The organism is Saccharothrix sp. CB00851, from assembly GCF_001905065.1.
Classification (GTDB): Bacteria; Actinomycetota; Actinomycetes; order Mycobacteriales; family Pseudonocardiaceae; genus Actinosynnema.
Window position 1 is genome coordinate 653,163 of the sequence record NZ_LWLC01000001.1, and the last position, 112,331, is coordinate 765,493.

The following is a 112,331-nucleotide window of genomic DNA, read 5'->3' on the forward strand; positions in this document are numbered from 1 at the left end:
CCACACCCGGCCGTCGACCTCGCGCTCGGGCCTGCTGAACAGCCGCAGCAGGTAGTCCAGCTCCGGGTGCAGCCCGGTCGGACCGCCGAGACCGCGTGCGCCGATGCCCTGCCAGACGCGTCGTTCCAGGTCGGCGCGCTCGGCGTGGGTCTTGCCCGGCGACGGCACCTTGATCACCAACGGCATCTGGCCGAGGTCGAGGCGCTCCCAGAGCACGTCGAACTCCTCGGCGGAAAGCTCGATCGGCTCCCGCTCCGCGGGCCCCCCGAAATACGTCACCGACATCCCCGTCCCCTGAACACCGGACACGGGCCCGCGCCGTGGTCGACGCGAGCCCGTGCCGGTGGATCCCTTACTGCGGCATTTCCCCGATCACGGGCGGCGCGACGAGCCGGTCGTCGCCGAACACGTCGTTCGTCTCGACCAGGTAGTCGGCTGCCTTGTGCTCGATGTCGTCCTCGCCGTTGCCGCCCTGCGCGCCTGCCATCCCACCGGCCATGCCCGGACCGCCCGCACCGGGACGACCCGCGGCGCCGGGGCCACCCGCGCCGGGGCCACCCGCGCCGGGACCGAAGCCACCGGCACCGGGCACGCCACCACGACCGGGCAAGCCGGCCGGGTTGCTACCGCCGGGCACACCCGCGCCGGGCATGCCGGAACCGGGCACACCGCCCATGCCGGGCATACCGGGACGCATGCCGTTGGGGCCGGGCACACCCGGCATGCCGGGGACCCGGTTGTTCGGCAGACCCGGGCGCGGCGGCCCACCGGGACCGGTCGGCACCCGCGGCGGGACCTGGCTGGTCGGCGGCTTCGGCGGCGTCCACGTGGGCGGCGGCACCGGGCCGACGGGCGGCTTGACCGGCGTGTTCACCGGTGGCGTGAACGTCGGCGGAGGCGTCGGCGGCGTGCTGGTCGGCGGCGGTGCCCAGGACGGGTTCGTGGTGCCGCCGGGCGGCGAGACGACGCCGGGGACCGGCGTGCCGGTCGACGGCGGCGCCCACGACGTCTTCGTGGTGCCGCTGTCGCTCGGCGCCGTCCACGTCGGGGTGGAGTTGTAGTTCGCGCTCGAGTTGTTGAACTCACCGGCGCCCGCCGGGGGCGGGGTGTCGATGACGACCTTCGGCGGCGGGACGAACTTGCCCAGCGTGTCGGCGTTCCACTCGCTGCTGGACTGGTAGTTGTTCATCACCTCGACGGCCTTGGCCTCGGCGTTGTCCTGCGCCGCTTCCTGCCGCTCGTGGTCCTGCTGCTGCTGGATGACGTGCATCATCCCGACGGGACCGGTCAACCCGCCGATGATCTTGTCGCCCAGGGACGGCGCCTCGGTGGTCACCGGCACCGGCTCGGGCATCTCCTTGCGGGCGTCCGCGATGTAGTCCGCCTGCAGCTGCGCCGAGGTCAACATCGTGCTGGAACCCTGCTGGGCGTCCTCGGCCCAGGCCGCGAGGGGCGACAGCGAGGCCGTGGTCGTGTCCGCGGTCTCGCCCTCCCAGCTCGCGCCGAGCTTGGTGAGCCCTTCCTTGATCGAGGTGTCGATCTCGCCCAGGGCCTCGGACAACGACTTCCAGGAGTCCTCGAGCGGCCGGGACGCGGCAACGCCCGGACCCTCGTTGATCATCCGGTAGAGATCGGGGTGGGCATACCCGCGCCAGCGGTGGTCACCCATCGTGCTCGCCCCCCTCGGGTGCGTAGGTCAGCAGGTCAGCCGTTGTTGATGCGTCCCCAGGACGCGGTGTTGTCGCCTTCGACGCGCCGGTAGTCGGCCTCGATCGCGGTGAGCTGGTCGACCACGCCCTGGAGCTGCTCGCGGTACGCCTTCAGAGCCGTCAGACCGGCCGAGTCGCCTGCTTCGAAGGTGTCCTGGTTGAACCGGTCGGCGGTCTCGTTGCTCACCGGGTCGCCCGCCCAGGGCTTCGCCTTCAGCTGCGCCACGGCCACCCGGAGCTTCGAGTCGAGCTGGTTCAACGCGTCGACGAACACCTTGCGCGCGTCGGGGATCGCCGAGGGATCGATGCTCAACTTCCGCTGCGCACCGGCGTAGTCGGGCAGCGTCGTCGGCGTCGTTCCCCCGCCACCACCATCCGCGATGAACACGGCACACCCCTCCTCAGTGCTGCACATACCCCAGCGTGTGCATCTGTGACGACTTTAGCTCTGATGCATGACGCGGGTGAGCGGTTCCCTCTGCAAAGGGCGAGTTTTCTACTTGTTCAGATTGGTCACGACGGCCGCCGCGACCGGCTGCACGACCTGGCACAGGGTCGGGATGTCGACGTCGCCCAGGCTGAACGCGCCCACGTCGACCACCTGGCCGTCCGAGACGTCCACCGTGACCGAGCAGGTGAGACCGAGGGCGGTGTCCGCCTCGACCAGCAGCGAGGGGAAGCCGCCGACCTCCAGCTTGGTCACCTTGCCCTCCGACTTCGCGTAGTCGTCGATGCCCGCGGTCGTGTCGGCGACGATGCCGGCGAAGTACTGGCGGTCCGAGCGGCTGATCGTGCAGCCCTTCTTGCCGGGTGCGTCGTCACTCGGCTGCGGCGGCTGGTCGAGGCCGAACTCCGCGCGCTGCGGCTCGGTCAGCAGCGTGCACGGGTCGACGCCCTCGATGTTGATCGTCTTCGGGCGCTTGGTCGGCTCTTTCGAAGTCGCGGACGGCTTGCCCGACTTGGACGTCTGACCGGCGGCCGTGGTCGTGGGCGTCGGACCACCGGGGTTGGCGTTCCCGTCCGTGGATTGCGAGCAGCCCGCGAGCAGGGCCAGGGCGGCGATGAGCGGCACGACACGGCGCATGAGCACCAACGTATCGGATCGACGTCACCCGCAAGACGACTTGCGGGCAACGCGGGCGACGACGCGCGCGGGCAAACGCGGGTCCGTAGGGTCGGCGGGGTGGGAGACACGGGACCTGGACGGATCGAGGACTACGCGCTGCTGTCCGACCTGAGGACGGCGGCCCTGGTGGGGCGGGACGGGTCGATCGACTGGCTGTGCATGCCGCGGTTCGACTCGCCGTCGTGCTTCTCCCGGTTGCTGGGCACCGAGGACGACGGGCACTGGCGGATCGCGCCGACCGGCGAGGCGCTGTCGGTGCGCCGGTCCTACCGGGACGGCAGTCTGGTGCTGGAGACCGAGTTCGAGACCTTGGACGGCGTGGTGCGGCTGATCGACACCATGCCGCCCGAGCAGGACGACTGGGACGCCGACACGCGGGTGGTGCGCGTGCTGGAAGGCGTGTCCGGGCAGGTCGAGATGTCGTTGCGGTGGGTGCTGCGGTTCGCCTACGCCGACTCGGTGCCGTGGGTGCGGCGCGGTGAGCGGGACGGGCAGGAGTGCATCGTGGCGCTGGCCGGGCCGTCCGCGGTCGCGCTGTACGGCGACCGGTTGCCGTACCGGGTGCCGGGTCAACGCGCGCACGAGGCCGTGTTCACCGTGTCGGCGGGCGAGCGGCTGTCGTGGGTGATGGAGTTCGCGTACTCGCCGGACGAGCCGCCCGCGCCGGTGGACGCGATGGCGGAGGTGGCGCGGTCCGAGGCGTTCTGGCTGGGCTGGTCGTCCCGGATCGCCTACGACGGGCCGCACGCCGAGGCGGTGCGGCGGTCGCTGATCACGTTGAAGGGCCTGTCGTACGCGCCGACCGGTGGGATCGTGGCCGCGCCGACCACGTCGCTGCCGGAGACGTTCGGCGGCGAGCGCAACTGGGACTACCGGTACTGCTGGCTGCGCGACGCCACGTTCACGTTGCTGGCGCTGGACAACTTCGGCTGCACGAGCGAGGCCCTGGCGTGGCGGAAGTGGCTGCTGCGCGCGGTCGCGGGCGACCCGGCGGACCTGCAGATCATGTACGGCATCGGCGGTGAGCGGCACCTGGTGGAGTGGGAGGTCGACTGGCTGCCCGGCTACCGGGGCGCGAAGCCGGTGCGGGTCGGCAACGCGGCCTACCGGCAGTTGCAGCTGGACGTGTACGGCGAGGTGATGGACGCGTTGCACCTGGCGCGGGAACGCGGGCTGGGAGAGACACCGGACTCGTGGGCCATGCAGCGCGGCATGATGCGGCACCTGGAGAAGGTGTGGGAGCGGCCGGACAAGGGCTTGTGGGAGGTGCGCGGCCCGGACCGGCACTTCACCCACTCGCGGGTGATGCTGTGGGTGGCGTTCGACCGGGCCGTGCGGGCGGTGGAGGAGCACGGGCTGCCCGGTCCCGTGGAACGGTGGCGCGAACTGCGTGACGCGGTGCACGCCGAAGTGCTGGCCAAGGGGTGGAACGCGTCGCTGGGCGCGTTCACCCAGTACTACGGCGGCACCGAGCTGGACGCGGCCACGTTGCTGATCCCGGCGGTCGGCTTCCTGCCCGGCGACGACCACCGCGTGGTCGGCACGCTGGACGCGATCGCCCGGGTCCTCAAGCGCGGCGACCTGGTCGACCGCTACGAGACCTCGCCCGGCGAGTCCGAAGTGGACGGACTGGCCGGTGTCGAGGGAAGCTTCCTGGCGTGCTCGTTCTGGTACGTCGACGCGCTGGCGTTGGCCGGGCGACGCGAGGAGGCGCTGGCGATGTACGACCGGCTCGTGGACCTGTGCAACGACGTCGGGCTGCTGGCCGAGGAGTACGACGCGGGCACCGGGCGGATGTGCGGCAACTTCCCGCAGGCGTTCAGCCACCTGGCGCTGGTGAACAGCGCGGCGGTGCTGTTCGGCGGCCACACCCGCGACGAGCGCCACCGCAGCGGTGCGGCGTGAGGGCGGCAGAGGTCGTCCCGGGCACGCCGTCGGCGTCACGCGTGGTGGACCGCGAGGTCGTGCCGGTTGACGGCGAGCTGCTGGTGGAGGGCCTGCTGGTGGGCCTGTGCGGCACCGACGTGGAGATCATCCGCGACGGTTTCGGCTGGTTGCCGCCCGGTCGCGAGCACATCGTGCCGTTCCACGAGTCGCTGGGCCGGGTGCTCTCCAGCCCCACGCCGGAGTTCGCGCCGGGTGACCTGGTCGCCGGGGTGGTCCGCCGCCCCGACCCGGAGCCGTGCCCGGCGTGCGCGGTGGACGCGTGGGACTTCTGCCGCAACGGCAAGTACACCGAGCGCGGCATCAAGGAGCTCGACGGGTACGGGATGCAGCGCTGGACCGTGCCGCCGAAGTTCGCGGTGAAGCTCGACCCGACGCTGGGTGACGCGGGTGTGCTGACCGAGCCCGCGTCGGTGGTGGCCAAGGCGTGGGCGACGGCGTCGGCCGTGGCGGCGCGGTCGCACCTGCCGGTGCGGTCGGCGCTGATCACCGGTGCCGGGCCGATCGGCCTGCTGGCGGCGTTGCTCGGCGTGCAGCGGGGCTTGGCGGTGCACGTGGTCGACCGCGTCACCGACGGCCGCAAGCCGGACCTGGTCACCACCCTCGGCGCCACGTACTACCCGGACCTGGCCGAGGTCACCGCCGAGGTCGACGTGGCGATCGAGTGCACCGGTGCCGCGCCCCTGATCTGGGAGTGCGCCCGCCGCGCGTCGGTCACCGTGCTGGCCGGCCTGACCGGCGAGCACGATCCGGTGCCGCTGGACCCGGGCGTGTTCGACGGCATGGTGCTGGGCAACAAGGCGATCGTCGGCACCGTCAACGCGGGCCTGCCGGACTACCTGGCGGCCGCCGAGGCGCTCTCCGAAGCCAGCCGGCCGTGGCTGAACGGCCTGATCACCCGCCGCGTGCCCCTCGACCGGTTCACCGACGCGCTGGAACGGCAGCCCGACGACGTGAAGGTGGTCGTGGACCTGGCGTAGGGCTTGAACCGCCCTAACGGCGCAGCAGCTCGTCGATGTCCGCCGGTTTCATCGGCTTGGCGAAGAACCAGCCCTGGCCCGTGTCGCAGCCGATGCGGTGCAGGCGCTTGGCCTGGGCCGGTGTCTCCACGCCTTCCGCGGTGACGCCCAGTTGCAGCGCGTGCGCCAGCTGCACGAGCGTGGAGACGATCTGGACGTCCACCGCGTCCTCTTCGTCCGCCGCGCGCAGGCCCTCCATGAACGAGCCCGCGATCTTCAGCTCGTGCACCGGCAGGTGCTTGAGGTAGGCCAGGTTCGAGTAGCCCGTGCCGAAATCGTCGATCGCGATCCGCACGCCCATCTCCGACAACGCCCGCAGCGCCTCCAGCGGCTCGTCGGCGGTGCCCATGATCGCGCTCTCGGTCAGCTCCAGCTGCAGGTGGTGCGGCGGCAGCGCGCACTCGTCCAGGATCCGCTTCACGTCGCGCACCAGCTCGGGATCGCGGGACTGGCGCACGGCCAGGTTCACCGACACGAACGGGGCGGCGTCGCCGAACTCCTCCAGCCACCGCCGCGCCTGCTCGCACGCCCGCCGCAGCACCCACCGGCCCAGCGGGACGATCAGCCCGGTCTCCTCGGCCAGCTCGATGAACCGGTCCGGCGCCAGCCGCCCGAACTCGGGGTGCTGCCAGCGCACCAGCGCTTCCACGCCGACCACGGTGCTGTCCTCGAGCCGCACCAGCGGCTGGTAGTCCACGTAGAACTCGTCGCGCTCCAGCGCCGCCGGCATCGTCGCCGACAGGGTGAACCGGGCGACCTCCTTGGCGTTGCGCTCCGGGTTGTACAGCGCCCAGCGCGACTTGCCGTCCGCCTTCGCCCAGTACAGCGTGATGTCCGCGTCACGCATCAGGTCGGCCGCCGTGGTGCCGGACAGCGCGCGCTCCACGATGCCGATCGACGCCGACACGGTCAGCTCGTGCCCGCCGATCCGGATCGGCGACTCCAGCTCGCGCAGCACCCGGTCGGCGACGTTGACGATGTCCTGGGTGTCCTGCGAGCCCTCCACCAGGATGACGAACTCGTCGCCACCCATCCGGGCGACCAGCTTGCCCTCGCCGGACACCGAGTGGTCCAGCCGCCGCCCCACCTCGACCAGCAGCTGGTCGCCGATGTCGTGGCCGAGGCTGTCGTTGATCACCTTGAACCCGTCCAGGTCCAGGTAGCACAGGCCGGCGCGGTGGCGTGCCTTGTTGTTGAACACGCGGCCGAGGCGTTCCAGGAACAGCGCGCGGTTCGGCAGCCCGGTCAACGGGTCGTGCAACGCCTGGTAGCGCAGCCGGTTCTGCAGCAGGTGGCGGTCGGTGACGTCCTCGATCATCGCCACCTGGTACTGCGGGTCGCCGTGGTCGTCGCGCACCAGCGACAGCGTCAGGTGCGTCCACACCTGCTCGCCGTCGGCCCGGCGGAACCGCTTCTCGGCCCGGTAGTGGTCGCACTCGCCCGCGGTGAGCTGGTCGTACAGCCGCCAGACGCTGCCGCCGTCCTCGGGGTGCATCAGGTCGCGGATGTTGTACTGCCGCATCTCCTCGACGCTGAAGCCCAGCATGTCCTGCAACGACTGGTTCACGTCGAGGATCCGGCCCTCGATGTCGGCGATGCCGATGCCGATCGCGGCCTCGGTGAACATCGCCCGGAACCGCGCCTCGGACGCGCGCAGCGCGGCTTCGGCTTGGTCACGGGCGTCCAGCACGGCCGCGCGGATCGCCTCCTGCTCGGCCAGCGTGCGTTCGCGCAGCGCACGGGCGTAGCCGGCGGCCAACGCGCCCTGCAACGCCGCGAGCCGCGAGCGCATCAGCTCGTCCGGCTGGATGCCCAGCTCGCCGAGCAGGTCGTCGCCGAGCAGCTGGACGGTGCGGCCGAGCGTGTCCGTGCCGGTGAAGTGGGCCTCGACCAGGCGGGCGCCGATCTCGTAGCCGGGCGCGGTGCGGAACGGGCTGGCGTGCAGCGCGTGCACCAGCACTTCGGTCAACGCCTGGAGGTGCTCGGCGACCTCGGTCCGCGTCATGGGCACGTAGCTGCTGCCGATGACGGCGGTCGCCCAGGTCCGGGCGAAGGACTCCGCCCCGGCCAGTACGGCGGGGTCGAGGTTCGATCGGCCCGGTGCTGCCACCCGATGGTCAACCTGTTCCGTCATGTCCGTCGGCCTACCGCCACAACCGAGAGGATACGGCCGGTCGCGGCACGCGGTCGACTGCCGTGCCCGGCGCGCGACCGGCGTCCAGGCCGTTCATCAGGCCTTCCGCCCCACGCCACCGAAGCTGACGAAGTGCGCCGCGCTCTCGTCCACGTCGTCCGGTGACTCCGGCCGCCACAGCGGCAGCCGCGCCACGCCCGGCTCGACCAGCTCGAAGCCGTCGAACATGGCCTCCACCTCGCGCTGGGGCCGGAAGCACATCTCGCTGACGCCGCGGTTGTAGACGCTGCGCGCGTCGTCCCACGCCGGGTCCCACTCGCCTTCCTCGAACCCGGCGTGCGAAATCGCCAGGTAGCTGCCGCCCGGGAGGGCCTCGCGGTAGTCGGCGACGATCCCGCGCGGGTCCTCGGCGTCCGGCACGAAGTGCAGCAGCGCGATCATCAGCACGCCGATCGGCTCGTCGAAGTCCAGCAGTTCCCGCACCTCGGGCGAGGCCAGCACCTGCTTGGCGTCCCGCACGTCGGTCTGCAGCACGTGCACCAGCTCGTTCCCGGTGAGGATGGCCCGGCTGTGCGCGACCGCGACGGCGTCCACGTCGACGTACACGACCCGGGCGGACGGGTCGGTGGCCTGCGCGATCTCGTGCACGTTGCCGACCGTGGGGATGCCGGAGCCCAGGTCGAGGAACTGGCGGATGCCCCGCGAGAGCATGAACCGCACCGCCCGCCGCAGGAACGCGCGGTGGTTGAGCACGATGGTCTTGATGATCGGCACGTCGGTCAGCACCTTGTCGGCGACGGCCCGGTCGACGGCGAAGTTGTGCGCGCCGCCGAGCCAGTAGTCGTAGACCCGCGCGATGCTCGGGCGGGCCAGGTCGATGTCGCCCGGCGCCCAGTTGGGCCGCTCCACGCTGTCCACCGGATTCTCCTCTGAACGTGCTCGTGTTCCCACCGTTGCGGTGACACCCACATCATGGGCCAATCCGGTGAGTTAGCACACCGTCGGCGTGCGCGAGTTCTTCAATCACCCACCCCTGATCTGATCACCGGGAAGAATGACGGCCTTGTGAGCTACCTGTGGATCGCGGGCGCGGTCGTCTCGGCGTTGGCGGCCGTGCTGCTGGTCGTGCAGCACCGGCGCGGGCGCAGCCTGCTGGTGCCGACGCTCACCGGGTCCATCGGGGCGTTCCTGCTGGTCGCGGGCTGGTTGTTCGTCGTCGACCCCGGTGCGCCGAAGAACGAGGCGATCAAGACCGGGGGCCTGGCGGGCGGCGCGCTGGTGGCCCTGTACGCGCTGTGGCTCAACGACCGGCGGCGCCGCACCGACGAGGACCGGCAGCTGGTCGAGGTCGCCAGGCAGAAGCTGGAGGACGCGCGGGCCGAACACGATCGGTCGCGGGTCGCCGACGAGAGGTTCGCCCGATCGGTGGAACTGCTCGGTCACGAGGCGGAGCAGGTGCGGGTGGGTGCGATGCACGCCCTGGCCGGGCTGGCGCGGTCACGCGCCGAGTACACCCAGACCGTGCTCGACGTGCTGTGCGCCTACCTGCGGCGGCCGTTCGAGGGCGGGCCCCGCGAGGAGCTGGAGGTCCGGCTCACCGCGCAACGGCTGGTCGCCGACCTCCTGCCGCGCGCCGACGACGAGCACGCGCCGCGCTACAACCTCGACCTGACCAGGGCTTACCTGGAGTACTTCGACATCTCCCACCGCCAGGTCGGCGACCTGATGCTGCGGGCGGCCCAGCTGAAGCAGTCGAACTCCTTCCACCACGTGGTCGTGCACGGCGGAGCCTGGTTCACCGACGCCGACAGCGCCGGCCGGCTGTACCTGCACCACATGACCATCCACGGCAAGGCCTGGTTCAGCCGGTTCACCTGCGCGGAGCGGGCCGACTACACCGCCACGCGGTTCCTGGGCCCGACCAAGTTCGCCGGCGGGTCGTTCGCCGGTCCGGTGAGCTTCGAGGGCTGCGAGTTCGCCGAGCCGATCGACTTCGAGGGCGCGAAGTTCACCGGCGGCCTGAACCTGGCACTGGGCAAGCCCACGGTGGCGCGCACGCACGCGATGTACGTCTCGCCGGAGCACGAGAACACCCTGCCCGACGGCTGGGTGGTGGAGCGCCGCGAGGACAGCGGCCTCGGACTGGTCAGGAGCTGACGTGCGGGGACGCGGGTTGCTGGCGGCGAGCGTGCTCGGCGCGCTGGTGGTGACGGTCGTGACGACCGCCGTGCTGATCCTGGTCGACCCGAAGCAGCCGAAGGCGGAGGCGATCAAGACCGGCGGGCTGGCCGGCGGCTCGATCGTGGCGCTGTACGCGCTGTGGCTCAACGACCGGCGGCGGCGCGTCGAGGAGGCGCGGCACGAGCTGGAGAGCGAGAAGGTCGCCGACGAGCGGTTCGCGCGGGCCGTCGAGCTGCTGGGCAACGAGGCCGACCAGGTCAGGGTGGGTGCGATGCACGTGCTCGCGGGCCTGGCGCACACCACGCCCCGGTACAAGCAGACCGTGCTCAGCGTGCTGTGCGCGTACCTGCGGCGGCCGTTCGAGCACGCGGCCCTCGGGAAGAAGGCGGAAGACCCGGAGCAGGCGTTCTTCGGCGAGGATCGCGAGGTGACGCCGGAGGAGGACCAGGAGATGACCGTCCGGATGACCGCGCAACGGCTCATCACGGACCTGCTGCCCTGGGGCGCCGACCCGGACCCGACGCCGTACCAGCTGGACTTGACCGGTGCGAAGCTCGTGCACTTCCGGCTGGAGGGGCGCCGGTTCGGCCGGCTGGTGGCCCGGCGGGCGCAGTTCTACGGGATCACCCAGTTCGGCGAGGCGGTGCTGAGCAAGCCCGCGCTGTTCTCCGGCGCCAGGTTCCACGGCCGCGTGAACTTCCGGGACGGGAGGTTCGACGGCGGCATCTCGTTCCAGGACACCACGTTCGAGCGCGAGGTCAACGTCACCGGGGCGAAGGTCGGCACCTTCCTGCACGTGTCGCCCGAACCGCCGCGGCAGCTGGTCGGCGAACTGGAAGTGCTGGCGGGAACGGCGTTCCGCAACGACCCGGACGGCTGGCGGCTAACCGGCGACGGGCAGCCCCCGGCCCGCCTCCAGGACCATGTCCAGCAGGACTGACGCGGCGGCGCTCACCGTCGGCGCGGTGACCACGGCGGTCTCCGCGGTCGGCGCGTCGACCAGCTCCACGAACTTCGCCCTGGTCTGCTTCGCCGCGAACGAGGCGGGCACCAGCGCCACGCCGAGCCCGAAGCCGACGAAGTCGAGCAGCGAGTGCACGTCGTTGACCTCGACCGCGACCTTGCGGTCCACGCCGGCGGTGGCCAGTGCGCGGTCCACGTCGTCACGCGTCCCCCAGTCGGGGTTGAAGTCCACGAACGGCTGACCGGCCAGCTCGGCGAGCCGCACCGACTCGCGTTCGGCGAACGGCAACTCCGGCGCGCACGCCAGCACCAGCGGTTCGCTGGACAGCGTGGACGACTTGAGGTCGTCGACCGCCCGGCCGGACGTGACGAACGCGAGGTCCAGGCGTCCGGCGCGGACCAGGTCGACCAGTTCGCCCGAACCCGCCTGGCGCAGCCGCAGGTCCACACCGGGGTGCAGCTCGTGGAACCGGGCCAGCACGGCGGGCAGGTGCACGGCGTGCAGGCACTGGATGCTGCCCACGGCCAGCGTGCCGCGCAGCAGCCCCTGCACGGCGGCCACCGCGTCCCGCGCCGCGTCGATCGTGCCCAGCACGCGCCGCGCCTCGACCAGCAGCGCCCGGCCGGCCTGGGTCAGCTCCACCTGGCGGGTGCTGCGCACGAACAGCGGCGCGCCGAGCTCGACCTCCAGCGCGCGGATCGACGCGGAAAGACCCGATTGGGCGACATGCATGCGTCGGGCGGCGCGGGTGAAGTGGCACTCCTCGGCCACGGCCACGAAGTACTCGAGCTGCCGGAGTTCCACGATTCATCACCCGTACTGCTGAATTGCATCAGCTTCTTCTGTTGGACAGCTTAATGCCTACCGCCCAAGCTGGTGATGCACAACCGCGACACACGGAGGTCAAACAATGCTGACTCGCCGAATCGGGGGAGTCGAGGTCAGTGCCATCGGCTTGGGCGCGATGCCGATGTCGCTGGAAGGCCGTCCCGACCGCGCCCAGGCGATCGAGACCATCCGCACCGCGCTGGACAAGGGCGTGACGCTGATCGACACCGCGGACGCCTACTCGGCCGACGACAGCGACTTCGGGCACAACGAGGAGTTGATCGCCGAGGCGCTGAAGGGTGTCGACGGCGTCATGGTCGCCACCAAGGGCGGCCACACGCGCACCCGCGGCGGGGGTTGGGAGGTCGACGGGCGGCCCGAGTACCTGAAGTCGGCGTGCGAGGCGTCGTTGCGCCGGCTCGGCGTGGACGCGATCGACCTCTACCAGTTCCACCGGCCGGACCCGAAGGTGCCGACCGCCGAGTCGGTCGGCGCGCTGGCCGAGCTGCTCGACGCGGGCAAGATCAAGCTGGCCGGGGTGTCCAACTTCAACCCGGCGCAGATCCGGGAGGCCGACGAGATCCTGGGTGGCCGGCTGGCGAGCGTGCAGAACCAGTTCTCGCCCGCGTTCCGCTTCAGCGAACCGGAGCTGGAGCTGTGCGCCGAGCTGGACATCGCGTTCCTGCCGTGGAGCCCGTTGGGCGGCATGAGCGCGGCGGGCGAGCTGGGCGAGCGGTTCACCGCGTTCGCCGAGATCGGCCGCGAGCACGGCGTGAGCCCGCAGCAGGTGTGCCTGGCGTGGATGCTCGCCAAGGCGCCGCAGGTCGTGCCGATCCCGGGTTCGTCGCGGCCGGCGAGCATCTCGGACTCGGCCGACGCGGTGCACCTGCGGCTGTCGGAGGACGAGCTGAAGCGCCTGGACGGGTGACATCCTGCGGATGCGGCGGCACGCGTCCGGCCTGACGATCTGGGTCGGACTTACCAGCACCGCCGACCGAATGGGGCGTTCATGGCGACGCACACCCGCCTGCGCACCTTGATCACCCGACTGGGTGCCCTGGCGATCACGCTGACGCTCCTGCCGGTGCCCGTCGCCGAAGCGCTCCCGCCGGGGTCCGCGGACCACTTCGCCGGCTCGCAGATCGCCAAGCACGAGGGCCGGGACCGCACCGCGCGGTCCCGGCCCGCCGGCGTGCCCGGCATGGACGTCAGCAGCCACCAGGGTGACGTCGACTGGGCCAAGGCATGGGCGGACGGCGCGCGGTTCGCCTACGTCAAGGCGACCGAGGGCACCGGGTACCGCAACCCGAACTTCGCCCAGCAGTACAACGGGTCCTACCAGGTCGGCATGATCCGCGGGGCGTACCACTTCGCGTTGCCGGACCGGTCGGACGGCGCCACCCAGGCCGACTTCTTCGCCTCCAACGGCGGCGGCTGGTCCCCCGACGGCAAGACCCTGCCCGGCGCGGTCGACCTGGAGTACAACCCGTACGGCGACACGTGCTACGGCCTGAGCCAGGCCGCGATGGGCGCGTGGGTGCGGGCGTTCAGCGACCGGCTGGTCCAGCGAACCGGCAGGCACCCGACCATCTACACGTCCACGAGCTGGTGGAACCGGTGCGTCGGCGAGGCGGACCGGTTCGGCGACACGAGCCCGCTGTGGGTGGCGCACTACGCCGACGTGCTCGGGCCCCTGCCGCACGGGTGGGACTACGAGACGATCTGGCAGTGGCAGGCGGCCGGGCAGTTCCCCGGCGACCAGAACGTCTTCAACGGCAACGACGAGCAGTTGCACCGGGTCGCCCTGGGATGACCGGGCGTTGCTCCGTTTTCGTGACTAATTCACATGAACCCTGGTGAACCGGTTAGAGGTGCAGCACACTGCCCATCGAGTCAACTCCCTGCACTGGCTCAAGGAGTCACCGATGAAGAACCTCGCACGCTCTGCCACCGCCCTCCTGACCAGCATCGGACTGGCGGTACTCGGCTTAACGGCGCCCGGATCGGCCAACGCCGCGCAGGCCGAACCCGTCGTCGAAGACCACGCCATGGGCTCGCAGATCGCCAAGCACGAAGGCGGCGGCGGCCGGCGCATCGCCATCCCGACCGACCCGAGCGCCCAGGCCGTCGTGTACGGCATCGACGTCAGCGGCCACCAGGGCAACGTCGACTGGAACTACTGGTGGGGCCAGGGCAAGCGGTTCGCCTACGTCAAGGCCACCGAGAGCACCACCTACCGCAACCCGTACTTCGCCCAGCAGTACAACGGGTCCTACAACGTCGGCATGATCCGCGGCGCCTACCACTTCGCGCTGCCGGACCGGTCCGCCGGCTCCACCCAGGCCGACTTCTTCGTCAACAACGGCGGCGGCTGGTCCCGGGACGGCAAGACCCTGCCCGGCGCGCTGGACATGGAGTACAACCCCTACGGCTCCACCTGCTACGGGCTGTCCAAGGCGAGCATGACCGCGTGGATCAAGTCGTTCAGCGACCGCTACCACGCCCGCACCGGCCGCTGGCCCGTCATCTACACGTCCACCAGCTGGTGGACCCAGTGCGTGAGCGGCGACTTCAGCTCCACCAACCCGCTGTGGATCGCGCGCTACTCGTCCACCGTCGGCACCCTGCCGTACGCGTGGCGGATCTACACGTTCTGGCAGTACACGTCGTCACCGATCGACCAGAACCAGTTCAACGGCGCTTACGACCGGCTCCAAGCCCTGGCCAACGGCTGATCACGAGGTGGCCGGCCGGGTCCTCCCCGGCCGGCCACTCCTCGCTCAGTCGAACAGCGCCGGGAGGGTGCCCTCCCAGGCTTCACGCAGCTCGGCCAGCGGCAACGAGCCCAGCTCCTGGATCTCCAGCGCGTCGGACTCCGGGTCCACCACGCCGACCTTGCGCCACGGCAGGCCGCGCGCGGTGCACATGTCGGTGAACCGCAGCTCCTCCGTGCGCGGCACGGCCACCAGCACGCGGGCCGTCGACTCGCTGAACAGCTCGGTGAACAGGTCGCCCTCGAGGAACACCCGGGCGCCGACCTCGCCGATCAGGCACGTCTCCACCAGCGCCTGCGCCAGACCGCCGTCGGACAGGTCGTGCGCGGCCGACAGCATGCCGTCCCGCGAACCCGCCACCAGGATCTCGCCGAGCAGCTTCTCGCGCTGCAGGTCCACCTTCGGCGGCAAGCCACCCAGGTGCCCGTGCACGACGTGCGCCCACTCCGAGCCGCCGAACTCCGCGCGCGTCTCGCCGAGCAGCAGCAGCGTCTCGCCCGCCTCCGCGCCGATCCCGGTCGGGATGCGGCGGCGGACGTCGTCGATCACGCCCAGCACGCCCACCACCGGCGTCGGCAGGATCGCCGTCGAACCGGTCTGGTTGTAGAAGCTGACGTTGCCGCCGGTCACCGGGATGCCCAGCTCGACGCACCCGTCCGCGAGGCCCTTCACGGCCTGCTCGAACTGCCACATCACCGCCGGGTCCTCCGGCGAACCGAAGTTCAGGCAGTTCGTGACCGCGACCGGGGTCGCGCCCGTGGTGGCGACGTTGCGGTACGCCTCGGCCAGCGCCAGCTGCGCGCCCGCGTACGGGTCGAGCTTGGTGTAGCGGCCGTTGCAGTCCGTGGACAGCGCCACGCCCCGGTGGGTCGACTCGTCGATCCGGATCATGCCCGAGTCGGCCGGCTGCGCGAGCACCGTGCCGCCGCGCACGTACCGGTCGTACTGCTGGGTGACCCACCGCTTCGACGCCAGGTTCGGCGACGCGGCCATCGTCTTCACCAGGTCGAGCAGCTCATCCTCGGCCGGCTTCGGCAGCCGGTCCGGGGTGTCGGCCTGCACCGCGTCCTGGTCGGCGGGGCGCTCGATCGGCCGGTGGTACACCGGGCCCTCGTGCGCCACCGTGCGCGGCGGCACGTCCAGCACGACCTCGTCGTGCCACGTGATCACCAGCCGGTCGCCCTCGGTGACCTCGCCGATCTCGGTCGCGATGACGTCCCACTTGCGGCAGACCGCCATGAACGCGTCCAGGTCCTCCGGCCGCACGACCGCGCACATGCGCTCCTGCGACTCGCTGGACAGGATCTCCGCGGGCGTCATGCCCGACGCGCGCAGCGGCACCCGGTCCAGGTAGACGTGCATGCCGCCGTCACCGGCGCTGGCCAGCTCCGACGTCGCGCACGCCAGGCCCGCGCCGCCCAGGTCCTGGATGCCGACCACGATGCGCTGGGCGAACAGCTCCAGGCAGCACTCGATCAGCACCTTCTCGGTGAACGGGTCGCCGACCTGCACGCTGGGCAGCTTCTTGCGCTTGCCCGCGCCCGCCGTGTCGTCGAACGTCTCGCTGGCCAGCACCGACACGCCGCCGATGCCGTCCAAGCCCGTGCGGGCGCCGAACAGGATGACCTTGTTGCCGGTGCCCGAGGCGTGCGCCAGGTGCAGGTCCTCGACCCGCATCGCACCCACGCACAGGGCGTTGACCAGCGGGTTGCCCGCGTAGGTCGCGTCGAACACGACCTCGCCGCCGATGTTGGGCAGGCCCAGGCAGTTGCCGTAGCCGCCGACGCCGGCCACGATGCCCGGCAGCACGCGGCGGGTGTCCGGCGCGTCGGCCGGGCCGAAGCGCAGCGGGTCCATCACGGCCAGCGGACGCGCGCCCATCGCCAGGATGTCGCGCACGATGCCGCCCACGCCCGTCGCCGCGCCCTGGTACGGCTCGACGTAGGACGGGTGGTTGTGGCTCTCGGCCTTGAACGTGATCGCCCAGCCGTCACCGATGTCGACCACGCCCGCGTTCTCGCCGATGCCCGCGAGCATCTTGGCGCGCATCTCGTCGGTGGTCGTGTCGGAGAAGTACTTCAGGTGCACCTTGGACGACTTGTAGGAGCAGTGCTCGCTCCACATCACCGAGTACATGGCCAGCTCGGCGTCCGTGGGGCGGCGGCCCAGGATCTCCTTGATGCGGGCGTACTCGTCGTCCTTGAGGCCCAGCTCCTTGTAGGGCTGCTCCTGGTCGGGAGTGTTCTCCGCGTTCTTGACGGTGTCGACGGTCATCAGGCCTTCACCACCGAGTCGACGAGGGACAGGAACATGCCGAGGCCGTCGTCGGTCGGGCCGGTGAGCGCGTCGATCGCGTGCTCCGGGTGCGGCATCAGGCCGACGACCCGGCCGTTGGCGCTGGTGATGCCCGCGATGTTGTTGCGCGAGCCGTTCGGGTTCTCGCCGACGTAGCGGAACACCACGCGGCCCTCGCCCTCCAGTTCATCCAAAGTGGACTGGTCGGCCTGGTAGCCGCCCTCGCCGGACTTGAGCGGGACGAGGATCTCCGCGCCCTGGTCGTACCGGGTGGTCCAGGCGGTGGCGTTGTTCTCGACCTTCAGCCACTGGTCGCGGCACACGAAGTGCAGCTTGTGGTTGCGGATCAGCGCGCCGGGCAGCAGGTGCGCCTCGCACAGGATCTGGAAGCCGTTGCAGATGCCGAGGACCGGCATGCCCTTGCGCGCCGCGTCGACCACTTCCTGCATGACCGGGGCGAACCGGGCGATCGCGCCGCAGCGCAGGTAGTCGCCGTAGGAGAACCCACCGGGCACGATGACCGCGTCGACGTCCTTCAGGTCGTGGTCGGCGTGCCAGAGCTTGACCGCTTCCCCGCCCGCGTACCGGACCGCGCGCTCGGCGTCGACGTCGTCCAGCGTGCCGGGGAACGTGATGACCCCGACCCTCATGCCTCGACCCGCCTCACGACCCAGTCCTCGATCACGGGGTTGGCGAGGAAGGTCTCGGCGATCTTGGCGAGCGTGGCGTCGTCGACGTCGTCGGCGACCTCCAGCTCGAAGTGCTTGCCCTGGCGGACAGAGGTGATTCCGTCGAACCCGAGACGGGGCAGCGCGTTGGCCACCGCCTGTCCTTGCGGGTCGAGGATTTCGGGCTTCGGCATGACGTCGACGACGACTCGGGCCACGACAGGCTGCTCCAAGCTAGGAGGGCTGGCGGTACTCGCAGAGCCTACCTGACCAGGGTGTTCATCAACTTCGCACGTGGTGGGCAGCACACGTTCACCTGGGATCACCCGATCGTGATGCAGCATTCCGGGGCCGGTTCCTGCTAACCTGATCACAGCCGAGGCCAGTAGGCCAAGGAAGCGAGCGCGGTCCCCCTCCCGGACGGTTGGGCGCCCGCGCTTCGCGCTATCTACGGCCAGTCGAGTCGAATCACCGAACCGATCATGGGCGCAGCACGTCGGGCCCAGTCGCCGCCGGCACCGTGGCACCAAACGGCGATGTCCGCCAGCCAGAGCAGCGGTTCGTCCACGCTGTCGACGTGCTCGTAGACGAGCAGACTTTCGCCGGCGCGCTTGTTCAGCACACTGCGAATCGTGTGCACATCGAAGGTGTCCCGTGAGGCGCGACTGTCAAAGACCAACCGGTGGCCCTGGAGGTCGAGCAGGTCGTCGGTCAACCTCGCCACACACTCCTGCCGGGCACGTTCCTCCCCTTGACGGCAGCTCGTCCGGTAGATATCGACCCGAGGGCCGGACTCGACCAGTTTCGACAGCAGCAGCTTGCGACGCCCCTGCTTCTCGTTGTAGAAGTGCAGTTCCCTCTGGCCCGGGAACAACAGGGCGCGCAGCGCCGACCGGAGGCGCTTGAGGTCTTTGGGCGGGACGATAGCCACAGCCAGGTAGTACGTGTCGTTTCGTCGGGACTCGTCCACGAATGCGTGCACACTCACGGCCGGGTATCGGCACCCCACCGACCAATCCGTAGCGAATCCGCCCGAACGTGTGTTCGGCCGCCCCACTGGTCCATTGTTCGAAGCGGATTCACCCGTCGGAAATTGGATTCCCGGCGCGGTACTTCGCTAAGGTCGACTCAGCCGAAGCTGTTGAGCCGAGGAAGTGAGCACGGTCCCCCTCCGGACGGTCGGCGGCCGTGCTCGCGCCTTTCCCGGCCCGGTAGGGCGTTCGCTATGGGCGGACGTGGTGGCGGGGGGCGGGGCGGCACCGCAGGGTGGGGATCATGCGGATCCTGGTGCTCGGTGGGACGGTGTTCCTCAGCAAGGCGGCGGCGGCCGAAGCGGTGCGGCGGGGGCACGAGGTGGTCTGCGCGGCACGTGGGGAGTCCGGGCGGGTGCCGGACGGGGCCGTGCTGGTGCCCGTGGACCGGGACGTCGACCTGGGGCCGTTGGAGGGTGTGCACTTCGACGCGGTGGTGGACGTGGCGAAGATGTCGGTCACGTGGGTCCGCCGGGCGTTGAGATCGGTGACCGCGGACCACTGGACGTTCGTCTCCAGCTGTTCGGTCTACGCCGACCACTCCCTCCCCGGCACGACGGCCACGCTGGACCCGCTGGAGGACGACCCCGACGCGCCGATGTCCTCGGAGCGCTACGGCTCGGTCAAGGTGGCCAGTGAGCACGCCGTCCTCGACGCCGTCGGCGACCGCGCCTTCATCGTCCGCGCCGGCCTCATCACCGGCCCCGGCGACCCGACCGACCGGTTCGGCTACTGGCCCAACCGGCTGTCCCGGGGTGGCCGGGTGGCCGTTCCCGACGCGCCCGACCAGCCCGCGCAGCACGTCGACGTGCGCGACCTCGCCGCCTGGATCGTGGACGCGGCCGAGCGGCGCACCACCGGCACCTACGACGCGATCGGCCCGGCCAACCCGTTGTCGCTGGTCCTGGGCGAGATCGCGGGCGCCGTGGCGCCGCCGGGCACGGTGCTCGTCCGCATCCCCGGGCCCGTTCTCCAGCGGCACGGCGTCGAGCCGTGGATGGGCGCGAAGTCCCTGCCGCTGTGGCTGCCGCCGTCGCACCGGGCGATGATGTTCCGCGACGCGGGTCCCGCGCTGGCGGCGGGACTGCGGGTCCGACCCACGGCCGAGACGGCGGTGGACGCGTTGGCGTACGAACAGGCCCTCGGCCTGGACCGCACCCGACGTGCGGGACTGCCGCCGGGCGTGGAGGACGCGCTGCTGCACGACGTGGGGTGAGCGGCGCCGCAGAGAGGAGCACCCGCATGCTGATCTCCCACTTCGGGCACTCGTGCCTGCTGGTCGACACGGGCGCGGCCCGGCTGCTGTTCGACCCCGGCGTGTACTCGTCGGGTTTCGAGGTGCTCGAAGGGCTCGACGCGATCCTGGTGACCCACGAGCACCGCGACCACGTCGACCCGGGCGGGTTGGCCGCCGTCCGCGCGGCCAACCCCGGCGCACGACTGATCGCGCCGTTCGACCTGGAGGGCGCCGAGATCGTCAACCCAGGTGACGCGCTGGAGTTCGGCGGCACGGCCGTCACCGTCGTCGACGCGCCGCACGAGGTCATCCACGAGCGGATCGAGCTGCCCGTCAACGTCGGCTACCTGGTCGACCACGGCGCGTTCTACCACCCCGGCGACTCGCTGACCGTGCCCGAGCAGCGTGTCGACGTCCTCGGCCTGCCTACCGCCGCCCCGTGGATGAAGGTCTCCGACGCGGCGGACTTCCTGGCGAAGGTCGGCCCGCGCAAGGCGGTGCCGATCCACGAGGCGATCCTGGCCCGGACGGAGATCTTCTACCGCGTCCTGGTCGGCACCGCGCCCGAGGGCGTCGAGGTCGTGGTGCTGCCGCGCGGCGAGGCGGTCGAGCTGTAGGTCGCGGGCGACGCGCCGTGGTGCAGGGCCAGGTCGACGGCTTCCAACACCGCCTCGCGCGGCCCGAGCCGGTCCAGGTCGGCCGCGTCCACGCCGATCCGCACGAGCCCGCCGCGCCGTGCCGCACGGCCGACGCTGAGCAGGTAGCTCCAGTGCTCGGTGACCATCCGCACCCGACCGGCCCGCGTGGCGCCGGTGCGCAGGTCGCGCACGCCCGCCATGTCGGCGCACACCGCGAACCGGTGCCGGCGCAACGCGACCAGCGTGCCGGGTGACGCGAGCCAGGACGGCGGCGCGAACACCTCCGTGGCCAAGCCGAGCCGCTCCAGGCCGGCCCGGGCGGCGACCAGCCGCAGGCCGGCTTCGTGCGCGGGCAGCGCCGCGAACTCGGCCCGGCGGCGCAGCGACACGGCCCGGTGGGTCGGGTCCGGCTGGTGGTCGAAACCGTGCAGGACCAGCGCGTCACCGGCGGCCACGCGACGCCGCACCCAGCTCAACGCCTCACCGGGCACGGCCTTGCGCGGGGCGAGGAGCAGCGACAACGGCACCCGCCGCCGGTCCAGTTCGTCGGCGAGGTCGGCGCACCGGGCGAGCGCGCTCGGCCCGATGCCGGACAGCGAAACCACGAGTTCGGCGACCATGGCACCCAGTGCGCCCCATCGGCGTGTCGCCCGCTCTAAGACGAGGTGACGCCCGGGTGCGGAGCCGGCGAACTATTCCGCGCCCGTCTCCTCAGGGCTGGGCCAGTCCGCGAACGAACGCCCGGTGATCCTCTCGTACGCCTCGACGTACCGCGACCGGGTGGCGGCGATGACGTCGTCGGGCAGCGGTGGCGGCGGGGTGTCGGACGCCCGGTCCCAGCCGGAGGCGGGCGAGGTCAGCCAGTCGCGCACGTACTGCTTGTCGAACGACGGCTGCACGCGCCCAGGCCCGTACCCCTCCAGCGGCCAGTACCGCGACGAGTCCGGCGTCAGCACCTCGTCGCCGAGCACCAGCGTCCCCGACCGGTCCAGCCCGAACTCGAACTTCGTGTCCGCCAGGATCACGCCCCGCGACCGGGCGAACTCCCGCGCCGCGCCGTAGACCTCCAGCGTCGCGTCACGCAGGCGTGCCGCCAACGGGGCGCCGACCTCCGCCTCGACGTGCGCGAACGACACGTTCTCGTCGTGCGCGCCGAGCTCGGCCTTGGTCGCCGGGGTGAAGATCGGCGGCACCAGCTCCGAGGCCTCCACCAGCCCGGACGGCAACTCCACGCCGCACACCGACCCGGTCTGCCGGTACTCGGCCATCCCCGACCCGGTCAGGTAGCCGCGCGCCACGCACTCCACCTGGACCATCTCCAGCCGCCGCACCAGCAGCGCCCGGCCGCGCACCTCGGCGGGGATGCGCGGGTCGTCCCACGCCACCAGGTGGTTGGGCACCAGGTCCGCGAACTTCTCGAACCAGAACACGCTCATCGCGGTGAGCACCCGACCCTTGTCCGGGATCGGGGTGGTCAGCACGTGGTCGTAGGCGGAGATCCGGTCGGACGCCACGAACAGCAGCAGGTCGTCGTCCACCTCGTGGACCTGACGGACCTTGCCTGCGGCGACCTGCCGGTAGTCGGCGAGCTTGGGCACGGCCGAAGCCTACTTGTCCGGAGCCCATGGGCTGCCCTTCCCACCTGCGGCAAGATTCAGCGCATGCGCGCACCCGGACTGATACTCACCGTGACGGCCCTCCTCGCGATCGCCTGCGCCCCCGCGGACGAGACCCCGCCGCCGACCAACCAGGTCGACGGCGTGGCCTGCACGAAGGACAAGCTGCCCACGCTCACCCCGGGCAAGATCACCTTCGGCACGGACCAACCGGTGTACGAGCCCTGGTTCGTGGACGACGACCCGACCAACGGCAAGGGCTTCGAGTCCGCGATCGCCTACGCGCTGGCCGAGGAGCTGGGTTACGCGAAGACCGACGTGGTGTGGACCCGGGTGCCGTTCAACGCGGCCATCCAGCCGGGCAAGAAGACCTACGACATGGACCTGAACGAGTTCTCCATCACCGAGGAGCGCAAGCAGGCCGTCGACTTCTCCGCGCCGTACTACGACGTGGACCAGGCCGTGATCACGCTGAACACGTCCAAGGCCGCGTCGGTGAAGACGCTGGCCGAGCTCAAGCAGGTCAAGATCGGCGCGCAGGTCGGCACGACCAGCTTCGACGCGGCCCAGCGGCTGCAGCCGGAGCAGGACGTCGCGGTCTACAACACCAACGACGACGGCAAGGCCGCGCTGCGCGCCGGGCAGATCGACGCGCTGGTGGTCGACCTGCCGACCGCGTTCTACATCACGAGCGCGGAACTGGAGGAAGGCCTGATCATCGGGCAGATCCCGTCGGGCGACGGCAAGCCCGAGCAGTTCGGCATCGTGCTGGACAAGGGCAGCCCCCTCACCCCGTGCGTGTCGACGGCGGTGGAGAACCTGCGCGCCGACGGCACCCTGGCCAGGATCGAGCAGGAGTGGCTGTCGTCCGCGGGCAGCGCACCCGAACTGAAGTGACGAGCGAGCTGCAACGGGAGCGTTCAACCTACAAGCGCTCCCGTTCGCGGCGGTCCACGCTGGTCGCGCTGCTGTCGACCGCCGTGTTCGCCGTGGCGGTCGGCGTCACGATCGCCCGCGCGCCGGGCTGGCCACGCGTGCGGCAGTCGTTCTTCAACGTGGAGATCGCGTGGCGGTCGCTGCCCGCGATCCTGGAGGGCCTGTGGCTGAACCTGCGCGTGCTGGCCGTGTGCGGTGTGCTGATCGTGGTGTTCGCGCTGGTCGTGGCGGCGCTGCGGACGTTGCGCGGGCCGGTGTGGTTCCCGCTGCGGGTGCTGGCGACGGTGTACGTGGACCTGTTCCGCGGCATGCCGTTGATCATCCTGCTGTACCTGGTCGGGTTCGGCCTGCCCGCGTTGCGGCTCACCGGGGTGCCGAACGACTTCGTGGTGCTCGGCGGGGCGGCGCTCGTGCTCGCGTACACCGCGTTCGTGGCCGAGGTGTTCCGCGCCGGCATTGAATCGGTCCACCCGTCGCAGGTGGCGGCGGCCCGGTCGCTCGGCCTCAACAGGCGCAAGACCATGCGGCTGGTGGTGCTGCCGCAGGCCGTGCGGCGGGTCATGCCCGCGCTGCTGAACGACTTCGTCTCGCTGCAGAAGGACTGCGGGCTGATCTCCGTGCTCGGCGCGGTGGACGCGGTGCGCGCCGCGCAGATCGAGCAGGCGCGGGCGTTCAACTTCACCCCGTACGTGGTGGCGGGGCTGCTGTTCGTGCTGCTCGCGGTGCCCACGGCGCGGTTCGCCGACGCGTTGGGCCGCCGGGTGGAGCGCCGTCAGGGGGGACGATGACCGAGCCGGTGCTCAGCGTGCGCGGTGTGGTGAAGCGCTACGGCGACCACACCGTGCTGGACGGGATCAGCCTCGACGTGCGCGAGCACGAGGTGGTCACCGTGATCGGGTCGTCGGGGTCGGGCAAGTCGACGCTGCTGCGCTGCGTGAACCTGCTCGAGGAGCTGGACGACGGGCAGGTGCTGCTCGACGGCGTCGATGTGTCCGACCCGCGGGTGGACGCCGACGTGGCGCGGCGCGGCATGGGCATCGTGTTCCAGGCGTTCAACCTGTTCCCGCACATGACCGTGCTGGACAACGTCACCCTGGCGCCGCGCGTGGTGCACGGCGTGCCGCGGGAGGAGGCCGAGCGCAACGCCCTCGACCTGCTCGACCGGGTCGGCCTCGCGGACCGGGCGGGCGGTTACCCGGAGCAGTTGTCCGGCGGGCAGCAGCAGCGGGTGGCGATTGCGCGGGCGTTGGCCTACTCGCCGCGGTTGCTGCTGCTGGACGAGATCACCAGCGCGTTGGACCCGGAGTTGGTGGGGGAGGTGTTGGCGCTGGTCAGGGAGCTGGCGTCGGCGGGCCGGACGATCCTGATGGCCACCCACGAGATGGGTTTCGCCCGGCAGGTCGCCGACCGGGTGGTGTTCCTCGACGGCGGCAGGCTGGTCGAGTCCGGGCCTCCCGAACAGGTGCTCGGCGAGCCCGTGCACCCCCGCACCCGGCAGTTCCTGCGGCGGATCATCGACGCGGGCCGCCTTTAGGCCGCTCGGGAGACGCCACTTGGGGTATCGGACGGGTGACCCCTACTCTGCTTGGCGTGGTCCATCGGAAGGCATTTGTGGCACCTGTCGCGGCGAGCGGTGGGCTGCTCCTGCTGCTGCTCACGGGTGCCTGCGCGAAGCCGTCGGCGAGCCCGGAGCCGGTGGTGCTCCCGACGATCTCCAGTTCGGCGCCGGTGACCTCGATCCCGGCGGTGGCCAACATCTCGGTGCGGCCGGGGACGACCACCACCACCCCGCCGCCACCGACGACGGTCGCCGCCACGACCGAGCCGCCGCCACCACCCCCACCGGTGCAGGTCCAGCCCCAGCCGGAGCCGCCGGCCCAGCCGACGACGACACCGCCCCGGTTCGACGAGGTGGCCCTGGAGGGCTTCCCGTGCGACGAGGAGGGCGCGACGGCGGTCGACCCGACGGGCCGCGACCTGGTCTGCGAGCGAACCCGCCGCGGCCGCCTCGTCTGGGATAGGGCCTAAAGGATCGGCTCGGGGACGTAGCCGGCCGCGGCCGGGTACTTCGCCAGCACGTCCTCCACCTGTGCCACCACGTCCGCGACCTGCCGCTCGGCCACGCCGGTGAACGACAGGCGGTCGGCCAGCAGGGCGTCCAGGGCGGCGCGGTCCAGTGGCAGGCGGTCGTCGGCGGCCAGCCGGTCCAGCAGGTCGTTCTCGGCCAGGCCCTGCTCGCGCATGGCCAGCGCCACCGCGACCGCGTGCTCCTTGATCGCCTCGTGCGCGGTCTCCCGGCCGACGCCCGCGCGCACCGCCGCCATCAGCACCTTCGTGGTGGCCAGGAACGGCAGGTAGCGGTCCAGCTCGCGGGCGACGACGGCCGGGTACGCGCCGAACTCGTCCAGCACCGTGATGAACGTCTCCAACAGCCCGTCGAAGGCGAAGAACGCGTCCGGCAGCGCCACCCGGCGCACCACCGAGCACGACACGTCACCCTCGTTCCACTGGTCGCCGGACAGCTCGCCGACCATGGACAGGTAGCCGCGCAGGATGACCGCGAAGCCGTTGACCCGTTCACACGACCGGGTGTTCATCTTGTGCGGCATCGCGCTGGAGCCGACCTGGCCCGCCTTGAAGCCCTCGGTGACCAGCTCGTGGCCGGCCATCAGACGGATCGTCTTGGCCAGCGAGGACGGCCCGGCCGCCAGCTGCACGAGGGTGGAGACGACGTCGAAGTCCAGCGACCGCGGGTAGACCTGGCCGACGCTGGTCAGCACGGTGGTGAAGCCCAGGTGGCGGGCGACGCCGCGCTCCAGCTCCACCAGCTTGTCCCGGTCGCCGCCGAGCAGGTCGAGCATGTCCTGGGCGGTGCCGACCGGGCCCTTGACGCCGCGCAGCGGGTAGCGGTCGATCAGCTCGTCCAGCCGGCGGAACGCCACCAGCAGCTCGTCCGCGGCCGTGGCGAAGCGCTTGCCGAGCGTGGTGGCCTGGGCCGCGACGTTGTGCGAACGGCCCGCGAGCACCAGGTCGGTGTGCTCGGCGGCACGGCGGGCGAGGCGGGCCAGGACGGCGGCCGCCTTGCTGCGCACGTGCTCCAGCGAGCGCAGCACCTGCAGCTGCTCGACGTTCTCGGTGAGGTCGCGCGAGGTCATGCCCTTGTGCACGTGCTCGTGCCCGGCCAGGGCGTTGAACTCCTCGATGCGCGCCTTCACGTCGTGCCGGGTGACGCGCTCGCGCTCGGCGATGGAGGCCAGGTCGACCTGCTCGACCACCCGCTCGTAGTCCGCGACGGCCTCGGCGGGCACGTCGAGGCCCAGCTCTGCCTGCGCCTTCAGCACGGCGAGCCACAGCCGCCGCTCCAGCACGATCTTGTGCTCGGCGGACCACAGCGTGGCCGGCTCGGTGGAGGCGTAGCGACCGGCGAGGACATTGGCGATGCGGGGCTTGACCGTCACGTGACCAGCTTATTTCGACGTGGCGGACGACCGGACGCCGGGGAGCGTCAGGGCACGGTCAGGTTCGGGTCGGTGGCCAGCGCCACCAGCTGGTCGTCCGTCAGCGCGACGTCCGGCAGCTCCGAGCCCCACCCCGGGTCGTACCGGTAGGCGGTGACCTGCACGACCGAACCGTCCGCGCGCAGGTGCGCCGCCGCGCGCGACACGACCACCTTCGAGACCGGGTCGCCGTTCACGCCGGTCGCGAGCCGGGTGCCGTCCTTGCGCCACAGCGGGTCGCCGCACTCGACCTCGACGCAGAACCGGTCGAGGGGCTCCCGCCTCGAAGGTGCGATCAACCGCACCACCGCCCCGCTCGGGCCGTTCCCGTCGATGAACCGCACGACCGCGCTGAAGTGCCTCGGATCGGCGTCACTGACCTCGCTGACCTCGACGCCCGTCACCTTTGCCCCCGGCACCACCTCGGGGAACCGCCCGGTCAGGTAGCCCGAGAGGAACGAGCTGACGCCGGTCGTGGGTTTCGCCGCGGTCGTGGGCGGCGGCACGGTCGCGGGCAGCGGTTCGGGCCGGGAGGACGGCGTCGCCGGGGCCGCCGCGGTGGTCAGCACCGACCCGCTCGCCGCGTCGACCGCCATCCTCCGGTCCAGCACGCCGGGCAGGGCCAGCACCGTGCCGGTGAGCGCGAGTGTCACCACCGCCACGGCCACCAGCGCGCGCCGCCGCCTGCGCGCGTCCCGCGCCCGCCGGATCAGCTCGTCGGGGTCGAAGTGCAACGGCGGCTCGTCACCGACCGCGGCCTGAAGGCCTTCCCGCAGGTCTGCCTCGCTCACGACGCCACCACCACCCCTCGTTCCAGTTCCTCGACCGCCACCCGCAACGCCACGAGCCCGCGCGCGGTCTGGCTCTTCACCGTGCCCTCGGTGCACCCCATCGCCACCGCGACCTCGCTCACCGAGAGGTCCTCGAAGTACCGCAGCACCAGCACGGCACGCTGGCGCGGCGGCACCCGCAGCAGCGCCGCGTGCACCAGGTCGCGGGCCCACAGCCGCTCGCCGGTCAGGTCCGGGTCGGCGGCCGTGTCGGCGACGTCCGGCACCTCGCCGTCCCGCTGCTCGGCCCGCCGCCACGGTCTGCGCTTCTCGTCCAGCCACGTGCGCAGCAGCACCTTGCGGGCGTACCCGGACGGGGTGTCGCGCCACTCGATCCGGTGCCACGCCTGGTACAGCTTGAGCAGGCTGGCCTGCATCAGGTCCTCGGCCATGTGCCAGTCGCCGCAGAACAGGTACGCGGTGCGCCGCAACGACGCGGCGTGGCTCACCGCGAACTCGCGGAAGCCCTGTTCCTCGGCCTTGCGCATGCGTTCCGATCCCCTTCCGCGCCCCCACCCCTCTTCACGCGGCAGGGGTCAGCGAGGTTGCATCGCCTTGCGCAGCATCCGGCGGGCCGCCGCCCTGGGGTCCGGGCTGATCTCGATGAGCGCGTTCACCACGGCACCGTCGACCAGCGCGATCAGCTCTTCCACGCGTTCCCGGCTGACCGGTTGACCGGCCTGGGTGAAGATGTCGAACAGCAGGGCGTGCAGCTCACCGGACATCCTGCGCATCAACGGCCGCAGGTAGGGCCGCCTGCCCGTGGCGACGAGGCGTTCGTAGCGCAGCAGCACGGCTTCGGCGTCGCGGTCGCCGGACGGCCCGAGCAGCAGGTCGAGCACGAGTTCGACGAACGCGTCGCCGCCGCACTCGCGCGGGTCCAGCTCGTCCAGCCTGGCCTTGCCGTAGGCCAGCTCGGCGTTGCCCTGGAACTCCAGGGCCGCGGTCACCAGCTCCTCCAGCGAGTCGAAGTAGTACGTGGTGGAGGCCAGCGGCAGGCCCGCGCGCTCGGCGACGGCACGGTGCCGGATCGCGTCGAAGCCGCCGTCGACCAGGAGGTCGGCGGCGGCTTCGACCAGCGCCTGGCGGCGGCGTTCACCCTTCGGCGTTGCGGCTGTCATTGCAGGAAAGGTACTAGTGCCCGCCACCGGCCAGGTTGAGGCCGATGACACCGCTGACGATGAGGCCGATGGAGACCAGCTTGATCGTGCTCACGCCGTCGCCGAGCCAGACCATGCCGATGACGGCGGTGAGCGCCGCGCCGATCCCGGTCCACACCGCGTAGGCCGGTCCGGCGGGCAGCTGCTTCATCGCCCACGCCAGGCCCGCGAAGCTGATCAGCGCGAACACCGCGAACACCACCGACCACCACAGCCTGCTGAAGCCGTCGGAGAGCTTGAGCGCGACGGCCCAGCCCGCCTCGAAGAAGCCGGACACGATGAGCACGGCCCACGCCATGACGACCACCTCCCAAATCTGGCACAATCGTACCAAATTAATGGTACGCGAGTACCAGAGTGCCGGGTGATCCGGCTCTCCGCGACTCAGGACCTGGCCGCGAGCCGTTCGGCCAGCTCCGCCAGCCGGTCGGCCAACGGCGGCTCCTCCGAGCCCTCCTCCGGCCGGCTGAGCACGTACAGCTCCCGGCCGTCGGGCGTCTTCGCGCTCGCGTACGCGTACGTGCGGTCCGGGACCAGCCCGGTCGCACCGGCCGGCACGACCACCACCGACACGGTGCCGTGAACGTCACCGGCGCGCACGAGGAAGCTCGCACCCCTCGCGTCGGGTGGGCAGTCGGCCGCGGCGGGCGCGGCCTGGTCGGCGTTGGCGACCGAGAGCTCGTCGGCGAGGGCGACGGCGAGCTCCCGGTCCACCTCAACGCACCCGCGTTGGGCGCTGCCGACCACCGAGCGGTCGGCACTCCCCGATGGCTCGTCCCCCTGCGTAGACGGGTCATCGGGGATGCTCTTGGGCGGCATTCCACCGCTGCGCTCCGGTACCGCGTCCTTCGACAGGACCTCCGGCTCGCCCGCGCTGAAAGGTGTGACGTTAGGGGACGAAGCGTCCTGAGCGGAACCCGCCACGCTGCGCTCATCGCTCGGGCCCGACCCGAGCACACCGGCGACCACCACGCCACCGAACACGAGCACGAGCGCCAAGGCGGAACCGAAGGCGACGGACGACCTGCGCCGCGCGGTCGCGCGTGCCGAAGCCGAGCGCACGGCGTCCACGTCGAAGGACGGGGGCGGCGCGTCACTGGCCGCGTCACGGAACAGCTCGGAGAGCTTCTGCTCGTCCACCTACCTCCTCCTCCCGCTCACGACGCCGGCCGCAAGTCGTCGATCGTGTCGCCCAACGCCTCGCGGAGGGCTTCCAGCCCCCGGGAGGTCTGGCTCTTCACGGTGCCCTCGGAACACCCCAACGCCTCGGCCGCCGCCGCGACGTCCAGGCCCTCCAGGAACCTGAGCACGAGCACCGCCCGCTGCCTCGGCGGCACCCGCCGCAAGCCCGCGACCAGCGCCTCGCGCGTCGCCACCGCGTCCGCGACCTCACCGTCACCCGAGGGCGTCTCCGGGACTTCGTCCACGAAGCGCTCCCGCCGCCACGGCCGCCGGGACTCGTCGATCACCGCGCGCACCAGGGTCCGGCGGACGTAGGCGTCCAGGGCCTGCTTGTCCCGGACCTTGCGCCATCTGCGGTGCAACGCGACGAACGCGGTCTGCGCGAAGTCGTCCGCCCGGTGCCAGTCACCACAGAGCAGGAACGCCGTTCGGCGCACGGCCTCCCGGCGAGCCACGAAGTACTCCGCGAACTCCTGCTCGTCGCGCTGATCCACGCGGACTCTCTCCGCTCCTCGTGCTTGCACTTACCGGACGGAACCGGTGCCGCACACGGTTGCACGCCGGTTCACCGAGACTTGCATCACCCCCATCGTGGTACCGCCGACGCGACTGGGTCAGGGCTTGCCCGGTGTGATGTGATCCATTCGTGACCCAGCTCTCGCCGCTCGACTTCCGCTCCGACACCGTCACCCGGCCGGACGAGGCCATGAGACTGGCCATGTCCGGTGCCGAGGTCGCCGACGACGTGCTCGACCACGACCCCACCATGCGGCAGCTCGAGGAGCGCGTCGCGGAGCTGCTGGGCGTGGAAGCGGCGCTGTGGGTGCCGTCGGGGTCGATGGGCAACCTGATCGCGCTGACCGTGCACCTGCGGCCCGGCGACCGGTTCCTCGCACCGCGCGGCGCGCACGTGCTCGACAACGAGCTGGGCACGGCGGCGTGGATCGCGGGCGGGATGCCGCACCCGCTGGAGCACGACGCGGGGCCGGGTCGGGCGTCACCCGACGCGGTGCGTGCGGCGGCGGGGACGTCCGGGCCGTACTACACGCTGCGCACCACGCTCTTGTGCCTGGAGAACACGCACAACGCGGCCGGCGGGGCCGTGACGCAGCCCGACGAGCACGCGCTGCTGGTGTCGGCGGCCCGGGAGACCGGCCTGCGGGTGCACCTGGACGGCGCCCGGTTGTGGAACGCGGCCGTGGCGCTGGGGCTGCCGCCCGCCGCGTTGACGGTCGGGGTGGACACGGTGCAGGTGTGCCTGTCCAAGGGTCTCGGCGCGCCGGTCGGGTCGGTGGTGGCCGGGTCGTCGTCGTTCGTCACCGAGGCGCGGCGGGTGCGCAAGATGCTCGGTGGCGGTGTCCGGCAGGGTGGTGTGCTGGCCGCCGCGGGACTGGTGGGGCTGGGTCGCATCGACGACCTGGCGCAGGACCACGCGAACGCCCGTGCGTTGGCGCACGGGCTGGCCGAGCTGGGCTGGCAGGTGGACGAGCCGGAGACCAACATCGTGCTGGCGGGCGTGCCGGACCTGGAGGTGACGTTGACCGGGCTGCGGCACCTGGGCGTGTTCGCCGGGCCGATGGCGGGCAAGGTGCGGTTCGTGCTGCACCGCGACGTGGGCGCGGACGACGTGGCCGAGGCGTTGCGCCGGATCGGGTCGGCGAGCTGAGCGTGCGGAGGCGGGGTGCCGTGCACGCGCGGGAGGTGCTCGGGGTCTAGCCGCCGGTGTCGGTCCTGGCCGCGCGCAGCTCCGCGCGCAGCTCGGCCAGCTCCGCGCGGACCAGGCGCAGCTCGGCCGCCGTCGCCTGCTCGGCCTCGGCGACCGAGTCCTCGACCCCGCTGAGCCGTTGGACCAGCCAGGACGCGATCGTGCCCGTGATGACACCGAGCAGTGCGATGCCGCCGATCATCAGCAGCGCGGCGACCAGGCGGCCCTCCCACGTGACGGGGTAGCGGTCGCCGTAGCCGACGGTGGAGATCGTGGTGAGCGTCCACCACGCGGCGTCGCCGAAGGTGGTGATGGAGGCGTCCGGGTGATGGCGTTCGGCATCCAGCACGGCCAGTGAGGCGCACAAGCCGACCAGGACCGTGACGCCCGCGGCGTAGACGCCCACCTTCTGCCGGAAGTTGCCCGCGAACCGCTTGTTGAGCACCTTGAGGACCGTGATCAGCCGCAGCACGCGCAGCTGGCGGACCATCGGCAGCATGACCGCGAGCAGGTCGAACAGGTGGTTGACGAAGAACTTGCGCTTGTCGACGGCGAGCTTGAAGCGCGCCGCGTAGTCCAGGGCGAACACGAGCCAGACCAGCCAGAGGACGACCTCCAGCACGGTGTGCAGGCCGGGCGTCGAGCGGTTGTCGAGGACCTGCCAGGCGTAGGCCACCACGAAGAGGGTGGCCAGGCCCGTCAGCGGCCACTCGGCGCGGCGCTCCCACTGGGCGAGTCGGCGTTCATCGGTCTCGAACACCGACCCATGGTGCGGGTCGGTTCGGTGTTTTTCCAGCTCGTCGGGACAACTGCCAGGTCGTCAGCGCCCCTTGATGCCCTTCGGGCGCTTGTTGCTCTTGATCGCGCCGTACGCGGCCGTGCCCAGGAAGAGCACGCCACCGATCACCGCGAGCCAGAAGACGCCCTCGATCACGGCGCCGAGCACGGTGATCACGAGCCAGGCCGCGAGCAGCCACAGGATTATCCGGACCATGTCACCCGAACGACTGGATCACCCGATCAGTTCCCCACAACCGCGGTGATCGGGAGTACAACTGTCATCATGATGACGACACCAGCCAAGTGCCCAGCCGCCGCAACGCCTCCTCGATGTCGTGGCCGGCCCCGGCGAAGGAGAGCCGGATGAACTCGTGCCCGCGCACGGGGTCGAAGTCGATGCCCGGCACGATCGCGACCCCCGTGTCGTCCAGCAGGCGGCGGCAGAAGTCCATCGAGTCGTCGGTGAGGTGGGAGATGTCGGCGTAGGCGTAGAAGGCGCCGTCGGCGGGTGCCACCTTGTCGATGCCCAGGTCGGCCAGGCCCTTGAGCAGCACGTCGCGGTTGAGGCGGTACCCCTCGACCAGTCGCTCGGTCTGCGCGTACGACTCGGGCTCGAACGCGGCGACGGCCGCGTACTGGGCCAGGGCGGGCGGGCAGAGCGTGAAGTTGCCGGTCAGCCTGTCGACCGCGCGGCGCAGGTCGGGCGGCAGCAGCATCCACCCCAACCGCCAGCCGGTCATGGCGAACGCCTTGGAGAAGGAGTTGACCACGATGGACTCACGGGAGGTCTGCCAAGCGCAGGCGAGCGGCGTGCCGTAGCTGATGCCGTGGTAGATCTCGTCGCTGACCAGCCGCACGTCGTGCTCGGCGCACCAGGCGGACAGCTCGGCCAGTTCCGCCGGTGCCAGCACGGTGCCGGTCGGGTTCGCCGGGCTGGCCACCACGAGCCCGTCGAGCGGGCCGGCGTCGTCCAACATCGCCACCGTGGGCTGGAACCGCGTCTCCGGCCCGCAGGCCAGCTCGACCACCTCGCAGCCCAGCGCGGTGAGGATGTTGCGGTAGGCGGGGTAGCCGGGCCGGGCCAGGGCGACCCGGTCGCCCGCCTCGAAGGAAGCGAGGAACGCCAACAGGAAGCCGCCGGACGACCCGGTGGTCACCACGACGTCGTCCGCCGAGACCGTCAACCCGTACTGCCGGTGGTAGTGCCCCGCCAGGGCTTCCCGCAGCTCCACGATGCCGAGCTGCTCGGTGTAGCCCAGGGTCTGCTCACGCAGGGCACGGTGCGCGGCCTCCAGCACGGGCGCCGGCGCCGGGCTGGACGGCTGCCCGGCCGCCAACGACACGACATCCCCCACCACCCGCTGCCGCCGTGCCGCGGCGGACAGCACTTCCATGACGTGGAAAGGAGGCACATCGGCACGACCGGCAACACCCACCATGCCCGTCAGGCTAATCGACCGCCGCCAAAGACCCGCAGGTCACCACTGCCGGGCCCCCGCAGCCGCCGCTACCCGCCGCTGCTGGACGCCCTCGCACAACCGGGGCCCGGCCACAGCCTTCCCGGCGGCCCGCGCCGGACGGCGATCACCATCCGACCCGAAACGCCACTCCCCGATCACCACCCGGCGACCGCTTCACTCACCACAACCTCCCCGGCGGTCTGCTCACACCGGTTCGCGTTGTCCCCGCACCGAGCCGTGCCGGAGTCGGTCACCGCGCCGGATCGCCGAATCCTTCCACCAGATCGGTGATCCGCGCCCGCAGCACGTCGGCGTCGATCGGCCCGTGGAAGTCGACCACGTCCGCCGCACGCCGCCGTCGTCCACTGTGGTCGACCGCGGCGGCGCCGAACTGGCCGCGCAGGTCCGGTCCGCCGACCCGGCCGTCCGGCAGGGTCGGCAGCAGCCCGACAAGCGCGGTGGCGAGGTCGGCGTCCACCTCTCGCACGGTCAACAAATCCCGGGTCAGCACGGCCAGCAGCGAGCCCGAACCGGTGGACGCGGCCAGTGCGCGCACCGCCGCCGTGCCGATGCCCAGTCGCAGGTCCGCCGACCGCGGCGGGTAAGCGATGAGCTTGAACGCCGCACCGAGCCACGGGTCGAGTTCGCCGCCGCGGGCCAGGCCTTGGGCGGTGAGGTGGCTCCACGGCGCGGGTTCGTCCTGCACGTGCAGCACGATCGGCATGGCGCCGAGCTCGAGGTGTTCCCAGGCGGTGCGGAACGCGGTGGCGCTGAGCGTCGCATTGGTCACCAGACGTCACTCCCGAATGACGGCGGGCGTTGCTCCGGCCCCCCAGGCCCGCTGCGGAACTGACGTCGTGGAGGACGCACGGGTTCCGTTTCCGCAGCCCGGAACTCAGACCTCCTGCACCAGCTCCCACACGCAACCGGCGAGCCGGGCGTTGTCGATCGGGGTGATCGTGCTCCAGCTGCGACCGTCCGAACTGGGCCGCACCTGGTGCAGGTACCGGCCGGACGGCGTGTCGTGCCAGGCGACCACGCGGCCGGCGCGCACGGGCGGCCCGCCGTGCTGGGCGCGTTCGGCGCCGAACTGGCCGCGCGTGCTCATGCCGTCGCACATGCCGGCCAGTTCCTGCGCCTCGTGCAGCGGCAACCCGTGCCGCTCCAACGCCAGCACCAGTTTCTCCGCGTCCCGCCCGGCTTCGTCGGACGCCGCGCGCAGCACGTCGTTCGGCAGGCTGATCGACCGGCCGTACCCGGCGGGCATCTCACCGGCGACGGACACCGCCGCCTCGGCCAGCGCGCTGGCCCGTGCCTCGATCAACCACACCTCGTCGCCGTCGACCACGGCGAGGATGCCCTCCTCGCCGGCCGCCGCCGCCAGACCTTTGATCTTGCGGCGGTCGACCCAGATCCACAGGTCGATCGACACCTGCGGGTTGGCCAGCAGCGCGAACGCGTCGGCCAACTCGGGCGTCAACCGCCGGTTGGTCGCCAGCCCGCGCTCGGCCAGCGACCCCCAGGCCTGCTCCACGAACACGGCACGCTCGGTGTGCGTGATGCCCGGGCTCGGCACGTCCAGCGCGACGTTGCGGCGGGCCAGGCGCTCACCCTCCCACGCGACGTCGAACTCGAGCGTCGACAGGACAACCGTGCCGCTCACTTCACTTCTTCTCGGGCTCGTCGCCGATGACCGACTGCACGACCATCCGCTCGTCACCGAACACGTCGTCGGAGTCGACGCCGTACTTGCGGACGTGCTCCGCGTCCTCTTCGCCGGGTCCGCCCTTGGCACTGGCCGCCGGCTGCAACATCGAGGCACCGGCACCCGCCTTGCCCGCCGCACCACCAGCCGCACCACGACCGGCCACGCGCTCGTCGGGGTCGATGGCGCCGATCGTCGCGGAGACACCGGGCTTCCCGGTCAACGCGCCGGGCATCCCGGGCACACCACCCTTGCCCGGACCACCGGCGGCACCGCCACCCGTGCCCTTGCCACCCGCGGGCCCTTCGGGCACCTTGCCGGCGGGGGGCGTCGCCTGGGAGGGGTTGCGCACGACCCGCGCGCCACGCGCCTGCGTCGCCGCGAGCCCCAACCCGAGCCCGGCGGTCAGCCCGAGGCCCAAGCCCAACGGGAAGTTCGACCCACCGGACTTGCCACCCAACGCGACCGGCGGCACGACCGTCGACCCACCGGGCGTGTTCGGCGGCAGCAGACCCGTCGACCCACCGGGCAACTGCCCCGGCAACTGCGGCGGCACACCGACCGTGCCACCGGGAACGCCGCCCGGCACCCCACCGGGCACACCGCCTGGCACGCCACCGGGAATCCCGGGCACCACCCCGCTGGGCTGCCCCACCGCCGCGACCGGCGTGCTGACGCTGGACGCCGTCGTCACCTCGAACTGCGGCGGCTTGTTCATGCCCTGGTACTGGTTCAACGCGTCCCGACTGGCCTCGGTGTACTGGTCAAGCCCCCGAATAGCCTGCTCGCGCGCCGCCTGCGTCTGCTTGACCTCTTTGGCGTGATCCGTCTCGTACCCGAAGAACCCACCAACGTCATCGACGAAACTGGTCTCCGTATCACCGCGCAACTGCTGCGGCTCGGGCATCCCGTTCCGGGTCTGGCTGTAGTTGGCCCCTTGAACAGCGGTCGCCTTGGAGTTCTGCTGGGCGGCCTCGGTACCCGTCGTCGCCACGTCGGCCGACACGGTCACCGCCTTACCCGCGTTGTCACCGGCCGCGCCCTGCCACTCGATGCCGAGCTTCCGCAGCTCTCCACGCAGTGTCTCGTCGGTCTCGTTCAGCGTCTTCGCGAGCTGGCGCAGCGCGTGCGACGCATCGCTGAACTTCTGCGCGGCGTCACCGGTCGAGAACCGCTGCACCAACGTGGCCAGCGCCGAGTTGTCATAGCCCTGGAAGCGGAAATCCTTGATCTCCCTGAAGCCGGTCACAACTCCCCCTCACTTCAGCGTTTGCAAGGTCGCGAGCGCCAACTCAGCGCCCTTGGCGGCGTTCTGGCACATCTGGTCCTGGGTGAAGCCGTCACCGATCGGGAAGAACTGGACGATCAGTTGCTGCTTCTCCGCCACGTCGACGGCGTAAGAGCAGTAGGCCTCGGAAGTCCCGCTCAGCTTGTACTGGTAGGCGGCGAACCCGGCGACGGTCTTGGCGTCGACGTCGAGGTTGCTGCCGCCCTCCCAGTATTCGATCCCCTCACCGGAAACGAGGGAGACGTTGTAGCTGAACACCGACCGCCCATTCGACATGTAAGCGCACGTCGGCGCCGGGTTGTCGTTGTTGAGCACATCGAGCGGGTCGTTCACCGCTTCGTCGATCTTGAGCTCGACCCGCTGCGCGGTCGTGAGCGTCGCACAGGGGTCGACCCCGTCGAGCTTGACCTCCTTCGGCCGCGGCGGCTTGGACGCCGTCGGTTCAGCCGAATCGCTCGTCGCGGGAGCGTCCGTCGTCGCAGGCCTGGGATCCCCCGTTTCACCGGGCGAGCACCCGGCGACCACGACGCCGCAGAGAACCGCCGCACTAATCAGACGCACCAGATGCCCCCAGAGCGGCGGTCACTTCTTCTTCGGTGAATTGGTACTGGCGAGCCGTGCCGCGCAACTGCTCGACCAACCCCTTGAGGCTGAGGATGTACTGCTCGACCCGCCCCGAGTACGAGTCGGGCCCGTCGACCAGGCGCGAGTTCCACGCGGCGGCGATGTCGCTGTTCACCTCGTCAGCGTCGTTCAACTGCACGCTCAGGTTGGCGACCGCCCTGTTCAGCGCGAGTTGAAGCGCGGACGCCTGGTCGTGGATGATCTTGCCGGCCTGGAGGACGGTTTCCTCCGTCACCTCGAACTTCTGGCCCGACACCGGACCGGCGGCCATGGTCTCGTTCAGCCGCTTCTCGGCCATGAACATCTCGCCGACCGCCTTGCCGACGGCTCCCCCCGCGGCGGCGACGGCTCCCAGTAGGCCGGTCTCCTGTTCCACGACGTCCTACCCCCGTACGGTCGGTAACGGATTGAACCCGGTTCGAGGCTACCAACGACCGCGTGAACCGGGTCTGAGGTTGGACGAAGAAGGGTCCGACCCGGTTCCCGCGGGTTGGCAGTGGTCGATCGAGTGGTCCGCGACCAGGGGATCAGGGGACGGTGATCTCGCCGTTCGCCGCACGCAGCGCGATGTCCGTGCGGTGGTGCGAGCCGGTCAGGTGGACGGACGCCAGGCGGCGGTAGGCGTCGGTTCGGGCGTCGGTCAGGGTGCTGCCCGTGCCGACCACCGACAGGACCCGGCCGCCGGTCGAGACGACGGCGCCGTCCTCGCGCCGGCGGGTACCCGCGTGCAGCACGCCGTCGGCTTCGGCGCCGCTGATCACGTCACCCGTGCGCGGCCGGCCGGGGTAGCCCTCGGCGGCGAGCACGACGGTCACGGCGTAGCCGTCGGACCAGTCCAGGGCCGGTGCGGACGCCAGGGTGCCGGTGGCGGCGGCGTGGAAGAGGGCGGCCAGCGGGGTGCGGAGCAGCGCCAGGACGGCTTGGGTCTCCGGGTCGCCGAACCGGCAGTTGAACTCGATGACCTGCGGACCGGTGGAGGTCAGGGCCAGGCCCGCGTACAGCAGGCCGGTGAACGGGGTGTCGCGGCGGGCCAGTTCGTCCACGACCGGCTGGACGCAGGTGGACACGATCGTGTTCACCAGGTCGGGCGGGGCCCAGGGCAGCGGCGAGTACGCGCCCATGCCGCCGGTGTTGGGGCCGGAGTCGCCGTCGCCGACGCGCTTGAAGTCCTGCGCGGGCAGCAGCGGCACCACGGTGGCGCCGTCGACCAGGCAGAACAGCGACACCTCGGGTCCGTCGAGGAACGACTCCAGCAGCACCGGGTGGCCGTGGTCGAGCAACGTCATGGCGTGGGCGCGGGCCACGGCGCGGTCGGTGGTGACGACCACGCCCTTGCCGGCGGCCAGGCCGTCGTCCTTCACCACCCACGTCGGGCCGAAGCGGGTCAGCGCGGAGTCGAGCCGGGCCGGGTTGTCCACGATCTCGGACACGGCGGTCGGCACGCCGGCGGCGGCCATGACGTCCTTCGCGAACGCCTTGGAGCCCTCGATCCGGGCCGCCGCGGCCGACGGGCCGAAGCAGGGGATCCCGATCGCGCGCACGGCGTCCGCCGCACCCGCCACCAGGGGCTGCTCCGGCCCGACCACGACCAGGTCGGCGTTCCACTCCTTGGCCAGCGCCGCGACGGCACCGCCGTCGGTGACGTCGACCCCGTAGGTCTCCGCGACACCGGCGATGCCGGCGTTGCCCGGAGCGCAGGCCAACGCGATCACCGAAGGGTCCCGCGACAAGGCGAGGACTAGGGCATGTTCACGGGCGCCAGACCCGATGACCAGGACACGCACGGTTGGGCAGCCTAGATGACTGCGCCGATCAGCCGCCCAGTGCGTCCAACGAGCCGGGGTGCAGCGGCACCGGGTCGGTCATGCCGGCCTTCTCCTTCACGATGTCCTTGGCCGCCGGGTGCACGGCCTCCAGGTCCGACTTCTTCTCGAAGATGAGCTTGGTCACGGCGCACGCGTTGCCGTCCGGGAAGTCATTGCGCACGAGCAGCACGTTCGGCACCGCCACCGTCGGCACGTCGGCCGGCTGGCCGTAGGTCGCGGCCGGGATGACGCCCCGGTCGTACACCTCGTTGATCTTCTTCAACGCGTCCAGCTGCGGCGTGATGTCGATGAACTTGACCTGGTCCTTCAACGACGTGGTGATGTCGGTGATCTGCGCGGTGGGCAGGCCGCCGGACCAGACGAGGCCGTCGATGCTGCCGTCCTTCATCCCGTCCGCGGTCTTGGCCAGGTCGAGCCGCTGCGCCTGCACGTCGGTCTCCGGGTTGAGTCCGGCCGCCGTCAGCAGCCGCTGGGCGATCACCTCGGTGCCCGACTTGGGCGAGCCGGTGGAGATCCGCTTGCCGCGCATGTCGGCGACCGAGTTGATCCCGGAATCGGTCCGCACCAGCACCTGCGTGTAGTTCGGGTACAGCCTGGTCAGCGCCTGGACCTGCTGCGGCTTGCCGTCGAACGCGCCCTTGCCCGCGACCGCGTCCGCCGCCGTGTCGGCCAGCGAGAACGCCACGTCGTAGTCGCCCGCGACGAGCTGCTGGATGTTCTGCACCGACGCGCCGGTCTCCGCGGCGGTGGCCTTGAGCTTGGTGTTGTCGCTGATCAGCTTGGCCAGCCCACCGCCGACGACGTAGTACACGCCGCCGGAGTTGCCGGTCGCGATGGTGATCCGCCCGTCCGCCGCCTCGCAGGCGGCTCCACCCGGCTCGCCGTTCGATGCGGCGGGTGTCTGCTTCCCGCCGCACCCGGCGGCGACCAGGCCGACCGAGAGCACACCGACGGCGATCCTAAGCGTCCAGCTGCGCATGCTGTTCCTTCCTCCGTAGGACGACGTGCACCGCCACCGCGACCAGCAGGAAGCCCACGCCGACGGCGATGGTGACGGGTTGCAGGTAGAGCAGGGCCACGGCGGCGGGCGCGCACAGCACGCGCTCCGGCCACCGGGCACGACCGAACAGCCAGCCGCCGGTGAGCACGGCCAGTGCCGCCACGCCCAGCGCGGACACCGCGAACACCCACACGCCGTCGAGGAACGACGTGCGCAGCAGCAGTCCGGCGCCGTTGTCGGTCAGCACGAACGCCAGCGGCACGAGGAACGCGGGCAGCGTGTACTTCCACGTCCGCCACATCGTCTTCATCACGTCACCGCCGGTGATGGCGGCGGCGGCCACGGCGGCGAGCGCGGTCGGCGGCGTCACCTCGGACAGCACCGCGTAGTAGAAGATGAACATGGCCGCTTCCTCGGGGGCCACGCCCAGCTCCATCAGCGCGGGCCCGATGACGACCCACGAGATGATGAACGACGCCGTCACCGGCACGGCCAGGCCGAGCAGGCTCACCGCGAACGCCGCCAGCACCACGGTCACGAACAGCACCACGGTCGGGTTGGACGAGATCGCGGCGGCCAGGTCCACCAGCGCCGACGCCAGCACCTGGCCGAGGCCGGTCTTGGTGATGGTGGACGTGATCACGCCCGCCGCCGCGCACACCGCGATCACCGGCAACGCCGACCGCACGCCCTGCGACAGCGAGTCCGCCATCGCCCGCAGCCACGCCCGCACGTCACCGCGCTGGGCGATCAGCGCGAACAGCGCGGCGACACCGGTGGCGTAGACGACGGCGGAGAACACCGGGATGTCCAGCGCCAGGAACACCACGATCACCGCGAGCGACAGGAAGTGGTACCCGCCGCGCTTGAGCAGCGCCCACGGGCTCGGCGAGTCGATCTCCACCGGCTTCGCGCCGAACTTGCGCGCGTCGATCTCCACGGCCAGCGCGATGCCCAGGTAGTACAGCAGGGTCGGCAGGATCGCCCAGATCAACACCTGCAGGTAGGACGTCTCCAGGAACTCGGCGATGATGAACGCCGCCGCGCCGAGCGTCGGCGGGGACAGGATCGCGCCGATACCGGACGCGGCGAGCAGCCCGCCCGCGTTCTCCTTGGGGTAGCCCGCTTTCTTCAGCATCGGCCACGTCACCGCGCCCAGCGACACGGTGGTCGCGGTGCCCGATCCGGACACCGTGCCGAGCAGGAAACCGGCGGTCGCGGCGGTGCGGCCCGGCGCGGTGCGGGACTTGCGGAACGCGGAGAAGCTGATGTCCACGAAGAACGTCCCGGCGCCGGAGGCGTTCAGCACCGAGCCGTAGATCGTGAACAGCACGATGTAGGTCGCGGCGACGTCCAGCGGTGTCCCGTAGAACCCGGTCGCGTCGTTGTAGAAGCCGTTGATGATCTGGGAGAAATCCACGCCCGCGTGCGAGATCGCCCAGGACGGCGGCAGGAACCCGCCGTAGTAGGCGAAAACGACGAACCCGACGCAGACGATCGGCAGCACCCAGCCGGTGGTCCGCCGGCACGCCTCCAGGATCAGCACCAGCAGCAGGGACCCGGCGATGACGTCGAGCGTGGTCAACTGGCCCTGGCGGTCGAGGAACGCGTCGAACCCGCCGAACAGCGGGTACGCGCCCACCACGAACGCGCACGCCGCCGCGAGCCAGTCCACGACACCGGGGTCGTCGGCCTCACCGCGCCTGCCGCGCGGCCGGTAGCAGAGGAAGACCAGCGGCAGCGTGACCGCCAGGAAGATCACCAGGTAGTACTGGCTGCCCTGGCTGAACGGCCAGAACACCTGTTTGAGCACGAGCAGCGAGATGGCGAGGCCCGCCACCCACACGCCCAGCTCCCAGCGCCGGGACAAGGCGCGCGACGGGCGCTCCTCGTCGTACTCGGCGAGCAGTTCATCGACTTCGACCTGCGGCTTGGTCGGCACGCGCACCCCTTCGTGTCGCGCTGGATCGAGCGCTCACGAAGCTACTTGTGCCTTGGGTCACAGCCATAGGCCCACCGTCTAAAGGGACTGTAAAGACGGCCGCGCGAAGATCACCGGGTTCACACGATCCGGGAGTCCGGGTAGCACCAGCGCCAGTCCTCGCCCGGCTCGAACGAGCGCATCACGGGGTGTTCCGAGGCGTGGAAGTGAGCGGTCGCGTGCCGGCGCGGGCTGGAGTCGCAGCACGCCACGTGCCCGCAGGACAGGCAGATCCGCAGGTGTGCCCAGTTGTGCTCGCCCGCGGCGAGGCAGTCGGCGCAGCCGTCGGGGTTGTCCGGCGCGACCGACTCCGGCAGGTCTGAGACGTGAGGACAGGTCATACCGGTCATCATCACGCAAGATTGCGGCATGCACGGACCGGAACTGCTCCTGGTGCTCGTCGGCGCGTTGCTCGTCACGGCCGCGGCCAAACGCCTCAACTGGTCGCCGCCGCTGGTGCTCGTCGGCGTCGGGCTCGCGGTGTCGTTCATCCCCGGCTTGCCGGAGTTCGCCCTGGACCCGGAACTGATCCTGGTCCTGGTGCTGGCGCCGCTGCTGTACTCGGCCGCGCTGGACAGCTCGTACCACAACATCCGGGCGAACCTGAGGCCGATCGGCCTGCTCGCGGTCGGCCTGGTGCTGGCGACCACGGTCAGCGTCGGCTGGGTGGCGCACCTCGTGCTGCCGGAGCTGTCGCTGCCCGCCGCGCTGGTGCTGGGCGCGGTCGTGGCGCCGCCGGACGCGGTCGCCGCAGTCGCGATCGGACGGCGGCTCAACCTGCCGCGGCGGACGATGACGCTGCTCACCGGCGAGAGCCTGATCAACGACGCGACCGCGCTGACGGCCTACAAGGTGGCCGTCGCGGCGGCCGCCGGTGTCGCCGCCACCTGGGTCGACGGCACCCGCACGTTCCTGGTCAGCGCGGTCGGCGGGGTGCTCGTCGGGCTGGTGATCGGCTGGGCCGTGCGCTGGGTCCGCGACCGGCTCGACGACGGTGTGCTGGAGAGCGCGCTCGGCATGCTGGTGCCGTTCGGGGCGTACATCTTCGCCGAGGAGCTGCACGCCTCCGGTGTGCTCGCGGTCGTCATCGCCGGCCTCTACATCGGGCACCACGCGCCGCGCAGCTCGTACTACACGCGCTTGCAGGACACCGCGGTGTGGCGGTCGGTGGACACGATGCTGGAGTCGTTCGTGTTCGCGCTGATCGGCTTGCAGCTCAACAGCGTTGTTCGCGAGGTGGACATCACCTCGGCGCTGGTGTGGGGTGCGGCGGCCGTGCTGGCGGCGACGATCCTGGTGCGGTTCGTGTGGATGTACCCGGCGGCGTACCTGCCCCGGCTGCTGTCGAAGCGGATCCGGGAGCGCGAGGACGCGCCGGGGTGGCGCGGCGTGACCGTGCTGTCGTGGGCCGGGATGCGGGGCGTGGTGTCGCTGGCCGCGGCGAGCGCGTTGCCGCTGGACCTGCCCGGCCGCGAGGTGATTGTGTTCTGCGCGTTCGTGGTCACCGTCGGTACGTTGCTGATCCAGGGCCTGACGCTGCCGTACGTGATCCGCAAGCTGGCGTTCCGCGGTGACGAGGAGCGGACCGACGCGCTGGCCGAGGCGCAGGTGCAGCACGCCGCCGCGCAGGCCGCCGTGCGCAGGCTGGACGAGGTGATCGGCGACGACCACGACGCGCTGGAGCACATCGTGGACCGGCTGCGGCTCCTGGCCGAGCACCGGGGCAACGCGGCGTGGGAGCGGCTGGGCAGGCAGGAGGACGAGAGCCCGGCGGCGGCGTACCGGCGGTTGCGGCGGACGATGCTGGAGGCCGAGCGGCAGGTGTTCGTCCAGGCGCGTGACGACGGGCAGATCGACGACGAGGTGTTGGTCCGGGTGCTGCGCGAACTCGACCTGGAGGAAGCGGCCATATCCAGGGAGTGACGAACACCGAACCTCCCACTACGCGTTCACCGTGACGTGGCCTGCGCTTCGCCTTAGCGTGTCCGGGACGTCGCGGTGCGCGACGAGGCTGCCGCGCGTCAGGAGTCCTGCTGAGGAGGTCGGCGATGGTGCGGACGAAGATCGTGGGGGCGGCGCTCGCGGCGCTCGCGGTGGCGGGGGCGGTGGTGCTGCCCTCGGCGTCGGCGAGCGGTGACGCGGAGGCGGCGTCGTCGGGCAAGGGCCCGCTGGTGATCGGCCACCGCGGCGCGTCGGGCTACCGGCCCGAGCACACGCTGGCCGCGTACGAGCTGGCCGCGCGGATGGGCGCCGACTACATCGAGCCGGACCTGGTGATCACCAAGGACGGCAAGCTGGTCGCCCGGCACGAGAACGAGATCGGCGGCACCACGGACGTCGCGACGAAGCCGGAGTTCGCCGGGCGCAAGACCACCAAGGTCATCGACGGCACGTCGATCACCGGCTGGTTCACCGAGGACTTCACGCTGGCCGAGCTGAAGACGCTGCGCGCCAAGGAGCGCATCCCCGAGGTCCGGCCGCGCAACACCCTCTACGACGGCCGGTTCGAGGTGCCGACGCTGGAGGAGGTCATCGCCCTGTCCCGCCGGCTGAGCCGTGAGCTGCGCCGCGACATCGGGATCTACCCGGAGACCAAGCACCCGAGCTACTTCCAGGACATCGGCCTGCCGCTGGAGCCGCGCCTGGTCGACGTGCTGACCAGGGCGGGCCTGAACCGGCCCGGCGCGAAGGTGTACGTGCAGTCGTTCGAGGTGGCCAACCTCAAGCAGCTCAAGTCGAAGCTGCGGGTGCCGCTGGTGCAGCTGGTCAACTCGTCCGGTTCGCCGTACGACTTCGTCAAGGCCGGGGACAAGCGCACCTACAGCGACCTGGTGACGCCGGAAGGGCTGCGCGAGATCCGGACCTACGCCGCCGGTGTCGGTACGGCGAAGGACCTGATCATCCCGCGGGACGCGGCGGGTTTCCTGCGCGAGCCGACCACCCTGGTGCGTGACGCGCACGCGCGCGGCCTGATCGTGCACGCCTGGACGTTCCGCAACGAGAACACGTTCCTGCCGGCGGACTTCCGCAAGTCCACCGACCCGGCCGCGTACGGCGACGCGTTCGGCGAGTACGCGAAGTTCTACGCGACGGGCCTGGACGGCGTGTTCGCCGACAACCCCGACACCGCCGTGGAAGCCCGCAACGGCTGAGCCGCACCGACACCGAGGGCCGGCCGGGTCACCACCCGGCCGGCCCTTTCGCCGTTCAGATGATCTCGTGCCGCACGATGGTCTGGTCGCGGCCCGGGCCGACGCCGATCGCGGACATGCGGGCGCCGGAGATGTCCTCCAGGTGCTCGACGTACGCGCGGGCGTTCGCGGGCAGCTCCTCGTACGAGCGGCAGTGGCTGATGTCCTCGAACCAGCCCGGCAGCTCCTCGTACACCGGCACGGCGTGGTGCACGTCGGTCTGCGTCATCGGCATCTCGTCGACCCGCTCGCCGTCGATCGTGTAACCGACGCAAACCGGCACCTTCTCCAGGCCGGACAGCACGTCCAGCTTGGTCAGGAAGTAGTCGGTGATGCCGTTGACCCGCGCCGCGTACCGGGCGATCACCGCGTCGAACCAGCCGGTGCGCCGGGAACGCCCGGTGGTCACGCCGAACTCGCCGCCGGTCTTGCGCAGGTGCTCGCCCATCTCGTCGTGCAGCTCGGTCGGGAACGGCCCGGAGCCCACCCGCGTCGTGTACGCCTTCAGGATGCCGATGACCGTGGTGATCTTCGTCGGCCCGATGCCCGAACCGGCGCTGGCGCCGCCCGAGGTCGGGTTGGACGAGGTCACGAACGGGTAGGTGCCGTGGTCGACGTCGAGCAGGGTGCCCTGCGAGCCCTCCAGCAGCACGGTCTCGCCGCGCTCCAGCGCCTGGTTGAGCAGCAGACGGGTGTCGGCGATCCGCGAGGTGAACTTCGTGCCGTGCGCCAGCACGCTGTCCACCACCTGCTCGGGGTCGAGCGCCTTGCGGTTGTAGACCTTGACCAGCACCTGGTTCTTGAAGTCCAGGGCGGCTTCCACCTTCTGCCGCAGGATCTTCTCGTCCAGCAGGTCCTGGGCGCGCACGCCGACGCGGGCGATCTTGTCCTGGTAGCACGGGCCGATGCCGCGGCCGGTGGTGCCGATCTTGGCCTTGCCCAGGTACCGCTCGGTGACCTTATCGATCGCCACGTGGTAGGGCATGATCAAGTGCGCGTCCGCGGAGATGAGCAGCTTGCTGGTGTCGACGCCCTGGTCGTCCAGGCCGGCCAGCTCTTCGAGCAGCACGCCGGGGTCGACCACGACGCCGTTGCCGATGACGCTGGTCACGCCAGGGGTGAGGATGCCGGAGGGGATCAGGTGCAGGGCGAACTTCTGGCCGTCGGGCAGCACCACGGTGTGCCCGGCGTTGTTGCCGCCCTGGTACCGGACCACCCACTGCACGCGGTCACCGAGCAGGTCGGTTGCCTTGCCCTTGCCCTCATCGCCCCACTGGGCACCGATCAGCACGACGGCCGGCATGTGAAACTCCAAGCGGTTGGACGGGTAAGAGCCGAATGCCTGCGACGGCCTGGCCGTCAGTGGACGGCTGTTGAGGGTAGACCAGGAGATGAAGGTGCGCGGAATCGTGCTGGCCTGCGGAAACTCGCAGTCGCCAATGATCACGGACGGTGACCGTTTCGAGGTACGCCGAGTGGCGGAACGGCCCGGAAAGGCCGAGGTGGACGCGGTTCTCGCCGATTCGGGTGACAAACGTCTCGTCGTGCACGGCACGGACGCCGACCTCAACGCGGTCGTGCTGCGGCTGCTGCGCACCGAGCGGCTCGCCGACGTGCCGATCGGGTACGTGCCGGCGGACCCGCGTTCCGAAGTGGCCAGGCTGTGGGACCTGCCGACCGATCCCGGTCGGGCGCTCGACCTGGCCCTGTCGGGTGATCCCGATCGGGTGCCGCTCGTGCGCGACGACGTCGGCGGCGTGCTCGTCGGCCTCGGCTCGCTCGGACCGGTGCGCGGAGTCGGCTACGGGGACGACACCGTGGTGCTCCGGGGTCAGGCCTCCCGGCTGGAGGTCACCCCGGACCCGGAGCGCGGTCTGGGCCTGGTCGTGCACGTCATCCACAAGCGCCTGTTCGGGCGGAAGGTGACCAGCACGCCGGCGCGCGCGTTCCAGCTCGGCTGCCTGCCGGTGCAGGTCAACTTCGACGGCATCGCGCACCCGCGGCCGATGAGCAAGTGGACCTGGTACCGCCACACGGAGGACTTGCGCCTGGTCCGCGGGTTGTAGTGACTGAGGAGTTTTCTCGCCGGCCATTCAGGCGTCACTCGAAAGCGTTGTAGCGGAAGGAGAATTGACCCAAGGTAATTCCGACAGCTTCCAACTAGGAAGGTCGGAATTATGTCAACGGTCAACAAAGCCGCGCGATTCACCGCATCCCTGCGACTTCCGGCTTTTTCCCTGCTCCTGGCTGGTGTGCTGGCAGTCGGCCTGGTCACCCCCGCCCAGGCGACGCCGCCGAACATCCCGAGCACCAGCACCGCCCAGGCGGAGCTGGCCGCGCTCAGGGTGGCCACCGAAGGCTCGACCAGCGGTTACTCGCGGGACCTGTTCCCGCACTGGATCACCATCTCGGGCGCCTGCAACACCCGCGAGACCGTGCTCAAGCGCGACGGCACGAGCGTCGTCACCGACTCCAGCTGCGCGGCCAAGTCCGGCCGCTGGTACAGCCCGTACGACGGGGCGACCTGGAGCGCGGCGTCCGACGTGGACATCGACCACATCGTGCCGCTGGCCGAGGCGTGGCGCTCCGGCGCGTCGTCGTGGACCACGTCGCGGCGGCAGTCGTTCGCCAACGACCTGAGCGGCCCGCAGCTCATCGCCGTCACCGACAACGTCAACCAGGCCAAGGGCGACCAGGACCCGGCGCTGTGGAAGCCGCCGCTGACCTCGTACTGGTGCACCTACGCGAAGATGTGGACGCGCACGAAGTACAAGTGGGGTTTGAGCGTGAACTCGGCGGAGAAGTCTGCTCTGCAGAGCATGCTCGGGAGGTGCTGACGACCGATGGCTGAACTGTCCTCCGCATTCGTGGCCGGACCCGGTGGCGTCATGACCGACGAAGTCGGCGTGGTGACCGGTGCCCTGGAGCTGCGCACCACGCTGGACAACGGCGAGCTGCGCGCGCTGGTGCGCTACGAGGGTGCGGAGGAGTGGTACGCCATCACCGGCGCGTCATGCCGCCTGGCCGACGAAAAGGACCACGAGGCGGTGCACGCCGTGCTGCTCGGCGTGCTGAACCGCCCTCAGGGTTGAACGTCGTTGCCGCCCTTCCGCGTGAGGGGCGGCAACGCCTCCACCGCTTCCGCCCGCTTGAGCCCGGTGGCCTGCAACAGGTCCACGGCCACCGAACGCACCTGCGCCAGCACCACCTTCGTGGAGAACCCCTCACCGCCCAGGTGCTGGGCCGTGGCACAGGCCGCCGCGTCCCGGATCGCCGCACGCGCCTTCTTCGGCTCGTCGCCGCGCTCCAACTCGGCCCGCAGCACGTCCACCGCGTCGGCGTACCGCCGCAGCACGTCCGGCAGCACGTCGGGCATCCGCTCGCCGTCCCGCAACGCCGCCAGCGCCCGCCGCGCCAGCACCCTGCTGTTGCGCAGCGCGTAGTCCACCGGCGTGGCGGCCGTCTCGTACCGGCCCAGCTCGTGCCGCCTGCGCCAGCGGATCGGCGCGATGGTCGCGATCTCGCCGCCGGTCTTCAACGCCGACGCGAACTCGTCCAGCGCCTCCTGGCTGCCGCGCAACCGCGCCAAGACCCCGGCGGCCTGCACGGCGTCCCGCTCGGACACCGCCGTCGCCACCCCGCGCAACGCCTCGGTCAGCTCGCCGAGCACGACCTTCGCCTGCCGGTGCGCCACGGTCAGCGGGTTCGCCGGCAGCAACGCCGTCACCGCCAGCCCCACCAGCCCGCCGACCAGCGCGTCCACCATCCGGTCCAGCCCGCCACCGGCGCTGGGCGGCAGCAGGGTGGCCACCAGCACCGCCGACGACCCGGACTGCAGCGCGATCACCGCGCCACCGTCCAGCAGCACGGCCGTGGACATGGCCAACGCCACCACCAGCGCGATCTGCCACGGTCCGGAGCCGATCAGCGAGATCAGCACGTCACCGACGCCCACGCCCACGGACACGCCGACGACCAGCTCCACCACGCGCCGCAGCCGCTGCCCCAGCGACACGCCGAGGCAGACGACGGCGGCGATCGGTGCGAAGAACGGGTGCGCGTGGCCGACCACCTCGGTGGCGACCAGCCAGGACAGCCCGGCGGCGAGCGCGGCCTGGCCGATCGGCAAGGCCGTGCTCTGCCACCGCTTCAGCCTGCGCGCCACCTCGTCCCGCGCGGCTCCCACGCGCTCAGCTCAAGCCGAGTGCGGCGGGCGCCGCCGGGTCGCTGTCGGCGAGGAACTTCTTGCAGCGCTCGTACTCCTCGGTCTCCCCGATCTCGTCGGCGGCCCGCGCCAGAGCCGCCAACGCGCGCAGGAAGCCCTGGTTGCCGCGGTGCGACCAGGGCACCGGGCCGTGGCCCTTCCACCCCGAACGGCGCAGCTGGTCGAGGCCCCGGTGGTAGCCGGTGCGGGCGAACGCGTAGCCGGCGACCGGGTCGCCGGTCTGCAACGCACGCTCGGCGAGCAGCGCCCACGCCTCGCTGAAGTCGGGGTAGGCGCGGACGATCTTGGCCGGGTCGGTGCCCGCCTCGGCGGCGGCCTGCGCCTCCGGGCGGTCGGGCAGCAACGTGGGTTCGGGACCACCGAGCAGGTTCTCCATGACGTCAGCTTAGGAAGACCCGGGCCACCGCAGCGACCAGTGCCAGCACCAGCGCGGTCACGATGACGCCGGCCACGACCTTCTTTCCCATGAAAGCGCTCCTCGTTCTCAGTGAAATCTCAGGGGCGCACCTTTCCCGTTGGGGCCATTCGGAGCAACGCCGATCACCTGTTAGCATGAGTAGAGCCCGGAAAACGCTGGTCAGGCGACCCCCTAGGGGAAAGTCCGGGAAATACCAGGGCGGGGCGCCCTTCCAGCCACCCCCACCGGGACGCATCATGGGCGGGTGAACATGGGGGTAACCAACCGCGTCGCGCGCTTCCGCGACCAGTACTGGGAGCGCGGCGAGCCGGGGCGCGAGACGCCCCCGGTGCTCGTCGCCGGGCTCTACAAGCTCTGGCTGGTCGGTCTGCTGCTCAAGCTGATCGGCTCCTCGTGGGACGTGGCCTGGCACTTCAAGTGGCTGCGCGACGAACTGGCGCCACCGCACCTGATCAACACCCTGGGCACGGTGATCGTGGTCGGGTTGACGCTGTTCCACACCTACACCGGCTACGGCGCGGACAAGACCGCGCTGCGGCTGATGCAGTGGGGCACCGGCGTCTTCCTGGTCGCCCTGCCCATCGACCTGATCAACCACCGGATCAACGGCCTGGACATCACGTCGTGGAGCGGGTCGCACGCCCTGCTCTACCTGGGCACCGCGATCATGCTGGCGGGCGCGATCCGGGGCTGGCTCAAGCTCTACCCCGCCGGTGGCCGGTGGCGGCGGTTCGGGCTGGCCGGGCTGTGGTTCTTCTTCCTGGAGAACATGTGGTTCCCCAACCAGCACCAGGAGTACGGGGTGCTGGAGATCGCCTCCTGGGATCGCGGCGACCCGTACGCCGAACCGAGCCTGCTGCAGTTCGCCGCCGACCAGATCGGCCGCCCGGTCGACCGCGAGTCGATCGTGCAGTTCTCGCTGCCCATCGCCGACTGGGTCTACCCGGTGTGGGGCCTGGTCGCGGCGGCGCTCGTGCTGGTCATCGCCCGGCGCACGATCGGCACCGCGTGGGCCGCGACCGCCGTGGCGGGCGGTTACGTCGCCTACCGGCTGCTGATCTGGCCGCTGCTCGGCGTCGCCGACTTCCCGCTGTCCACCGTGCCGGTGTTCCTGCTGCTCATCGGCCTGGCCGTGGACGCCGCACACCTCGGCAGGCTGCCCGCGCCGCTGGCCGCCGTCCTCGGCTCGGCCGCCGTCACGGGCCTGGGCTACGGCGGAATCTGGGCGCAGCAGGCGCTGGACGCCGCACCGCCGATCCTCTACCCGTCCGCGGCGGCGACGTTCGCCGTGCTGACCGCCCTCTGGTTGGCCGCGGACAGGGTCAAGGTGGGGAGAACCCCCCGGGAAAGGCTAGTGACAGCCTGACTCCGCTCGACCGCGTTCCCCTCGACCATTGATCGGGCAAGTCCCGATCCGAGGGGGAGTCCATGGGGACACTGCTACGCACCACGACGGCAGCCGTCGTCGCCGCCACGTTGGTGGCAGCTGGAGCCGCCACCGCGTCCGCCACCGATGAGCTCACCGGCCTCGCCGACGAGCTCATCGCGGCGGGCGCGCCGGGCGTCATCGTGCGGGTGGACGACGGCCGCCGGGTCACCGAACTGGCCCGCCAGGCGCGCTGGACGGTCCGCGACCACCGCCTGCGGCCCACCGACCAGTTCCGGGTCGCCTCGAACACCAAGACGGTGACCGCGACGATCGCCCTCCAGCTCGTCGCCGAGGGCGTCCTCGCGCTGGAGGACCCGGTGGAGAAGTGGCTGCCGGGGGTCGTCCCGAACGGCCGGGCCATCACGCTGGAGATGCTGCTCGTACAGACCAGCGGCCTGTACGACTTCCTGGACGACCCGCGCCTGTTCGGGCTCGTCACCGGGCAGCAGCCGCGGCACTGGCCGCCCGCCGAGCTGGTCGCCGTCGCCACCGACCACCCGCCACTGTTCGCGCCGGGCGAGCGCTGGGACTACAGCAACACCAACTACACGCTCGTCGGCATGGTCCTGGAGAGCGCGACCGGCCGAACCTACGGCGAGCTGGTCCAGCGGCGGGTCACGGGGCCGCTGCGGCTCACCGACACCCGCCTGCCGACCGACGCCACGTTCCCCGGCCGCCACGCCCACGGGTACGAGCCGGACGCCGAGCACCTGGCGCCGCACCTGCCACCCGGCGCCCCACCCGGCCTCGGGTTCGCCGGTCCGGAGCACCACGGCCGCGTGAACGTCACCGGGATCGACATCAGCTCGGCGTGGGCGGCGGGTGGCATGACCTCCACGGCTCGCGACTGGCAGCGCTTCCAGTCCGCCCTGCTCTCCGGCCGGCTGCTGCCGCGCGACCAGCTCAGCGCCATGCTCGGCACCGTCCCGCAGGGCTCGGGGCCCGTCCGCTACGGCCTGGGCGTGATGGAGGCAAGCACCCGCTGCGGCACGGTCTGGGGCCACACCGGTGGCCTGCCGGGCTACTCCAGCTACAGCTTCACCGACCGCACCGGCTCGCGGAACGTCACCGTCCTCACCACCCGGATGCAGCGCTTCGCCCCGGAGAACAACGAGATCGAGCACGAGCTCTTCACCGCGGCCGTCTGCCGCATGTACGGCAAGTAGGCCCGGACGCGAAACGGCCCTCCCCGTGCACCGGGGAGGGCCGTTCGACGTGCGGTGACGCGGTCAGCCGGCGATCATGCGGCCGGACGACTTCAGGTGCTCGCACGCCTGGGCGATGCGGGCGGCCATGCCCTGCTCGGCGGCCTTGAGGTAGGACCGCGGGTCGTAGGCCTTCTTGTTGCCGACCTCGCCGTCCACCTTCAGCACGCCGTCGTAGTTGCCGAACATGTGACCCACGATCGGCCGGGTGAACGCGTACTGCGTGTCCGTGTCGATGTTCATCTTGATCACGCCGTACGACACGGCCTCGTGGATCTCCTCCAGCAGCGAGCCGGAGCCGCCGTGGAAGACCAGGTCGAACGGCTTGGAGCCGGCCGGCAGGCCCAGCTTCTCGGCCACCACGTCCTGACCCTGCTTGAGGATCTCCGGGCGCAGCTTCACGTTGCCCGGCTTGTAGACGCCGTGCACGTTGCCGAACGTCGCCGCGACCAGGTAGCGGCCCTTCTCACCGGCGCCGAGGGCTTCCACCGTCTTCAGGTAGTCCTCGGGGGAGGTGTACAGCTTCTCGTTGATCTCGTGCGCGACGCCGTCCTCCTCGCCGCCGACGACGCCGACCTCGATCTCGAGGATGATCTTCGCCTTGGCGGTGAGGTCGAGCAGCTCCGACGCGATCTTCAGGTTCTCGTCCAGCGGCACGGCCGAGCCGTCCCACATGTGCGACTGGAACAGCGGGTTGAGCCCGCGGTCCACCCGCTCCTGGCTGATCGCGACGAGCGGCCGGACGTAGCCGTCGAGCTTGTCCTTCGGGCAGTGGTCGGTGTGCAGCGCGATGTTCACCGGGTACTTCTCGGCGACCACGTGCGCGAACTCCGCCAGCGCAACCGCGCCGGTCACCATGTCCTTGACCTTGGTGCCCGAGGCGAACTCGGCACCACCGGTCGAGACCTGGATGATCCCGTCGCTCTCGGCTTCCGCGAATCCACGCAGGGCCGCGTTGAGGGTCTCGGACGAGGTGACGTTGATCGCGGGGTAGGCGAACTCGTTCGCCTTCGCGCGGTCGAGCATCTCGGCGTAGACCTCGGGGGTTGCGATGGGCATCGGTGGGTCCTCCTCGGGTGCCCGGAACGCGGTGTCGGCAGCATCCTACGGGCACCGCCCGGCGAGGAAAGATGATCAACGGCATAGTGGTGTCATGGCGATCGCACGGTGGAACGGCGAGATCATCGCCGAGAGTGAGAAGACCGAGATGGTGGAGGGGAACCACTACTTCCCCCCGGAGTCGGTGCACGCCCAGTACCTCAGGCCGTCGGACACCACGTCGGTCTGCCCCTGGAAGGGCACGGCGAGCTACTACACGCTGCACGTGAACGGTCAGGACAACCCCGACGCCGCGTGGTACTACCCCGAACCCAAGGAAGCCGCGGCCAACATCAAGGGCCACGTCGCCTTCTGGAACGGCGTCGAGGTCACCGAGAACTAGCAGTCCGACCAGTCGTCGAGCGCGGCCGCGAGGTCGCGCAGCGCTCGTTGGGCGTCGGCGGCGCCGACCACTTGCACCGCCACGTGGTCGGCGCCCGCCTCGTGGTGCTCGCGCAGGCGCCGCGCGACCCGTTCGACCGGGCCCCACGCCACCAGGGCGTCCACCAGCCGGTCGCTGCCGCCGCCCGCCAGGTCGTCCTCGGTGAACCCGTTGCGCAGCCAGTTGCGGGTGTGGTCGGTGCGCGCCAGGTACTCGGCCAGCGCCTCCCGGCCCAGGTCACGGGCCCGTGCCGGGTCGTCCTCCAGCACCACGTGCTGTTCGGGCGCGAGCAGGACGCCCACGCCGATGGCCTCGCGGGCCCGTGCCGTGTAGTCGGGCGTCACCAGGTAGGGGTGGGCGACGCTCGTGCGGGCGGCGGCGAGCCGGAGCAGCCTGGGGCCGAGCGCGGCCAGCGCCAGGCGGTCGCGCGGCACGTCCAGCTCGTCCAGGTAGTGGATCAGCTTCTGGTAGGGGCTGTGATGCACCTCACCCGCGAGTTCACCGTTCCCGGTGCCGATGCCGACCAGGAACCGGTCGGTCCACGCCAGCGCCCGGTAGCCGTCGTTGACCTCGCCCGCCGGTGTCGTCCAGACGTTCACCACGGCGGTGGCCACGGTGATCTTCTCCGTGGCGTCCAGGAGGTCGGAGACCGCGGTCATGACGCCGACGTCGGGGGATCCGCCCAACCAGAGCGCGCCGAAGCCGAGTTCTTCCAGCTCCGCGGCGTCCTCGCCCCGGCCCGCCCAGCGCGCGACCCGGTCCCACACGCCGTACCTGCCCAACTCGACCGTCATTTCGTCTCCCCACGAACTAGGTACTGACGACTGCCAACCGCGCCGGCCCACCATTTAGTCCTGACTTCTCGATTCGGCGCGAATGGACCACCCGGCTTAGCTTCGCGACATGACGAAACTCGGAACCAGCGACCTCGACGTGTCGCGCCTGTGCCTGGGTGGCAACGTGTTCGGCTGGACCGCCGACGAGGAGACCTCGTTCGCCGTGCTGGACGCCTACGCGGCGGCCGGCGGCAACTTCGTGGACACCGCCGACGCGTACTCGGCGTGGGCCGAGGGGCACGTCGGCGGCGAGTCGGAGACGATCATCGGCAAGTGGCTGCGGCGCCGGGGCGACCGGGACGCGGTCGTGGTCGCGACCAAGGTCGGCATGCTGCGGGGCCTGGACAACCTGGGGGCCGCCACGATCGAGCGCGCCGCCGAGGACTCCCTGCGCCGCCTCGGCGTGGACCACATCGACCTGTACTACGCGCACAAGGACGACCTCGGCACGCCGCAGGAGGAGACGCTGGCCGCGTTCGACCGCCTGGTCCGCGCCGGCAAGGTCCGGTACGTCGCGGCGTCGAACTACACCGCCGAGCGGCTCACGTCCGCGCTCGCGGTGTCCGAGCGCGAGGGCTTCGCCAAGTTCGTCGCGCTCCAGCAGGCGTACAACCTGGTCGACCGCTCCTACGAGGGCGAGCTGTCCCGCGCGGTGGCCGACCACGGGCTGGCGTCCGCGCCGTACTGGGGCCTGGCGAAGGGCTTCCTGACCGGCAAGTACCGGCCGGGCGTCACGGTGGAGAGCGCGCGGGCCGCCGCCGCGTCGAAGTACCTCGACGAGCGCGGCCTGCGGGTGCTGGCGGCGTTGGACGAGGTGGCCCTCACCCACGACACCACCCAGGCGGCGGTCGCCCTGGCGTGGCTGGCCGAGCAGCCCACGGTGGCGGCGCCGATCGCGTCGGCCCGCACCACCGAGCAGCTCGCCGACCTGCTGCCCGCCCTGCACCTGGAGCTGAAGGCGGACGAGGTGGCGGCGCTGACCGCGGCCAGCTCGGCTTAACTCGCCAGTAGCTTACTGGCGGTAAGTTGCGTTACGGTGGCCTCCCCGGTTGGAGCGGCTGAGGAGGTCACCGTGGACGTTGCGGGCAAGGTTGTCCTGATCACTGGCGCGGCCAGGGGCATCGGCGCGGAGGTGGCCCGGCGGTTGGCCGCGAAGGGCGCGAAGCTCGCCCTGGTCGGCCTGGAGGGCGACCAGCTGCGGCAGGTGGCCGAGCAGTGCGGCGGCAAGGCGTGGGAGGCCGACGTCACCGACTGGCAGGCGTTGGAGACCGCGGTGAACGGCGTGGTCGACCACTACGGGGGCATCGACGTGGTGGTGGCCAACGCCGGGATCGCCGCCACCGGGTTCGTCCGGTCGATGGACCCCGCCGCCTTCGAACGGGTCATCGAGGTCAACCTGCTCGGGGTGTGGCGCACGGTCCGCACGTGCCTGCCGCACCTCGTCGCGAGCCGCGGCTACTGCCTGGTGGTGTCGTCGCTGGCGGCGATCGTGCACATCCCGGGCAACGCGGCCTACTCCGCCGCGAAGGCGGGTTGCGAGGCGTTCGCGGACAGCCTGCGCGCGGAGGTGCGGCACCTGGGCGTGGACGTCGGCGTGGCGTACTTCTCGTGGATCTCCACGGACATGGTCAACAGCGCCGACGAGCACCCGGTGTTCGGTCCGCTGCGCAGCGGCATGCCGGGCCTGGCGGGCAAGAAGTACCCGGTGTCGGACGTGGGCAAGGCGGTGGTCCGGGCGATCACGCGGCGGTCGAAGGCCGTGCACGTGCCCGGTTGGGTCGGCGGCCTGAAGTTCTTCCGCGCGTTCACGCCGAAGGTGGTCGACCGGCAGGCGCCGAAGTCGGTGCCCGCGGCCGACCGCGAGATGGCGGCCAACGACCTGTCCGGCCTGGTCGGCCCGGGCGGGACGGCCGCGGCTTCGACTTCGGATTCGGCTTCGGTGAAGAAGGACTAGAGCCAGGCGCCCAGCAACGTCTGCCACTCGTGCACGCGCGTCTCCTTGATGACGTCGGCGGGCGTGTACGGGTCGGCGGCGAGCACCTCGCGCAGCTCAGCCTCGTCGGCGACCTCGTAGACCAGCAGGGCACCGGTCTCGTCGGCGTAGGGGCCTGCCGCGAGCACGACACCGCGTTCGACCAGCGTCGCCACGTACTCGCGGTGCGCGGGCCGGACCGCCAACCGCTCGTCCCGGTTGTCCCCGAACACCAACTCGACCGCGAACCGCGCCATGGAAGCCCCCAACCGTTGTGCAACGCCGCGCCGAGGCTACCCGGCGACGGGGTAACGTCTTTTCCGTGGTCGGTCCCGATCGGAACAGCGGCGGCATCGCGCGTGTGCAGGACACGCTGACGAACCTGCGGATCCAGGACGGCGCGGCACCGGCCCCCACCGGCCCGCTGACCCTGGAGGACCTGTACCGCCAGCACCGGATGCGGCTGGTCCGGCTGGCGCTGCTGCTGGTCGACGAGCCCGCCACGGCCGAGGACGTGGTCCAGGAGGCGTTCACCGGCCTGCACCGCAACTGGTCCAACCTGCGTGACGCGCAGGCGGCCGTCGGCTACCTGCGGACGGCCGTCGTCAACGGCTCGCGCAGCGTGCTGCGCCGCCGCAAGACGGCCCGCGACTACACCCCGCCGCACGTGGCGAACGCCCGTTCGGCGGAGAGCCTCGCCATGCTCACCGCCGAGCACCAGGCGGTCGTCCGGGCCCTGTCCCAGCTGCCGCCCCGGCAGCGGGAGGTGCTCGTGCTGCGGTACTACGGCGACCTGTCGGAAGCCGAGATCGCCGAGGCCACCGGCATCAGCAAGGGCACCGTGAAGAGCACCGCGAGCCGGGCGCTGGACGCCCTGCAGAAGATCATGGCCGGCAACTAGCCGCCCGCTCCCGCCACGAGCCCGCTTCGCAGGGGTCCCCGCCTGGGGGATCCCCGTTCTTGATCCTGCCACCACGAACCGACAGAACGGCCCCGCCGACGACGGCCTGTGGACAACTCACGGCCGTCGCCCGAACGGGGCTCGGGCAGGTGCGCGGCGACACCGGACCCGGCCAATCGGGCACTTGGTATAGACCAATGGCGGTCGGATGCCGCAGTATCGGTCCTCGTGGTGCGCACAAGACACGTGATAGCCGTCGACGTCGGCGGGACCGGGATGAAGGCCGCGCTGGTCGCGGGCACCCCCGCCGGGGTGCGGGCGGTGACCCAGCGGCGCCGGACGACCCGTCCCGGCGGTGACGCGGTGGTCGAGGACGTGGCCTCGCTGGTCGACGAACTGCGCGCCGTCGCCGAGCACCCGGTCGAAGCGGTCGGGCTGGTGGTGCCGGGCATCGTGGACGAGCAGACCGGCACCGGCGTCTACTCGGCCAACCTCGGGTGGGACGACTACCCGTTCCGCGACAAGATCGCGGCGGCCACCGGGCTGCCCGCCGCGTTCGGGCACGACGTGCGCGCCGGTGGCCTGGCCGAACTGCGCCAGGGCAACGCCCGGGACCTCACCAACGCGGTGATCATGCCGATCGGCACCGGCATCGCCGCCGCCCTCGTCCTGGACGGCCGGGTGTCGTCCGCGCCGGGCGAGATCGGGCACGTGGACGTCGGCCACGGCGACCCCTGCGGTTGCGGCCAGACGGGTTGTGTCGAGGCGCGGGCGAGCAGCGCCGCGATCGCCCGCCGCTACGTGCGGCGCACGAACCGCCAGGTCAACGGCGCGGCAGACGTGGCGAGACTGCTCACGGAGGGTGACGACGACGCGGCGGCGGTGTGGCGGGAGGCCGTCGACGCGCTCGCCAAGGGCATTCTGCTGGTAGCCGCACTGCTGGGACCGCAGGCCGTGGTGCTGGGCGGTGGCTTGGCGCTGGCGGGTCCGAAGCTGACGGATCCGCTGGGCGGACGGCTGGACGAGCTGATCGCGTTCCACCGACGCCCGCAACTGCGGCTGGCGGCGTTGGGTGACGAGGCCGGGTGCCTCGGGGCCGCGCTGCTGGCCATCGACATGCTGGAGGACAGATGAGCACGTGGGGTGGACCCGTGGACGTGACCCTGACCGGTGGTCGGGTCGTCACGCCCGACGGGGTGCTCGAACAGGGGTGGGTGGCGGTGCGGGACGGCCTGATCGCGGCCGTCGGCCAGGGGGCACCACCCGACGGGCCGACGACGGACGTGGCCGGCGGCTGGCTGGTGCCGGGCTTCGTCGACATCCACTGCCACGGCGGCGGTGGCGAGGCGTTCACCAGCGCCGACCCGGCCCGGGTGATCAAGGCGGCGAACGCGCACCGCAGGCACGGCACCACCACGCTGCTGGCCAGCCTGGTGTCCCGGCCGATCCCGGAGCTGGCCGACCAGGTCAAGGCGCTGACCGAGCTGGTGCGGGACGACGTGGTCGCGGGCATCCACCTGGAGGGCCCGTTCCTGTCCGCCGCGCGGTGCGGCGCGCACGACCCGGCCATCCTCTGCCCGCCCGACCGCGCGTCGATCGACAAGCTGCTGGAGGCCGGCGGCGGCGCGGTTCGCATGATCACCGTGGCACCCGAGTTGGAGCACGGCGTGGACGCGGTGCGCCACCTGGCCGACAACGATGTCCTCGCCGCGATCGGCCACACCGACGCCACCGAGGCGCAGATCCGCCCGGCCGTCGAGGCGGGGGCGACGGTCGCCACGCACCTGTTCAACGGGATGCGGCCGCTGCACCACCGCGAGCCGGGCCCGATCGGCGCGCTGCTGGACGACGAGCGCGTCACCGTCGAGCTGATCTGCGACCTGGTGCACCTGCACCCGACGGCCGTGCGCCTCGCCGCACGGCACGCGGGCACGGGCCGGACCGTGCTGGTCACCGACGCGATCGCGGCGGCGGGCGTCGGTGACGGCGTCTACGACGTGGGCGGCCTCGAAGTGCGGGTGGTGGACGGCGTGCCGACGCTGGCCGGCGGCGCGTCCCTGGCGGGCAGCACGCTGACGATGGACGCCGCGTTCCGCAACGCGGTGCAGTCGTGCGGGCTCACCGTCGTGGAGGCCGTGCACGCCACTTCCACCCGTCCCGCCCGGCTGCTCGGGCTGCAGGACCGCACGGGTGAGCTGCGTGCCGGTCTGGCGGCCGACGTCGTGGTGCTGGACGCCGAGCTGAGGCCGCGCGCGGTGATGGCGCGCGGTGCGTGGGTGAAAGACTGACCGGGTGCCCGAGGACCACGAGAAGCTGGTGGCCGACGCGTTGCGCGCCCAGGCCGCCGGCACCGGCGCGCACCCTCACGTGCCCGTGCGGCGGACCCGCCCGTCGCTGGGCGCCGGGTGGGTGCTGCTGCTCGCCGTGCTGCTCGGGTTGGCGGCGGGCACGGTCGTGGCGGTCATGACGCTCAGGTAGTGCCTGTACCGTGGTCGCCGTGACGGTCGCGCCCACCTCCACGGTTGCCCTCGGTCCGGACTGGTTGGACCCGCAGATCCTGCTCCAAGGACTCGGCCCCTACATGCTGGTCGGGCTGTGCTTCATCGTTTTCGCGGAGTGCGGTCTGCTGGTGGGTTTCTTCCTGCCCGGCGACTCGCTGCTGTTCACCGCGGGCCTGTTCGTGGCCTCCGGGCTGCTGGACTACCCGCTGTGGCTGGTGTGCGTGCTGCTCACGGCGTGCGCCCTGGCGGGCAACATCGTCGGCTACTGGATCGGCTACCGGGCCGGACCGGCGCTGTTCGCCAAGCCGGAGTCGAAGATCTTCAAGAAGGAGTACGTCGACAAGACGCACGAGTTCTTCGACAAGTACGGCGCCCGCGCGATCGTGATGGCGCGGTTCGTGCCGATCGTGCGCACGTTCATCACCGCCATGGCGGGCGTGGGCCGGATGGACGCCCGCAAGTACTTCACGTACTCGCTGACCGGCGGTATCGCGTGGGCCGCGGGTCTGACGGTGCTCGGCTACTTCCTCGGCCAGATCCAGTTCGTGCGCGACAACCTGTCGATGATGCTGCTGCTGATCGTGCTGCTCTCGGTCGTGCCGATCATCATCGAGGTGATCAAGGCGCGGCGGGAGAAGAAGAGCCTGCTCGCGCAGGAGGCGGCCGACATCACCGAGGTCATCGACCTGGTGGACGACCGGATGGACGAGACCCAGCAGATCCGCCGCGTCGACTGAGACACCGCGCGGTGGCCGTCAGACAGCAAACATCGAGCCCGGGTTGAAGAGGTTCTCCGGGTCCAACGCGCGCTTGATCTCGCGGTGGACCCGCAGGCCGACCGGGCCGATCTCGCGGGCCAACCACTCGCGCTTGATCTTGCCGACGCCGTGCTCGCCGGTGATCGTGCCGCCGAGGCCCAGCCCCAGCGCCAGGATCTCGTCGAATGCGCGCCGCGCCCGCGCGAACTCGTCCGCCGACGCCGGGTCGTAGACGATCGTCGGGTGCATGTTGCCGTCGCCGGCGTGCCCGACCACGGCGATCCGCAGCCCTACCGACTCGCTGATCCGCTCGCACCCGGCGATCAGGTCGGCGATCTTCGTCCGCGGCACGCACACGTCGTCGGTCAGCCATGCGCCGTAGACCTCCAGCGCGGTCAGCACGGCCCGCCGCGCGGTGAGCAGGTCACGTCCCTCGCCGAGGTCCTCGGTCGCGTAGACGAGTTCCGCGCCCGCCGCCACGCACGCCTGCTCGATCGCGGCCAGCTCGTGCCGCCCCGCCTCGCCGCCCGAGTCGGACTGGCACAGCAGCAGCGCCGCGTCGGCGTTCAGGTCGGTCCTCAGGTACTGCTCGACGGCCCGGATGGACGTGCGGTCCATGATCTCCATCAGCGACGGCACGATGCCCTCGGTCACCACCCGGCTCACCGCCGTGCCGGCGTCCGCCGTGCTGTTGAACGCGGCCACCAGTGTCGCCGGTGCCTGCGGCAGCGGGCGCAGCGCCAGGGTCGCCCTGGTGATCACGCCGAGCGTGCCCTCGCTGCCGATGAACAGCTTGGTCAGGTCGTACCCGGCCACGCCCTTGACGGTCCGCCGACCGGTGCGCAGCAGCTCGCCGTCGGCCAGCACCACGTCCAGCCCGAGCACCGAGTCCGTGGTCACGCCGTACTTCACGCAGCACAGCCCGCCCGCGTTGGTGGACAGGTTGCCGCCGATCGTGCACCAGTCGTAGCTGGACGGGTCGGGCGGGTAGAACAGCCCGTGCTTCTCCACCGCCCCGCGCAGGTCGAGGTTCACCACGCCGGGTTCGACCACGGCGAGCCGGTTGTCCGGGTCGACCTCCACGATGGCGTTCATCTTCGTGGTGACGAGCACCACACATCCGTCGATCGCGTTCGCCGCACCGGACAGCCCGCTGCCCGCACCGCGCGGCACGATCGGCGTCCGCGCCGCCGCGCAGGCCCGCACGACCGCCTGCACCTGTTCCGCGGACGTCGGCAGCACGACCGCCAGCGGCTGCCCGTAGGGCGCCAGCGGCATCATGTCGCGCTGGTAGCTCGCGGTGACGTCGGCGTCGGTGAGCACCGCGTCGGCGCCGACGGCGGAGCGGAGTTCGGCGAGCAGGGGCTCCATCCCCCCACGCTAACCCCCGTGACACTAATCACTCCAGCCCGTGTTCGGGCCCGCACGAACCGCAGTGACGCCGAGGCTTCGGCAAGGCGTTATCCCCATGTCGCCCAGTCGACGCCCTGCTCCCACGTAGGCTGCACGGCGTGGTGTTGTCCGCATCGTCCGAGGCTGTCGCATTCGTTCAGCTCGATTCCGCAGGCCCGCTGGCCGTGTGGCTGATCACGCTGAGCTTCATCTTCTTCGAGTGCGCCTTCATCTTCGGCTTGTTCCTGCCCGGCGACTCGCTGCTGTTCGCCGCCGGTGTGGTGCTCGCGTCCCACGACGCGGAGCTGTCCGCCTGGCTGCTGTCGGGGGTCGCGCTCGCCGTGGCCGTCGTGGGCAACCAGATCGGCTACTACATCGGCAGGCACACCGGCACGCGTCTGCTGGCCCGCCGCGGCGGCAAGGTCCTCAACAAGGAGAACCTCGCCAAGGCCCGCGACTTCCTCGACCGCCGGGGCTTCTGGGCGATCGTGCTGGCCCGCTGGATCCCGTGGGTCCGCACGCTGGCGCCGATGATCGCGGGCGCGGCGCGGATGGACCCGAAGCGGTTCATGCTGGCCACGACGATCGGCGCGATCGCGTGGGTGCCGACGCTGGTGCTGGCCGGCTACTACGGCGCGGGCCTGCTGACCGCGGTGCCGTGGCTGGAGACGGTCGCGGTGGTCGCCAGCATCGCGTTCTTCGTCGTCGGCACGGCCTACGGCTTCTACCGGTACCGGCAGGAGATGAAGAAGCCGGTGGACGAAGAGGTGACCACCACCACCGCGTCCTGACGCGTCACAGCACTTCGGTGATCACCAGGTCGGCGGCCGACTTGGACGCGTTCACCATGAGCGCGTTCACGTGGTCGGTGCCGTGCAGCACGCGTTCACGCGCCTCCTCGACCGACCGGCCGTACCGGACGTGCCGGTCGATCAGCCGCGCGACCCGCAGGTCCTCGTCGATCATCAGGAACCACGCCTCGTCCAGCACCACCCGCACGCGCTTCCACTTGTCGTACTGCAGTAGCAGGTAGTTGCCCTCGGTGACGACCAGCGACACGGCCGGGTCGACGGGCACCGCGCACGCGATCGGCTCCTCGATCTCGCGGCGGAACTCCGGCGCGTACACCACGTCCGGCCCGCACGCCTTCAACCGGCCGAGCAGGTCGACGTAGCCGGGGATGTCGAACGTGTCCGGCGCGCCCTTGCGGTCGGCGACGCCGAGGCGGTCCAGCTCGCGCTGGGCCAGGTGGAAGCCGTCCATGCCGACCAGGGCGGCGTCGTCGCCCAGCGCGTCGACCAGCCGGCGCGCCAGCGTCGACTTGCCCGAGCCGGGCGCGCCACCGATGCCCAGGAGCTTGCGCTCGCCGGTGTCCACCAGCAGCCGCGCCCGGTCGACCAGCTCGTCGAACTTCACCCGCTGTCCCGCCACCGTCCCAGCTCCTCCACCCAGTCCCACGCGGTGTGGCGCACCCGCACCGCGGCGACCTCGTTCGCCCACCGGACGGCGTCGTCCACCGCCAGGCCCCGGGCGATCGCGACCGCCAGCGCACCGTGCCACACGTCGCCCGCGCCGTTGGTGTCGCGCGTCTCGACAACAGGTACCGGTTGCGAGCCGGTGGCACCACCACGCGACCAGGTGACGGGACGCGGGCCGTGCGTGCGGATCACCAGCGGCACGCCGCGCGCGTGCACCTCGGCCTCCGACAGCTCGAACGAGGCCGAGCAGGCGGCGACGTCCACCAGCGGCAGCAGGTCGTCCAGCACGGGCTTCCAGCTGCCCGCGTCCAGCACCACGGGCACGCCCGCGCGTCTCGCGTGCCGTGCGGCCCGCAGCGCCAGCGGACCGAGGTGGCCGTCCACCAGCACCACGTCGGCCGCCTCGACCAGCGCCGGGTCGACGGTGGCGGCCACGTCGAAGCCGGCGGCGTTGCGCGAGATCACGGTCCGCTCGCCGTCGCGCTCGCGCACCGCCACCATGCTCAGCGCCGGGCCGCCCGCGCCGACCGAGTGCACCTCCACCGGGTGCAGCCGGGAGCGGGCGAAGTCGCCGAGCTCGCCGCCCAACGCGGTCAGCAGCACGGCCCGGTGCCCCAGCGCGGCCACCGCGCGTGCCGCGTTCGCCGCCGGACCGCCGGGTGAGAGGTGCACGCCGAGGGACTGCACCTTCTGACCGGGGACCGGGAACTCGGCGACCCGCTGGCTCACGTCCACGGTCGTCAGCCCGACACACAGCACAGAAGCCACGGCACGTCCCTCCTACCAGGTAAAGTCCCCACGCAATCGCTTGCGCAAGCCCGAAACGGGGACGAGTCCATGGTCACCATGCGGGAGGTCGCCAGTCTCGCCGGCGTCTCCATCACCACGGTCTCACACGTGATCAACGAGACCAGGTCGGTCGCCCCGGCGACCAGGGAGCGGGTGCTCAAGGCCATCGAGGAGACCGGCTACACCGGTGACGCCATCGCGCGCTCGCTCGTCACGGGCGGCACCAAGTCCCTCGGCCTCGCCGTGTCGCTGGTGTCGCACCCGTACTTCGCCGAGCTGATCGCGGCGATCGAGAGCGAGGCCACCAAGGCGGGCTACACGCTGGTCCTGATCGACACCCGCGACACCGCCGAGTCCGAGCAGGCCGCGGTGCGGATGCTGCGCTCACGGCGGGTGGACGGGGTGCTGCTCACGCCGACGTCCGGCTCGGCCGCGTTGCCCGAACTGCGCCGGCTCGGCGTGCCGACGGTGCTGGTGGACCGGCTGACCGTGGCCAAGGACGTCGACCAGGTCGGCCCGGAGAACGTCCAGGCGACGTCCACCCTGGTCCGGCACCTGGCGGAGCTGGGTCACCGGCGGATCGGGCTGGTGTCGGGCCAGCCGGGGCTCGCGACCACCGACGAGCGCGTGCTCGGCTACCGGCTCGGGCTGGGCCGGGCGGGGCTGGCGTGGGACGAGGAGCTGGTGCGGCCGTCGTTGGACCCGCTGCTCGGGCGGGTGTCGGGGGTCGTGGTGAACGACCACCAGGTGCTGATCGACGTGCTGCACACGGCTCGGGCGCGGGGCGTGCGGATCGGCTCGGAGCTGGCGCTGGTGACCTACGACGAGGTCGAGTGGGCCGAGCTGGTCGACCCGCCGCTGACCGCGATGGCGCAGCCGGTGGAGGAGATCGGCCGCACGGCGGTGCGGCTGCTGCTGGCCCGCATCGAGGACCCGGACCGGCCTCCGGAGACGATCCGGCTGCCTCCCGTGCTGCGGCACCGCCGGTCGTGCGGCTGCCACTGAGTCAGGTCCGTGACGGCGTGATGTCGTTGCGCTCCAACAAGGCGGCGGCCTCCAGCGCCATCCACCCGCCGAGCTGGACGGACAGGTCCCGTTCCGGGCCGTCGCCCTTGACCGCGGGCTCCGACCACTCCGCGCCGAACAGCGGGCCGCTCACCACCGCGGTCCGGTTCGCCCACACCGCGTTCGCCGAGCTGAACACGAGGTCCGCGGCCCGTGCCGCCTGGGGCCGGTCCAGCCGCAGCGCCGCCTGCGCCAGGTAGCGGGTGAGGATGCCGCCGAACAGGCCGCCGTCGCCGCCGCCGTGCCCGCGCAGGACGCCGTCGGTGGCCAGGTGCTTGTCCACGCCGTCGATGATCCGCGCCGCCTTGTCCTGGTAGCCGCCGCCCAGCTCCACGCACGCGCCGAGCACCACGCCCTGGCAGTAGGTGTAGAGGTTGCGCTCGACCTCGCGGACCGTGCCGTCGGGGTGGACGTGCAGCCCGTCCCACAGCAGCCCGGTCTCCGGGTCGGCCAGGGTGTCCTCGACCCAGTCCACGATGGACCTGGCGCGGCCGAGGTCGGCCCGCGCGCCCAGGCGGGCGAAGAAGATCGCGGCGGGGCCGTTGGCGGGCACGTTCTTGAAGTCGTCGTTGCGCTTCCACCAGATCCCGCCGCCGCCGTGGTCGGTCCAGCCCTCGCGGAGCCGGTCGGCGATCGTGGCGATGGCCTTCGGCCTGGCGATGCCGACCTCCCGTTCGGCGCGGAGCAGCGCCAGCCCGAGCCAGGCCACGTCGTCGAAGTAGTCGTTGGTCCAGCCGACCAGGTTGCGCAGCCTGATGCCGCGCACGAGCCGCCGCACGAGCGCCACGCGTGCTTGCGTCGGTGCGCGGAGTTGGGCGTCGAGGACGCAGTCGAGCAGGTGCGCCTGCCACCAGTAGCTGAACCGGACGTGCGCCCGGCTCGACCAGTCCGGCGGCCAGGCGGCCGCGCCGAGGACCGTGCCCGGCACTCCCCAGACCCGACGCAGGTGCCGGGACTCGACCGCGCGTTCGGCGACACCGGCGCGCGCGGCCAGGAGCTTCGGAGTGGTCACCTCACCAGCGTGCCCACTGAACCGTTCAAGAAGCTCGCCGGAACAGTTCCCAGTGGTAGAGCCCCATGGCGACGCTCGTGGTCAGGTTGTAGCTGGACACCTTCGGCCGCATGGGCAGCGACACCACCAGGTCGGCCCGCTCTCGCACCGGCGCCGACAACCCGTGCCGCTCCGAGCCGAACGCCAGCACGGCGTCGTCCGGGATCCGCACGTCCCGCAATTCCCGGCCACCGGCGTCGAACGCGATCACCGTGCCGCGAACCTCCTCGACGACGCCCAACCTGGCCACGGGCAACGCGAAGTGCAGCCCCGCGCTTCCGCGCAGCACGTTCGGGTGCCACGGGTCCACGTCACCCAACGACACGACCCCACCGGCACCGAGCCCGGCCGCCACCCTGATCACCGCACCGAAGTTCCCCAGGTTGCGCGGGTTGTCCAACAGCACCAACGGCCCACCGCGCGCCAACCCCACCGGATCGACCACGGGCCGTTCGGCCACCCCACCGACCCCGGTCGGGTGCGCCCGCCCCACCACCCGCTCGAACTCACCCGCCGACACCACCCGAGCAGCCTCGAAGACCTCCACCAAGTCGGGAGCGTGCGACCGCGCCAACCCGACCGCCTTCCCCCGATCGAGCACCACCACGTCCACCACGGCCCCGAACCGAACCGCGTGCTTGACCGCGTGAAACCCCTCGAGCACCACTCGCTGGACCACGTCACCCCCAACTCCGGAAAGACCGTGGCGATCGTAGTCAGGCCGGCAGCGACGGCATGTCGAGCTTCAAGCCGACCTTCCGGTATCCGGGCAGGTTCCGCACGGTCAGCGAGGCGACCAGGTGACCTTCCCGATTCACGAACCCGGTCACGACGTAATCGTCCTGGCCCGGCTCGAGTCCCAGGTGCTCGAAATTCGCCGCCCACCGCTTCGGCAGCACGACCCGGCACTCGACCGTGTGCGCTATCTCTCCGAAAGATACGAGGAAGCTGTCCGGTCCGGCACCTCGCGCGAAAGGCAAACACTTCTGCGGCCAGAACATGTCAATGACGAAGGTGAACTCCTCACCCCGGGAGATCGGCCGGTCCAGGTGAATGAAAGCCTTGATCTGCCCTTTGCGTATCCACCGATGAGTGGTGTCCAGGCGCGTGCCACCGATACCGTTCTTCTCGGGCGTCCGGACCTCCACCTTCACCCTATCGCGATGTTTCTCCGGCCAATCCCAGTTTACCCGGTCGTGGAAGGTCACGAAGTCCAGTCGGTCGCACTCCGCCACGATGGTGACACAGAACCGCTGATCTACGTCACCGTTCTCCCTGAGGCGCGCCTCCTCGAACCATGCCACAACGCGACAGCGCTGCCCCAGCTCCCTTTCCATCAATTCGCAGTAGTACGCCAGCAGACTTGAGTAGAGCTCGGCGTCCCACGCTTTCTTCCGACGACGGAACCAGTCCACTACGTCACCCCCTTGCCCGCAGAGTAGGGCTTGGGAACGGCGTTCGGTGTAGGTGTACCTCTAACAGCCGAATACGCCACTACACCGATTCAGCGACAAGCCTCGGTGTGGGTCGGAGCGGTCTGTTCAACGCGTCGCTTCAGGTAGTAGCCGGTCCACGAGGCGATCACGACGAGTGCCACGAGCACCTGCACCAGGCGTGCCGCGGAGTCCGGGTAGAGGACGCCGTCGATGTAGGTGTCGATGAAGCCGTTCACCAATCGCGGCTGCCCGGCGGCGGCGCGGAGTTCGTTCTCCAGCCAGGTCAGCGGGCAGGCGAGCGGGAACAGGACGATCAGCAGGCCCCAGGTTGCCATCGCCAGGTGGAAGTACAGCACCCTCGGCCAGCGCCAGGCCAGGAAACCGCCGACCACGAGGAAGGCCAGGACGGCGAAGTGCACCACCATGACCAGCTCGGCTAAAGCACGCGCGACCATAGCGACCTCCCTGCTGCCAGAGTAGGCCGCCGGAGATCGCGTGTCCGCCGATTTGCCCGGTGGTGCTCAGCCCCGGGGCAGTGCCTGCCACGGCACGCGACCCGCCAGGTCCAGCACCAGGTCGGCCAGGTGTGCCAGCGGCGCCTGCAGCAGCGGGCCGGGCACGGCGGCGGCGAGGTTGTGCTCGTCGAACGCGATCGCCACCCCGTTCGCCCGCGGGTCCTGCAGCAACGCCTGCGTGAGGCCCGAGCCGAGCAGGGCCGAGGCGAACGCCGGGTTGCGCCGGCGCACCTCGTAGCGGCCGTCGAACACCGGGTCGCCGGTCTCCACGAACTGCTCGAACAGGCCCCACACGCTGTCGTTGCGCGGGCTGATCAGCACCCACGGCCCCGGCATCGGGCGCGGCACGACCACCACCGCGTAGGTGCGGTACTCCGACGTGACCACGTTGTCCGTGCGGAACACCACCTCGACGGCCAGCACGGGCGCACCGCGCCAGTGGCCGACGAGCTGGAACTTCACCCGGCTCCGGTCGGCCTCCAGCATCCGCCCGATCTGCGGCACGCGTTCCTGGAAGCCTTGGTCCTCGGCGACGAACCGCCACCCGAGGGACGCCTCCAGCGCCCGCATCTGCTGCTCCCACTGGTTCACGAACTGCTGGTTCGTGAACGGGTTCCGCTTGCGGCGCGACAACCCCACGGCGACCCCCGCACCGAGGATCGCCACGATCACCAGCAGCAGGACCAGCCCGCCGGCCATGTCAGGCCAGGCCCAGGTCGGCCAGGTCCAGCAGGTACCGGTACGGCAGCCCGGCCTCCTCGATCACCTCGCGCGCGCCCGTGCCGCGGTCCACGACCGTCGCGACACCGACCACCGTGGCACCGTGCGCGCGCAGTGCTTCGACGGCGGTCAGCACGCTGCCACCGGTGGTGGAGGTGTCCTCGACCGCGAGCACCCGCTGCCCGGCGACCTCGATGCCCTCGATCTGGCGCTGCATGCCGTGCTGCTTGGCGGACTTGCGCACGACGAACGCGTCCAGCACCTCACCCGCGCCCGCCGCGGCGTGCATCATCGCGCACGCCACCGGATCCGCGCCCAGCGTCAACCCGCCCGCCGCGACGTAGTCCCAGTCGGCGGTGAGCTGCCGCAGCAGCTTGCCGATCAGCGGGGACGCGGCGTGGTGCAGCGTCGCCCGGCGCAGGTCGATGTAGTAGTCGGCCTCGGCGCCCGAGGACAACGTCACCTTGCCGTGCACCACGGCCAACTCGCTCACCAACCGCGCCAACTCGGCCTTCGCCGCGGCGTCCAGGACCACTTCAGCTCGCACGGGTCCCAAGAGTGTCATACCGCGCCGTACGCTGGCACACCGTGACCCTTCCCGGCACCGACACCTTGATCATCGAGCAGCCCTGGGGCGTGCTGCGCCACCTGGTGGGCACCAGGTACCGGAACGACGTCTACGACGGGCGCGGCGCGTTGATCGCGTCGGTGTCCGAACGCGGCTTCGTCGGCCCGCTGCGGAAGCTGTTGCGCGCCACCGCGTTCTCCGGCCGAACCACCTTCGATCTGGCTCTCGCCGACCGCGGCCGACAACTCCTGCTGATCCGCAAGGGTGCCGGCAAGCCGGCGACGCGGGTGACGTGGCCGAACGGCGCCGTAGCCGGTTCCGTGCGACACGAGGGGCACGGCGCGTACGGCCTGCTCGACGCGGCCGGTCAGCGCTTGTGCCTGCTGCACGAGGTGGCGTCGTTCAGCCCGGGCGCAATCGTGAAGCGGGACGGCCGGCGCGTGCGGCGTGACGTGCTGACCCTCCGGCCGGGCACCCCTGACCCGGTCCGTTCCCTGGCCATCGCGGCAGCCGTGGCGTACGACGTGGTGCGAGGTGTGGGCACCAACCACACCAGCCCCGGCGGCTTCGACTTCCCCACCTTGACCTGAGGCCACACAGCCGGTCGGTCCCCCGCCCTGCGCCATGCCAACGGTCTGACGATTCGGGATAGTCAGGCCGGCGCCTGTGGGCAACTCGGTGAAGCCCATAACGCCGACGCCGAACCCGACCCCCGCCTCGTCCGCCAAGCGTCGTCTACCAGGCGTCCTCGGTGAACTTGTTCGGCTCGTCGTCGTCATCGTCACGGCGCCCGCCCGGCTTGGGGGTGCCGGCGGAGATGACGTCCTCCGGGTCGTTGCCCTCCTGGATCGCCGTGTACGCGCGCTGGAGGTCGGGGATGCCGGTCTGCAGTGCGCGCTGAACGCCCTCGTCGTCCACGGCCCGCCCGGACGCGATGTCCTCCCAGGACATCTCGCCCGCGTCGACCCGCCGTGCCAGCTCCTTCAGCTCACGGGGCGCGTTCGGGCTGTTGGCGGCCCGCGAGATCTCCGCGAAGTCGGCCTGCGTCAGCCCACGCGACCGCAACTGCACCTGGCTCGCCGCCCGCGCGGTCTCCTCGACGTTCGCCATCCGGCGCTCGACGTCCGCGACCAGCGAGTCCAGCCGCGCCTTGTCATACGGGAACGTCACTGCCCGCCACCTCCACCCGAACCCGCGCCGGAACCCGAACCCGCCCCGGCCGGAGCGGGCGCCGGGGATGTGGGCGGCGGCTGGTTGTAGCGCCCGCCGGCCGCGTGGCCCGCCTTGCCCAGGCTGTAGGCGCCCAACCCGACACCGATCGCGCCGGACTTCGCCGCGGCCACGCCGTTGTCGTACTTCTCCTTGCCGTCCTGGTACCCGTCGACCACGTCGAGCAGGTCGCCGACGTCGCGCACGTCCTTCAGCTTCGACAGCGCGGTGCCCATGGCCACGATGCCGTCGATCATCCCCTGCACGCCCTCGATCAGCGTCTGGATGGAGATGATGATCTTGCGGATGGCGTCCACGATCTGGATCGCGTCGTAGACCATCCACACCGCGCGGCCCCAGCCGACGACCGGGATCCACGCCGTCATCGCGGCTTCCATCAGCTTGCCGACCAGCATGTCCAGCAGCGTCAACGCCAGCCCGCACGCCGTGCGGCAGGTACTGGCCGTCGAACGGAACTGGTTGCCGATGATCCGCGCGATCTGCGAGTCCGCCTCGATGGCGATCACCCACATGGTGCCCATGCGCGTCTCGAACGCCTTCGCCGCGTCACCGTCCCAGTGCGACGACAGCTGCTCGGCGCCCGCGTCCACGTTGTGCCGCACGGAGTCCAGGGCCTTGGCCACCCGGTCCCACGCGTTGGCGTTCTCGTCGATCTTCTCGAAGTCGCCGAGCAGCGGCTTGATCAGGGCGTCGAGCAGGTTCTCGCCGGTGACCTTCTCGTAGATCCAGTTGACGCCCTGGATCTTCCAGCCGGCCTTCTCGATGAGCTCCTTGGTCGACTGCCGGCCGGGCCGGTCCTCCGCCGCGGCGCTGAGCGCGGCCGACGGGTCTTCGACGTCTGCGTACGTGGTCACCGGCCACCTCCGAGCGACGGAGCCTCGGACACGGAGTGGAGCTGGGCGAGCACGCGGTCGAGCAGGCTCATCACCATCTCCTCGTTCTTCTCGTACATGTCGGCGGCCTTGTTGATGCTCTCCGCCTCCTTGACCATCATCTGGTTGGCGAAGTCGAGGGTCTCCCCGTACAGGGACGCCACGCCGGTGACGATGGGCTGCAACAGCGATAGCAGACCGGTGAACCCGGAGGTGTCGCCGCCCTTGGTGATCGCATGTTCCTTGATCGTCATGAAGTGCTGCGCGTTGCGCGTCAGCAACTCGCCGTAGCCGCGGAGCTCCGGCGGCTCCACTCTGAACTGCTCGCCCATGGACGGTTCCTCCCTGTTCCAACTAGTGGAGTGGGACGGACCGGACCGGGTTCAGGTTCCCGACTCTTCCCAGTGCGCTCAGGTGCGACCACGTCCGCCCGCCGCGCGGGAGGCTATCCGCCTGACCAGCGCACGCGGAACCAGGCGCGCGAACAACGTGATGGCTTTGTACTGGGTGCCCGGCACGGACAGCACCTTGCCCGAACGCAGGTCGGCCAGGCAGTCGTGCACCACCCGGTCGGCGTCGAGGTAGAGCAGATCGGGCGTCTTCGACATGTCGATCTTCGCCCGTTGGTGGAACTCGGTGCGCACGAAACCCGGGCACAACGCCATCACGCGCACGCCCGTGCCCGCCGTGGCCATCGCCATGCCCTCGGAGAACGACGTCACCCACGCCTTGTCCGCGCTGTAGGTCGTGCCGCGACCGGGCAGGAACCCGGCGACGCTGGACACGTTGACCACCGCGCCGCGCCCGCGTGCCACCATCCCGGGCAGCGCCGCGCGGGTCAGCTTCAGCACGCTGGTCACGTTCACGTCCAGCTGGGACTGCAGTTCGGCCGGGTCGGCGGCGAAGAACTCGGCCGAGAGGGCGAAGCCCGCGTTGTTGACCAGCAGGTCGACCTCGCGTTCGGCGAGGAAGTCGGCGACCTCGGTGCGGCCGGCGTCGGTGGCCAGGTCGGCGGGCAGCACCTCGGCGGTGATGCCGTGCGCGGCGCGCAGCTTGGCCGCCGTCTCCTCCAGCCGCTGCTCGTCGCGGGCGACGAGCACCAGGTCGTGGCCCTCGGCGGCGAGCCTGCGGGCGAACGCGGCGCCGATGCCCGACGACGCGCCCGTCACCAGGGCGGTCGGCGGCGTCACGGCTTGCGCCCGAACTGCGGGCGGTGGACCTCGCCACCGGCGTCGGCCTCGGGATCGGCCTCGAACGGGTCGATCACGTCGGCGAGTTCGCCGAGGTCGCGCAGCAGCCGTTCCAGGCGGGCGGGGGTGGAGTTGGGCGGTGCGGCGGCGAGCACCCAGTCGTCCTCCAGCCAGACGACGGTGACGTCACCGCCGATTTCCTCGGCGGCGTCGACCAGGTCGGGGGTGATGAGCTTGCGGGCGGCGGGCAGTTCGCTGACGAACGCGTACCGCGAGCCGACCGGTCCGAGCAGGTCGGGCATCTGGTCGCGCTGGAACGGCACGCTCGGCAGCCACAGCTCGATGACCACGGACAGCGCACGGCGGCAGCGCACGCCCACGAGGACGGAGTTGACCTTGCCGCCGGTCTCGTGGTCGAGCACGTAGACCTGGCGGCGGCCGTCGGCGGTGAAGGTGGAGCCCGCGACGACGTCCTTGGCCACGCCGGCGCCGTAGTAGGCGATGGCACCGCTCTCCCAGCGGGTGGGCAGCACGTGGTCGGTCTCCTCGAACTGCCAGCCGCGCAGCGCCGCCCAGCGGCGGCGTTCGCGGTTACGCGCGGTTCGCTGTGCCCGGTCGGTCGCGAGCAGGGCGAACCCCGCGACGCCCGCTACCGCGGCGACGGTGAACCAGACCCACGCCGGTATGCCCACGGTGCGAGAGTAGCGGGCGCCGGTGAACAAACGAAGATCACTTGAGGCGTGGGTCGCGCGAACGGATCAAGCTGTTACCCGGATCGCAGGCTTTCCAAGACGCGCGCGCCGACCTACCGCCCGGGCGTGCGTTCCGACTTATCCACAGGCCACAGCGTTGTCCACAGGTAGCCGCCCGCCACCCACCCTCTGTCGGTCCGTGCCGGCAGAGTAAAAATCAGGGGTCCCCCGGTCGGGGACCCCTGCGGAGCCAACTCGGAGCGCCGGATGCCGCGAGGCCGAGTGCCAGACGCTGGATGCGCGACGCCGGACACCCCGACGCCGGACACCCCGACGCCGGACGCCCCGACGCCGAGTGCCGATGCTGGGTGCTGGGTGCTGGGTGCTGGATGCTGGATGCTGGATGCTGGATGCTGGATGCTGGGACAGTGAGACACGGGTGGCGGGACGTGGCGCCAGCCCACCACGGGCCGGGTGGCCGGCGGCTACCGGTTCACCCGAGCACGTCCGCCGCGAACAACGGTCACCCGGCGAGGCCGAGAGCGCCGGCTCCCGGCCTCAACCACGGACGACCGAGCGCGATCAAGCCCGGCCGACGATCAGGCCCGAGTGGTCGTCCAACACCTCCACCTTCACCGTGTCCCCGTCACGCACCTCGCCCGCCAGCAGCTCCTTCGCCAGCTGGTCACCGATCGAGGACTGCACCAGCCGCCGCAACGGCCGGGCGCCGTAAACCGGGTCGAAGCCGTTCAGCGCGAGCCACTCGCGAGCGGCGGGGGTGACCTCCAGGGTCAGCCGTCGCTGCGCGAGCCGCCGACCGAGCCGGTCCACCTGGATGTCCACGATGGACGTCAGCTCCTCGGTCGCCAGCGAGTGGAACACCACGACGTCGTCCAGCCGGTTGAGGAACTCCGGCTTGAAGTGCGTCCGCACGACCGTCATGACGGCGTCGGTGCGCTGCCGCTCGTCCAGGGTGGCGTCCGCGATCACGTGCGAACCGAGGTTCGAGGTCAGCACCAGGATGGTGTTGCGGAAGTCCACCGTCCGGCCCTGGCCGTCGGTGAGCCTGCCGTCGTCGAGCACCTGCAGGAGCACGTCGAACACGTCCGGGTGCGCCTTCTCGACCTCGTCCAGCAGCACCACCGAGTACGGGCGTCGCCGCACGCTCTCGGTCAGCTGCCCGCCCTGGTCGTAGCCGACGTAGCCGGGGGGCGCGCCGACCAGCCGGGCCACCGAGTGCTTCTCGGAGTACTCGCTCATGTCGATCCGGATCATCGCCCGCTCGTCGTCGAACAGGAACTCCGCCAGCGCCTTGGCCAGCTCGGTCTTGCCGACGCCGGTCGGACCGAGGAACAGGAACGAGCCGGTCGGCCGGTCCGGGTCCGCCACGCCCGCGCGGGTGCGCCGGACCGCGTCCGACACGACCCGGACCGCCTCGGCCTGGCCGACCACGCGCTTGGCCAGCTCGTCCTCCATGCGCAGCAGCTTCGCCGTCTCGCCTTCGAGCAGCCGACCGGCCGGGATGCCCGTCCACGCGGACACGACGTCGGCCACGTCGTCCGGCCCGACCTCCTCCTTCAGCATCACGGCGGCGTCCTGCGTGCTGCGGGTGGCCGCCTCCAGCTCCTTCTCCAACGCCGGGATGCGCCCGTACCGCAGCTCAGCGGCCCGGCCGAGGTCGCCGTCGCGCTCGGCCCGCTCCGACTCGCCGCGCAACTGCTCCAGCTGCTCCTTCAGGTCGCGGACCTTCTCGATCGAGCCCTTCTCGTTCTGCCAGCGCGCGGTCAGCCCGGCCAGGTCCTCGCGCTTCTCGGCCAGCTCGGCGCGCAGCGCGGCGAGCCGTTCCACCGAGGCCGGGTCCGACTCCTTGGCCAGCGCCATCTCCTCGATCTCCAGCCGGCGCACCGCGCGTTCGACCTCGTCGATCTCGACCGGGCGGGAGTCGATCTCCATGCGCAGCCGGGACGCGGACTCGTCCACCAGGTCGATGGCCTTGTCCGGGAGGAAGCGGGCGGTGATGTAGCGGTCGGACAGGGTGGCGGCGGCGACCAGGGCCGCGTCGGTGATGCGCACGCCGTGGTGCACCTCGTAGCGGTCCTTGAGGCCGCGCAGGATGCCGATCGTGTCCTCGACCGACGGCTCGCCGACGAAGACTTGCTGGAAGCGGCGTTCCAGGGCGGGGTCCTTCTCGACGTGCTCGCGGTACTCGTCCAAGGTGGTCGCGCCGACCATCCGCAGCTCACCGCGGGCCAGCATCGGCTTGATCATGTTGCCCGCGTCCATGGCGGACTCGCCGGTCGCACCCGCGCCGACGATCGTGTGCAGCTCGTCGATGAACGTGATGACCTGGCCCGCGGAGTCGGTGATCTCCTTGAGCACGGCCTTCAGCCGCTCCTCGAACTCGCCCCGGTACTTCGCGCCGGCGACCATCGCGCCCAGGTCGAGCGCGACGACCTTCTTGCCGCGCAGGCTCTCGGGCACGTCACCGGCCACGATGCGCTGGGCCAGGCCCTCGACGATGGCCGTCTTGCCGACGCCGGGTTCGCCGATCAGCACCGGGTTGTTCTTCGTGCGGCGGGACAGCACCTGCACGACGCGGCGGATCTCGGTGTTGCGGCCGATGACCGGGTCGAGCTCGCCCTTGCGGGCGCGTTCGGTCAGGTCGACGCCGTACTTCTCCAACGCCTGGTAGGTGCCCTCCGGGTCCGGGCTGGTGACCCGCGCCGAGCCGCGGACCTTGCCGAACGCCTCCTTGAGCGCCTCCGGGTTCGCGCCGTGGCGGCGCAGCAGGTCGGCGACCTGGCCGCCGTGGTGCGCGAGGCCGACCAGCAGGTGCTCGGTCGACACGTACTCGTCACCCATCTCGGTGGCGAGTTCCTGTGCCTTGCTCAGCACGCGGACCGAGTCACGGGAGAACTGGGGCGCCGACACGGACGACCCGCTGGCCGCGGGCAGCGCCCTGGCCAGCTGTTCCAGCTCCTTGTGCACCTGCTTCGGGTCCGCGCCGACGGCGGAGAGCAGGGGCGCGGTCAGGCCGTCGCCCTGGGCCAGGAGCGCGCCGAGGAGGTGGACCGGGCCGACGTCGGGGTTGCCCGCGATGGTCGCCGCCTGCACGGCGGCGGACACGGCCTGTTGCGTCTTCGTGGTCGGGTTGAAAGCGTCCATTCCTCACCTCGGTCGGGTGGTTTCCCTGCGCGTGGCCAGCGTTGCGCACCGGCCGTCATCCCGCTCAACGTCAGAAAAGTTGAGCCAGTTCCACTCAACCTAGTGGAAGCGGTGTGGTGTGGGCCACGACGCGGCCGCGGACGGCGGGGCGCGTGGCCGGGTCGCGAAACTCGGGTGCGCTCGATCGGCCCAGGCCGCGACGATCGGCCCATGACTTCACTCGTGCACCACATCACCGTCGACTGCGCGGACGCCTACGAGCTGGCCCGGTTCTGGAGCCGGGTGACCGGTCGGCCGATCTCCGACCAGGACGCCCCGGGCGACCCCGAAGTGCTGGTCGAACTGGCCGAAGGGCCGGGGTTGCTGTTCATCCAGGTGCCGGAGCCCAAGGCGGTGAAGAACCGGGTCCACCTCGACCTGCAGCCCGACACGACCCGTGACGCCGAGGTGGAGCGGCTACTCGGGCTCGGGGCGACGCCGGTGTCCGACATGCGCCGGCCGGACGGCACGGGCTGGGTCGTGCTCGCCGATCCCGAGGGCAACGAGTTCTGCGTTGAACGCAGCGCAGCCGAGCGCGCCGACCAGGCCTGACGGCCGTCACCCACATGTCGCAGCCGGTTGTCCACACCGGCCGCCGAGTTGTCCACAATCCGCAGGTGGGAATCCACAGGCGGCTGCGGCCCACCGCACCGGTGCGGTCTGCCGGCCGCCACCAGGGTGAACGTTCGACGCGGACGCCTCCGGTGGACGTCTCGGGTGACGTCCACCGTGTTGCGTGGCCCACGTGCCGTGACGGGGCATGCGTCTGGCGGTGCGCCGCAAGCGCCGGATTCGGTATACGTGGAAGGGAATGTCCACTCGTTTGCGGGAACGGTGTGCGACGGTCCGTGACCGCACTGCACTCGAAGGTGGCATCAAGGAGTCGACCGGCCAGTTGGCGGGTTAGTGTCCCCTCGTCGGGGATGGAAGCTTGACGAGGACGTAGCGCCCTTGCTGGCGCCGCCAGAAACGTGGAGACTGCGCCCGGACCATGACTGCGAACGCCGTGTTGAGCCCCATCCCGAGCCCGCCACACCGCGAACCTCCTCCTGGTGTCACCGCTATGGTGCGGATGATCCGGGAGAGCTTCGCGGTGGTGGAGCCGCGCGCCGAAGAGGTAGCCAAGTTCTTCTACGGCATGCTCTTCAGCCTCGCGCCGGCGACCCGTGAGATGTTCCCCGCGAACATGGAGGTCCAGCGCAGCCGCCTGCTGCGCGCCCTGGTCCACGTCGTGCAGATGGTGGACAGACCGGACGACCTGATCCCGTTCCTGCGGCAGCTCGGGCGCGACCACCGCAAGTTCGGGGTGGTGAACGTGCACTACGAGTCCGTGGGCACGGCGCTGCTGGCGGCGGTGAAGAAGTTCGCCGGGCCCGCGTGGACGCCGAAGGTCGAGATGGCCTGGGCCGAGGCGTACACGATCATGGCGCGGGCGATGCAGGAGGCGGCGGCGGCCGACGACGGTCCGGCCTACTGGCACGCCACCGTGCTGGAGCACCAGCGGGTGAGCTGGGACCTGGCGGTCGTGCGGCTGCAGCCGGACCACCCGGTCGGGTACCGCGCCGGGCAGTACGTGAGCGTCGAGACGCCGCAGCGCGCTCGGCTGTGGCGGTACTACTCGCCCGCGAACGCGCCCCGTGACGACGGCATCATCGAGTTCCACATCCGGTCGGTCGAGGGCGGGTGGGTCAGCCGGTCCGTCGTCGGGCACACCCAGCCGGGTGACGTGTGGCGCATCGGTCCGCCGATGGGTCGACTCAGCGTCGACCGCAAGTCCGGGCGGGACGTGCTGATGGTCGCCGGCGGGACGGGCGTGGCGCCGATGCACGCGATCATCGACGAGATGGCGCAGTGGGGCGAGAACCCGCGGGTGCACCTGTTCATGGGTGGGCGGACCCGTGAGGACTTGTACGACTTGGACAACCTGCAGCGGTTCGCCATGACGAACCCGTGGCTGACCGTCGTGCCGGTGCTCGAGTCGGATCCCGGTGCGCGCGGCGTGGAGCAGGGCACGCTCGCCGACGTGGTCACCCGCTACGGGGCGTGGGAGGACCGGGACGTGCTGGTGTGCGGCTCACCGTCCATGATCCGGGCCACCGTGTCCCGCATGCTGGTCGCCGGCACCCCACTCGACCGGATCAAGTACGACCCGTTCACCCTGGACTGACCCTCTTCGCGAAACTTCTTCACGTTCGCCGCACGCCCCGATTCACCGCCACGGCCGTCACACGAGCTCACCGGCGCTCACCGCGGCGCAGGGCGGATTTCGGCCGCGTGCTTCGCCGCTGATTCGCGCGCCGCGTCACGCCCGGATCGCGCGCCGCGTCACGGCGGCCCGGGCCACGCCGCGCCCAGCACGGCCGCCAGCGTCTCCGGCCGGCTGGTCTGCGGGCAGTGCCCGCCGTCGACCTCGATCGCCTCGACCCCCAGCCGCTCGCGCGCCGCCCGCCGCATCCACGACGGCCGCAGCGTGCGGTCCTCGCGCGGCAGGACGTAGGTCGACGGCAGGTCGGGCAGCTCGTGCACCTCGCGGTACGTCGCGGTGGGGTAGAACAGGCGCAGGGTCCGCAGGCCCGCGCGCACCCCGGCCAGGTCGCAGTCGTGGAACAGGAAGTACGAGGCCACGACGGGGTCCGCGGTGGGTGGCTCGGTGAGGGACCGCCACTCCGGGTTGAACATCTCGCCCGTGTCGGCGGCCAGCTCGTCGGCCAGGGAGACCGGGCCGGGGATCATCGCGGCGATCCAGGCCAGGTGCGACGCGACGATGGCCCGGGCGATGGCGGGCATCAGCAGGCCGGCGCCGGAGTGGCCGACGAGGACCGGGGCCAGGGCGTCGCCCGCTTGGGCGCGGGCGATCGCGGCGTAGTCGGTGGCGCGCAGTTCGGGGCGGTCGGTCGGCAGGTCCACGGCGACGGTGCGGTGGCCGCGGTGGCGGAGCAGGTCCTCGACCGGGCGCCAGGAGGCCGGCGACTGAGTGGTTCCGTGCACGAAGACGTAGTCCACGGGATCCAGTCTGGCGCGGGTTCGGGGTCGCGGGGTTCCTCATGGCTAACCGAGGTACGGGAACAGTGTTTCCGTACATTTTCGGGCGATGATCACCCTATTGAGCGACGCCGGGGACGCCGGCGACGCGGGAGGCCGAGGTCAGCGCTTGGAGTTCGGCTTCCAGACGACCAGGGCTGTCTCGTGGCGCACCGGCACCAGGTCACGGCGGTACGAGGCGTGCACGGAGGCGGCGGCGTGTTCGGCGGCGGCCATCGCGGAGGCGAGTTGTTCGGTCAGCTCCTGCACCTTGGCGCGCAGCGCGCCGACCTCGTTCTCCAGCTCGATGATCCGCTTGATGCCGGCGAGGTTCACGCCCTCCTCCTGCGAGAGGCGTTGCACCTCGCGCAGCAGCACGATGTCACGCATCGAGTACCGCCGCCCACCACCGGACGTGCGGCCCGGCGACACCAGGCCGAGCCGGTCGTAGGCGCGCAGCGTCTGGGCGTGCAGACCGGACAACTGGGCCGCCACGGAGATGACGAAGAACGGGGTGTCCTCGTCAGTGCCGGGCGGGAACGGGAAGCTCACACCGACCTCTTCTCCAACAGGGCGTTGAGCTCAGCGCGCGGGTCGTGCTTCGCCGTCGCCGACGCGTAGTTCTCCAACGCCTCCCGGGCTGCGGCATCCATGTTGTTCGGCACCGCCACGGTCAGCGTGATCAGCAGGTCGCCGACCTGGCCGTCACGCTTGGCGATGCCCTTGCCCTTCGCCCGCAGCACGCGGCCGCTGGCCGTGCCCGCGGGCACCTTCAAGGTCACCTTGCCCTCCAGCGTGGGCACGGTCAACGTGGTGCCCAGCGCCAGCTCGGGGAAGGTGACCGGCACGGTCACGGTCAGGTCGTTGCCGGACCGGCCGAAGATCGGGTGCGGGTTGACGTGCACGCGCACGAACAGGTCGCCCGCGGGACCGTTGTTGCGCCCCGGCTCACCCTGCCCGGCCAGCCTGATCCGCTGGCCGTCGTCGACGCCCGCCGGGATGCGGATGGTCAGCGTCCTGGTCTTCGTGCTGACGCCGTCGCCCTCGCACTCCGGGCACGGGTCGTCGACGATCCGCCCGGTGCCGCGGCAGTCGGCGCACGGCTCGGAGAACGCGAACGCGCCCTGGCTGCGGGTCACCAGTCCGGCGCCGCCGCAGTTCGGGCAGGTCCGCGGCGACGTGCCGGGACGCGCACCGGAACCCGCGCACGTGCCGCAGGTCGCGGGGCTGGACAGGCGCATGGGCACGGTCGCGCCCTTCACGGCTTCGGTGAAGTCGATCCGGACGTCGGTCTCCACGTCCTCGCCGCGCCGTGGCCTGGTCGCGGACGCGGACCCGCCGGCACGGCGGTTGAACAGCCCGCCGAGCAGGTCGCCGAGCCCACCCATGCCACCGGCCTGGGCGCCCTGGCGGCCGAACAGGTCGCCGACGTCGAACCCGCCGCCCGTGCCGAACCCGCCGGGGAACCCGCCGCCTCCGGAGAAGAGGCGGCGGGCCTCGTCGTACTGCTTGCGCTTCGCGGTGTCCGACAGCACGCCGTACGCCTCGGACACCGCCTTGAACCGCGCCTCGGCCTTGGCGTCACCGGGGTTGGCGTCGGGGTGCAGTTCCCGCGCCAACTTCCGGTACGCCTTCTTGATCTCATCGGCCGAGGCGTCGGAGGTGACGCCCAGCTCGCGGTAGAAGTCCTTCTCGATCCAGTCGCGAGCGCTCAACGGACGCCGCCCCCTTTTCAGTCTTGCTGCTGTTGCTCTTCGACCGGCTTCTCGACGGCCTCGTCGACCACGGGCTGCTCGGCGGCGGGCTCGTGATCGGTCACGGCGACCAGCGCGGGCCGCAGCACGCGCTCGCCGAACCTGTAGCCGCGGCGGAGCACGGCGGTGACGGTCGGCCCGCTGACGTCCGGCGAGGTGCCGTGCTGCACGGCCTCGTGGACGGACGGGTCGAACTCCTCGCCCTCGTGCCCGAACGGCTCCAGGCCGGTGCCGTGCAACGCGCTGACCAGCTTGTCGGCCACCGCCTTGAACGCGCCGGTGAGGTCGCCGTGCGCGCCGGCCCGCTCGATGTCGTCCAGCACGCCCAGCAGCTCGCCCGCCACCTGCGCCTTCGCCGTGGTGATCACCAGTTCCCGGTCACGCTCGACGCGCTTGCGGTAGTTGGCGTACTCCGCGGTCAACCGCTGCAGGTCGGCGGTCCGCTCGTCCAGCTGCGCCTTCAGCTCGACGGTCGGGTCGACGGCCACGGCCTGCGCCTCGTCCGGCGCCTCGGGGGCGGCGTGCTTGCCGCCGCCCTCCGAAGGGCCGGGTTCGGCCGAGACCGGGGTGTCGGCCTGCGCCGGGTCTGGCTGGGACGCGCCGGCCTCGGGCTGCGGGTTCTCGTCGGGCTCGGGCTGCCGCACCTGACCCGTCTCCGGGTCGATGCGCCTGCGGTCGCGCACCACCACGTGGGGCTGTTCCTCGGGCTGGGTCACTTCTTCTCGTCCTCGTCGACGATCTCCGCGTCCACCACGTCGTCGGCCTTCGGCGCGTCACCGGCGGTCGTGCCACCGGCGGCGCCCGCGGCGTCGGCCGTGGGTGCGGCGTTGGCGTACAGGGACTGGCCGATGGCCTGGGACTCGGTGGCCAGCTTCTCGACCGCGGCGCGGACCTTGGCGATGTCCTCGCCCTTGAGCGCCTCGTTCGTCTCGCCGATGGCCGCGGTGACCTTCTCCTTGACGTCGGCCGGGATCTTGTCCTCGTTCTCCTTGAGGACCTTCTCCGTCTGGTAGACCAGCGTCTCGGCCTGGTTGCGGACCTCGGCCTCGTCGCGGCGGCGCTTGTCCTCCTCGGCGTGCGCCTCGGCGTCCTTGATCATCCGCTCGATGTCGTCCTTCGGCAGCGCGGAGCCGCCGGTGATCGTCATCCGCTGCTCCTTGCCCGTGCCCATGTCCTTCGCGGACACGTGCACGATGCCGTTCGCGTCGATGTCGAAGGTGACCTCGATCTGCGGGACGCCGCGCGGCGCCGGCGGCAGGCCGGTCAGCTCGAACATGCCGAGCTTCTTGTTGTCCCGGGCGAACTCGCGCTCACCCTGGAACACCTGGATCTGCACGGACGGCTGGTTGTCGTCGGCGGTGGTGAAGATCTCCGAGCGCTTGGTCGGGATCGTGGTGTTGCGCTCGATGAGCTTGGTCATCACGCCGCCCTTGGTCTCGATGCCCAGGGACAGCGGGGTGACGTCGAGCAGCAGGACGTCCTTGACCTCGCCCTTCAGCACACCGGCCTGCAGGGCCGCGCCGACCGCGACGACCTCGTCCGGGTTCACGCCCTTGTTCGGCTCACGGCCGCCGGTCAGCTCCTTGACCAGCTCGGCCACCGCGGGCATGCGGGTGGAACCGCCGACCAGCACCACGTGGTCGATGTCGCCGACGCTGATGCCGGCGTCCTTGATCACGTTGTTGAACGGCGCGCGGGTGCGCTCGAGCAGGTCGTTGGTGATGCGCTGGAACTCGGCGCGCGACAGCGTCTCGTCCATGAACAGCGGGTTCTTGTCCGCGTCCACGGTGATGTAGGGCAGGTTGATGGAGGCGTTGTTCGAGCTGGACAGCTCGATCTTGGCCTTCTCGGCGGCCTCGCGGATGCGCTGCAGCGCCATCTTGTCCTTGGTCAGGTCGATGCCGTTGCTCTGCTTGAACCGCTCGACCAGCCAGTCGACGATGCGCTGATCCCAGTCGTCACCGCCGAGGTGGTTGTCACCGGAGGTCGCCTTGACCTCGACCACGCCCTCGGCCAGCTCCAGCAGCGAGACGTCGAACGTGCCGCCACCGAGGTCGAAGACCAGGATGGTCTGCTCCTTGTCGCCCTTGTCGAGGCCGTAGGCCAGGGCGGCGGAGGTGGGCTCGTTGACGATGCGCAGCACGTTGAGGCCCGCGATCTGGCCGGCCTCCTTGGTGGCCTGGCGCTGGGCGTCCTCGAAGTAGGCGGGGACGGTGATGACCGCGTCGGTGATCTCCTCGCCCAGGTAGGCCTCGGCGTCGCGCTTGAGCTTCATCAGCACGCGCGCGCTGATCTCCTGCGGCGTGTACTTCTTGCCGTCGACGTCGTCGGTCTTCCAGTCCGTGCCGATGTGGCGCTTGACGGACCGGATCGTCCGGTCGACGTTGGTCACCGCCTGGTTCTTGGCGGGCTGACCGGTGAGCACCTCGCCGTTCTTGGCGAAGGCGACGATGGACGGGGTGGTGCGCGACCCCTCGGAGTTGGCGATCACCGTCGGCTCGCCACCCTCGAGAACCGCGACGACGGAGTTGGTCGTCCCCAGGTCGATGCCGACCGCTCGCGCCATTGGATTCCTCCTGGTAGTGCGTCTGTGAGAGCCCCGCGTTGAGCGGTACCGGCTCAAGTTTAGCCGGCACCGGCGGACTTGAGTCCACTCGGCTCAATCTTTCTGCCTGTCCAACGGACGGGGTGGTCGCGGTGTTCCCGGAACGGGGTGATCCGGGACACTCGTCGCATGGAGTCACCCGCCGACATGATGGCCGCCCTCAGCGCCTCGATGCTCGCGCGCACCGGCCGCACGCTGGACGGATGGGTCGCGCTGGTGGAGGCGAGCACGCTCGACCCGCTCGACCAGAAGGCCGTCCGGGCGTGGCTGCGGGACGTGCACGGGGTGAAGCAGAACTCGCAGTGGGCGATCGCGGACGCGGCGGCGCGGCGGGCCGGGTGGGTCGAGCCGACGTTCGCCGAGTACGTGGACTCGCAGTACTCGGGGCGCAAGGAGGTGCTGCGACCGCTGTTCGACCGCATCGCGACGCTGGCCCTCGGGCTCGGCGAGGACGTGCGGGCCGAGGGGCGGGCGACCTACGTGCCGTTCGTGCGGGGGCGGCAGTTCGCGGCCGTGCAGGCGCTGGCGTCACGGGTGGACCTGGGCCTGCGGTTCACCGACGTGCCGGAGTCCGCCCGGTTGACGCCCGGCGGCCCCGGCCAGTCGACGCACAAGGTGTCGCTGACCGGGGCCGACGAGCTGGACGGCGAGGTGGAGTCGCTGCTGGTGGCGGCGTACGAGCAGAACGCCTAGGCGGCGGTGCGCACGGTCACGTCGCCGCTGCCGACGCGCAGGACCAGCTTGGCGGCGGCGCCCGGGTCGTCCTCGACCTTGATGTCCCGCTCGCCGCTGCCCGCCTCGACGTCGATCTTGTAAGCGCCTTCCGGCACGTCGACGGTCAGGTCGCCGCTGCCCACGTCGGCCGTCACGGACGCCACCGCGGCGAGCCGCACGGTCACGTCACCGGAGCTGCTGTCGATGGTCACCGCGCCTCGCATGTCCGACAGCCTCGTGGAGCCGGAGCCGACGTCTCCGGTGAAGTCGCCGCCGACGCCGGCCACCTCCAGGTCGCCCGAGCTGTTGTCGACCCGGACCACGCCGCTGACGTCGCGGACCGTCGCGTCGCCGGAGCCGACCTCGACGTCGACGCCGGCCACGCCTTCGAGGCGGACGTCGCCGGAGGAGTTCTCGCCGGTGATCCGGACGTCCTTGGACGGCACCGTGACCTCGTAGTTCACCGTGCAGCGGCTGCCGCAGCCGTCGAGGACGAGGGTGGAGCCCTCCATGCGGTGGGAGACACCGGTGGGCTTGTCGGCGTCCTTGGGGTACTCGACGCGCCGGCGGATCTCCGTCTCGGTGGCGCCCTCCTTGCCCCGCACGGTCACGTTGCCCGAGCCGTTCTGCAGCCGGACCTCCGTGACCTGCTCGGACACCGTGTGCTTGTCGTCGAAGCCGTTGTGCACGAGCCGCACGCACGACGTGAGCGCCAGCGTCGCGGCCACCGCCACCCCGACCGCCAACGCGATCCGCTTAACCACCGCTGCCCCCTCATCAGGCGTCAAGGTTGTCGCCGTTGAAGTTAGGGGTGATCGGCCGACCGGCCCACCAGGAAGGCCCCCGACCCGATACGGGGGCTGTCCCTACCCTCCGGTCAGCGCGCGGTGACCTGAGCGTTGAACTCAGGTGTTCCGAACGTAGGACACGCGTGTTCCGAACGTAGGACACGCGCGATGTGAGCGTTGGACTCTCGCGCGCTGGGCGTTGGACTCTCGCGGGTCAGGCGAGGGATTCGACGACGGCGCGCAGGGCCGGGGCGGAGCGGGCCGGGTCGACCAGGAAGCGCTGCGAGGCGATGACGTGCGTGTCGGTCATCCGCTCCCACACCATGCCCTGCACCGGCACCTCGGTGATCACCAGCCGGAACGGCCGCACGTACCGCCCGAGGCGGCCCTCGACGCCGCGCACCACCTCGCCGATCGGCAACGCGCCACGGGACGTCACGTACCGCTGGTCGTACTCGGCCGCGGCCGGGCCCAGCGCCAGCACCGCCGCCCGCAGCGCGGGCCTGACCTGCAACGACGGCCCGCTCGGGTCGTCCGGCGCGCCACCGTGCAGCTCGGCGCGGGCGTGGTCGAGCACGTCGGCCCACCAGCCGAGCCACTCCTCGGCCGCCGCCGCCCGGTCGACCCCCGCCGGGACCACGACCGGCACCGACGGGTCGAGGCCGGGCAGTTCGGGCACGGTCTCGACGGAGAGCGCGAGCGTGTCACGGATGAACAGCGCGGTGTTGACCGTCTGATTCGTCCCGTGCGACACCTGCCACGACTCACGACCGGCGAACCTCATGACACCAGTGTCCCGCGCGAAGGTCATCCGCCAAGCATCAGAAGGGACACGACGGGCTCCAAATCCTCCGCCATTGGGGGGAAATCCGCGATCAACGCCTGGATCAGCAGCCCGTCGAGGCCCGCGAGGACCGCCCGCAGCGCCACCGGGTGCCACCCGTCGGCGACCTCGGCCATGAGCGAGATCCACCGTCGGGCGGCCGGGCGCAGCTCCGGACGGCGTGCCGCCAACAGGTACAGCTCGTACTCGGCGAGCGTCCGGCCCCGGTGCTGCCCGGCCGCGTCCGCGATGAACCGGGCCACGGCAGCGGGTGTGAGGGGCACCTCGCGGAAGCTCGCGGCCATCTCCTCGGCCGACCAGGTGAGCGTGGCGATCAGCAGGTCGTCCAGCGTCGCGTAGTAGTAGGTGGTCGACGTCGTCGGCACGCCCGCCTCACGAGCCACGGAACGGTGGCTCACCCCGGCCACGCCATCCCGTTCGACGACCCGCAGCGTCGCGGCCAGGATCTCCCGCCGGCGCCGGTCGCCCCGGACCCGGCGCCCGTCAGGCGGCACCGCTGCTGCCCACCTCGATCGCCACCACGCCCGCGATCACGAGCAGCAACCCGACCACCATCGTGGCGTTCAGCGGCTCCTTGAACACCACCACCCCGATGCCCGCCACCGCCGCGATCCCGAAGGCGCACCAGATCGCGTAGGCCACGCCGATCGGCATGCCCAACTGGAGGACCTTGCTCAACGCGCCGAACGCGACCACGTACCCCACGATGACCACTACCGAGGGGATCGGCCTGCGGAAACCCTCGGACAGCTTGAGGAACACCGTGGCGGTCACCTCGCCGAGGATCGCCACCGCCAGCGCCAAATACACGAGCACGTCCCGCCCCCAGAAAGTTGAACGTTTGTTCCACTACTCTACGGGCCCTATGTGATCGACCACGTCCAAGTGGTTACCGGCCAGTAATCGGGCGTAGGCTGCCCAGCCAGGAGAACGGACGAGAAAGGCCGCCACCACAATGGGAGCCCTCCAGCTCACCCTCGGCGCCATCGGCGTCGCCGTCAGCGTGTTCGCCTGGGGTCTGTTCGTCGCCGGTGTCCTGCGGATGATCAAGATCATCCGCCTCGGCCAGCCGGACTCGACCCGCAACGGGCCGTTCGTGCCCCGCCTGCGCACACTGGTCGTGGAGTTCGTCGCGCACACCAGGATGGCCAAGTTCCGTAAGGTCGCGCCCTGGCACTGGATGGTGATGTGGGGCTTTCTGATCGGCTCCGCGGTGCTGTTCGAGGCCTACGGCGAGATGTTCCAGCCCGGCTTCCACTGGCCGATCATCGGCACCTGGTCGCCGTGGCTGCTGCTGGTCGAACTGCTCGGCATCGGCACCGTGGTCGGCGGCGTCGCGCTGGCGATCATCCGCCAGCTCAACCACCCGCGCCGCGCCGACCGCGTGTCCCGGTTCGCGGGCTCGGACTTCAAGTCGGCGTACTTCGTCGAGGCGGTCGTGATCATCGAGGGTCTCGGCATCCTCGGCGTGAAGGCGTTCAAGCAGGCCTCCGGCTTGGAGGACCCGCCGCTGTGGTCGTCGTTCGTCACCGCGCCGCTGGCCCAGATCCTGCCCGCGAGCCCCGACTGGGTCTCGATCATGGCGTTCACCAAGCTGCTGTCCGGCATGATCTGGCTGATCGTGGTGTCGAAGAACCTCACCATGGGCGTCGCCTGGCACCGGTTCAGCGCGTTCTTCAACATCTACTTCAAGCGCGAGGACGACGGTGGTGTCGCGCTCGGCGCGCTCAAGCCGATGATGAGCGGCGGCAAGGTCCTCGACCTGGAGGAAGCCGACCCCGACAAGGACGTGTTCGGCGTCGGCAAGGTCGAGGACTTCTCCTGGAAGGGCTGGCTGGACTTCAGCACCTGCACCGAGTGCGGCCGCTGCCAGTCCCAGTGCCCGGCGTGGAACACCGGCAAGCCGCTGTCGCCCAAGCTGGTGATCACGCAGCTGCGCGACCACGCGTTCGCCAAGGCCCCCTACCTGCTGGCCGGCGGCAGCAAGGACATGGCTGGCGACGAGGTCGGCCTCACCGAGGACAAGTACGAGGACTACAAGAAGCGCCTGGAGTCCATCGACGTGCTGGCGCTGGCCGAGTCCGAGCGACCGCTGGTCGGCGGCGCGGACGAGCTGGGCGTCATCGACCCCGAGGTGCTGTGGTCGTGCACGACGTGCGGCGCGTGCGTCGAGCAGTGCCCGGTGGACATCGAGCACGTCGACCACATCGTCGACATGCGCCGCTACCAGGTGCTGATCGAGTCGAACTTCCCGTCCGAGCTGGGCGGCATGTTCAAGAACCTGGAGAACAAGGGCAACCCGTGGGGCCAGAACGCCAAGGACCGCCTCGCGTGGACCGAGGGCCTGGACTTCGAGGTGCCGGTGTTCGACGGCGAGCTGGGTGACGCCGAGTACCTGTTCTGGGTCGGCTGCGCGGGCGCGTTCGAGGACCGGGCGAAGAAGACCACGCGGGCGGTGGCCGAGCTGCTGCACACCGCGGGCGTCAAGTACACCGTGCTCGGGCCGGAGGAGACCTGCACCGGCGACCCGGCGCGGCGCGCGGGCAACGAGTTCCTGTTCCAGATGCTGGCGCAGCAGAACGTCGAGGTGCTCAACACCGTGTTCGACGGCCGGCCCGCCGGCCAGCGCAAGATCGTCGTGACGTGCGCGCACTGCTTCAACACGCTGGCCAACGAGTACCCGCAGGTCGGCGGCCAGTTCGAGGTCGTGCACCACACGCAGCTGCTCAACCGGCTGGTGCGCGAGCGCAGGCTGGTGCCGGTGGCCGAGGTCGCCGAGGACGTCACCTACCACGACCCGTGCTACCTGGGCCGGCACAACAAGGTCTACGAGGCGCCGCGTGAGCTGGTCGGCGCGTCGGGCGCGACGCTGCGCGAGATGCCGCGCCACGAGGAGCGCTCCATGTGCTGCGGTGCCGGTGGCGCCCGCATGTGGATGGAGGAGCGGATCGGCAAGCGCATCAACCTCGACCGCGTGGACGAGGCGCTGGGCACGGCGCCGTCGAAGATCGCGACCGGCTGCCCGTTCTGCCGCGTGATGCTGACCGACGGTGTGACGGCCCGGCAGAACGAGGGCACGGCGGGCTCGCACGTCGAGGTCGTGGACGTGGCGCAGCTGCTGCTGACGTCCGTGCGCCGGGGCCTGGCCCTGGAACGCGGCGACATCCCGACCGACGAGGCCCCGACCGGCACGCCGCTGCCGGACGAGGACAAGGCCACGTCGAACTAGCCGCTCCACGCACGACGACGCCCCCGGTCCACTTCGGACCGGGGGCGTCGTCGTCGGTTCAGTCGCGATCGGTCACGCGGTCGTAGACGAGGTTCAGGGCCCAGCTGGTCAGGGCAACGATGATCGCGCCCCAGAACGCGGGCCAGAAGCCGGTGACGTCGAACGGCAGGCCCAGCTCGTTCGCCAGCCAGCCGGTCAGCCAGAACAGCAGCGCGTTCACCACCAGGCCGATCAGCCCCAGCGTGACCAGGTAGAACAGGCAGCCGAAGAACTTCACCAGCGGCTTGACCACCGCGTTGACCAGGCCGAAGAGCAGCGCGACGCCGATCAGCGTGCCGATCTTCGCGGGCGTCGAGGCGCCCTCCTCCAGGTCGATGCCCGGGATGAGCGTGGCGACCCAGACCGCCACCGCCGTCAGCAGTACGTGCACCAAAATGCCCATGCCGCAGGCTAGCGGTGGCGGTCGTCCGAACGGGTCAGGCGCGACGACGCCCGCGTGCCGCCAACAAGGCCAGCGCACCCGCGCCGAGCAGCAGGCCACCGATCGCCAACCACGGCAGCGGCGCCGCACCCGTGCTCGCCAACCCGTTGCCACTGCCACCCGCCACCACGACCGGCGTGGTGGCAGTGGTCGGGGTCGTCGTCGGCGCGGTCGTGGTGGTCGACGTCGGCTGCTCCCCGGTCGCGTACACCAGCGGCACGACCGCGTGGTTGTCCCGGAAGTTCGTCTCCTCGTGCCCGAGCGCCGAGAACGGCCGGATGAGCAGGTGGAACCGGTCGAACTCCGGGTCGTCCAGCCGGTAGGTCAGCCGCACCTCGACGGTCGCACCGACCGCCATCGGCTCGCTCAGCCGGAACTCCTGGCCGGGCGTGATCACGGTGACCCCGTCACCGGCGCCGACGAACTCCGGCGTCGACCCGAACACCACCATGTCCGGGATGTCCGGCGCCTCACCCCCGTTGGTCATCGGCACGACGAACGTGACGACGTCACCCACCCGGTAGGCGTCGGCGGCGGGCTCCAGCCTGGGCGTACCCGCCACGAAGTCGGCGTCCAGGTGGGTGTAGCGGACGTCGACGCGCGTCGTCTCGCCCGCGCGGACCACGATCTTCTTGTCCCGCGTCACCGGGTCGACGTCGAACTCGGAGACCTTCGGCGCGAGCTTCAGCTCCGGCGCCTTGTCCGCGACGATCGTCACCTTGTCGCCGACCGGGACGTCGGTGAACTCGTACTCGCCGTTCACCCCGCGCGTCGCCGGCTTCACATCGACGATGCCGTGGATCAGCCGCACCGTCGGCGCGCCCGGGACGTCCCCCTCGTGGGTCTGCCGGACGCCGTCGCGGTTGCGGTCCCGGAACGAGAAGCCGCGCACCGTGCCGCCGCGCACGCCGAAGTCGAACGTGCCACCGCCGCTGACCGGGTTGAGCGTCGACTCGGTCGTCGCCTCGAAGATGTCGGTGTTGTGGTTGTAGATCGCGAGCGGGACGTCGGGCAGGCCCTCGACCCGGTAGCGACCGTTCGCGTCCGTGCCGTACTCGCCGATGAACTGCTTGGTGGTGGCGTCGAAGACCCGCACACCGCGGCCATTGGCCAGCGGCGGCTCGCCCGCGTCCACCACGCCGTCGGCGTCGCGGTCGAACCACACCAGGCCGTCCAGCGCCACGGTGTTCTCTTCCGCCACCGCGAGCGGGCTCACCAGTGCCGCCACGCCCACCGCGGCGACGACGGCCGCGAACCGACCGGTCAAGGTTCCCACCTGGAATTCCCCCCAAAGGCCTACTCTGTCACCTCGTCGTCGCACCCGAGATCATGATCGTTTCGTGACGGCGGTCACGCCGAGCGGATCACCGCGCACCGGCCTAACGTCGGCGCATGGCAGCTGAGCACTCGAAGGACGGCGGCGAGAGCACGATCACCGTCCTGCTCGCCCTGGCGGTGAACCTCGCCATCGCGGTGATGAAGGCGATCGCCGGGGTGATCACCGGGTCGGCGGCGATGATGGCGGAAGCGGGGCACTCGGTCGCCGACACGTTCACCGAGGGCCTGCTGCTGACCGCGTTGCGCCGGTCCACCCGGCCCGCGGACCGCAGGCACCCGTTCGGGTACGGCAAGGACCGGTACTTCTGGTCGCTGCTCGCCGCCGTGTCGATCTTCGTGTCCGGTGCGGTGTTCGCGTTCTACGAGGGTTTCCGGACCGTGTTCGGCGCGCCGGAGGAGCAGGGCAACCCCGTTGTCGGGTACGTGGTGCTGGCGCTGGCGTTCGCGCTGGAGTCCGTGTCGTGGACGCAGGCCGCGCGGCAGGTGCGGCGGGAGGCGCGGGCCGAGGACCGGTCCGCGCTCGCGTACCTGCGGGTGTCGGACGACCCCACGGTGAAGACGGTGTTCCTGGAGGACTCGGCCGCGCTGGTCGGGCTGGTGCTCGCGTTCGGCGGGCTGGGGCTGCACCACCTGACCGGGTCGTCGGTGTGGGACGGCGTGGCGTCGTTGGCGATCGGCGTGCTGCTCGCGATCGCCGCGTACACGTTGGCGTCGACCAACCGGGGGCTGCTGATCGGCAGGCAGGCCGATCCGGTGCTGGTGCGGGCGGTGTGGTCGCGGCTGCGGGAGGCGCCGGAGGTCGAGCAGGTGGTGGACCTGCTGACGATGGCCGTCGGCACGGACCGGGTGCTGGTGTGCGCTCGGCTCGACTTCGACGACGCGCTGGGCGCGGCCGACCTGGAACGGGCGTGCGTGCGGATCGACGTTGAGCTGCGTGCCGCGCACCCCGAGCTGGACGAGGTGTTCCTGGAGCCCGTGCCGCGGACGGACCCGGAGCTCCGGTCGCGGGTGCTGGCCAGGTACGGGGACCTGAAGCTCTAGCGCTGGGTGTCGGTGCGGTGGAAGTTCAGGTAGGCGCGTGACGGCGTCGGACCGCGTTGGCCCTGGTAGCGGGAGCCCGCCTGGGCCGAGCCGTACGGGAACTCCGCCGCGCTGCTGAGCCGGAACAGGCACAGCTGGCCGATCTTCATGCCGGGCCACAGCGTGATGGGGAGGTTGGCGACGTTCGACAGCTCCAGCGTGATGTGGCCGGAGAAGCCGGGGTCGATGAACCCCGCCGTCGAGTGCGTGAGCAGGCCCAGGCGGCCTAGCGACGACTTGCCCTCCAGCCGTCCCGCCAGGTCGTCGGGCAGCGTGACCAGCTCGAACGTCGAGCCGAGCACGAACTCGCCGGGGTGCAGCACGAACGGCTCGTCGTCGGCCGGCTCGACCAGCGAGGTCAGGTCGTCCTGCTGCATGGCGGGGTCGATGTGGGTGTAGCGGGTGTTGTTGAAGACCCGGAAGAACCGGTCCAGCCGGACGTCGATGCTGGACGGCTGCACCATGACGTCGTCGAACGGGTCCAGCACCAACCGGCCGGACTCGACCTCTTTGCGCAGATCGCGGTCACTGAGCAGCACGGGCACAGCCTAGGTGACGGCACTCGACCACGTGGCCACCGGCTGTGTGTATGATCGGGCACGCACCACGCGGGTGTAGTTCATTGGTAGAACGACAGCTTCCCAAGCTGTAGAGGCGGGTTCGATTCCCGTCACCCGCTCTTCGAGCCGAAGGCCCAGGTCATTGACCTGGGCCTTCATTCGTTCTGATCCGCGCCCCTCAGCGCAGGCGGGTGGTCCAGTCGTCCAGGTTGCTCAGGGACGTGCGCAGGTCGGACAGCAGTTCGAGGGCGTGGGTGTGCGCGGCGGCGCGTTCGGGTGGGGTGACCGGGCGGTGGCCCAGGGCGCGCCAGACCATCCACGCCGCGCCGCGCAGGTAGACGCCGAGCAGGCCCGCGAACGACGCCGGTGACGCCGGGGGTCGCCTGCCGCCGGCCGTCTCGTAGGACGTGATCACCCGGTCGAACGCGGCGCGGTCCCGCCCCAGGCTGCTGAAGTAGACCGCCGCACGGGTCAGCTCCCACTCCGCGTACTCCGGCCCCGCGCCGTCCCAGTCCAGCAGCAACGGGCCGCCGGGGGTCTGCAGGACGTTGTCCGGCTTCACATCGCGGTGCGTGTTCACCGGTGTGAGGCCGGCCGTGGCGGTGACCAGGGCCCACGCCTCGGCGATGTCGGGCAGGTAGGCGCGAACGGCGGAGGTGAAGTCGTTCGGTGCCTCGTCCAGCCACTCCCGCCACTCCTCGACCGGGTGCGGCCGGCCGTCCGGGGTCCCGCCGACCGGCAGGCGGTGCAGCGACGCCAGGGTGGTGCCGACCCACACCGACACGTCCGCGGTCACCGGCCCGCCGTCGTGCCACTCGTGCACCAGATAGCTGGCCACCTCGTCACCCACCCGGACGTCGGCCAGCAGCGGTGCCGCCGGTTCGAGCGGGTGCACCGGGCGCGGCATGGGGAAACCGCGCTCCCAAGCGTCCAGTTGGACCTGCGAGGACACCAGGTAGTCGCGCATCCACCAGTCCTCGCGCGACCGGTTGAGGCGCTTGACCGCCCACGTGCCGCGGGACGTGCGCAGCCGCCACACCAGGTGCGAACGCCCGCCCGCCACCGGCACCCACGGCTCCGCCACGTCACCGAGCCCGAACGCCGCCGCCACCGCCGCCTGCCACTCCACGCCACCAGACGTTAGGGCACCCGGCGCGGGGTCAGGGCTGCGTCCGCCACACCCGCTCGTAACGCTCCTGGTCCCGTGCCGTCCGCTCCTTGCGCACCGCCGCGGCGGCACCGGCCGGGTAGCCGTACTTCGTCATCCGGTGGTCGGTGCTCTCGATCGCGTACGACACGCCGAAGTACACGCCGACCACCAACCCCAACGACCCGCACGCGATCGCCAGCGGCAACGGCGAGCCCAGACCCAGCACCAACGCCACAGCGATGATCACCGTCAACGGCAGCACCTGCAGGAACATCCGCACGCCGAACCAGACCAACCACGTCGGCTTGGTGGCCTGCCGGAACACCCACTCCCGGTGCCGCATCGGCAGCCTGCCGCCGAGCAGGTACCAGACCCGCAGCGGCACGGCGGGCCTCACGTCCGCTCCGTCGCGGCGATCACCCTGGTCAGCACGGTGTGCAGGTCGCGAAGCTCGTCCAGCGACATGCCGAGCTTCGCCACCACCGCGGGCGGGATGGCCAACGCCTGCTCGCGCAGCGCCGCACCCTCCTCGGTCAGCGTCACGGCCAACTGCCGCTCGTCGACCGCATCCCGCGACCGCGTCACGTACCCGATCGCCTCCAGCCGCTTGAGCAGCGGCGACAGCGTCGCGGGCTCCAGCGCCAGCATCCGGCTCAGCTCCTTCACCGACAACGGCGCGCGACCCCACAGCGCCAGCATCACCAGGTACTGCGGGTGGGTCAGCCCCATGCGCTCCAGCAGCGGCCGGTAGACGGCGACCACGTTCCTGGACGCGACGGACAACGCGAAGCAGACCTGCCGTTCCAGGGCCAGCGGGTCGTCCCCGATATTTTGCGCACTAATCATTAGTACGCACACTACCTGACGGTCAGCCGCGCCGAGCCACGGTGATCAAGTGGGACGACGCACCGAGCACGGACTCCTCCTGCTCGACCTCGCGCAACGACCACATGAGGTAGTCCAGCAGCTCCGGGTCGGCGTAGGCGGCGTCCAGGTCGGCGTTGGACCGCAGCCACGCGACGCCCTCCACCGCGAACGTGCCGACCACGTCCAGCCCGGCGTCCCGCGCCTCCTCGGCCGCCTCCTCGGGACGGTGCAGGTAGGCGGTGGTGAACCAGGACGTGTCCGCCGGCGGGAGGTGCTGCCCGGTCCGCAGCCCGTGCGTCACGAGGTCCCGGTACCGCGGGTCGAGCACGAAGTCCTTGCGCAACCCGTCGAGCAGCGGCGCGAACCGCCCGATCACCGCACCCAGCACGACACCGCCGGGCCGCACCACGCGCAGCGCCTCCCGCCACACCCGCAGCCGGTCCTCCCGCTCCACCAGGTGGTACAGCGGCCCGAACAGCAGCACCGCGTCGAACGGGCCGTCGACCGGCAGGTCACGCGCGTCGCCCACGACGGCGGACACCCCAGGCAGCGCGCCGGCCACCTCCACGTGCGACGGCATGGCGTCGACCACGACCACGTCGTGCCCGTCCTCCGCCAGCCACCCCGCGTGCACGCCGGTCGCGCCGCCGACGTCCAGCACCCGACCGGGCCCCCCGACGAACCGCCGCACGATCTCCTGCGTGCGCAGGAACTCCAACTGCCCGTTCCCGCCGACGCGCAACCGCTCGTCCTCGTAGCCCCGCCCGTGGAACTCCCTGATCTCCTGGTCCATCTTCCGACCGTAGGGACCGGGGCAATCGGTTATCGGGCTTCCAACTCCGCCCAGCCACCGCCGCCGGCCAGCACCGCGCGCACCTCGGCGAGGTGCTCGACCGCGCCCGCGAGGTCGCTGTGCAGCAACGCCGCCCGGTCCGCGTCGACCGGCAGCACGTCGTCGCGCCACAGCTCCAGCGGCAGGCTCAGCACGAACACCACGGAGTCGACCAGCCGCAGCACCGCCGCCGTCCGGTCACCGGCGTACGCGCCGCGGATCCCGTCGCACTCGGCCAGCACGGCGCGCAGCCCGCCGACGGCTTGCGCCGGTGTGCCGTCCCACTCGGCCGACGGCCACAGCCGTCCGCTCAGCGCGAGCCACAACCGCCACCCGGCGGCGGACTCGACCTCGTCCCGCGGTCGCCAACCCTCCACAACCCCCACTGTGCGGGCGCACGAGAGCGCCCGCACAGCGGAGATGACCCACCACACAGGGCAACACAGCCCACAGGGCGATACCGCGCACACTCAGGCGCGCGAGGGCACCTTCTCGTCGTCGGGGTCGGACTGCAGCGAGTCGACCAGCGCCTCGCGTTCCGCCGACGGCTCCGGCTTGATCAGCAGGCCGACCACCAGGTACAGCACCAACGACACCAGCAGCGGCCAGGACACGATCACCGCCTGGGTGACGAACTCGACCTTGTTCTGCTGCATCACGTACAGCACGGCCCAGGTGCCGAGGCCACCGATCACCGACGAGGTCGCGGCGGTCGGACCGACCTTCTTGAACCACGGCAGCATGCCCAGCATCAGCGGGATCGCGATCGGGCCCATCGTCGCGGCCACCAAGGCGATCACGACCTTGAGCACGAAACCCTTGGTGTCGGCGGTCAACGCGATCGTCATGCTCAGCCCGATGAACAGGAACGTGGTGATCCGCGCCAGCTGCAGCTGGGCGGCTTCACCCATCCGCGTCACGCCCTTCCACAGCTTGGGCAGCATGTCCCGGGTGATGACCGCGGAGATCACGTTGGCGTCCGACGACACCATCGCCATGGTGTGCGAGAAGAAGCCCGCCAGCACCAGGCCGACCATGCCCGCGGGCAGCATGGCCTTGCCCATCTCGACGTAGGCCTGCTCGGCGTTGGCCTCCATGCCCGGCACGATCAGCGGCGCGGCCCACATCGGGAAGAACAGGATCAGCGGCCACACCAGCCACAGCACGCTGGACAGCAGCGCGGACCGCTTGGCCGCGGCACCCGACGGCGCGGCCATGTAGCGCTGCGCCAGGTTCCACATGCCGCCGTTGTACTCCAGCGTCTTGATCAGGAACAGCGCCATGAAGAAGATCAGCGTGTACTGGCCGGACAGCGGCTCGGAGTGCGACTCGGGCAGCTTGTCCCAGATGGTCCACATGAAGTCGAGGCCGCCGAAGTGCGCGGCCACCGCGACGAACATCGCCACACCCGCGAGGCCCTGGATGATGAACTGGCCGAAGTCGGTCAGCGCGTCGGCCCACAGGCCGCCCATCACCGAGTAGACCATGGTGACGACGCCGACCAGCGTGATGCCGAGCCACACCGGCACGCCCGCGAAGCCCTGCAGCAGCAGCGCGACCGCGACCCACTTGGCCGCGATGTCCACGACCTTCAGCGCCGCGCCCGCCCACGCCATGATCTGCTGGGTCGGCACGTTGTAGCGCCGGGCCAGGTACTCCAGCGGCGACTTGACGCCGTGCTTGGAACGCAGCCGGTTCCAGGTGCCCGCCCACAGGAACGCGCCGATGCCGACACCGACACCGATCGTCAGCGCCCACCAGATGTAGACGGTCAGGCCGAGGCGGTAGGCCTCGGCGGCGAAGGCCACGAACATGACCGCGCTGTAGCCGGACATGTGGTGCGAGATGCCCGACAGCCACCAGGGCATCTTGCCGCCCGCGGTGAAGAAGTCGGCGATGTTCTTGATGCGCCCGCGTGACCAGTAGCCGATCGCCACCATCACGAAGAAGTACCCACCGACGACGACCCAGTCGAGGGTTTCCATGAGGCCTCCACGAGTGTTCGGCCCACGGGTGGCAGCGCGTGTTCGGGCGGCAGCGGTGCGCGGCGTCCCACATGGGTGTGTGACGTACGTCTTACGAGGCTGTTGCGCCGGATGGAAGGCCGCGCCCGGTCATTGAGTCACATTTGTGATTGTTGTTCACATACATGACCGGCACGTGGCGTCGGGCACTTACGGAAAGTAGTTCGGCGAAACCGCGTCATGGCAGGTCAACGCGACGGTCGCACCCGCATGCGAACCAGTGTCAGCGTGCGTCCGCTCATTCCCAGCGGGGATCGCCGCACCCCCGCACCCGCCCCCGGGCCGGGGGTCGCACTCGTGGACCCCGTGCCCCTGTTCCGCGAAGGACTCGCCGCGGTGGTCCGGCGCACCCCGTCCATGCACTGGTTGGGTGCCACGGGGAACCTGCACACGGCCGTGCGGCTGCACGAGCGGCTGCGGCCGAACGTGCTGCTGGTGGACTCCGTCCTCGACCCGCAGGGCCACCTGGCCACCCTCCTGACCGGCAACGACTCGTCGCTGGTGGTCGTGTCGCTGGTGCGCGAGGCGCACCGGACGGCGAAGTTCGTCCGCTCGGCGCTGAACGCGGGCGTGCGCGGACTGGTGCCGCGGGACGCCGGCATCAACGACGTGCTCCACGCGATCACCCTCACGCACGTCGAGCGCAGCTACCTCGACCCCACGCTCGCGCCCCTGGCCGCCGGTTTCACGCCCACCGCCGAGGCGGGCACGCGGCGTTCGCTGTCCCGCCGGGAGTACGAGGTGCTGCAGCTCATCGCGGACGGCATGGAGAACCAGGCGGTGGCGAACGAGCTGTACGTGTCGGTGGAGACCGTGCGCACGCACGTGAAGAACATCCTGCGCAAGCTCCGCGCCCGTGACCGCACGCACGCCGTGTCCCTCGCGTACCAGGCGGGCCTGCTCTCCGGGGGCGCGGTGCACCCCGCCTGAGTCCGGATCGCGCGGAACACCGCAGCTAGGGCGCGTCTGATTCGCCACAACCGCCCGGTCGGCCTTGCCGAGGTTACTGACAGGTAATACCCTGTTGTTACCGGTCAGTAGGGGACCGCCCCGACCAGCATGGAGTGAGCGACGAGATGGGTCACTACAAGAGCAACGTCCGGGACCTCGAGTTCAACCTCTTCGAGGTCTTCAACGTGCAGGACCACCTCGGCACGGGGCCGTTCGAGCAGTCCGACGAGGACACCGCGCGCGGCGTGCTTGCCGAGCTCAACAACTTGGCGGTCGGGCCGCTGGCGGAGTCCTTCGCCGACGCCGACCGCAACCCGCCGGTCTTCGACCCGAAGACCCACTCGGCCACGCTGCCCGAGTCGTTCAAGAAGTCCTACCAGGCCATCTGGGACGGCGAGTGGTACCGGCTGTCGCTGCCGAACGAGCTGGGCGGCTTCGGCATCCCGCCGTCGGTCCAGTGGGCGGCCTCCGAGCTGATCCTCGGCGCGAACCCGGCCATCTACATGTACCTGGCCGGCCCGAACTTCGCCTCGGTCGTCTACCGCAACGGCACCGAGCAGCAGAAGCGCTGGGCCGAGATCATGATCGAGCGCGGCTGGGGCGCCACCATGGTGCTGACCGAGCCGGACGCCGGTTCCGACGTGGGCGCGGGCCGCACCAAGGCCACCCTGCAGGAGGACGGCACCTGGCACATCGACGGCGTGAAGCGGTTCATCACGTCCGGTGACCAGGACATGACCGAGAACATCATGCACCTGGTGCTGGCCCGTCCCGAGGGCCCCGGCATCGAGGCGAAGCCCGGCACCAAGGGCCTGTCGCTGTTCCTCGTGCCCAAGTGGCACTTCGACCCGGAGACCGGTGAGTCGACCGGCGAGCGCAACGGCGCCTTCGTCACCAACGTCGAGCACAAGATGGGCCTCAAGGTCTCGACCACGTGCGAGCTGACGTTCGGCCAGCACGGCGTCCCGGCCAAGGGCTGGCTGCTCGGCGAGGTGCACGACGGCATCGCGCAGATGTTCCAGGTCATCGAGTACGCCCGGATGATGGTCGGCACGAAGGCCATCGCCACCCTGTCGACCGGCTACCTCAACGCCCTGGCCTACGCCAAGGAGCGGGTGCAGAGCGCCGACCTGACCCGGATGACGGACAAGACCGCGCCGCGCGTCACCATCACCAACCACCCGGACGTCCGCCGCCTGCTGATGCTGCAGAAGGCGTACGCCGAGGGCCTGCGCGCGGTCTACCTGTACACCGCGACCCAGCAGGACAAGATCGCGCTGGGCGGTGCGGACAAGGAGTTGGCGGAGAAGGTCAACGACCTGCTGCTGCCGATCGTCAAGGGCGTCGGCTCGGAGCGGGCCTACGAGCAGCTGGCGCAGTCGCTGCAGGTCCTGGGTGGTTCGGGCTTCCTGCAGGAGTACCCGATCGAGCAGTACATCCGGGACTCGAAGATCGACTCGCTGTACGAGGGCACCACGGCGATCCAGTCGCTGGACTTCTTCTTCCGCAAGATCATCCGCGACAAGGGCCAGGCGCTGGGCTTCCTCAACGGGGAGATCCAGCAGTTCCTCGACAACGAGGGCGGCAACGGTCGGCTGAAAGAGGAGCGGGCGCTGCTCAAGCGGGCGCTCGAAGACCTCCAGGGCACGCTCGGCGCGCTGATCGGGTTCCTGACCAGCTCGCAGGAGGACGTCCGCAACCTGTACAAGGTCGGCCAGAACACCGTCCGCCTGCTGATGACGGCCGGTGACGTGCTGATCGGGTGGCTGCTGCTGCGCCAGGCCGACGTGGCGCTGGGCAAGCTCGACGGCGAGGTCTCCGCCAAGGACAAGGCGTTCTACGAGGGCAAGGTCGCGGTGGCGTCGTTCTTCGCCAAGACCGTCCTGCCCGAGCTGACCGCCCGCCGCAAGATCGCCGAGGCCACCGACAACGCTCTGATGGACATCGACGAGGCCTCCTTCTGACCCGGCCGACCAGCCGGATTGTCGGACCCCTCGGGCAGAATGAAAGCAGGGGACCCCCTGGGCGGGGACCCTCGCGGAAGCTCGGCAGGACGGCAAGTTCGGCCAGACGGCAGGCACGGCAGGCCGGCGAGCACGGCAGACGGCAAGGGCGGCATCCCCGGGAAGTGGGGGTGCCGCCCTTCTGCCTTGCTCGGCCCGGTCAGCCCTTGTGCGCCTTGGCGGCGGCGAAGCAGTAGGCGCCGAACCCCAGGAAGCCGATCGCGATGATCGCCAGCGCGAAGATGCCGTACGGCTGCGCGGCCAACGTGTGCAGGGCCTTGTCCATCCCGCCGGACTCCGACGGGTCGGCGTTGATCGCGGCGAACGCGACCAGGACGCCGATGAGCACGTAGGACGCGCCCTTGCCGATCCACCCGATCCGACCCAGCCGCTCGACCCACATCCGGGTGCCGGTGGGCAGTTCGGACATGTTCAGGTCGTCCTCGAAGGACTTCTTGACGCCCTTGCGCGCCACCATCACGCCGAGACCGATGACGAACAGCGCCACCAACCCGACCAGGACCTGCCCGAACGGCAGCGCGAGCACCCGCGCCGTCCACGTCTGGGACTGCTCGGTGCCGCTCTTCTGGGACGTGCCGGTCGCGTAGTTGATCGCGGCGATGCCGATGACCGTGCCGGTGATCGCGCGGCCGACCGAGCCGCACCGCCGGTACACGCGCTTGCGCTTCTTGGTGACCCACCCGTAGCCGCCCGCGGCCATGGTGAGCTGCCACAGGGCGAACGCGAACAGGCCGATGGCCAGGATCCACAGCAGGACCGGGCCGAACGACGTCTGGGCCAGGGTCGCGACCGCGCCCTTCTGGTCCGTCTTCTCCCCGGTGTCACCGAGGACCACTTGTGCCGTCAACGCCGCCAAGAGGACGTGGACGAGCCCGTAGCACACCATCCCGGCGCGGCCGAAGGCCTGCACCGCCGGATGTCTCCGCACCTCTTGCACGTTGGTAGCCACGAACGGGTGATACCCGGTCGTGGCTACCGCGAACCCCGAACCGCTGGTCAGCCGCCGGGCGGTGGCGGCGGCGGCTCGCAGACGATCTTGAACTGCGGGTCGTACCGGACGGTCCGGCTCTCCTGGCGGGTCTGGCCGGTGCGGCGGTCGGTGATGGTGCGCGTGTCGGTCACCGAGAAGCCGCGCGCGCCGGGGCTCGGCTGGCAGTCCGGCTTGTCGACCTTGCGCTCCTGCGGCTCGGTGTGGTTGAACTCGGCGCTGGTCGAACCCGTCACGTCGTAGTTCTTGGTGCCCCAGAGCACGATCTTGATCGAGGACGGGGTCCAGATCGTCTGGATCGCCACCCCGGTGTCGTCCGGGTTGGTGAACTTGATGTCGATCAGGCTGTTGCCCGCGCCGTCCATGAACACCGTGGCCTCGCGTCCCTTCGGGTACCGCGAGATCCAGTAGCTGTGCTCCTTGTGGCCGGCGTCCTTCATGCCCGCGTGGTAGGCGGCGTTGTAGAGCGTGGTGGCGAACTGGGAGATGCCGCCGCCGACCGCCTTGCCGGGCACGCCGTTCTCGATGATGCCCGCCTCGACGTAGCCCTGCGCGAGACCGCGCGGACCGGTGTAGCCGTTCAGGCTGAACGTCTCGCCCGGCTTCACGATCGCGCCGTTGACCTTCTCGGCCACGACGCGGATGTTGGTGCCGGACGCGGCCACGAAGCCACCGGTCTGAAACTCGCCGATGACCTCCTTGATGCCCATCTTGTTCGCCTGCTCGGTGGTCACCTTCGCGGGCGTGTGCTTGTACTCGGCCTTGATCGCGCGCTCGTTGTCGCGCTTGAGCACGTCGAGCACCGTGGTCAGGGACTTCTCCCAATCGATGCCCCGGCCGTCGACCGACTCCTTGACCACCGGCCGGCCGCCCTCGAACACGATCTGGGCGTCCTTGCCCTCCTTCTCGGTGTCCTTCAGCTGCGGACCGGCGTGCTCGACGAGCTTGGCGTTGTCGACCTTCGCGGTCAGGCCCCCGTCGTCGGCCGGCTCGAACACCAGCACGGTGGCCAGCATCTCGGGCGTGAGGGTCGCGTCCTTGCCCTCGCCCTGGATGATCAGCGGTGCGGCCGTAGCGGGCTTGGCGACCTCGGCCAGCGCCTTCTGCACGCCCTCCTTGGTCGTCTTGACCGGGGTGGTGGCCACCGGCAGCTCGACCGTGCCGCCGTCGGCCCAGTCGGCGAGCAGGCTCTGCGCCGCGCCGGTCACGTCCAGCTTCTGGCCCTGCCGCGGGTCGACGGCGACCGGCGTCGCGCCCTCGAAGCGGATGGTGCCCTCGGTGGGCTCGTGGTCGGTCTGGGCGCGCAGCGCCTCCAGCGCGGCGGCCAGCTTGCCCTCGTCGCTGCGGGTGGAGAAGCCGACCTCGCGCGTGGTGAAGAACGAGGTGATGCGGGTGATCGGGGACAGCGGCTGGCTGCCCGCGCGGTCCAGCGTGGCCGTCCAGTCCAGCTCCAGGCCGGCCGCCTTGGGGTCGACGGTGGTCTCGACGTCGCCCGCGCGCGCCTTCACCGGCGCGGCCAGGCGGGGACCGATCTCGTCGTGCAGCTTCTGCTCGGCCTCGGGGTGGCTCATACCGCCGACGTCCACGCCCGCCACGGTCACGCCGCGCGGCACGTTGCCGCCCGAGATGACCAGGTCCAGGCCGTACAGGACGACCAGCACGCCGAGCACCGCGGCGGCGATCAGGCCGCCCTTGCGCAACCGCTTGCGGCGGGCGTCCGCGTCGTCGGCCTCCGGGTCGCCGTCGACCATGACCGGGCCGTAGACGGTCGCCTCCGGCTCCGGCGCGGAGACCGGCGTGGCGAACACCGTGGTGGCCTCCGACGGCGAGGGCTGCGGCTGCGGCCGGCCGAAACCGCCGGGCGGCGTGGCGATCACCTGGGTCCGCTCGGCGGGCGAGGCGTGGGCGCGCGTCCGCTCGCCGGGCGGCGTGATCGCCTGGGTGGCGTCCGCGCCCCTCGGCGGGTTCTGCTGCGCGTTGCGCGTCGGGTGTTGCTGCGTCACGTTGTGAGAGACGCTCGGCGGGGCGTCCGCGTTGTCACCGGCGGCGGACGGCGGCGTCACGTCACGGACCGTGGCCGAGGCGTCCGGCTCCGCGTCCGGCTCCTCCTGCGGCCACTCGGCCTCACCGGCCGTGAGCTTCGACGTCCGTTCCGCAGCGGTGCCCGACGGGCGGACCGGCTCCATGGCCTTGGTCCGCTCAGCGTCGTACTCCGGTCGCTGGTTCTCCGGCACCGCTCCCCCTCTTGCCTCTCGCAAGGTCCTGGGACTGCTTACCCGAACGTCGTCACACGTCGATCACGGTCGGGTGGTTCACAGGTCTCGACCGTTCTGGTCACAGGTAGAGGCCGGTCCCGTGCTCGGTCCGCTCGGTCGCGGTCGCGTGCACGTCCCGTTCCCTCATCACGAGGTAGGTGCTGCCCTGCACCTCGACCTCGAACTGGTCCTCCGGGTTGAACAGCACCCGGTCGCCGACCTTGACGTGCCGCACGTTGGTGCCGACCCCGAGCACGTCTCCCCAGGCCAGGCGCTTCGCCATCTGGGCGGTCGCCGGGATCACGATGCCACCGCTGCTGCGGCGTTCGCCGTCCTCCGGGGAGATCCGCACCATCACGCGGTCGTGCAGCATCTGGATTTCGAGCTTGACATCGGGCACCAGCAGAGTCTAGATGGCTTCGTCGAGGCCACCCATCATCAGGGGTAGCCGCCGGGGGCCGTCCTTTACCACGCGGATCGGAACGCCCCAGTCCTGGCGGGCCAGTTTGCACACCGGGTGCTCGACGCTCGGGTCGTCGGTGCAGCTCGCGGCCTGGGCGACGACGTGCAGGACGCCCTCGGTGAAGCCCTCGGCGACGTGCAGCACGCGGACCAGGTCCGTGCCGACGCCCGCGCCCGAGGCCAGCAGCTCCGGCGGGGAGCTGGTGATCTCCAGGCGGGTGGACGGGCCGAACCGGTCGTCCAGCTTCTGGCCGGTCGGCGGGGTGAACACGACCGCGAGCTCGACCTCGCCCGACGCGATCACCGACGGCGGCCTGCGCACCTGGTGCGCCTGCCCGCTGACCAGCTTCGCACCGGGCGCGACCGGCCGTTCCAGGCGGTGCGCGGCGGAGGCGACGACGACCAGCTCACCGTCGACCAGGACCGCGTCGGACGGCTCGGCGACGTCCGTGGCCAGGGTGGACACCTCGCCGGTCGCCGGGTCGTAGCGGCGGATGGCGCCGTTGTAGGTGTCGGCGATCGCGACCTGGCCGCCGGGCAGCACGGTCACGCCCAGCGGGTGCTGGAGCAGCGCCTGGTCGGCCTGGCCGTCGCGGTGGCCGAAGTCGAACAGGCCCTTGCCGATCACGGTGTGCACGGTGCGGTCGGCGTCCAGCCGGCGCAGCGCGGAGGTCTCCGAGTCGACCAGCCAGAGCCGGTCGCCGTTGGCGGCCAAGCCGGAGGTCTGGGCGAAGAACGCCTCCGCGGCCGGACCGTCGTGCAGGCCTTCGACGGTGGTGCCGGCCAGGCGCTCGACGCGGCGTTCCCGCGGCTTGAACAGGCCCAGCGTGTGGTTGCCCGCCATCGCGATGACGACGCCACCCGCGGGTTCCCACCACGTGACGTCCCACGGGCTGGTGAGGTCGATCGCCCCGGCCGGGCCGTCGGTGTCGCCGTCGCGCCACTGCTCGCCCGTGCCCGCGACGGTGGTGACCTCGCCGGTGTCCAGGTTCAGGCCGCGCAGGAGGTGGTTGACCGTGTCGGCGACGACCGCGTGGTAGCCGACCTCGGCGGCGACGTCGTCGGGCAGCAGCGCGATGCCGGCGGGTTCGGAGAAGGTGGGCTCCAGGCCGTCGCGGCGGCCGCGTTCACCGGTGCCGATGCGCCGGACCACGGTCTCGCCGTCGAGTTCGAGCTCGACCAGCCCGTGGTGCGCGGAGTCGCTGACCAGGAGGGTGTCGTTGCCGGTCAGGACCGCTTTGGCCGGGAAGCGGAGTTCGGTCTCACGGGGCGGTGGGGCGACGTACGGGCCGTCGCCGCGGTGCAGGGTGCCCTTGGCGTCATGCTCGGCGACGAGCTCGGACACGATCTGGCGCAGCGCGTCCAGGTGACCCTCGCCGGAGGCGACGTGCACGACGTAGCCCTCCGGGTCGACCAGGACGAGCGTCGGCCACGCCTTCACCGCGTAGTCCTGCCACGTGGTCAGCTCGGGGTCGTCCAGCACGGGGTGCTCCACCTCGTACCGCTCGACGGCCGCCTCGAGCGCCGCGGCCTCCGCCTCGTGCGCGAACTTGGGCGAGTGCACGCCGACGGTGACCAGGACGTCGGCGAACTCGGCTTCGAGCGGGCGCAGCTCGTCCAGCACGTGCAGGCAGTTGATGCAGCAGAACGACCAGAAGTCGAGCAGCACCACCTTGCCGCGCAGGTCGGCCAACCTGATGTCCCGCCCACCCGTGTTGAGCCAGCCGCGGCCCACCAGCTCGGGGGCGCGGACACGGGCACGGCGTCGTTGTGCGGTCGTCACGTCCCGATCCAACACGACTCGCACACCGACATGTTCCCTTGTCCACCATGTGGATGACGAAGCTTTCGTTTTGTTCGTTTCGCGTTACCCTGGGCGCATGACAGCGACCATGGTGGAACGCACGCTGTTGCCGCCGGCGAGTCCGGACGCACTGTCGTCCTGGGTCGCGGCACTGGCCCGCCCGGGCGGGGGAACCGCCGCACTGCTCGCACCGGACGGCACTCGACTGGACCTGCCCGCCGAGGTGTTCGACGTGCTCCGCAGCGTGGTGGTCGCCATGTCACAAGGGCTGGCGATCACCGTCGCACCTCAGCACACCGTCCTGACCACGAGCGAGGCCGCGCAACTGCTCGGCGTCTCGCGGCCGACCCTGGTTCGCCTGCTCGAAGCGGGGGAGATCCCGTACGAGCAGCCGAACCGGCATCGCCGGGTCCGACTGGCCGACCTGCTCGCGTACCAGGAACGCGCCCGCCGGGCACGCGCGGCAGGCCTGGACGAGATGGTGCGAACCGGCGAGGACGACGGCCTGTACGACCTTCCGCTGGACACGCCGTTCGAGCGGATGCCGACCGACGAGCACAGGTGACCCTTGTTCCCCGTCTTCCTCGACACCTGCGTACTGCTCAAGCCCTACCTGTGCGACACGCTTCTGAGCATCGCCGAGTGCCGGGTCTACCGACCGCTCTGGTCTGAGGGTGTGCTCACCGAACTCGACCGCAACCTGCGCAAGCGCGGTGCGACGGCGGAACAGGTGGCCCACCGCATCGACCAGATGAGCCGCCACTTCCCCGATGCCCGGGTCATGGGTTATGAGCATTTGATCGACTCGATGGAGAACCACCCCCACGACCGGCACGTGCTCGCCGCAGCCGTCAGAGGTGGCGCCGAGGTCCTGGTGACCGAGAACTTGAAGGACTTCCCGGACAGGGTGCTCCGGCAGTACGACGTCGTGGCCCTACACCAGGACGACTTCCTGCAGGACCAGCTCGACCTGTTCCCCGATGCTGTCCACTCGGCGTTGCGACGGCAGGCCTCCCGGTACCGCCGTGCTCCGCGGTCGGTGGATGACCTGCTCGACGTGTTGGGCAACGAAGGACACGGTTGTCCTGGGTTCGCGAAGGCATGTCGGCGGCACTTCAGCACGTGGCCGAGTTGACCTACCGGCGATCGACGGAGTCGGGCTCGGGGAACGTCCGGTCGTACTCCTGGTGCACCAGTTCGACCAGGAGCATGCCCAGTTGGGTGAGTTCGACCCTGGTGCCGTTGCGGACGACCAGTTCGCGGCGGGTGAGGTCCTCGGTGACCTCGTCCAGCTGTGCGCGTTCGGCGGCTGTCGGTTCGGCCGGGAGGTCCGCCTCGTCGAAGTGGCCCCGTTTCACGCCGAAGTGCAGGTGCCTGCGGTTGCGGACGGCTCGGGTGAACGGGACGTCGGCCCACGTGGCGCCGCCGTGCTCCTCGATGCCCCGCACGTAGTCGTCGGGGTCGCGGCGGTTGAGGTACTGGGTGTCGCCGAAGCTGGAGCGCGCGCTGTTGCCGAAGGCCAGTGACTGGGCGGTCGCGGTGGCGGCGACGAGCGCGCTGGGCACGGCGGCGTTGAACGTCGGGGCGGTGAACAGGTACATCGGGCCTTCCCGCCAGCCCAGTTCGGCGAAGAAGTGCCGGTAGAGCAGGTGGCAGCGGAACTTCTCGGCCAGCACGCGCTCGTCCACGACCTCGCCGGAGAACGGGCCCCAGATCTCGGTGAAGCTGCGCGGGTACACGCTCACCGAGTCGATCAGCCCCTCCTGTGCCAGCGCGTGGATGTGCCGCACGTCGGTCAGCACGTCGTCGGCGGTCTGGGTGTGCAGGCCCACCATGAAGTCCAGGCCGATGTGCTCGACGCCCGCCTCGATGAACCGCGCGCACACCTTCCGGATGCGGTCCGGCTCGACGTAGATGCGGCCGTTGGCCTCCAGCACCGGTCGGCTGAAGCTCTGCACGCCCGCGCTCACCCGCCGGATGTGCCCGGACTCCGCCAGCCGGTGGATGTCCTTGCGCATGGTGCGCGGGTGCAGTTCGAGCGTGACCATGCCGATCCGGTCCTGGGCGATGTGCTCGTACACCTCGTCGTAGAGGGTGCGCAGGTCGTCCACCGCCATCATCGACGGCGTGCCGCCGCCGAAGAACAGGTCACCGGCGGTGGCGTCGGCGGGCAACCGTGAGAGGAATGTCCGCACCTCTTTCCGCAACGCGGTCAGGTAATCACCCGAACGGCTCGTGTCGGTCGAGATGAAGTAGTAGCAGAAGTGGCACCGCTGGGCGCAGTAAGGCAGGTGCAGGTAGAGGAATTCGATCCGCCGCCACTCCTGCGAACGCCAATCGTCCAGCATCCGCGTCGGCGCCGAGTCGGGCTCCTTCGGCCACCGCGGGTACACGTCGACCCAGTGCCATTTGCGCGGGTCGGTGGTGGCGAACTCGTGCGCCAGCAGCCGTTCCACGCCGCTGTCGACGATCCAGTCGTCGGTGCTCCGCAACAACTCGCGGGCCCATTCGTCGAGGTCCGGCCGATGCGTTTGCTGAGGGATCATCAACTGCTCCCGGAGGGGTAGTTATTCGATCTCACGCGTCATTTCGCAGCAGCACGGCGGCGTGTGCTGAAAATGATGAGAACCCACCCGGGCGATGTTCGTCAATCCGCTAGCCGGGGCGGCGGACCGCACGGGGGCCGAGGACGTCGGCGTCGAGGGCCGCCACGCGGTCGCGGAGGACGCGGTCGGCGGTGACCACCGTGCACGGGCGGTCCGGGTTGGCGCGGACCACGTCCACGATCGCGTCGTCACCCGAACCCGGCGCGGACACGACCCGCACACCGGGCACCGACTCGACGTGCCGCGCCTTGCCCTCGACCACGAGGACCACTTCCAGCGGGCCCGGGAGGGCCGGCAGGCCGTGCTCGGCCACGGCGACGAGGTCGTCGCGCAGGCGGGCGGCGGCACCGGCGCGGTCGCGCCACCAGCCGTCCGGTACCGAGCCGACGACGTTGGCGGCGTCCACGACCAGGAGCGGGTGCGTCATCGGGTCATGCTCTCAGCAAACCCTCATGAAACTGTCGTACCCCGATGGCACCATGGAGTGGTCCATTGGGGGACAGACATGAACACGCAGGGGGACATTGTGGAGATCAGGCGCGCCCACAGGACGCCGGACGACACCTGGAACGGCTCGGCGACGGCCAAGTAGCCGCTCATGGGAAACCCCGCGGTGCTGCCAGGTCGGGGGTCCGACAGCACCGCGGGGTCACTGGGAACATCGATACACGATCGGGTGCCGTTACATCCCCTATAGGGTGTGACGGGGATCACGTTTTGAAGTGACGAAGCCCTGCCGCGCGGGAGGTGCGGCAGGGCTTCGTCGTTACCCCTTCGCCAGAGCGCGGACGACGGGGCGCACACCCGGTGTCGATCGGGTGGTCGTCACGCGCGCCGGAGGAAGGTCCCCCTCAGCGGAGGGTCGTCACCTGGGCCTGGGCGATCGCCATCAGCTCGTGACGCATGGCCGGGGTGGGCGCCATGTCGATCGCGCGGGCGACAGCCTTGCGGTTGCGAGCCTCGACACGACGAGCGCGGAGCTTCGCAGTGAAGTTCATCGGGGGTTCATCCCTCTCAAAGGTCTTCCTCGGTGTGTGCCTCAAGTATGCACCCTCGCGCGCTCGAAAGCACCCGATTATCCGGTGAGGTGCCGCACATGCCGACGAATCATCGGCGGCCACCGCGTTGTCCCTGACGATTCGCCTGGGGGACACCTGCTGGACCGGATGCGCAGCCGGCAACTCTCTAGCGTGCACGCTAGAACACCCGATGCGACCGAAGCGAGCGAATAACCGCAGGTCAGCGGGACGTCAGTCTTCACGGCCGAGCAGGAACCGGCCGAAGTGCGGCACGGTGAACGCGATCTGCCCGCGTTCGGCCGAGTACACGAGCCCCTTCTTGATCAAGCTGTCCCGGGCGGGCGACAACGACGACGGCTTGCGCCCCAGGTGCTCGGCCACCTGCGCGGTGTTCACGCCCGCGTCCTTGCCGTCGGTCCGCTCCGCCATCGCCCGCAGGTACTCCCGCTCGGCCGGCGTCGCCCGCTCGTACCGCGACCCGAAGAACCCGACCGCCAGCTCGGCGTCCGCCTCCGGCGCGGCCACCGCCACGTCCGTCGCCGTGATCGGGTCGGCGGGCGCCGCGTCCCACGCCGCCTTGCCGTAGGCCTGGATGAAGTACGGGTAGCCGCCCGAGGCGTCGAACAGCGCGTCCAACGCCTCCGGCTCGATGCCCGCCTCCTCCCGGTCCACGGGCGCCAGCACGGCGCGGTCGGCGTCCTCCCGCGAGAGCCGGTCGATCCGCACGTACCGGAACAGCCGCTCCGAGTACGACTTCGACGCCGACAGCACGGCAGGCAGGTGCGGCAGCCCGGCGCCGACCACGACCAGCGGCGCGCCCGACTGCGACAGCTCGTGGCACGCCGCGCACAACGCCGAGACGTCGTCCGCCGGCACGTCCTGCATCTCGTCGATCAGCAGCGCCACGCCGGTGCCCACGTCCTGCGCCAGCTCGGCGACCTCGGTGAACAGCTCCACCAGGTCGATCTCGATGTCACCGGAGTCGGCCCGGCCCACCGCCGCGGGCACGTCGATGCCCGGCTGCCACCGGTCGCGCAGCTTCGCGTCCTCGGGGTTGGACCGCAGCGCGAACGCCTTCAGCACACCGAGCACGGCCTCCACCCGGTCCGGCGCGCGGTGCCGCACGGCCAGGTCGCGGATCGCCCGGTGCAACGCGGCCGACAGGGGGCGGCGCAGCCCGGCCTCGGGCCGTGCCTCGATCTTCCCGGCGCCCCAGCCGCGTTTCATCGCCATCGACCGCAGCTCGCCCAGCAGCACGGTCTTGCCCACGCCGCGCAGCCCGGTGAGCACGAGGCTGCGTTCCGGCCGGCCGCGCGCCACGCGTTCGAGAACGACCTCGAACGCGCCCAGCTCCTTGTCGCGCCCCGCCAGCTCGGGTGGCCGTTGGCCCGCGCCGGGGGCGAACGGGTTGCGCACCGGGTCCATCCTCGGAAGGTATCGAGGTGTCTACAGCGGATCCAATACTCAGGCCGTGTCGGTCGGTATTCCCAAATCTAGGCTGGAAGCTATATAGCGCTATCGAGCGACATCGGCGGTAGCGTCGTGCCATGGCTGAGGTAGTGACCAAGGGCGTCGGCAAGGTGGAGCGGACCGCTGACCGCGCCGAGGTGAGCGTGAGCTTCGAGACGCTGGGCTCGACGCGGCAGGAGGCGGTGGAACGGCTGACCACGCGGATCGCC

121 protein-coding genes and 1 tRNA gene (1 of these 122 only partly in view) are annotated in these 112,331 nt (G+C 70.9%); 43 read left to right on the forward strand and 79 right to left on the reverse strand.

The features are described from left to right. The 4 genes from A6A25_RS45220 to A6A25_RS03255 form a co-directional block, all read right to left on the reverse strand. On the reverse strand, window positions 1-285 hold a 285-nt coding region (locus A6A25_RS45220), incomplete at its 3' end, for an ESX secretion-associated protein EspG (RefSeq protein WP_338013190.1). Window positions 286-352: 67 nt separating this feature from the next. Continuing rightward, on the reverse strand, window positions 353-1,669 hold the full coding sequence (locus tag A6A25_RS46200) for a PPE domain-containing protein (protein WP_083667845.1): 1,317 nt from the start codon (window positions 1,667-1,669) through the stop codon (window positions 353-355). Between the two features lie 35 nt (window positions 1,670-1,704). Beyond that, a complete protein-coding gene (locus A6A25_RS03250; RefSeq protein WP_073886153.1) occupies window positions 1,705-2,097 on the reverse strand; it encodes a hypothetical protein in 393 nt (130 codons plus the stop codon). Window positions 2,098-2,205: 108 nt separating this feature from the next. After that, window positions 2,206-2,793: a DUF3558 domain-containing protein gene (locus A6A25_RS03255; protein ID WP_143192927.1), complete on the reverse strand. Its 588-nt coding sequence runs from the start codon at window positions 2,791-2,793 to the stop codon at window positions 2,206-2,208. Window positions 2,794-2,892: 99 nt separating this feature from the next. Here A6A25_RS03255 and A6A25_RS03260 point away from each other — a divergent pair, with 99 nt between their 5' ends. After that, entirely contained in the window at window positions 2,893-4,740 is a 1,848-nt protein-coding gene (locus A6A25_RS03260) for a glycoside hydrolase family 15 protein (RefSeq protein ID WP_073886155.1), read from the forward strand. Continuing rightward, on the forward strand, window positions 4,737-5,759 hold the full coding sequence (locus A6A25_RS03265) for an alcohol dehydrogenase catalytic domain-containing protein (protein WP_073886156.1): 1,023 nt from the start codon (window positions 4,737-4,739) through the stop codon (window positions 5,757-5,759). The genes A6A25_RS03260 and A6A25_RS03265 overlap by 4 nt, the downstream gene beginning before the upstream one ends. A 13-nt stretch (window positions 5,760-5,772) precedes the next feature. On the opposite strand, the gene A6A25_RS03270 is transcribed toward A6A25_RS03265, so the two are convergent. Together A6A25_RS03270 and A6A25_RS03275 are read right to left on the reverse strand one after the other, a co-directional pair. Continuing rightward, window positions 5,773-7,932, reverse strand: a complete 2,160-nt coding sequence (locus A6A25_RS03270) for a putative bifunctional diguanylate cyclase/phosphodiesterase (protein ID WP_198932557.1) — start codon at window positions 7,930-7,932, stop codon at window positions 5,773-5,775. A gap of 96 nt (window positions 7,933-8,028) precedes the next feature. Continuing rightward, window positions 8,029-8,850 (reverse strand): SAM-dependent methyltransferase, encoded by an 822-nt coding sequence (locus A6A25_RS03275; RefSeq protein ID WP_143192928.1) that lies wholly within the window; start codon window positions 8,848-8,850, stop codon window positions 8,029-8,031. Between the two features lie 147 nt (window positions 8,851-8,997). Here A6A25_RS03275 and A6A25_RS03280 point away from each other — a divergent pair, with 147 nt between their 5' ends. After that, window positions 8,998-10,089 carry a pentapeptide repeat-containing protein gene (locus tag A6A25_RS03280; RefSeq protein ID WP_241828474.1) on the forward strand — a complete coding sequence of 364 codons (1,092 nt, stop codon included), beginning with the start codon at window positions 8,998-9,000 and terminating at the stop codon, window positions 10,087-10,089. Window position 10,090: 1 nt separating this feature from the next. Continuing rightward, a complete protein-coding gene (locus tag A6A25_RS03285; RefSeq protein WP_083667846.1) occupies window positions 10,091-11,053 on the forward strand; it encodes a pentapeptide repeat-containing protein in 963 nt (320 codons plus the stop codon). On the opposite strand, the gene A6A25_RS03290 is transcribed toward A6A25_RS03285, so the two are convergent. Further along, a complete protein-coding gene (locus A6A25_RS03290; RefSeq protein ID WP_073886158.1) occupies window positions 10,997-11,881 on the reverse strand; it encodes a LysR family transcriptional regulator in 885 nt (294 codons plus the stop codon). The two genes, A6A25_RS03285 and A6A25_RS03290, sit on opposite strands and share 57 nt — an antisense overlap. Before the next feature lie 106 nt (window positions 11,882-11,987). Between A6A25_RS03290 and A6A25_RS03295 the strand changes: the two genes are divergently transcribed. The 3 genes from A6A25_RS03295 (at window position 11,988) to A6A25_RS03305 (ending at window position 14,640) form a co-directional block, all read left to right on the forward strand. Further along, window positions 11,988-12,833, forward strand: a complete 846-nt coding sequence (locus tag A6A25_RS03295; protein WP_073886159.1) for an aldo/keto reductase — start codon at window positions 11,988-11,990, stop codon at window positions 12,831-12,833. Between the two features lie 81 nt (window positions 12,834-12,914). Further along, window positions 12,915-13,718, forward strand: coding sequence for a lysozyme (locus A6A25_RS03300; RefSeq protein ID WP_083667848.1), 804 nt, complete (start codon window positions 12,915-12,917; stop codon window positions 13,716-13,718). Window positions 13,719-13,830: 112 nt separating this feature from the next. Continuing rightward, complete coding sequence (locus A6A25_RS03305; protein ID WP_083667850.1) at window positions 13,831-14,640, forward strand: lysozyme; 810 nt, start codon at window positions 13,831-13,833, stop codon at window positions 14,638-14,640. Between the two features lie 45 nt (window positions 14,641-14,685). Here A6A25_RS03305 and purL read toward each other — a convergent pair whose 3' ends face one another. The 4 genes from purL to A6A25_RS03325 all read right to left on the reverse strand — a co-directional run bounded on the left by purL (window position 14,686) and on the right by A6A25_RS03325 (window position 18,612). Continuing rightward, window positions 14,686-16,953: a phosphoribosylformylglycinamidine synthase subunit PurL gene (gene purL, locus A6A25_RS03310; protein WP_073886160.1), complete on the reverse strand. Its 2,268-nt coding sequence runs from the start codon at window positions 16,951-16,953 to the stop codon at window positions 14,686-14,688. Then, entirely contained in the window at window positions 16,953-17,624 is a 672-nt protein-coding gene (gene purQ / locus A6A25_RS03315; protein WP_073886161.1) for a phosphoribosylformylglycinamidine synthase subunit PurQ, read from the reverse strand. The genes purL and purQ overlap by 1 nt, the downstream gene beginning before the upstream one ends. Continuing rightward, window positions 17,621-17,860 (reverse strand): phosphoribosylformylglycinamidine synthase subunit PurS, encoded by a 240-nt coding sequence (gene purS, locus A6A25_RS03320; RefSeq protein ID WP_033428368.1) that lies wholly within the window; start codon window positions 17,858-17,860, stop codon window positions 17,621-17,623. Before purS ends, purQ begins: the two co-directional genes overlap by 4 nt. Before the next feature lie 230 nt (window positions 17,861-18,090). Beyond that, the gene (locus A6A25_RS03325; protein WP_241828475.1) at window positions 18,091-18,612 is read right to left on the reverse strand and encodes a hypothetical protein; all 522 of its coding nucleotides are present in this window, start codon (window positions 18,610-18,612) and stop codon (window positions 18,091-18,093) included. 305 nt (window positions 18,613-18,917) lie between these two features. Between A6A25_RS03325 and A6A25_RS03330 the strand changes: the two genes are divergently transcribed. Continuing rightward, window positions 18,918-19,889, forward strand: coding sequence for an NAD-dependent epimerase/dehydratase family protein (locus A6A25_RS03330; RefSeq protein ID WP_073886404.1), 972 nt, complete (start codon window positions 18,918-18,920; stop codon window positions 19,887-19,889). A gap of 26 nt (window positions 19,890-19,915) precedes the next feature. Then, window positions 19,916-20,527 (forward strand): MBL fold metallo-hydrolase, encoded by a 612-nt coding sequence (locus tag A6A25_RS03335; protein WP_073886163.1) that lies wholly within the window; start codon window positions 19,916-19,918, stop codon window positions 20,525-20,527. On the opposite strand, the gene A6A25_RS03340 is transcribed toward A6A25_RS03335, so the two are convergent. After that, window positions 20,449-21,168 carry a DUF2334 domain-containing protein gene (locus A6A25_RS03340; RefSeq protein ID WP_073886164.1) on the reverse strand — a complete coding sequence of 240 codons (720 nt, stop codon included), beginning with the start codon at window positions 21,166-21,168 and terminating at the stop codon, window positions 20,449-20,451. The two genes, A6A25_RS03335 and A6A25_RS03340, sit on opposite strands and share 79 nt — an antisense overlap. A gap of 72 nt (window positions 21,169-21,240) precedes the next feature. After that, a complete protein-coding gene (locus A6A25_RS03345) occupies window positions 21,241-22,146 on the reverse strand; it encodes a phosphoribosylaminoimidazolesuccinocarboxamide synthase (RefSeq protein WP_073886165.1) in 906 nt (301 codons plus the stop codon). A gap of 63 nt (window positions 22,147-22,209) precedes the next feature. On the opposite strand from A6A25_RS03345, the gene A6A25_RS03350 reads away from it, so the two are divergent. Genes A6A25_RS03350 through A6A25_RS03365 form a run of 4 tightly spaced genes read left to right on the forward strand, consistent with a single transcriptional unit; the run spans window position 22,210 to window position 25,128 of the window. Continuing rightward, window positions 22,210-23,061 (forward strand): ABC transporter substrate-binding protein, encoded by an 852-nt coding sequence (locus A6A25_RS03350; protein ID WP_073886166.1) that lies wholly within the window; start codon window positions 22,210-22,212, stop codon window positions 23,059-23,061. Further along, window positions 23,058-23,888, forward strand: a complete 831-nt coding sequence (locus A6A25_RS03355) for an amino acid ABC transporter permease (RefSeq protein ID WP_143192929.1) — start codon at window positions 23,058-23,060, stop codon at window positions 23,886-23,888. Before A6A25_RS03350 ends, A6A25_RS03355 begins: the two co-directional genes overlap by 4 nt. Then, window positions 23,885-24,634, forward strand: a complete 750-nt coding sequence (locus A6A25_RS03360) for an amino acid ABC transporter ATP-binding protein (protein WP_073886168.1) — start codon at window positions 23,885-23,887, stop codon at window positions 24,632-24,634. The genes A6A25_RS03355 and A6A25_RS03360 overlap by 4 nt, the downstream gene beginning before the upstream one ends. 56 nt (window positions 24,635-24,690) lie before the next feature. After that, on the forward strand, window positions 24,691-25,128 hold the full coding sequence (locus A6A25_RS03365) for a hypothetical protein (RefSeq protein ID WP_143192930.1): 438 nt from the start codon (window positions 24,691-24,693) through the stop codon (window positions 25,126-25,128). On the opposite strand, the gene purB is transcribed toward A6A25_RS03365, so the two are convergent. The 7 genes from purB to A6A25_RS03400 form a co-directional block, all read right to left on the reverse strand. After that, window positions 25,125-26,558 (reverse strand): adenylosuccinate lyase, encoded by a 1,434-nt coding sequence (purB, locus tag A6A25_RS03370; protein ID WP_073886170.1) that lies wholly within the window; start codon window positions 26,556-26,558, stop codon window positions 25,125-25,127. The two genes, A6A25_RS03365 and purB, sit on opposite strands and share 4 nt — an antisense overlap. A 47-nt stretch (window positions 26,559-26,605) precedes the next feature. Next, on the reverse strand, window positions 26,606-27,388 hold the full coding sequence (locus tag A6A25_RS03375; RefSeq protein ID WP_073886171.1) for a hypothetical protein: 783 nt from the start codon (window positions 27,386-27,388) through the stop codon (window positions 26,606-26,608). Continuing rightward, window positions 27,385-27,915, reverse strand: coding sequence for an RNA polymerase sigma factor (locus A6A25_RS03380; RefSeq protein WP_073886172.1), 531 nt, complete (start codon window positions 27,913-27,915; stop codon window positions 27,385-27,387). The genes A6A25_RS03375 and A6A25_RS03380 overlap by 4 nt, the downstream gene beginning before the upstream one ends. 48 nt (window positions 27,916-27,963) lie before the next feature. Next, the gene (locus A6A25_RS03385) at window positions 27,964-28,548 is read right to left on the reverse strand and encodes a TetR/AcrR family transcriptional regulator (protein WP_073886173.1); all 585 of its coding nucleotides are present in this window, start codon (window positions 28,546-28,548) and stop codon (window positions 27,964-27,966) included. Between the two features lie 13 nt (window positions 28,549-28,561). Then, window positions 28,562-28,885 carry a DMT family transporter gene (locus A6A25_RS03390; RefSeq protein WP_073886174.1) on the reverse strand — a complete coding sequence of 108 codons (324 nt, stop codon included), beginning with the start codon at window positions 28,883-28,885 and terminating at the stop codon, window positions 28,562-28,564. Between the two features lie 86 nt (window positions 28,886-28,971). After that, complete coding sequence (locus A6A25_RS03395; RefSeq protein WP_073886175.1) at window positions 28,972-29,727, reverse strand: hypothetical protein; 756 nt, start codon at window positions 29,725-29,727, stop codon at window positions 28,972-28,974. 17 nt (window positions 29,728-29,744) lie between these two features. Then, on the reverse strand, window positions 29,745-30,263 hold the full coding sequence (locus tag A6A25_RS03400; protein WP_073886176.1) for a SigE family RNA polymerase sigma factor: 519 nt from the start codon (window positions 30,261-30,263) through the stop codon (window positions 29,745-29,747). Between the two features lie 152 nt (window positions 30,264-30,415). On the opposite strand from A6A25_RS03400, the gene A6A25_RS03405 reads away from it, so the two are divergent. Next, window positions 30,416-31,435 carry a threonine aldolase family protein gene (locus A6A25_RS03405; protein WP_073886177.1) on the forward strand — a complete coding sequence of 340 codons (1,020 nt, stop codon included), beginning with the start codon at window positions 30,416-30,418 and terminating at the stop codon, window positions 31,433-31,435. A 46-nt stretch (window positions 31,436-31,481) separates the two neighbouring features. On the opposite strand, the gene A6A25_RS03410 is transcribed toward A6A25_RS03405, so the two are convergent. The 12 genes from A6A25_RS03410 to A6A25_RS03460 all read right to left on the reverse strand — a co-directional run bounded on the left by A6A25_RS03410 (window position 31,482) and on the right by A6A25_RS03460 (window position 42,479). Beyond that, window positions 31,482-32,234, reverse strand: coding sequence for a potassium channel family protein (locus tag A6A25_RS03410; protein WP_073886178.1), 753 nt, complete (start codon window positions 32,232-32,234; stop codon window positions 31,482-31,484). 60 nt (window positions 32,235-32,294) lie between these two features. Then, window positions 32,295-32,468 (reverse strand): hypothetical protein, encoded by a 174-nt coding sequence (locus A6A25_RS44570; protein WP_198932558.1) that lies wholly within the window; start codon window positions 32,466-32,468, stop codon window positions 32,295-32,297. A gap of 67 nt (window positions 32,469-32,535) precedes the next feature. Beyond that, complete coding sequence (locus A6A25_RS03415; RefSeq protein ID WP_073886179.1) at window positions 32,536-33,693, reverse strand: pyridoxal phosphate-dependent aminotransferase; 1,158 nt, start codon at window positions 33,691-33,693, stop codon at window positions 32,536-32,538. Window positions 33,694-33,964: 271 nt separating this feature from the next. Further along, on the reverse strand, window positions 33,965-34,504 hold the full coding sequence (locus A6A25_RS03420) for an ESX secretion-associated protein EspG (RefSeq protein ID WP_073886180.1): 540 nt from the start codon (window positions 34,502-34,504) through the stop codon (window positions 33,965-33,967). A gap of 105 nt (window positions 34,505-34,609) precedes the next feature. Further along, the gene (locus A6A25_RS03425) at window positions 34,610-35,377 is read right to left on the reverse strand and encodes an ESX secretion-associated protein EspG (RefSeq protein WP_073886181.1); all 768 of its coding nucleotides are present in this window, start codon (window positions 35,375-35,377) and stop codon (window positions 34,610-34,612) included. Between the two features lies 1 nt (window position 35,378). After that, the gene (locus A6A25_RS03430) at window positions 35,379-36,668 is read right to left on the reverse strand and encodes a PPE domain-containing protein (protein WP_073886182.1); all 1,290 of its coding nucleotides are present in this window, start codon (window positions 36,666-36,668) and stop codon (window positions 35,379-35,381) included. Between the two features lie 9 nt (window positions 36,669-36,677). Beyond that, complete coding sequence (locus tag A6A25_RS03435; protein WP_073886183.1) at window positions 36,678-37,232, reverse strand: DUF3558 domain-containing protein; 555 nt, start codon at window positions 37,230-37,232, stop codon at window positions 36,678-36,680. 22 nt (window positions 37,233-37,254) lie between these two features. Next, entirely contained in the window at window positions 37,255-37,707 is a 453-nt protein-coding gene (locus tag A6A25_RS03440; protein ID WP_073886184.1) for a hypothetical protein, read from the reverse strand. A gap of 151 nt (window positions 37,708-37,858) precedes the next feature. Beyond that, window positions 37,859-39,115, reverse strand: a complete 1,257-nt coding sequence (purD, locus tag A6A25_RS03445; RefSeq protein WP_073886185.1) for a phosphoribosylamine--glycine ligase — start codon at window positions 39,113-39,115, stop codon at window positions 37,859-37,861. Between the two features lie 28 nt (window positions 39,116-39,143). Further along, the gene (locus tag A6A25_RS03450) at window positions 39,144-40,136 is read right to left on the reverse strand and encodes a TAXI family TRAP transporter solute-binding subunit (RefSeq protein ID WP_073886186.1); all 993 of its coding nucleotides are present in this window, start codon (window positions 40,134-40,136) and stop codon (window positions 39,144-39,146) included. Then, window positions 40,117-42,099: a TRAP transporter permease gene (locus tag A6A25_RS03455; RefSeq protein WP_083667917.1), complete on the reverse strand. Its 1,983-nt coding sequence runs from the start codon at window positions 42,097-42,099 to the stop codon at window positions 40,117-40,119. Before A6A25_RS03455 ends, A6A25_RS03450 begins: the two co-directional genes overlap by 20 nt. Window positions 42,100-42,218: 119 nt before the next feature. Next, entirely contained in the window at window positions 42,219-42,479 is a 261-nt protein-coding gene (locus A6A25_RS03460; RefSeq protein WP_083667919.1) for a UBP-type zinc finger domain-containing protein, read from the reverse strand. 28 nt (window positions 42,480-42,507) lie between these two features. On the opposite strand from A6A25_RS03460, the gene A6A25_RS03465 reads away from it, so the two are divergent. Together A6A25_RS03465 and A6A25_RS03470 are read left to right on the forward strand one after the other, a co-directional pair. Next, complete coding sequence (locus A6A25_RS03465; protein WP_073886188.1) at window positions 42,508-44,061, forward strand: Na+/H+ antiporter; 1,554 nt, start codon at window positions 42,508-42,510, stop codon at window positions 44,059-44,061. A gap of 125 nt (window positions 44,062-44,186) precedes the next feature. After that, window positions 44,187-45,290: a glycerophosphodiester phosphodiesterase gene (locus A6A25_RS03470; RefSeq protein ID WP_143192932.1), complete on the forward strand. Its 1,104-nt coding sequence runs from the start codon at window positions 44,187-44,189 to the stop codon at window positions 45,288-45,290. A gap of 55 nt (window positions 45,291-45,345) precedes the next feature. On the opposite strand, the gene A6A25_RS03475 is transcribed toward A6A25_RS03470, so the two are convergent. Then, window positions 45,346-46,632 (reverse strand): adenylosuccinate synthase, encoded by a 1,287-nt coding sequence (locus A6A25_RS03475; protein ID WP_073886189.1) that lies wholly within the window; start codon window positions 46,630-46,632, stop codon window positions 45,346-45,348. An 88-nt stretch (window positions 46,633-46,720) separates the two neighbouring features. Between A6A25_RS03475 and A6A25_RS03480 the strand changes: the two genes are divergently transcribed. The 3 genes from A6A25_RS03480 (at window position 46,721) to A6A25_RS03490 (ending at window position 48,421) form a co-directional block, all read left to right on the forward strand. Then, complete coding sequence (locus A6A25_RS03480) at window positions 46,721-47,395, forward strand: hypothetical protein (RefSeq protein WP_380734002.1); 675 nt, start codon at window positions 46,721-46,723, stop codon at window positions 47,393-47,395. A gap of 111 nt (window positions 47,396-47,506) precedes the next feature. Beyond that, window positions 47,507-48,166 carry an HNH endonuclease family protein gene (locus A6A25_RS03485; protein WP_073886190.1) on the forward strand — a complete coding sequence of 220 codons (660 nt, stop codon included), beginning with the start codon at window positions 47,507-47,509 and terminating at the stop codon, window positions 48,164-48,166. Between the two features lie 6 nt (window positions 48,167-48,172). After that, window positions 48,173-48,421, forward strand: coding sequence for a hypothetical protein (locus tag A6A25_RS03490; protein ID WP_073886191.1), 249 nt, complete (start codon window positions 48,173-48,175; stop codon window positions 48,419-48,421). Here A6A25_RS03490 and A6A25_RS03495 read toward each other — a convergent pair. After that, window positions 48,412-49,515 carry an FUSC family protein gene (locus tag A6A25_RS03495; RefSeq protein ID WP_143192933.1) on the reverse strand — a complete coding sequence of 368 codons (1,104 nt, stop codon included), beginning with the start codon at window positions 49,513-49,515 and terminating at the stop codon, window positions 48,412-48,414. The two genes, A6A25_RS03490 and A6A25_RS03495, sit on opposite strands and share 10 nt — an antisense overlap. Before the next feature lie 4 nt (window positions 49,516-49,519). Then, a complete protein-coding gene (locus tag A6A25_RS03500; RefSeq protein ID WP_073886192.1) occupies window positions 49,520-49,930 on the reverse strand; it encodes a DUF3151 domain-containing protein in 411 nt (136 codons plus the stop codon). A 292-nt stretch (window positions 49,931-50,222) separates the two neighbouring features. Between A6A25_RS03500 and A6A25_RS03505 the strand changes: the two genes are divergently transcribed. Together A6A25_RS03505 and A6A25_RS03510 are read left to right on the forward strand one after the other, a co-directional pair. Further along, window positions 50,223-51,338 carry a hypothetical protein gene (locus tag A6A25_RS03505; protein ID WP_073886409.1) on the forward strand — a complete coding sequence of 372 codons (1,116 nt, stop codon included), beginning with the start codon at window positions 50,223-50,225 and terminating at the stop codon, window positions 51,336-51,338. A gap of 62 nt (window positions 51,339-51,400) precedes the next feature. Further along, window positions 51,401-52,567, forward strand: coding sequence for a serine hydrolase domain-containing protein (locus A6A25_RS03510; RefSeq protein WP_073886193.1), 1,167 nt, complete (start codon window positions 51,401-51,403; stop codon window positions 52,565-52,567). 63 nt (window positions 52,568-52,630) lie between these two features. On the opposite strand, the gene fbaA is transcribed toward A6A25_RS03510, so the two are convergent. After that, entirely contained in the window at window positions 52,631-53,665 is a 1,035-nt protein-coding gene (gene fbaA, locus A6A25_RS03515; protein ID WP_073886194.1) for a class II fructose-bisphosphate aldolase, read from the reverse strand. 94 nt (window positions 53,666-53,759) lie between these two features. Here fbaA and A6A25_RS03520 point away from each other — a divergent pair, with 94 nt between their 5' ends. Beyond that, complete coding sequence (locus A6A25_RS03520; protein ID WP_073886195.1) at window positions 53,760-54,047, forward strand: DUF427 domain-containing protein; 288 nt, start codon at window positions 53,760-53,762, stop codon at window positions 54,045-54,047. On the opposite strand, the gene A6A25_RS03525 is transcribed toward A6A25_RS03520, so the two are convergent. Then, on the reverse strand, window positions 54,044-54,880 hold the full coding sequence (locus A6A25_RS03525; protein WP_073886196.1) for a TIGR03620 family F420-dependent LLM class oxidoreductase: 837 nt from the start codon (window positions 54,878-54,880) through the stop codon (window positions 54,044-54,046). The genes A6A25_RS03520 and A6A25_RS03525 overlap by 4 nt on opposite strands. Before the next feature lie 109 nt (window positions 54,881-54,989). Between A6A25_RS03525 and A6A25_RS03530 the strand changes: the two genes are divergently transcribed. Beyond that, complete coding sequence (locus A6A25_RS03530) at window positions 54,990-55,922, forward strand: aldo/keto reductase (protein WP_073886197.1); 933 nt, start codon at window positions 54,990-54,992, stop codon at window positions 55,920-55,922. Between the two features lie 72 nt (window positions 55,923-55,994). After that, window positions 55,995-56,876, forward strand: coding sequence for an SDR family oxidoreductase (locus A6A25_RS03535; RefSeq protein ID WP_241828477.1), 882 nt, complete (start codon window positions 55,995-55,997; stop codon window positions 56,874-56,876). Here the strand turns inward: A6A25_RS03535 and A6A25_RS03540 are convergent. Beyond that, on the reverse strand, window positions 56,873-57,151 hold the full coding sequence (locus A6A25_RS03540; protein ID WP_073886199.1) for a YciI family protein: 279 nt from the start codon (window positions 57,149-57,151) through the stop codon (window positions 56,873-56,875). The two genes, A6A25_RS03535 and A6A25_RS03540, sit on opposite strands and share 4 nt — an antisense overlap. Window positions 57,152-57,216: 65 nt before the next feature. Here A6A25_RS03540 and A6A25_RS03545 point away from each other — a divergent pair, with 65 nt between their 5' ends. The 5 genes from A6A25_RS03545 to A6A25_RS03565 all read left to right on the forward strand — a co-directional run bounded on the left by A6A25_RS03545 (window position 57,217) and on the right by A6A25_RS03565 (window position 61,033). Continuing rightward, window positions 57,217-57,795 carry a SigE family RNA polymerase sigma factor gene (locus A6A25_RS03545; RefSeq protein ID WP_073886200.1) on the forward strand — a complete coding sequence of 193 codons (579 nt, stop codon included), beginning with the start codon at window positions 57,217-57,219 and terminating at the stop codon, window positions 57,793-57,795. Between the two features lie 228 nt (window positions 57,796-58,023). Continuing rightward, window positions 58,024-58,929, forward strand: coding sequence for an ROK family protein (locus tag A6A25_RS03550; RefSeq protein WP_338013191.1), 906 nt, complete (start codon window positions 58,024-58,026; stop codon window positions 58,927-58,929). Next, window positions 58,926-60,083, forward strand: a complete 1,158-nt coding sequence (nagA, locus tag A6A25_RS03555) for an N-acetylglucosamine-6-phosphate deacetylase (protein ID WP_073886202.1) — start codon at window positions 58,926-58,928, stop codon at window positions 60,081-60,083. Before A6A25_RS03550 ends, nagA begins: the two co-directional genes overlap by 4 nt. A gap of 4 nt (window positions 60,084-60,087) precedes the next feature. Further along, window positions 60,088-60,273: a hypothetical protein gene (locus tag A6A25_RS03560; protein WP_073886203.1), complete on the forward strand. Its 186-nt coding sequence runs from the start codon at window positions 60,088-60,090 to the stop codon at window positions 60,271-60,273. A 10-nt stretch (window positions 60,274-60,283) separates the two neighbouring features. Further along, a complete protein-coding gene (locus A6A25_RS03565) occupies window positions 60,284-61,033 on the forward strand; it encodes a DedA family protein (protein ID WP_073886204.1) in 750 nt (249 codons plus the stop codon). Between the two features lie 18 nt (window positions 61,034-61,051). On the opposite strand, the gene A6A25_RS03570 is transcribed toward A6A25_RS03565, so the two are convergent. Then, the gene (locus tag A6A25_RS03570) at window positions 61,052-62,425 is read right to left on the reverse strand and encodes an FAD-binding oxidoreductase (protein WP_073886205.1); all 1,374 of its coding nucleotides are present in this window, start codon (window positions 62,423-62,425) and stop codon (window positions 61,052-61,054) included. A 140-nt stretch (window positions 62,426-62,565) separates the two neighbouring features. On the opposite strand from A6A25_RS03570, the gene A6A25_RS03575 reads away from it, so the two are divergent. Then, window positions 62,566-63,237, forward strand: a complete 672-nt coding sequence (locus tag A6A25_RS03575) for a DedA family protein (protein WP_143192935.1) — start codon at window positions 62,566-62,568, stop codon at window positions 63,235-63,237. A gap of 4 nt (window positions 63,238-63,241) precedes the next feature. On the opposite strand, the gene A6A25_RS03580 is transcribed toward A6A25_RS03575, so the two are convergent. Both A6A25_RS03580 and A6A25_RS03585 read right to left on the reverse strand, forming a co-directional pair. Continuing rightward, a complete protein-coding gene (locus tag A6A25_RS03580; RefSeq protein WP_241828478.1) occupies window positions 63,242-63,877 on the reverse strand; it encodes a nucleoside/nucleotide kinase family protein in 636 nt (211 codons plus the stop codon). After that, a complete protein-coding gene (locus A6A25_RS03585; RefSeq protein WP_073886206.1) occupies window positions 63,859-64,683 on the reverse strand; it encodes a PfkB family carbohydrate kinase in 825 nt (274 codons plus the stop codon). The genes A6A25_RS03580 and A6A25_RS03585 overlap by 19 nt, the downstream gene beginning before the upstream one ends. Window positions 64,684-64,761: 78 nt before the next feature. Between A6A25_RS03585 and A6A25_RS03590 the strand changes: the two genes are divergently transcribed. Next, the gene (locus A6A25_RS03590; protein ID WP_073886207.1) at window positions 64,762-65,718 is read left to right on the forward strand and encodes a LacI family DNA-binding transcriptional regulator; all 957 of its coding nucleotides are present in this window, start codon (window positions 64,762-64,764) and stop codon (window positions 65,716-65,718) included. 1 nt (window position 65,719) lies between these two features. On the opposite strand, the gene A6A25_RS03595 is transcribed toward A6A25_RS03590, so the two are convergent. The 6 genes from A6A25_RS03595 to pyrE all read right to left on the reverse strand — a co-directional run bounded on the left by A6A25_RS03595 (window position 65,720) and on the right by pyrE (window position 70,035). Then, window positions 65,720-66,790 (reverse strand): glycoside hydrolase family 76 protein, encoded by a 1,071-nt coding sequence (locus tag A6A25_RS03595; RefSeq protein ID WP_083667855.1) that lies wholly within the window; start codon window positions 66,788-66,790, stop codon window positions 65,720-65,722. Between the two features lie 25 nt (window positions 66,791-66,815). Beyond that, window positions 66,816-67,508 (reverse strand): TrmH family RNA methyltransferase, encoded by a 693-nt coding sequence (locus A6A25_RS03600; protein ID WP_073886208.1) that lies wholly within the window; start codon window positions 67,506-67,508, stop codon window positions 66,816-66,818. 37 nt (window positions 67,509-67,545) lie between these two features. Continuing rightward, window positions 67,546-68,244: a hypothetical protein gene (locus A6A25_RS03605; RefSeq protein WP_073886209.1), complete on the reverse strand. Its 699-nt coding sequence runs from the start codon at window positions 68,242-68,244 to the stop codon at window positions 67,546-67,548. Window positions 68,245-68,333: 89 nt separating this feature from the next. Continuing rightward, window positions 68,334-68,720 carry a DUF2784 domain-containing protein gene (locus A6A25_RS03610; RefSeq protein WP_073886210.1) on the reverse strand — a complete coding sequence of 129 codons (387 nt, stop codon included), beginning with the start codon at window positions 68,718-68,720 and terminating at the stop codon, window positions 68,334-68,336. Window positions 68,721-68,786: 66 nt separating this feature from the next. Then, a complete protein-coding gene (locus tag A6A25_RS03615) occupies window positions 68,787-69,479 on the reverse strand; it encodes a hypothetical protein (protein ID WP_073886211.1) in 693 nt (230 codons plus the stop codon). Window position 69,480: 1 nt separating this feature from the next. Further along, entirely contained in the window at window positions 69,481-70,035 is a 555-nt protein-coding gene (gene pyrE / locus A6A25_RS03620; RefSeq protein ID WP_073886212.1) for an orotate phosphoribosyltransferase, read from the reverse strand. A 53-nt stretch (window positions 70,036-70,088) separates the two neighbouring features. Between pyrE and A6A25_RS03625 the strand changes: the two genes are divergently transcribed. Next, on the forward strand, window positions 70,089-70,658 hold the full coding sequence (locus tag A6A25_RS03625) for a hypothetical protein (RefSeq protein ID WP_073886213.1): 570 nt from the start codon (window positions 70,089-70,091) through the stop codon (window positions 70,656-70,658). Window positions 70,659-70,803: 145 nt separating this feature from the next. Here A6A25_RS03625 and A6A25_RS03630 read toward each other — a convergent pair whose 3' ends face one another. From A6A25_RS03630 to clpB, 6 genes are all read right to left on the reverse strand, one after another. Next, complete coding sequence (locus tag A6A25_RS03630; protein WP_073886214.1) at window positions 70,804-71,238, reverse strand: hypothetical protein; 435 nt, start codon at window positions 71,236-71,238, stop codon at window positions 70,804-70,806. Next, window positions 71,235-72,152 (reverse strand): WXG100 family type VII secretion target, encoded by a 918-nt coding sequence (locus A6A25_RS03635; protein WP_073886215.1) that lies wholly within the window; start codon window positions 72,150-72,152, stop codon window positions 71,235-71,237. The genes A6A25_RS03630 and A6A25_RS03635 overlap by 4 nt, the downstream gene beginning before the upstream one ends. Further along, entirely contained in the window at window positions 72,149-72,502 is a 354-nt protein-coding gene (locus tag A6A25_RS03640; RefSeq protein ID WP_073886216.1) for a hypothetical protein, read from the reverse strand. The genes A6A25_RS03635 and A6A25_RS03640 overlap by 4 nt, the downstream gene beginning before the upstream one ends. A 78-nt stretch (window positions 72,503-72,580) precedes the next feature. Continuing rightward, the gene (locus A6A25_RS03645; protein ID WP_073886217.1) at window positions 72,581-73,360 is read right to left on the reverse strand and encodes an SDR family NAD(P)-dependent oxidoreductase; all 780 of its coding nucleotides are present in this window, start codon (window positions 73,358-73,360) and stop codon (window positions 72,581-72,583) included. Next, window positions 73,357-74,052 carry a hypothetical protein gene (locus A6A25_RS03650; protein ID WP_083667921.1) on the reverse strand — a complete coding sequence of 232 codons (696 nt, stop codon included), beginning with the start codon at window positions 74,050-74,052 and terminating at the stop codon, window positions 73,357-73,359. The genes A6A25_RS03645 and A6A25_RS03650 overlap by 4 nt, the downstream gene beginning before the upstream one ends. Window positions 74,053-74,634: 582 nt before the next feature. Then, complete coding sequence (clpB, locus tag A6A25_RS03655; RefSeq protein WP_073886218.1) at window positions 74,635-77,217, reverse strand: ATP-dependent chaperone ClpB; 2,583 nt, start codon at window positions 77,215-77,217, stop codon at window positions 74,635-74,637. Between the two features lie 210 nt (window positions 77,218-77,427). Here clpB and A6A25_RS03660 point away from each other — a divergent pair, with 210 nt between their 5' ends. Both A6A25_RS03660 and A6A25_RS03665 read left to right on the forward strand, forming a co-directional pair. Continuing rightward, entirely contained in the window at window positions 77,428-77,808 is a 381-nt protein-coding gene (locus A6A25_RS03660) for a VOC family protein (protein ID WP_073886219.1), read from the forward strand. Window positions 77,809-78,319: 511 nt separating this feature from the next. Beyond that, the gene (locus tag A6A25_RS03665; protein ID WP_073886220.1) at window positions 78,320-79,423 is read left to right on the forward strand and encodes an FAD-binding oxidoreductase; all 1,104 of its coding nucleotides are present in this window, start codon (window positions 78,320-78,322) and stop codon (window positions 79,421-79,423) included. Between the two features lie 158 nt (window positions 79,424-79,581). Here the strand turns inward: A6A25_RS03665 and A6A25_RS03670 are convergent, their stop codons facing one another. The 5 genes from A6A25_RS03670 to dnaK all read right to left on the reverse strand — a co-directional run bounded on the left by A6A25_RS03670 (window position 79,582) and on the right by dnaK (window position 84,597). Next, window positions 79,582-80,259 carry an alpha/beta fold hydrolase gene (locus tag A6A25_RS03670; protein WP_073886221.1) on the reverse strand — a complete coding sequence of 226 codons (678 nt, stop codon included), beginning with the start codon at window positions 80,257-80,259 and terminating at the stop codon, window positions 79,582-79,584. 141 nt (window positions 80,260-80,400) lie between these two features. Further along, window positions 80,401-80,829, reverse strand: coding sequence for a heat shock protein transcriptional repressor HspR (locus A6A25_RS03675; protein ID WP_073886222.1), 429 nt, complete (start codon window positions 80,827-80,829; stop codon window positions 80,401-80,403). Then, entirely contained in the window at window positions 80,826-81,992 is a 1,167-nt protein-coding gene (dnaJ, locus tag A6A25_RS03680; RefSeq protein WP_073886223.1) for a molecular chaperone DnaJ, read from the reverse strand. Before dnaJ ends, A6A25_RS03675 begins: the two co-directional genes overlap by 4 nt. Before the next feature lie 17 nt (window positions 81,993-82,009). After that, entirely contained in the window at window positions 82,010-82,747 is a 738-nt protein-coding gene (gene grpE / locus A6A25_RS03685; protein ID WP_073886224.1) for a nucleotide exchange factor GrpE, read from the reverse strand. Next, window positions 82,744-84,597, reverse strand: a complete 1,854-nt coding sequence (gene dnaK, locus A6A25_RS03690; RefSeq protein WP_073886225.1) for a molecular chaperone DnaK — start codon at window positions 84,595-84,597, stop codon at window positions 82,744-82,746. Before dnaK ends, grpE begins: the two co-directional genes overlap by 4 nt. 168 nt (window positions 84,598-84,765) lie before the next feature. Between dnaK and A6A25_RS03695 the strand changes: the two genes are divergently transcribed. Beyond that, a complete protein-coding gene (locus A6A25_RS03695) occupies window positions 84,766-85,329 on the forward strand; it encodes a DUF5655 domain-containing protein (protein ID WP_073886226.1) in 564 nt (187 codons plus the stop codon). Here A6A25_RS03695 and A6A25_RS03700 read toward each other — a convergent pair. From A6A25_RS03700 to A6A25_RS03715, 4 genes are all read right to left on the reverse strand, one after another. After that, window positions 85,326-86,114 carry a DUF4097 family beta strand repeat-containing protein gene (locus tag A6A25_RS03700; RefSeq protein WP_073886227.1) on the reverse strand — a complete coding sequence of 263 codons (789 nt, stop codon included), beginning with the start codon at window positions 86,112-86,114 and terminating at the stop codon, window positions 85,326-85,328. The two genes, A6A25_RS03695 and A6A25_RS03700, sit on opposite strands and share 4 nt — an antisense overlap. Window positions 86,115-86,352: 238 nt before the next feature. Further along, window positions 86,353-86,922 carry a hypothetical protein gene (locus A6A25_RS03705; RefSeq protein WP_073886414.1) on the reverse strand — a complete coding sequence of 190 codons (570 nt, stop codon included), beginning with the start codon at window positions 86,920-86,922 and terminating at the stop codon, window positions 86,353-86,355. A gap of 23 nt (window positions 86,923-86,945) precedes the next feature. Further along, window positions 86,946-87,476 carry a TetR/AcrR family transcriptional regulator gene (locus A6A25_RS03710; RefSeq protein ID WP_073886228.1) on the reverse strand — a complete coding sequence of 177 codons (531 nt, stop codon included), beginning with the start codon at window positions 87,474-87,476 and terminating at the stop codon, window positions 86,946-86,948. Further along, window positions 87,466-87,798, reverse strand: coding sequence for a DMT family transporter (locus A6A25_RS03715; protein WP_073886229.1), 333 nt, complete (start codon window positions 87,796-87,798; stop codon window positions 87,466-87,468). The genes A6A25_RS03710 and A6A25_RS03715 overlap by 11 nt, the downstream gene beginning before the upstream one ends. A 139-nt stretch (window positions 87,799-87,937) precedes the next feature. Here A6A25_RS03715 and A6A25_RS03720 point away from each other — a divergent pair, with 139 nt between their 5' ends. Next, window positions 87,938-90,211 (forward strand): (Fe-S)-binding protein, encoded by a 2,274-nt coding sequence (locus A6A25_RS03720; RefSeq protein ID WP_073886230.1) that lies wholly within the window; start codon window positions 87,938-87,940, stop codon window positions 90,209-90,211. A gap of 58 nt (window positions 90,212-90,269) precedes the next feature. On the opposite strand, the gene A6A25_RS03725 is transcribed toward A6A25_RS03720, so the two are convergent. Beyond that, complete coding sequence (locus A6A25_RS03725; protein ID WP_073886231.1) at window positions 90,270-90,653, reverse strand: phage holin family protein; 384 nt, start codon at window positions 90,651-90,653, stop codon at window positions 90,270-90,272. A gap of 34 nt (window positions 90,654-90,687) precedes the next feature. Further along, window positions 90,688-91,959, reverse strand: coding sequence for a hypothetical protein (locus tag A6A25_RS03730; RefSeq protein WP_073886232.1), 1,272 nt, complete (start codon window positions 91,957-91,959; stop codon window positions 90,688-90,690). 125 nt (window positions 91,960-92,084) lie between these two features. Here A6A25_RS03730 and A6A25_RS03735 point away from each other — a divergent pair, with 125 nt between their 5' ends. Next, on the forward strand, window positions 92,085-93,071 hold the full coding sequence (locus tag A6A25_RS03735; protein ID WP_073886233.1) for a cation diffusion facilitator family transporter: 987 nt from the start codon (window positions 92,085-92,087) through the stop codon (window positions 93,069-93,071). On the opposite strand, the gene dcd is transcribed toward A6A25_RS03735, so the two are convergent. After that, complete coding sequence (dcd, locus tag A6A25_RS03740) at window positions 93,068-93,649, reverse strand: dCTP deaminase (protein ID WP_073886415.1); 582 nt, start codon at window positions 93,647-93,649, stop codon at window positions 93,068-93,070. The genes A6A25_RS03735 and dcd overlap by 4 nt on opposite strands. 69 nt (window positions 93,650-93,718) lie before the next feature. Here dcd and A6A25_RS03745 point away from each other — a divergent pair. Next, a tRNA-Gly gene (locus A6A25_RS03745) sits at window positions 93,719-93,789 on the forward strand. 59 nt (window positions 93,790-93,848) lie between these two features. Here A6A25_RS03745 and A6A25_RS03750 read toward each other — a convergent pair. The 6 genes from A6A25_RS03750 to A6A25_RS03775 all read right to left on the reverse strand — a co-directional run bounded on the left by A6A25_RS03750 (window position 93,849) and on the right by A6A25_RS03775 (window position 98,504). Beyond that, complete coding sequence (locus A6A25_RS03750) at window positions 93,849-94,799, reverse strand: phosphotransferase family protein (RefSeq protein ID WP_073886234.1); 951 nt, start codon at window positions 94,797-94,799, stop codon at window positions 93,849-93,851. 31 nt (window positions 94,800-94,830) lie between these two features. Next, window positions 94,831-95,217, reverse strand: a complete 387-nt coding sequence (locus A6A25_RS03755; protein WP_073886235.1) for a DUF5313 family protein — start codon at window positions 95,215-95,217, stop codon at window positions 94,831-94,833. Then, window positions 95,214-95,666, reverse strand: a complete 453-nt coding sequence (locus tag A6A25_RS03760; protein WP_073886236.1) for a MarR family winged helix-turn-helix transcriptional regulator — start codon at window positions 95,664-95,666, stop codon at window positions 95,214-95,216. Before A6A25_RS03760 ends, A6A25_RS03755 begins: the two co-directional genes overlap by 4 nt. Window positions 95,667-95,688: 22 nt before the next feature. Further along, entirely contained in the window at window positions 95,689-96,480 is a 792-nt protein-coding gene (locus A6A25_RS03765) for a class I SAM-dependent methyltransferase (RefSeq protein ID WP_073886237.1), read from the reverse strand. 29 nt (window positions 96,481-96,509) lie between these two features. Then, the gene (locus A6A25_RS03770; protein ID WP_083667859.1) at window positions 96,510-96,896 is read right to left on the reverse strand and encodes a hypothetical protein; all 387 of its coding nucleotides are present in this window, start codon (window positions 96,894-96,896) and stop codon (window positions 96,510-96,512) included. Between the two features lie 93 nt (window positions 96,897-96,989). Next, window positions 96,990-98,504, reverse strand: coding sequence for a sodium:solute symporter family protein (locus A6A25_RS03775; protein ID WP_073886239.1), 1,515 nt, complete (start codon window positions 98,502-98,504; stop codon window positions 96,990-96,992). Window positions 98,505-98,840: 336 nt separating this feature from the next. Between A6A25_RS03775 and A6A25_RS03780 the strand changes: the two genes are divergently transcribed. Both A6A25_RS03780 and A6A25_RS03785 read left to right on the forward strand, forming a co-directional pair. Further along, complete coding sequence (locus tag A6A25_RS03780; protein ID WP_241828479.1) at window positions 98,841-99,473, forward strand: response regulator transcription factor; 633 nt, start codon at window positions 98,841-98,843, stop codon at window positions 99,471-99,473. Between the two features lie 146 nt (window positions 99,474-99,619). Beyond that, window positions 99,620-101,458: an acyl-CoA dehydrogenase gene (locus A6A25_RS03785; protein ID WP_073886416.1), complete on the forward strand. Its 1,839-nt coding sequence runs from the start codon at window positions 99,620-99,622 to the stop codon at window positions 101,456-101,458. A gap of 199 nt (window positions 101,459-101,657) precedes the next feature. On the opposite strand, the gene A6A25_RS03790 is transcribed toward A6A25_RS03785, so the two are convergent. The 4 genes from A6A25_RS03790 to A6A25_RS03805 form a co-directional block, all read right to left on the reverse strand. Beyond that, the gene (locus A6A25_RS03790; protein WP_073886241.1) at window positions 101,658-102,467 is read right to left on the reverse strand and encodes a DUF1206 domain-containing protein; all 810 of its coding nucleotides are present in this window, start codon (window positions 102,465-102,467) and stop codon (window positions 101,658-101,660) included. A gap of 47 nt (window positions 102,468-102,514) precedes the next feature. Further along, the gene (locus A6A25_RS03795; protein WP_073886242.1) at window positions 102,515-104,740 is read right to left on the reverse strand and encodes a VanW family protein; all 2,226 of its coding nucleotides are present in this window, start codon (window positions 104,738-104,740) and stop codon (window positions 102,515-102,517) included. 100 nt (window positions 104,741-104,840) lie between these two features. Next, window positions 104,841-105,134: a GroES family chaperonin gene (locus tag A6A25_RS03800; RefSeq protein ID WP_073886419.1), complete on the reverse strand. Its 294-nt coding sequence runs from the start codon at window positions 105,132-105,134 to the stop codon at window positions 104,841-104,843. 36 nt (window positions 105,135-105,170) lie between these two features. Continuing rightward, window positions 105,171-107,030, reverse strand: a complete 1,860-nt coding sequence (locus A6A25_RS03805) for an NHL domain-containing thioredoxin family protein (RefSeq protein ID WP_241828480.1) — start codon at window positions 107,028-107,030, stop codon at window positions 105,171-105,173. 73 nt (window positions 107,031-107,103) lie between these two features. Between A6A25_RS03805 and A6A25_RS03810 the strand changes: the two genes are divergently transcribed. Both A6A25_RS03810 and A6A25_RS03815 read left to right on the forward strand, forming a co-directional pair. Beyond that, window positions 107,104-107,592: a helix-turn-helix domain-containing protein gene (locus A6A25_RS03810; RefSeq protein WP_073886243.1), complete on the forward strand. Its 489-nt coding sequence runs from the start codon at window positions 107,104-107,106 to the stop codon at window positions 107,590-107,592. 3 nt (window positions 107,593-107,595) lie between these two features. Further along, the gene (locus A6A25_RS03815) at window positions 107,596-108,162 is read left to right on the forward strand and encodes a PIN domain-containing protein (RefSeq protein ID WP_073886244.1); all 567 of its coding nucleotides are present in this window, start codon (window positions 107,596-107,598) and stop codon (window positions 108,160-108,162) included. A 1-nt stretch (window position 108,163) separates the two neighbouring features. Here the strand turns inward: A6A25_RS03815 and A6A25_RS03820 are convergent, their stop codons facing one another. The 4 genes from A6A25_RS03820 to A6A25_RS03830 form a co-directional block, all read right to left on the reverse strand. Then, window positions 108,164-109,573: a radical SAM protein gene (locus tag A6A25_RS03820; protein ID WP_083667861.1), complete on the reverse strand. Its 1,410-nt coding sequence runs from the start codon at window positions 109,571-109,573 to the stop codon at window positions 108,164-108,166. 109 nt (window positions 109,574-109,682) lie between these two features. Continuing rightward, window positions 109,683-110,060 carry an NTP pyrophosphohydrolase gene (locus tag A6A25_RS03825; RefSeq protein ID WP_073886246.1) on the reverse strand — a complete coding sequence of 126 codons (378 nt, stop codon included), beginning with the start codon at window positions 110,058-110,060 and terminating at the stop codon, window positions 109,683-109,685. A 424-nt stretch (window positions 110,061-110,484) separates the two neighbouring features. Beyond that, on the reverse strand, window positions 110,485-110,631 hold the full coding sequence (locus tag A6A25_RS44575) for a hypothetical protein (RefSeq protein WP_170211556.1): 147 nt from the start codon (window positions 110,629-110,631) through the stop codon (window positions 110,485-110,487). Window positions 110,632-110,883: 252 nt separating this feature from the next. Beyond that, window positions 110,884-112,077, reverse strand: a complete 1,194-nt coding sequence (locus A6A25_RS03830; protein WP_073886247.1) for an ATP-binding protein — start codon at window positions 112,075-112,077, stop codon at window positions 110,884-110,886. Between the two features lie 122 nt (window positions 112,078-112,199). Between A6A25_RS03830 and A6A25_RS03835 the strand changes: the two genes are divergently transcribed. Beyond that, on the forward strand, window positions 112,200-112,331 hold the beginning of the coding sequence (locus A6A25_RS03835) for an SIMPL domain-containing protein (RefSeq protein ID WP_073886248.1). The gene runs 492 nt beyond the window's last position; the window shows 132 of its 624 coding nt (coding positions 1-132); it begins with the start codon at window positions 112,200-112,202; the stop codon falls past the right edge of the window.

Coding starts and splice junctions, on each gene's coding strand:
- A6A25_RS03450 (WP_073886186.1), bottom strand. CDS start 40,136: ATGCGCAGCTGGACGCTTAGGATCGCCGTCGGTGTGCTCTCGGTCGGC.
- A6A25_RS03255 (WP_143192927.1), bottom strand. CDS start 2,793: ATGCGCCGTGTCGTGCCGCTCATCGCCGCCCTGGCCCTGCTCGCGGGC.
- A6A25_RS03615 (WP_073886211.1), bottom strand. CDS start 69,479: ATGGCCGGCGGGCTGGTCCTGCTGCTGGTGATCGTGGCGATCCTCGGT.
- A6A25_RS03350 (WP_073886166.1), top strand. CDS start 22,210: ATGCGCGCACCCGGACTGATACTCACCGTGACGGCCCTCCTCGCGATC.
- A6A25_RS03530 (WP_073886197.1), top strand. CDS start 54,990: ATGACGAAACTCGGAACCAGCGACCTCGACGTGTCGCGCCTGTGCCTG.
- A6A25_RS03775 (WP_073886239.1), bottom strand. CDS start 98,504: ATGGAAACCCTCGACTGGGTCGTCGTCGGTGGGTACTTCTTCGTGATG.
- A6A25_RS03810 (WP_073886243.1), top strand. CDS start 107,104: ATGACAGCGACCATGGTGGAACGCACGCTGTTGCCGCCGGCGAGTCCG.
- A6A25_RS44575 (WP_170211556.1), bottom strand. CDS start 110,631: ATGAACTTCACTGCGAAGCTCCGCGCTCGTCGTGTCGAGGCTCGCAAC.
- A6A25_RS03510 (WP_073886193.1), top strand. CDS start 51,401: ATGGGGACACTGCTACGCACCACGACGGCAGCCGTCGTCGCCGCCACG.
- A6A25_RS03765 (WP_073886237.1), bottom strand. CDS start 96,480: ATGGACCAGGAGATCAGGGAGTTCCACGGGCGGGGCTACGAGGACGAG.
- A6A25_RS03540 (WP_073886199.1), bottom strand. CDS start 57,151: ATGGCGCGGTTCGCGGTCGAGTTGGTGTTCGGGGACAACCGGGACGAG.
- A6A25_RS03335 (WP_073886163.1), top strand. CDS start 19,916: ATGCTGATCTCCCACTTCGGGCACTCGTGCCTGCTGGTCGACACGGGC.
- A6A25_RS03665 (WP_073886220.1), top strand. CDS start 78,320: ATGGTGCGGATGATCCGGGAGAGCTTCGCGGTGGTGGAGCCGCGCGCC.
- A6A25_RS03705 (WP_073886414.1), bottom strand. CDS start 86,922: ATGAGGTTCGCCGGTCGTGAGTCGTGGCAGGTGTCGCACGGGACGAAT.
- purL (WP_073886160.1), bottom strand. CDS start 16,953: ATGACCGTCGACACCGTCAAGAACGCGGAGAACACTCCCGACCAGGAG.
- A6A25_RS03390 (WP_073886174.1), bottom strand. CDS start 28,885: ATGGCGTGGGCCGTGCTCATCGTGTCCGGCTTCTTCGAGGCGGGCTGG.
- A6A25_RS03460 (WP_083667919.1), bottom strand. CDS start 42,479: ATGACCTGTCCTCACGTCTCAGACCTGCCGGAGTCGGTCGCGCCGGAC.
- A6A25_RS03485 (WP_073886190.1), top strand. CDS start 47,507: ATGTCAACGGTCAACAAAGCCGCGCGATTCACCGCATCCCTGCGACTT.
- A6A25_RS03270 (WP_198932557.1), bottom strand. CDS start 7,932: ATGACGGAACAGGTTGACCATCGGGTGGCAGCACCGGGCCGATCGAAC.
- A6A25_RS03500 (WP_073886192.1), bottom strand. CDS start 49,930: ATGGAGAACCTGCTCGGTGGTCCCGAACCCACGTTGCTGCCCGACCGC.
- A6A25_RS03295 (WP_073886159.1), top strand. CDS start 11,988: ATGCTGACTCGCCGAATCGGGGGAGTCGAGGTCAGTGCCATCGGCTTG.
- A6A25_RS03480 (WP_380734002.1), top strand. CDS start 46,721: ATGAAGGTGCGCGGAATCGTGCTGGCCTGCGGAAACTCGCAGTCGCCA.
- clpB (WP_073886218.1), bottom strand. CDS start 77,217: ATGGACGCTTTCAACCCGACCACGAAGACGCAACAGGCCGTGTCCGCC.
- A6A25_RS03340 (WP_073886164.1), bottom strand. CDS start 21,168: ATGGTCGCCGAACTCGTGGTTTCGCTGTCCGGCATCGGGCCGAGCGCG.
- A6A25_RS44570 (WP_198932558.1), bottom strand. CDS start 32,468: ATGGTCCGGATAATCCTGTGGCTGCTCGCGGCCTGGCTCGTGATCACC.
- A6A25_RS03800 (WP_073886419.1), bottom strand. CDS start 105,134: ATGCTGCACGACCGCGTGATGGTGCGGATCTCCCCGGAGGACGGCGAA.
- A6A25_RS03820 (WP_083667861.1), bottom strand. CDS start 109,573: ATGATCCCTCAGCAAACGCATCGGCCGGACCTCGACGAATGGGCCCGC.
- A6A25_RS03720 (WP_073886230.1), top strand. CDS start 87,938: ATGGGAGCCCTCCAGCTCACCCTCGGCGCCATCGGCGTCGCCGTCAGC.
- A6A25_RS03300 (WP_083667848.1), top strand. CDS start 12,915: ATGGCGACGCACACCCGCCTGCGCACCTTGATCACCCGACTGGGTGCC.
- A6A25_RS03590 (WP_073886207.1), top strand. CDS start 64,762: ATGGTCACCATGCGGGAGGTCGCCAGTCTCGCCGGCGTCTCCATCACC.
- A6A25_RS03470 (WP_143192932.1), top strand. CDS start 44,187: ATGGTGCGGACGAAGATCGTGGGGGCGGCGCTCGCGGCGCTCGCGGTG.
- A6A25_RS03735 (WP_073886233.1), top strand. CDS start 92,085: ATGGCAGCTGAGCACTCGAAGGACGGCGGCGAGAGCACGATCACCGTC.
- nagA (WP_073886202.1), top strand. CDS start 58,926: ATGAGCACGTGGGGTGGACCCGTGGACGTGACCCTGACCGGTGGTCGG.
- A6A25_RS03725 (WP_073886231.1), bottom strand. CDS start 90,653: ATGGGCATTTTGGTGCACGTACTGCTGACGGCGGTGGCGGTCTGGGTC.
- A6A25_RS03385 (WP_073886173.1), bottom strand. CDS start 28,548: ATGACAGCCGCAACGCCGAAGGGTGAACGCCGCCGCCAGGCGCTGGTC.
- A6A25_RS03825 (WP_073886246.1), bottom strand. CDS start 110,060: ATGACGCACCCGCTCCTGGTCGTGGACGCCGCCAACGTCGTCGGCTCG.
- A6A25_RS03465 (WP_073886188.1), top strand. CDS start 42,508: ATGCACGGACCGGAACTGCTCCTGGTGCTCGTCGGCGCGTTGCTCGTC.
- A6A25_RS03695 (WP_073886226.1), top strand. CDS start 84,766: ATGGAGTCACCCGCCGACATGATGGCCGCCCTCAGCGCCTCGATGCTC.
- A6A25_RS03490 (WP_073886191.1), top strand. CDS start 48,173: ATGGCTGAACTGTCCTCCGCATTCGTGGCCGGACCCGGTGGCGTCATG.
- A6A25_RS03505 (WP_073886409.1), top strand. CDS start 50,223: ATGGGGGTAACCAACCGCGTCGCGCGCTTCCGCGACCAGTACTGGGAG.
- A6A25_RS03830 (WP_073886247.1), bottom strand. CDS start 112,077: ATGGACCCGGTGCGCAACCCGTTCGCCCCCGGCGCGGGCCAACGGCCA.
- A6A25_RS03380 (WP_073886172.1), bottom strand. CDS start 27,915: ATGCGCAAGGCCGAGGAACAGGGCTTCCGCGAGTTCGCGGTGAGCCAC.
- A6A25_RS46200 (WP_083667845.1), bottom strand. CDS start 1,669: ATGGGTGACCACCGCTGGCGCGGGTATGCCCACCCCGATCTCTACCGG.
- A6A25_RS03520 (WP_073886195.1), top strand. CDS start 53,760: ATGGCGATCGCACGGTGGAACGGCGAGATCATCGCCGAGAGTGAGAAG.
- A6A25_RS03525 (WP_073886196.1), bottom strand. CDS start 54,880: ATGACGGTCGAGTTGGGCAGGTACGGCGTGTGGGACCGGGTCGCGCGC.
- purQ (WP_073886161.1), bottom strand. CDS start 17,624: ATGAGGGTCGGGGTCATCACGTTCCCCGGCACGCTGGACGACGTCGAC.
- A6A25_RS03610 (WP_073886210.1), bottom strand. CDS start 68,720: ATGGTCGCGCGTGCTTTAGCCGAGCTGGTCATGGTGGTGCACTTCGCC.
- A6A25_RS03760 (WP_073886236.1), bottom strand. CDS start 95,666: ATGATTAGTGCGCAAAATATCGGGGACGACCCGCTGGCCCTGGAACGG.
- A6A25_RS03415 (WP_073886179.1), bottom strand. CDS start 33,693: ATGGTGGGTGTTGCCGGTCGTGCCGATGTGCCTCCTTTCCACGTCATG.
- A6A25_RS03570 (WP_073886205.1), bottom strand. CDS start 62,425: ATGGAGCCCCTGCTCGCCGAACTCCGCTCCGCCGTCGGCGCCGACGCG.
- A6A25_RS03640 (WP_073886216.1), bottom strand. CDS start 72,502: ATGGGCGAGCAGTTCAGAGTGGAGCCGCCGGAGCTCCGCGGCTACGGC.
- A6A25_RS03330 (WP_073886404.1), top strand. CDS start 18,918: ATGCGGATCCTGGTGCTCGGTGGGACGGTGTTCCTCAGCAAGGCGGCG.
- A6A25_RS03360 (WP_073886168.1), top strand. CDS start 23,885: ATGACCGAGCCGGTGCTCAGCGTGCGCGGTGTGGTGAAGCGCTACGGC.
- A6A25_RS03660 (WP_073886219.1), top strand. CDS start 77,428: ATGACTTCACTCGTGCACCACATCACCGTCGACTGCGCGGACGCCTAC.
- dnaK (WP_073886225.1), bottom strand. CDS start 84,597: ATGGCGCGAGCGGTCGGCATCGACCTGGGGACGACCAACTCCGTCGTC.
- A6A25_RS03785 (WP_073886416.1), top strand. CDS start 99,620: ATGGGTCACTACAAGAGCAACGTCCGGGACCTCGAGTTCAACCTCTTC.
- fbaA (WP_073886194.1), bottom strand. CDS start 53,665: ATGCCCATCGCAACCCCCGAGGTCTACGCCGAGATGCTCGACCGCGCG.
- A6A25_RS03475 (WP_073886189.1), bottom strand. CDS start 46,632: ATGCCGGCCGTCGTGCTGATCGGTGCCCAGTGGGGCGATGAGGGCAAG.
- A6A25_RS03305 (WP_083667850.1), top strand. CDS start 13,831: ATGAAGAACCTCGCACGCTCTGCCACCGCCCTCCTGACCAGCATCGGA.